This window comes from Nocardia sp. NPDC050710 (genome assembly GCF_040654375.1).
GTDB lineage: Bacteria > Actinomycetota > Actinomycetes > Mycobacteriales > Mycobacteriaceae > Nocardia.
In genome coordinates this window covers 57672-172405 of sequence record NZ_JBFAHV010000021.1, presented here as the reverse complement: position 1 = coordinate 172405, position 114734 = coordinate 57672, and the positions used below count along the sequence as shown (strand labels likewise).

Annotated in this window: 102 protein-coding genes and 11 pseudogenes (2 of these 113 cut by a window edge); 64 read left to right on the top strand and 49 right to left on the bottom strand. The window is 65.4% G+C overall.

Translation table 11 applies throughout. The features are described 5' to 3' along the window. Positions 1 to 848 carry the 3' portion of a 3-phosphoshikimate 1-carboxyvinyltransferase gene (aroA, locus tag AB0H61_RS29540; protein WP_357310789.1) on the top strand. Its footprint begins 559 nt before the window's first position, so only the last 848 of its 1407 coding nucleotides appear in the window; its start codon lies off the left edge, out of view; the stop codon is at positions 846 to 848. 454 nt (positions 849 to 1302) lie between these two features. Then, on the top strand, positions 1303 to 3198 hold the full coding sequence (locus AB0H61_RS29535; RefSeq protein WP_357310787.1) for an NACHT domain-containing protein: 1896 nt from the start codon (positions 1303 to 1305) through the stop codon (positions 3196 to 3198). Positions 3199 to 3439: 241 nt separating this feature from the next. On the opposite strand, the gene AB0H61_RS29530 is transcribed toward AB0H61_RS29535, so the two are convergent. Beyond that, positions 3440 to 4396 carry a WYL domain-containing protein gene (locus AB0H61_RS29530; RefSeq protein ID WP_357310785.1) on the bottom strand — a complete coding sequence of 319 codons (957 nt, stop codon included), beginning with the start codon at positions 4394 to 4396 and terminating at the stop codon, positions 3440 to 3442. 64 nt (positions 4397 to 4460) lie between these two features. On the opposite strand from AB0H61_RS29530, the gene AB0H61_RS29525 reads away from it, so the two are divergent. The 5 genes from AB0H61_RS29525 to AB0H61_RS29505 all read left to right on the top strand — a co-directional run bounded on the left by AB0H61_RS29525 (position 4461) and on the right by AB0H61_RS29505 (position 7485). Next, positions 4461 to 4877: a VOC family protein gene (locus AB0H61_RS29525; RefSeq protein WP_357310783.1), complete on the top strand. Its 417-nt coding sequence runs from the start codon at positions 4461 to 4463 to the stop codon at positions 4875 to 4877. Positions 4878 to 5071: 194 nt separating this feature from the next. Continuing rightward, positions 5072 to 5608, top strand: coding sequence for a hypothetical protein (locus tag AB0H61_RS29520; protein WP_357310781.1), 537 nt, complete (start codon positions 5072 to 5074; stop codon positions 5606 to 5608). Positions 5609 to 6129: 521 nt separating this feature from the next. Beyond that, the gene (locus tag AB0H61_RS29515; RefSeq protein WP_357310779.1) at positions 6130 to 6714 is read left to right on the top strand and encodes a MarR family winged helix-turn-helix transcriptional regulator; all 585 of its coding nucleotides are present in this window, start codon (positions 6130 to 6132) and stop codon (positions 6712 to 6714) included. A gap of 12 nt (positions 6715 to 6726) precedes the next feature. Further along, a complete protein-coding gene (locus tag AB0H61_RS29510) occupies positions 6727 to 7179 on the top strand; it encodes a hypothetical protein (protein WP_357310777.1) in 453 nt (150 codons plus the stop codon). A 93-nt stretch (positions 7180 to 7272) separates the two neighbouring features. Next, the gene (locus tag AB0H61_RS29505; RefSeq protein ID WP_357310775.1) at positions 7273 to 7485 is read left to right on the top strand and encodes a TetR family transcriptional regulator; all 213 of its coding nucleotides are present in this window, start codon (positions 7273 to 7275) and stop codon (positions 7483 to 7485) included. An 80-nt stretch (positions 7486 to 7565) separates the two neighbouring features. On the opposite strand, the gene AB0H61_RS29500 is transcribed toward AB0H61_RS29505, so the two are convergent. Beyond that, on the bottom strand, positions 7566 to 8618 hold the full coding sequence (locus tag AB0H61_RS29500) for an NAD(P)-dependent alcohol dehydrogenase (RefSeq protein ID WP_357310773.1): 1053 nt from the start codon (positions 8616 to 8618) through the stop codon (positions 7566 to 7568). A gap of 450 nt (positions 8619 to 9068) precedes the next feature. Here AB0H61_RS29500 and hrpB point away from each other — a divergent pair, with 450 nt between their 5' ends. Beyond that, on the top strand, positions 9069 to 11510 hold the full coding sequence (hrpB, locus tag AB0H61_RS29495) for an ATP-dependent helicase HrpB (protein WP_357310771.1): 2442 nt from the start codon (positions 9069 to 9071) through the stop codon (positions 11508 to 11510). Between the two features lie 265 nt (positions 11511 to 11775). Here hrpB and AB0H61_RS29490 read toward each other — a convergent pair whose 3' ends face one another. Then, positions 11776 to 12345 (bottom strand): helix-turn-helix domain-containing protein, encoded by a 570-nt coding sequence (locus AB0H61_RS29490; protein ID WP_357310769.1) that lies wholly within the window; start codon positions 12343 to 12345, stop codon positions 11776 to 11778. 191 nt (positions 12346 to 12536) lie between these two features. Between AB0H61_RS29490 and AB0H61_RS29485 the strand changes: the two genes are divergently transcribed. The 4 genes and pseudogenes from AB0H61_RS29485 to AB0H61_RS29470 form a co-directional block, all read left to right on the top strand. Then, positions 12537 to 12950: a DUF6463 family protein gene (locus tag AB0H61_RS29485; protein ID WP_357310767.1), complete on the top strand. Its 414-nt coding sequence runs from the start codon at positions 12537 to 12539 to the stop codon at positions 12948 to 12950. A gap of 341 nt (positions 12951 to 13291) precedes the next feature. Beyond that, positions 13292 to 13674, top strand: a pseudogene (locus AB0H61_RS29480) (DDE-type integrase/transposase/recombinase); the annotation flags it as partial. A gap of 207 nt (positions 13675 to 13881) precedes the next feature. After that, positions 13882 to 15102, top strand: a complete 1221-nt coding sequence (locus tag AB0H61_RS29475; protein ID WP_357310765.1) for an IS110 family transposase — start codon at positions 13882 to 13884, stop codon at positions 15100 to 15102. 12 nt (positions 15103 to 15114) lie between these two features. Beyond that, a pseudogene (locus tag AB0H61_RS29470) lies at positions 15115 to 15324 on the top strand (hypothetical protein); the annotation flags it as partial. 265 nt (positions 15325 to 15589) lie between these two features. Here AB0H61_RS29470 and AB0H61_RS29465 read toward each other — a convergent pair. From AB0H61_RS29465 to AB0H61_RS29440, 6 genes are all read right to left on the bottom strand, one after another. Continuing rightward, complete coding sequence (locus tag AB0H61_RS29465; RefSeq protein WP_357310763.1) at positions 15590 to 17236, bottom strand: hypothetical protein; 1647 nt, start codon at positions 17234 to 17236, stop codon at positions 15590 to 15592. A gap of 1 nt (position 17237) precedes the next feature. After that, positions 17238 to 18554, bottom strand: a complete 1317-nt coding sequence (locus AB0H61_RS29460; protein WP_357310761.1) for a hypothetical protein — start codon at positions 18552 to 18554, stop codon at positions 17238 to 17240. Between the two features lie 11 nt (positions 18555 to 18565). Further along, a complete protein-coding gene (locus AB0H61_RS29455) occupies positions 18566 to 20761 on the bottom strand; it encodes a S8 family serine peptidase (RefSeq protein WP_357310759.1) in 2196 nt (731 codons plus the stop codon). Positions 20762 to 21788: 1027 nt separating this feature from the next. Further along, positions 21789 to 22664, bottom strand: a complete 876-nt coding sequence (locus tag AB0H61_RS29450) for an endo alpha-1,4 polygalactosaminidase (RefSeq protein ID WP_357310757.1) — start codon at positions 22662 to 22664, stop codon at positions 21789 to 21791. A 287-nt stretch (positions 22665 to 22951) separates the two neighbouring features. Beyond that, the gene (locus AB0H61_RS29445) at positions 22952 to 25057 is read right to left on the bottom strand and encodes a type VI immunity family protein (protein WP_357310755.1); all 2106 of its coding nucleotides are present in this window, start codon (positions 25055 to 25057) and stop codon (positions 22952 to 22954) included. Then, the gene (locus AB0H61_RS29440) at positions 25057 to 25290 is read right to left on the bottom strand and encodes a hypothetical protein (protein ID WP_357310753.1); all 234 of its coding nucleotides are present in this window, start codon (positions 25288 to 25290) and stop codon (positions 25057 to 25059) included. Before AB0H61_RS29440 ends, AB0H61_RS29445 begins: the two co-directional genes overlap by 1 nt. Before the next feature lie 211 nt (positions 25291 to 25501). Here AB0H61_RS29440 and AB0H61_RS29435 point away from each other — a divergent pair, with 211 nt between their 5' ends. The 4 genes and pseudogenes from AB0H61_RS29435 (at position 25502) to AB0H61_RS29420 (ending at position 28189) form a co-directional block, all read left to right on the top strand. Beyond that, positions 25502 to 25792: a transposase gene (locus AB0H61_RS29435; RefSeq protein ID WP_357310751.1), complete on the top strand. Its 291-nt coding sequence runs from the start codon at positions 25502 to 25504 to the stop codon at positions 25790 to 25792. Between the two features lie 19 nt (positions 25793 to 25811). Further along, positions 25812 to 26804, top strand: a pseudogene (locus tag AB0H61_RS29430) (DDE-type integrase/transposase/recombinase); the annotation flags it as partial. Continuing rightward, positions 26804 to 27484 (top strand): annotated as a pseudogene (istB, locus tag AB0H61_RS29425) (IS21-like element helper ATPase IstB); the annotation flags it as partial. The pseudogenes AB0H61_RS29430 and istB, both read left to right, overlap by 1 nt. A gap of 3 nt (positions 27485 to 27487) precedes the next feature. Continuing rightward, positions 27488 to 28189, top strand: a complete 702-nt coding sequence (locus tag AB0H61_RS29420) for a transposase (protein ID WP_357310799.1) — start codon at positions 27488 to 27490, stop codon at positions 28187 to 28189. A gap of 247 nt (positions 28190 to 28436) precedes the next feature. Here the strand turns inward: AB0H61_RS29420 and AB0H61_RS29415 are convergent, their stop codons facing one another. Further along, the gene (locus AB0H61_RS29415; protein ID WP_357310749.1) at positions 28437 to 29309 is read right to left on the bottom strand and encodes a TIGR03621 family F420-dependent LLM class oxidoreductase; all 873 of its coding nucleotides are present in this window, start codon (positions 29307 to 29309) and stop codon (positions 28437 to 28439) included. Positions 29310 to 29629: 320 nt separating this feature from the next. Here AB0H61_RS29415 and AB0H61_RS29410 point away from each other — a divergent pair, with 320 nt between their 5' ends. Next, a complete protein-coding gene (locus tag AB0H61_RS29410) occupies positions 29630 to 30079 on the top strand; it encodes a transposase (RefSeq protein ID WP_357310747.1) in 450 nt (149 codons plus the stop codon). A 500-nt stretch (positions 30080 to 30579) separates the two neighbouring features. Here AB0H61_RS29410 and AB0H61_RS29405 read toward each other — a convergent pair whose 3' ends face one another. The 3 genes from AB0H61_RS29405 to AB0H61_RS29395 all read right to left on the bottom strand — a co-directional run bounded on the left by AB0H61_RS29405 (position 30580) and on the right by AB0H61_RS29395 (position 33269). Continuing rightward, positions 30580 to 30834, bottom strand: a complete 255-nt coding sequence (locus tag AB0H61_RS29405; protein WP_357310745.1) for a hypothetical protein — start codon at positions 30832 to 30834, stop codon at positions 30580 to 30582. 746 nt (positions 30835 to 31580) lie between these two features. Beyond that, positions 31581 to 32834: an FAD-dependent monooxygenase gene (locus tag AB0H61_RS29400; RefSeq protein ID WP_357310743.1), complete on the bottom strand. Its 1254-nt coding sequence runs from the start codon at positions 32832 to 32834 to the stop codon at positions 31581 to 31583. A gap of 105 nt (positions 32835 to 32939) precedes the next feature. Then, on the bottom strand, positions 32940 to 33269 hold the full coding sequence (locus AB0H61_RS29395) for a hypothetical protein (protein ID WP_357310741.1): 330 nt from the start codon (positions 33267 to 33269) through the stop codon (positions 32940 to 32942). Between the two features lie 352 nt (positions 33270 to 33621). On the opposite strand from AB0H61_RS29395, the gene AB0H61_RS29390 reads away from it, so the two are divergent. Together AB0H61_RS29390 and AB0H61_RS29385 are read left to right on the top strand one after the other, a co-directional pair. Then, the gene (locus tag AB0H61_RS29390) at positions 33622 to 34020 is read left to right on the top strand and encodes a low affinity iron permease family protein (protein ID WP_357310739.1); all 399 of its coding nucleotides are present in this window, start codon (positions 33622 to 33624) and stop codon (positions 34018 to 34020) included. Positions 34021 to 34264: 244 nt separating this feature from the next. After that, a complete protein-coding gene (locus AB0H61_RS29385) occupies positions 34265 to 36430 on the top strand; it encodes an acyltransferase family protein (RefSeq protein WP_357310737.1) in 2166 nt (721 codons plus the stop codon). A 49-nt stretch (positions 36431 to 36479) separates the two neighbouring features. Here AB0H61_RS29385 and AB0H61_RS29380 read toward each other — a convergent pair whose 3' ends face one another. Beyond that, positions 36480 to 36644 (bottom strand): hypothetical protein, encoded by a 165-nt coding sequence (locus AB0H61_RS29380; RefSeq protein WP_357310735.1) that lies wholly within the window; start codon positions 36642 to 36644, stop codon positions 36480 to 36482. A gap of 12 nt (positions 36645 to 36656) precedes the next feature. After that, positions 36657 to 37295 carry an NAD(P)H-binding protein gene (locus tag AB0H61_RS29375; protein WP_357310733.1) on the bottom strand — a complete coding sequence of 213 codons (639 nt, stop codon included), beginning with the start codon at positions 37293 to 37295 and terminating at the stop codon, positions 36657 to 36659. Between the two features lie 375 nt (positions 37296 to 37670). Between AB0H61_RS29375 and AB0H61_RS29370 the strand changes: the two genes are divergently transcribed. Both AB0H61_RS29370 and AB0H61_RS29365 read left to right on the top strand, forming a co-directional pair. Then, entirely contained in the window at positions 37671 to 38423 is a 753-nt protein-coding gene (locus AB0H61_RS29370; protein WP_357310731.1) for an alpha/beta hydrolase, read from the top strand. 94 nt (positions 38424 to 38517) lie between these two features. Continuing rightward, the gene (locus tag AB0H61_RS29365; RefSeq protein ID WP_357310730.1) at positions 38518 to 39165 is read left to right on the top strand and encodes a GNAT family N-acetyltransferase; all 648 of its coding nucleotides are present in this window, start codon (positions 38518 to 38520) and stop codon (positions 39163 to 39165) included. A gap of 33 nt (positions 39166 to 39198) precedes the next feature. On the opposite strand, the gene AB0H61_RS29360 is transcribed toward AB0H61_RS29365, so the two are convergent. The 4 genes from AB0H61_RS29360 to AB0H61_RS29345 all read right to left on the bottom strand — a co-directional run bounded on the left by AB0H61_RS29360 (position 39199) and on the right by AB0H61_RS29345 (position 41762). Continuing rightward, positions 39199 to 39357 (bottom strand): hypothetical protein, encoded by a 159-nt coding sequence (locus tag AB0H61_RS29360; protein WP_357310728.1) that lies wholly within the window; start codon positions 39355 to 39357, stop codon positions 39199 to 39201. Positions 39358 to 39495: 138 nt separating this feature from the next. Then, the gene (locus AB0H61_RS29355) at positions 39496 to 39735 is read right to left on the bottom strand and encodes a hypothetical protein (RefSeq protein ID WP_357310726.1); all 240 of its coding nucleotides are present in this window, start codon (positions 39733 to 39735) and stop codon (positions 39496 to 39498) included. A 579-nt stretch (positions 39736 to 40314) separates the two neighbouring features. After that, on the bottom strand, positions 40315 to 40494 hold the full coding sequence (locus tag AB0H61_RS29350; RefSeq protein WP_357310724.1) for a hypothetical protein: 180 nt from the start codon (positions 40492 to 40494) through the stop codon (positions 40315 to 40317). A 350-nt stretch (positions 40495 to 40844) separates the two neighbouring features. Continuing rightward, positions 40845 to 41762: an NAD-dependent epimerase/dehydratase family protein gene (locus AB0H61_RS29345; RefSeq protein WP_357310722.1), complete on the bottom strand. Its 918-nt coding sequence runs from the start codon at positions 41760 to 41762 to the stop codon at positions 40845 to 40847. Between the two features lie 154 nt (positions 41763 to 41916). Between AB0H61_RS29345 and AB0H61_RS29340 the strand changes: the two genes are divergently transcribed. Beyond that, positions 41917 to 42633 carry a WHG domain-containing protein gene (locus tag AB0H61_RS29340; protein WP_357310720.1) on the top strand — a complete coding sequence of 239 codons (717 nt, stop codon included), beginning with the start codon at positions 41917 to 41919 and terminating at the stop codon, positions 42631 to 42633. Between the two features lie 427 nt (positions 42634 to 43060). On the opposite strand, the gene AB0H61_RS29335 is transcribed toward AB0H61_RS29340, so the two are convergent. Then, entirely contained in the window at positions 43061 to 44029 is a 969-nt protein-coding gene (locus AB0H61_RS29335; RefSeq protein WP_357310718.1) for a DUF1295 domain-containing protein, read from the bottom strand. 58 nt (positions 44030 to 44087) lie between these two features. On the opposite strand from AB0H61_RS29335, the gene AB0H61_RS29330 reads away from it, so the two are divergent. Then, a complete protein-coding gene (locus AB0H61_RS29330; RefSeq protein ID WP_357310716.1) occupies positions 44088 to 44699 on the top strand; it encodes a TetR/AcrR family transcriptional regulator in 612 nt (203 codons plus the stop codon). 437 nt (positions 44700 to 45136) lie between these two features. Then, positions 45137 to 45673, top strand: a complete 537-nt coding sequence (locus AB0H61_RS29325) for a DinB family protein (RefSeq protein WP_357310713.1) — start codon at positions 45137 to 45139, stop codon at positions 45671 to 45673. 25 nt (positions 45674 to 45698) lie between these two features. On the opposite strand, the gene AB0H61_RS29320 is transcribed toward AB0H61_RS29325, so the two are convergent. Continuing rightward, entirely contained in the window at positions 45699 to 46565 is an 867-nt protein-coding gene (locus AB0H61_RS29320) for a metalloregulator ArsR/SmtB family transcription factor (protein ID WP_357310712.1), read from the bottom strand. Positions 46566 to 46762: 197 nt separating this feature from the next. Here AB0H61_RS29320 and AB0H61_RS29315 point away from each other — a divergent pair. From AB0H61_RS29315 to AB0H61_RS29295, 5 genes and pseudogenes are all read left to right on the top strand, one after another. After that, positions 46763 to 47278, top strand: a pseudogene (locus AB0H61_RS29315) (flavoprotein); the annotation flags it as partial. Further along, entirely contained in the window at positions 47275 to 48492 is a 1218-nt protein-coding gene (locus AB0H61_RS29310; RefSeq protein WP_357310710.1) for an MFS transporter, read from the top strand. The pseudogene AB0H61_RS29315 and the gene AB0H61_RS29310, both read left to right, overlap by 4 nt. 19 nt (positions 48493 to 48511) lie before the next feature. Further along, a complete protein-coding gene (locus AB0H61_RS29305) occupies positions 48512 to 49564 on the top strand; it encodes an FAD-dependent oxidoreductase (RefSeq protein ID WP_357310708.1) in 1053 nt (350 codons plus the stop codon). Between the two features lie 226 nt (positions 49565 to 49790). Continuing rightward, the gene (locus tag AB0H61_RS29300; RefSeq protein WP_357310706.1) at positions 49791 to 50264 is read left to right on the top strand and encodes a hypothetical protein; all 474 of its coding nucleotides are present in this window, start codon (positions 49791 to 49793) and stop codon (positions 50262 to 50264) included. A 277-nt stretch (positions 50265 to 50541) separates the two neighbouring features. Continuing rightward, positions 50542 to 51483 carry an alpha/beta hydrolase gene (locus AB0H61_RS29295; protein WP_357310704.1) on the top strand — a complete coding sequence of 314 codons (942 nt, stop codon included), beginning with the start codon at positions 50542 to 50544 and terminating at the stop codon, positions 51481 to 51483. Positions 51484 to 51586: 103 nt separating this feature from the next. Here the strand turns inward: AB0H61_RS29295 and AB0H61_RS29290 are convergent, their stop codons facing one another. After that, positions 51587 to 52414 carry a GNAT family N-acetyltransferase gene (locus tag AB0H61_RS29290; RefSeq protein ID WP_357310702.1) on the bottom strand — a complete coding sequence of 276 codons (828 nt, stop codon included), beginning with the start codon at positions 52412 to 52414 and terminating at the stop codon, positions 51587 to 51589. A 379-nt stretch (positions 52415 to 52793) separates the two neighbouring features. Between AB0H61_RS29290 and AB0H61_RS29285 the strand changes: the two genes are divergently transcribed. Next, entirely contained in the window at positions 52794 to 54347 is a 1554-nt protein-coding gene (locus AB0H61_RS29285; protein WP_357310700.1) for an MFS transporter, read from the top strand. A 102-nt stretch (positions 54348 to 54449) separates the two neighbouring features. Here the strand turns inward: AB0H61_RS29285 and AB0H61_RS29280 are convergent, their stop codons facing one another. Beyond that, positions 54450 to 55256, bottom strand: a complete 807-nt coding sequence (locus AB0H61_RS29280) for a LysR family transcriptional regulator (protein ID WP_357310699.1) — start codon at positions 55254 to 55256, stop codon at positions 54450 to 54452. 67 nt (positions 55257 to 55323) lie between these two features. Between AB0H61_RS29280 and AB0H61_RS29275 the strand changes: the two genes are divergently transcribed. The 3 genes from AB0H61_RS29275 to AB0H61_RS29265 all read left to right on the top strand — a co-directional run bounded on the left by AB0H61_RS29275 (position 55324) and on the right by AB0H61_RS29265 (position 57440). Further along, positions 55324 to 56217: an NAD(P)H-binding protein gene (locus AB0H61_RS29275; RefSeq protein WP_357310697.1), complete on the top strand. Its 894-nt coding sequence runs from the start codon at positions 55324 to 55326 to the stop codon at positions 56215 to 56217. Then, positions 56214 to 56342 carry a hypothetical protein gene (locus AB0H61_RS29270; protein WP_357310695.1) on the top strand — a complete coding sequence of 43 codons (129 nt, stop codon included), beginning with the start codon at positions 56214 to 56216 and terminating at the stop codon, positions 56340 to 56342. Before AB0H61_RS29275 ends, AB0H61_RS29270 begins: the two co-directional genes overlap by 4 nt. A 369-nt stretch (positions 56343 to 56711) precedes the next feature. After that, the gene (locus AB0H61_RS29265; protein WP_357310693.1) at positions 56712 to 57440 is read left to right on the top strand and encodes a hypothetical protein; all 729 of its coding nucleotides are present in this window, start codon (positions 56712 to 56714) and stop codon (positions 57438 to 57440) included. A gap of 89 nt (positions 57441 to 57529) precedes the next feature. On the opposite strand, the gene aat is transcribed toward AB0H61_RS29265, so the two are convergent. Beyond that, positions 57530 to 58267, bottom strand: coding sequence for a leucyl/phenylalanyl-tRNA--protein transferase (aat, locus tag AB0H61_RS29260; protein ID WP_357310692.1), 738 nt, complete (start codon positions 58265 to 58267; stop codon positions 57530 to 57532). A gap of 517 nt (positions 58268 to 58784) precedes the next feature. Beyond that, positions 58785 to 59390 carry a TetR/AcrR family transcriptional regulator gene (locus AB0H61_RS29255; protein WP_357310690.1) on the bottom strand — a complete coding sequence of 202 codons (606 nt, stop codon included), beginning with the start codon at positions 59388 to 59390 and terminating at the stop codon, positions 58785 to 58787. Positions 59391 to 59477: 87 nt separating this feature from the next. Here AB0H61_RS29255 and AB0H61_RS29250 point away from each other — a divergent pair, with 87 nt between their 5' ends. From AB0H61_RS29250 to AB0H61_RS29235, 4 genes are all read left to right on the top strand, one after another. After that, entirely contained in the window at positions 59478 to 60710 is a 1233-nt protein-coding gene (locus AB0H61_RS29250) for an alpha/beta fold hydrolase (RefSeq protein ID WP_357310688.1), read from the top strand. 121 nt (positions 60711 to 60831) lie between these two features. Continuing rightward, positions 60832 to 61137: a hypothetical protein gene (locus AB0H61_RS29245; protein ID WP_357310686.1), complete on the top strand. Its 306-nt coding sequence runs from the start codon at positions 60832 to 60834 to the stop codon at positions 61135 to 61137. Beyond that, positions 61100 to 61573, top strand: a complete 474-nt coding sequence (locus AB0H61_RS29240; RefSeq protein WP_357310684.1) for a hypothetical protein — start codon at positions 61100 to 61102, stop codon at positions 61571 to 61573. Before AB0H61_RS29245 ends, AB0H61_RS29240 begins: the two co-directional genes overlap by 38 nt. Before the next feature lie 97 nt (positions 61574 to 61670). Next, positions 61671 to 61985, top strand: coding sequence for a hypothetical protein (locus tag AB0H61_RS29235; protein WP_357310682.1), 315 nt, complete (start codon positions 61671 to 61673; stop codon positions 61983 to 61985). Positions 61986 to 62010: 25 nt separating this feature from the next. Here AB0H61_RS29235 and AB0H61_RS29230 read toward each other — a convergent pair whose 3' ends face one another. Next, positions 62011 to 62451: a hypothetical protein gene (locus AB0H61_RS29230; RefSeq protein WP_357310680.1), complete on the bottom strand. Its 441-nt coding sequence runs from the start codon at positions 62449 to 62451 to the stop codon at positions 62011 to 62013. A 1088-nt stretch (positions 62452 to 63539) separates the two neighbouring features. Between AB0H61_RS29230 and AB0H61_RS29225 the strand changes: the two genes are divergently transcribed. Continuing rightward, the gene (locus tag AB0H61_RS29225; protein WP_357310679.1) at positions 63540 to 64025 is read left to right on the top strand and encodes a hypothetical protein; all 486 of its coding nucleotides are present in this window, start codon (positions 63540 to 63542) and stop codon (positions 64023 to 64025) included. Positions 64026 to 64582: 557 nt separating this feature from the next. On the opposite strand, the gene AB0H61_RS29220 is transcribed toward AB0H61_RS29225, so the two are convergent. Both AB0H61_RS29220 and AB0H61_RS29215 read right to left on the bottom strand, forming a co-directional pair. Continuing rightward, positions 64583 to 65314, bottom strand: coding sequence for an alpha/beta hydrolase (locus tag AB0H61_RS29220; protein ID WP_357310677.1), 732 nt, complete (start codon positions 65312 to 65314; stop codon positions 64583 to 64585). 624 nt (positions 65315 to 65938) lie between these two features. Next, on the bottom strand, positions 65939 to 66916 hold the full coding sequence (locus AB0H61_RS29215; protein WP_357310675.1) for an NAD-dependent epimerase/dehydratase family protein: 978 nt from the start codon (positions 66914 to 66916) through the stop codon (positions 65939 to 65941). On the opposite strand from AB0H61_RS29215, the gene AB0H61_RS29210 reads away from it, so the two are divergent. From AB0H61_RS29210 to AB0H61_RS29190, 5 genes are all read left to right on the top strand, one after another. Further along, positions 66897 to 67565, top strand: coding sequence for a TetR/AcrR family transcriptional regulator (locus tag AB0H61_RS29210; protein WP_357310673.1), 669 nt, complete (start codon positions 66897 to 66899; stop codon positions 67563 to 67565). The two genes, AB0H61_RS29215 and AB0H61_RS29210, sit on opposite strands and share 20 nt — an antisense overlap. Positions 67566 to 68055: 490 nt before the next feature. After that, the gene (locus tag AB0H61_RS29205; RefSeq protein ID WP_357310671.1) at positions 68056 to 69462 is read left to right on the top strand and encodes an MFS transporter; all 1407 of its coding nucleotides are present in this window, start codon (positions 68056 to 68058) and stop codon (positions 69460 to 69462) included. A 165-nt stretch (positions 69463 to 69627) separates the two neighbouring features. Next, positions 69628 to 70083: a hypothetical protein gene (locus AB0H61_RS29200; protein WP_357310669.1), complete on the top strand. Its 456-nt coding sequence runs from the start codon at positions 69628 to 69630 to the stop codon at positions 70081 to 70083. After that, a complete protein-coding gene (locus AB0H61_RS29195; protein WP_357310667.1) occupies positions 70080 to 71234 on the top strand; it encodes an alanine racemase in 1155 nt (384 codons plus the stop codon). The genes AB0H61_RS29200 and AB0H61_RS29195 overlap by 4 nt, the downstream gene beginning before the upstream one ends. A gap of 111 nt (positions 71235 to 71345) precedes the next feature. Then, the gene (locus AB0H61_RS29190; protein ID WP_357310665.1) at positions 71346 to 72092 is read left to right on the top strand and encodes an MBL fold metallo-hydrolase; all 747 of its coding nucleotides are present in this window, start codon (positions 71346 to 71348) and stop codon (positions 72090 to 72092) included. A gap of 142 nt (positions 72093 to 72234) precedes the next feature. On the opposite strand, the gene AB0H61_RS29185 is transcribed toward AB0H61_RS29190, so the two are convergent. Further along, positions 72235 to 73194, bottom strand: a complete 960-nt coding sequence (locus tag AB0H61_RS29185) for a helix-turn-helix domain-containing protein (RefSeq protein ID WP_357310663.1) — start codon at positions 73192 to 73194, stop codon at positions 72235 to 72237. Positions 73195 to 73996: 802 nt separating this feature from the next. Here AB0H61_RS29185 and AB0H61_RS29180 point away from each other — a divergent pair. Next, positions 73997 to 75520 (top strand): GMC oxidoreductase, encoded by a 1524-nt coding sequence (locus AB0H61_RS29180; protein ID WP_357310661.1) that lies wholly within the window; start codon positions 73997 to 73999, stop codon positions 75518 to 75520. Between the two features lie 15 nt (positions 75521 to 75535). Here AB0H61_RS29180 and AB0H61_RS29175 read toward each other — a convergent pair whose 3' ends face one another. Beyond that, positions 75536 to 75814 carry a hypothetical protein gene (locus tag AB0H61_RS29175; RefSeq protein WP_357310659.1) on the bottom strand — a complete coding sequence of 93 codons (279 nt, stop codon included), beginning with the start codon at positions 75812 to 75814 and terminating at the stop codon, positions 75536 to 75538. Positions 75815 to 76438: 624 nt separating this feature from the next. Continuing rightward, positions 76439 to 77239: pseudogene (locus AB0H61_RS29170) on the bottom strand (serine/threonine-protein kinase); the annotation flags it as partial. A gap of 1037 nt (positions 77240 to 78276) precedes the next feature. Here AB0H61_RS29170 and AB0H61_RS29165 point away from each other — a divergent pair. From AB0H61_RS29165 to AB0H61_RS29140, 6 genes are all read left to right on the top strand, one after another. Then, positions 78277 to 78546 carry a hypothetical protein gene (locus tag AB0H61_RS29165; RefSeq protein ID WP_357310657.1) on the top strand — a complete coding sequence of 90 codons (270 nt, stop codon included), beginning with the start codon at positions 78277 to 78279 and terminating at the stop codon, positions 78544 to 78546. Positions 78547 to 79073: 527 nt separating this feature from the next. Further along, a complete protein-coding gene (mftA, locus tag AB0H61_RS29160; protein ID WP_357310797.1) occupies positions 79074 to 79151 on the top strand; it encodes a mycofactocin precursor MftA in 78 nt (25 codons plus the stop codon). A gap of 964 nt (positions 79152 to 80115) precedes the next feature. Continuing rightward, a complete protein-coding gene (locus tag AB0H61_RS29155) occupies positions 80116 to 81747 on the top strand; it encodes a helix-turn-helix domain-containing protein (protein WP_357310655.1) in 1632 nt (543 codons plus the stop codon). Positions 81748 to 81828: 81 nt separating this feature from the next. After that, positions 81829 to 83325: an aldehyde dehydrogenase family protein gene (locus AB0H61_RS29150; protein ID WP_357310653.1), complete on the top strand. Its 1497-nt coding sequence runs from the start codon at positions 81829 to 81831 to the stop codon at positions 83323 to 83325. Then, a complete protein-coding gene (locus tag AB0H61_RS29145) occupies positions 83322 to 83582 on the top strand; it encodes a hypothetical protein (RefSeq protein ID WP_357310651.1) in 261 nt (86 codons plus the stop codon). Before AB0H61_RS29150 ends, AB0H61_RS29145 begins: the two co-directional genes overlap by 4 nt. A gap of 206 nt (positions 83583 to 83788) precedes the next feature. After that, positions 83789 to 85270, top strand: coding sequence for an SDR family oxidoreductase (locus AB0H61_RS29140; RefSeq protein ID WP_357310649.1), 1482 nt, complete (start codon positions 83789 to 83791; stop codon positions 85268 to 85270). A 129-nt stretch (positions 85271 to 85399) separates the two neighbouring features. On the opposite strand, the gene AB0H61_RS29135 is transcribed toward AB0H61_RS29140, so the two are convergent. The 3 genes from AB0H61_RS29135 to AB0H61_RS29125 form a co-directional block, all read right to left on the bottom strand. Then, a complete protein-coding gene (locus AB0H61_RS29135) occupies positions 85400 to 87907 on the bottom strand; it encodes a hypothetical protein (RefSeq protein ID WP_357310647.1) in 2508 nt (835 codons plus the stop codon). Between the two features lie 753 nt (positions 87908 to 88660). Then, positions 88661 to 89563, bottom strand: coding sequence for a class I SAM-dependent methyltransferase (locus tag AB0H61_RS29130; protein ID WP_357310645.1), 903 nt, complete (start codon positions 89561 to 89563; stop codon positions 88661 to 88663). Between the two features lie 274 nt (positions 89564 to 89837). Continuing rightward, complete coding sequence (locus AB0H61_RS29125; RefSeq protein ID WP_357310643.1) at positions 89838 to 90665, bottom strand: SDR family oxidoreductase; 828 nt, start codon at positions 90663 to 90665, stop codon at positions 89838 to 89840. Between the two features lie 81 nt (positions 90666 to 90746). Here AB0H61_RS29125 and AB0H61_RS29120 point away from each other — a divergent pair, with 81 nt between their 5' ends. Continuing rightward, positions 90747 to 91334 (top strand): TetR family transcriptional regulator, encoded by a 588-nt coding sequence (locus tag AB0H61_RS29120; RefSeq protein ID WP_357310641.1) that lies wholly within the window; start codon positions 90747 to 90749, stop codon positions 91332 to 91334. 155 nt (positions 91335 to 91489) lie between these two features. Here AB0H61_RS29120 and AB0H61_RS29115 read toward each other — a convergent pair whose 3' ends face one another. Continuing rightward, positions 91490 to 92041 carry an AAA family ATPase gene (locus tag AB0H61_RS29115; protein ID WP_357310639.1) on the bottom strand — a complete coding sequence of 184 codons (552 nt, stop codon included), beginning with the start codon at positions 92039 to 92041 and terminating at the stop codon, positions 91490 to 91492. 87 nt (positions 92042 to 92128) lie between these two features. Between AB0H61_RS29115 and AB0H61_RS29110 the strand changes: the two genes are divergently transcribed. The 3 genes from AB0H61_RS29110 to AB0H61_RS29100 all read left to right on the top strand — a co-directional run bounded on the left by AB0H61_RS29110 (position 92129) and on the right by AB0H61_RS29100 (position 94077). Continuing rightward, positions 92129 to 92254 carry a hypothetical protein gene (locus AB0H61_RS29110; RefSeq protein WP_357310637.1) on the top strand — a complete coding sequence of 42 codons (126 nt, stop codon included), beginning with the start codon at positions 92129 to 92131 and terminating at the stop codon, positions 92252 to 92254. A gap of 378 nt (positions 92255 to 92632) precedes the next feature. After that, positions 92633 to 93610: a DUF5996 family protein gene (locus tag AB0H61_RS29105; protein WP_357310635.1), complete on the top strand. Its 978-nt coding sequence runs from the start codon at positions 92633 to 92635 to the stop codon at positions 93608 to 93610. Next, on the top strand, positions 93607 to 94077 hold the full coding sequence (locus tag AB0H61_RS29100; protein WP_357310633.1) for a VOC family protein: 471 nt from the start codon (positions 93607 to 93609) through the stop codon (positions 94075 to 94077). The genes AB0H61_RS29105 and AB0H61_RS29100 overlap by 4 nt, the downstream gene beginning before the upstream one ends. A gap of 124 nt (positions 94078 to 94201) precedes the next feature. Here AB0H61_RS29100 and AB0H61_RS29095 read toward each other — a convergent pair whose 3' ends face one another. Continuing rightward, complete coding sequence (locus tag AB0H61_RS29095) at positions 94202 to 95104, bottom strand: class I SAM-dependent methyltransferase (protein ID WP_357310632.1); 903 nt, start codon at positions 95102 to 95104, stop codon at positions 94202 to 94204. A 221-nt stretch (positions 95105 to 95325) separates the two neighbouring features. Further along, positions 95326 to 96267, bottom strand: a complete 942-nt coding sequence (locus AB0H61_RS29090; RefSeq protein ID WP_357310630.1) for a helix-turn-helix domain-containing protein — start codon at positions 96265 to 96267, stop codon at positions 95326 to 95328. A 210-nt stretch (positions 96268 to 96477) separates the two neighbouring features. On the opposite strand from AB0H61_RS29090, the pseudogene AB0H61_RS29085 reads away from it, so the two are divergent. Beyond that, positions 96478 to 97304: pseudogene (locus AB0H61_RS29085) on the top strand (serine hydrolase domain-containing protein). Here the strand turns inward: AB0H61_RS29085 and AB0H61_RS29080 are convergent. Continuing rightward, a complete protein-coding gene (locus tag AB0H61_RS29080; RefSeq protein ID WP_357310628.1) occupies positions 97205 to 97849 on the bottom strand; it encodes a hypothetical protein in 645 nt (214 codons plus the stop codon). The pseudogene AB0H61_RS29085 and the gene AB0H61_RS29080 overlap by 100 nt on opposite strands. Before the next feature lie 137 nt (positions 97850 to 97986). Then, positions 97987 to 98658 (bottom strand): VOC family protein, encoded by a 672-nt coding sequence (locus AB0H61_RS29075; protein ID WP_357310626.1) that lies wholly within the window; start codon positions 98656 to 98658, stop codon positions 97987 to 97989. A gap of 546 nt (positions 98659 to 99204) precedes the next feature. Between AB0H61_RS29075 and AB0H61_RS29070 the strand changes: the two genes are divergently transcribed. After that, positions 99205 to 99441 (top strand): hypothetical protein, encoded by a 237-nt coding sequence (locus AB0H61_RS29070; RefSeq protein WP_357310624.1) that lies wholly within the window; start codon positions 99205 to 99207, stop codon positions 99439 to 99441. A 346-nt stretch (positions 99442 to 99787) separates the two neighbouring features. After that, positions 99788 to 100633: an endonuclease/exonuclease/phosphatase family protein gene (locus AB0H61_RS29065; RefSeq protein WP_357310622.1), complete on the top strand. Its 846-nt coding sequence runs from the start codon at positions 99788 to 99790 to the stop codon at positions 100631 to 100633. A 99-nt stretch (positions 100634 to 100732) separates the two neighbouring features. On the opposite strand, the gene AB0H61_RS29060 is transcribed toward AB0H61_RS29065, so the two are convergent. The 4 genes and pseudogenes from AB0H61_RS29060 to AB0H61_RS29045 form a co-directional block, all read right to left on the bottom strand. After that, on the bottom strand, positions 100733 to 101632 hold the full coding sequence (locus AB0H61_RS29060) for an ADP-ribosylglycohydrolase family protein (RefSeq protein ID WP_357310795.1): 900 nt from the start codon (positions 101630 to 101632) through the stop codon (positions 100733 to 100735). Positions 101633 to 101795: 163 nt separating this feature from the next. After that, positions 101796 to 102496 (bottom strand): annotated as a pseudogene (locus tag AB0H61_RS29055) (transcriptional regulator). 402 nt (positions 102497 to 102898) lie between these two features. Next, a complete protein-coding gene (locus tag AB0H61_RS29050) occupies positions 102899 to 103519 on the bottom strand; it encodes a YdeI/OmpD-associated family protein (RefSeq protein ID WP_357310620.1) in 621 nt (206 codons plus the stop codon). After that, on the bottom strand, positions 103516 to 104481 hold the full coding sequence (locus AB0H61_RS29045) for a YafY family protein (RefSeq protein ID WP_357310618.1): 966 nt from the start codon (positions 104479 to 104481) through the stop codon (positions 103516 to 103518). The genes AB0H61_RS29050 and AB0H61_RS29045 overlap by 4 nt, the downstream gene beginning before the upstream one ends. 111 nt (positions 104482 to 104592) lie before the next feature. On the opposite strand from AB0H61_RS29045, the gene AB0H61_RS29040 reads away from it, so the two are divergent. Together AB0H61_RS29040 and AB0H61_RS29035 are read left to right on the top strand one after the other, a co-directional pair. After that, positions 104593 to 105537: an alpha/beta hydrolase gene (locus tag AB0H61_RS29040; protein ID WP_357310616.1), complete on the top strand. Its 945-nt coding sequence runs from the start codon at positions 104593 to 104595 to the stop codon at positions 105535 to 105537. 539 nt (positions 105538 to 106076) lie between these two features. Further along, a complete protein-coding gene (locus AB0H61_RS29035) occupies positions 106077 to 106616 on the top strand; it encodes a hypothetical protein (RefSeq protein WP_357310614.1) in 540 nt (179 codons plus the stop codon). 8 nt (positions 106617 to 106624) lie between these two features. On the opposite strand, the pseudogene AB0H61_RS29030 reads toward AB0H61_RS29035, so the two are convergent. Together AB0H61_RS29030 and AB0H61_RS29025 are read right to left on the bottom strand one after the other, a co-directional pair. Next, positions 106625 to 106801 (bottom strand): annotated as a pseudogene (locus AB0H61_RS29030) (glycine betaine ABC transporter substrate-binding protein); the annotation flags it as partial. Positions 106802 to 107314: 513 nt separating this feature from the next. After that, positions 107315 to 108310 (bottom strand): WYL domain-containing protein, encoded by a 996-nt coding sequence (locus AB0H61_RS29025; RefSeq protein WP_357310612.1) that lies wholly within the window; start codon positions 108308 to 108310, stop codon positions 107315 to 107317. 103 nt (positions 108311 to 108413) lie between these two features. Between AB0H61_RS29025 and AB0H61_RS29020 the strand changes: the two genes are divergently transcribed. The 3 genes and pseudogenes from AB0H61_RS29020 to AB0H61_RS29010 all read left to right on the top strand — a co-directional run. Next, on the top strand, positions 108414 to 108812 hold the full coding sequence (locus AB0H61_RS29020) for a VOC family protein (RefSeq protein WP_357310610.1): 399 nt from the start codon (positions 108414 to 108416) through the stop codon (positions 108810 to 108812). A 551-nt stretch (positions 108813 to 109363) separates the two neighbouring features. Next, positions 109364 to 109786 (top strand): annotated as a pseudogene (locus AB0H61_RS29015) (transposase); the annotation flags it as partial. Further along, positions 109763 to 110287, top strand: a pseudogene (locus AB0H61_RS29010) (IS5 family transposase); the annotation flags it as partial. The pseudogenes AB0H61_RS29015 and AB0H61_RS29010, both read left to right, overlap by 24 nt. Here the strand turns inward: AB0H61_RS29010 and AB0H61_RS29005 are convergent. Next, entirely contained in the window at positions 110284 to 110508 is a 225-nt protein-coding gene (locus AB0H61_RS29005; RefSeq protein ID WP_357310793.1) for a DUF664 domain-containing protein, read from the bottom strand. The pseudogene AB0H61_RS29010 and the gene AB0H61_RS29005 sit on opposite strands and share 4 nt — an antisense overlap. Before the next feature lie 38 nt (positions 110509 to 110546). Beyond that, on the bottom strand, positions 110547 to 111284 hold the full coding sequence (locus AB0H61_RS29000; protein ID WP_357310608.1) for an SDR family oxidoreductase: 738 nt from the start codon (positions 111282 to 111284) through the stop codon (positions 110547 to 110549). Positions 111285 to 111332: 48 nt separating this feature from the next. Here AB0H61_RS29000 and AB0H61_RS28995 point away from each other — a divergent pair, with 48 nt between their 5' ends. Then, positions 111333 to 111968, top strand: coding sequence for a TetR/AcrR family transcriptional regulator (locus tag AB0H61_RS28995; RefSeq protein WP_357310606.1), 636 nt, complete (start codon positions 111333 to 111335; stop codon positions 111966 to 111968). 786 nt (positions 111969 to 112754) lie between these two features. Beyond that, complete coding sequence (locus tag AB0H61_RS28990) at positions 112755 to 113207, top strand: DUF3558 family protein (RefSeq protein WP_357310604.1); 453 nt, start codon at positions 112755 to 112757, stop codon at positions 113205 to 113207. 666 nt (positions 113208 to 113873) lie between these two features. Here AB0H61_RS28990 and AB0H61_RS28985 read toward each other — a convergent pair. Together AB0H61_RS28985 and AB0H61_RS28980 are read right to left on the bottom strand one after the other, a co-directional pair. Then, entirely contained in the window at positions 113874 to 114332 is a 459-nt protein-coding gene (locus tag AB0H61_RS28985; RefSeq protein WP_357310602.1) for a hypothetical protein, read from the bottom strand. A 384-nt stretch (positions 114333 to 114716) separates the two neighbouring features. Then, positions 114717 to 114734, bottom strand: the end of a protein-coding gene (locus AB0H61_RS28980; protein WP_357310600.1) for a hypothetical protein. 1614 nt of this gene lie beyond the right edge of the window; only the last 18 of its 1632 coding nucleotides appear in the window; its start codon lies beyond the right edge, outside the window; it ends in the stop codon at positions 114717 to 114719.

Here is a 114734-nt window from a genome sequence, read left to right as displayed (position 1 = left end):
CGGAAGGCCCCGTGGAGATCGAGATCGTAGGTGAGCTCTACTCGAAGTCGTATGTCGTGCAGACCATTTCGTGCCTCACCGAGGCCGGAGTGCATGTCTCGGTCTCCGACGATTTTCGCCGCTACCGGGTGGAGCCGTCCGCGTACCGGGCCAGGGATGTACAGGTCGGCGAGGACTATACCTCCGCGTCATATCTGCTTGCGGTAACCGCTCTGTTCCCCGGCAGATCCGCGCTGACCCATGTGCGCGGTGAAAGCAGGCAGGGTGAATACGCTGTCGTCGGCATACTCGAGCAACTCGGGCTGCGAATCACGTTCGAACGCGCGACGTCGAGGCTTGTCGTGGAGAATCCCACCGGACGGCTGCGCGGCAACGTCGAGGTGGACGTCAGGGACTGCCCGAACATCGTGCCGACCCTCGCCGCGATCGGAGCGTATGTCGAAGGCAGTCTGCGCGTCGTCGGTGGACGTTTGGTGCGGTTCCACAAAGCCTCGCGGATCGAGGCGATGGTCCACGAGCTTTCCCGTGCGGGCGTCGACATCGAAGCGCTGTACGACGATGGCATCTGTGACGGCTTCGAAGTGCGTGGCGCACCGACATATCCGGGCGGCGTGACCTTCTCCAGCTGGGATGACCACCGCATCTTCATGTCGCTGTTCGTGGCGGGATTGCGCATGAGATCCGCCAACCTGTACTCGGGATTCGAAGACGTACGACTGTCGTTCCCGAGGTTCATCGAGGAGTTCGCAGCAGCTGACGTCATGACGTCGGTGGTTGGCGAGGGACACGGCGCCCCACGGCTGAACTCCCACGTGTACCCGGAGATAGATACGGTCGATCTTGTCTGACCTCGTGCGCACCACCCATTCCGATGCGCAACTCGTCGATGAGCTGGAGGACCTCGTCGGGCCGCTCGTCTGTGAAGAAGTGCCCAGCGTTCGGGACAACGGTCCACGATGCCCTGGCCGCCCGCGCCGAGACAGCAGTCGCGGAAGCCCGGCGATGACGACACGACTCCATCCTTCGCAGAAGACGAAGTCTCCGGGCTCACCGGGGGACTCAGTGCCGGTCCGGGCGCGTTCGGTGATGACAGCCGGTTGGCTCGATGTCTGCGAATCCGATCTGTGACGTTCGGTGTTCGGGCACGATATGGAACCTATGCGCCGTGATCGATCGTGGGGTTGGCTTCGCACCGGCTTGATAGCGTTGACCGCGCTCGGATTTGCTGTGGCGGTCGCCATCTGGCAGGTCCCTGGTGCCGAACTCGGGGGAATCGATCCGGGCGCGTTGGTTGTCGCCTTCGTGTCGCTGGCGGTGTCGGTGTGGTTCGGGTATCAGTCGCTGGTCCTGGCTCGCCGCGCGCAAGGATTGGCTGACACTGATGTCGCCGAGCTGGCCAATCGGCTCGCACGCCTGGTCATGAGCGCGGAAACCGATGCCCGCGATGAACTGCTCGGCCGCGACACCAGTGCGATCGACATCGCCTTGGATTTCCGTCCTGCTCCGGGAACAAGGCCCGGAAACCCGTTGGCACGAACCGATCTCACCGATATCGTGAGCTACTTCAACAACCTGCACCCGCAACGGCTGATGATCATCGGTGCTGGCGGGGCCGGAAAAACCGTCCTGGCCATCGAACTGATCGTGGGTTTGCTCGAAACCCGGTCTGCCGACGGTGCGGTGCCGGTCAGACTCAGTGCCAGCGAATGGGATCCGCACCACGACACTGTCGAAGCCCTGCTGATCATGCAGCTGGAACAGACATACGGAATGCTCAGATCCTCGGCGGCCGCGTTGGTCGAAGCCAGAAAGATCGTGCCGGTCATCGACGGACTCGACGAGATGGACAGCGACGGTGCGGGGGCTTATACCTCCCGCGCCGCGCGTGCGATTGCCGAGCTCAATACCTACCAGCACGGCCGCCACCGATCCTCCGTGGTCGTCACCTGCCGCACCGACCAGCATGCGGCGCTGGATGCGGCCCGGGTGTGGATGCGCAACGCAGCGACATTGGAAGTCCAACCGGTTACCGCTGCGCGGGCCGTGCAGTTCATTCGCGCGCGGGTCATCGACCCAGCCCGGTGGGAGCCGATCATCGCCGCGATCGCTGCCGCCCCGTCAGGTCCGATTGCATTGGGCCTGTCCACACCCTGGCGACTCACCCTGGCGGTCACCGTCTACGACCAACGCAACGACCGCGACGGCTCCTATGTTCACGATCTGACCGAACTGGCGAGAATCGCGGCTCGAGGAATCGACACGCTACGTGAATACCTTGTCTCACAGATGATTCCGGCCGTCTGCGGCGACCCTGCGGCGAGGCACCCCTACCCGCCCGACCACGTCCATCGATGGCTCGGGGTCCTGTCCCACGACTACTTGTCCGGGACCAGCCGTTTCGACAGCCGCTTTCCAACGACCACCGATCTACTGGACAGCAGGCTGCCGCTTATCATCGGACGACGGCGCCTGATGGCCGTCGGTGGAGCGATGATAATCGGGATGCTCTCGGCGATCGCCATATGTGTAGCTCTGCTGACGCCGACCGAGACCGTGATGCACAAGCTTCATTTCCTCGGTCTCGTCACGACCGCTGCCGTGTCCGTCGCGACGGGTAACGCGATATGGATGTCCTACATCTATCGCACACGAGATCGTCGATGGTACCCCTTTGACTACCTTGCCAACTCCGTAGTCGGGACAGCTGCCGTGTCCGCACTACTCACCCAATACGGGAACGGTCGTGCAGGTCTGCCGTGGTCCACCGCCATCGGCGCCGCATTCATTTTGATGTTCGTTCTACCGTTCCTGGCTGATTACGCCCAACTGCATTTGATGTTGATGTCGAGGCGCCAACCCTGGTCTGGGGTACACGCAGGGGTCCGCGGTCTCGGTGTGCGCGGGTGTCTGCTGGTTATGACCTGGGCATTCGTCTTCGTTGTCGTCAGCCCATGGCAGTACGCGTTCGTCGTCTCGGTGGTCCTGACTGCATTCTTGCTCTCCCAGGGCTTGTCGTACTCGTATTTTGTGATGCTTCTGTGCACACGACATGCATGGTCGGCGAGACCGCTGCCATGGCGACTCGGACGCTTCCTGGACTGGTGTCACGAGGTTCGCTTGCTACGCATCGCCGGCAGCGCATACCAGTTTCGTCATCGCGAACTCCAGGACTATCTCGAGCGCCATCCCACACCGTAGTTTCCCCGGTTCGGCAAGGCGCAGCCGTAGACCGATGCGGTATCTCGCTCCTATGGCCCGACCCAGGATTCGCAAATTTGCCTGGACGAATCGTGTCCGATCAAGGGAGGGATGCGCGAAATGCCAAGCCTGGAAGAGGAATCGCCGACGTCGAGGGGGTTTCGTCGCGAGCTGTTCCGGTGAACCCCGTCATATCGAACGATCAGCGGGTGGGAGGACCGGCGGGCGTTGCGCAGCCGGGTTACAGGTTATCGACCCGGAGAGCGGACACCCTGTCCAGGAGAGCTTGGCGGACGGTGTCGGGGCTCAGTACGCGCAGTGTGGTGCCCAGACCCATCAAATAGGTGACGAGACAGTCGATGTCGTTGGCGCCGATATCGATGAGGGTGGCGTCGGGGCTGTCGGGGCGGTGGGTTCCGATGGTGGCCGGCACGATCTGTAAGGCTTGCTGGAGGGGCACGGAGAGCCTGATCGTGGCGTAGAGCGGGTAGGTGACCGCGGCGATCGCTTCGGTGACCAGCGTGGCGGGGTCGGGCGGGTTGTCGTGTTGGATGCGATGTCCGGTGAGTTCGGTGTCCAGTACCCGGTCCACCCGGAATGTACGCCATTGCTGTTTGTCGACGTCTTCGGCGAGGAAGTACCAGCGGCGGTTGGCGCGCACCAGTCGATAGGGGTCGACGTAGCGGCGGGTGATGTGCTGATGATGATCACGGTAGGTGAGCGCGAGGCGTTCACTCTGGCGGCAGGCCGTGGCTAGAGCCCACAGTAGGGACGCGTCGGCTTGCGGGGATGCATCCGCCCCGTCGGCGGTATGAGCGAGGGTGCGGTTCACCGCGTCGAGGTGGCGCGCGAACCGTTCGGGTAACAGGGTTTGCAGTTTGAACAGCGCCGACAATGCCGAGACGCTGTTGCCGAGCACGCCGCCGGCCGCGGTTTCCCGCAACGCCACGGCCACTGCGAAACCCTCCTCTTCGTCGAGGGCGAGCGCTGGAACCCGCGGTCGACGAGCCAGGCGATAGCCGCCCCACGGGCCCGGATCGGAATCGATGCCGTACCCCAGTTCCCGCAGGCGTGCGATATCGCGGCGCACCGTACGGTCGGTCACTCCCAGCCGCCGGCTCAATTCCTGACAGGTCCATGCCGGGCGTGAGTCCAGCAGGGCCAATACATGCAGCAACCGCGCAGTAGATCCGATCACAGTCGGTATTCTCGTCCAGATCCAGGACCGGACCTGTCCTGGTCGGACCCTATGGTCTGGACCCATGACTGCTGAACCGACAACACAGCACCGTGCCGTCGCTGAACCTCGACCGATAATCCGTTGGCTCTCAATAGATTTCGACTGCCCAGATCCTGTCGAGTTGGCAGAGTTCTACAGCCGTGGACTCGGCCTGCCGGTGCTCTACACCAGCGATGACTTTGTCCTACTCGGGACCGAAGCCGCCGGGCCGGGATTGGGTTTCATCCGCATCCTGGACTATCAACGCCCGACTTGGCCGGAATCGGTGGTGGCCAAGCAGGCCCATCTGGAGTTCGGGGTCGATGATCTGGATTCCGCGCAAGCGTGGATGGGCGAGCTGGGCGCGGTCCTGACCACCTTCCAACCCGACATGGGCCACCGCCGGGTGATGCTCGATCCCGCGGGGCACCCGTTCTGCCTGACCACCCACGGTGTCTGAACCGTTCCGGTGTCGGCCCTCGGATTCACCGGAAGTGGTTCGGTGACGGACGTGCCTTGGGCTGGTGGTGATGGCGAACGCTGTGCTGACAACCTAGCCCGACATTGTGGATGGTCTCATGCTGCTCGACGTTGCTCGAATAACGCTCTGTGGCAATCCTTTCGGTGTTCCTTGGGCTCTGTGAGAATGGAAGCGTGAGTGAACGTCATGGCCGGCGTCTGCGTCGAATCCTGCAAGCCGATGCCGAGCTGTCCCCCGACGAGCTCGATCATCTGCGGGAGCGCGCCTGGCTGTACTCGAGGTTCGCTCGATACTCGGCGCGCAACGCCGCGCGGAAGGCATCCGATCCGCATGAGCATGAGCGGTGGGAACACGAGCACGAGCGGGCCCAGGCGTTGTTGCGATCGGAACGATGGAAGACCGTCGACGAGGCACGCCGAGTTGTTCTCGAATACCCGGAGCTGCTCAACCGTCTGGATGCGGCGTCCGGCCAAGAGCCGTACCGGTTGCACCGGCTGGATCCGGACGACCCAGCCGGGTACTTCCTCGATCTCGGCGCCCAGGGTGTATACGGCAATCGGTGCCCAATCGGTACGGTTTTCGATCCGGAGGCGACCGAGCTTCCGGACATGTTGCGCGGTGCATGCGTCCCACGCGATGAGTACGACCCGTGTGCCTATCCCGAGCTGTACAGTCCTGCTGCGCTGAAGCGGTGGGCGAGCGAGAGCTGACCATTCATCAGGATTCCTACATCACCAGGCTGCGCGCATCCGCACACCGGGGGTCTGTGTGTGGGAGTTCCCGCCCTGCGGCCAGGGTGGTGACCCCGGTGGCGGTTTTGGTCCGGCTGTGGACAGCGCCGTCTTCGCATCCGGCGATCTCCGTGCCATCGCTGGTGCAGGCGGGCCCGGACCCAGTCGACTCTGACCGGCATCGCGTCGTGTCCTGCGGGGCCGTGGGCGTCGAATACGCGGACGACGGCGTACGCGGCCGAAACCGAGCTGACCTACCGGATCGAACTGATCAACCAGGAGCGCGATCATCGGGCCGCGGCGCTGCGCGGGCACGGGTTAGCGGTGCCGGTGAGTGCGGCCAACTTCCTGTTCATCCAGTGCAACACCGACCGGGCAGGGCGTCCGACCACGGCACTGCGCCGATCCGGCATCGCGGTGAAATCCTACGATGGTGCGGGGGTCCGCGTCACCGTCGCCGGACGATCAGCGTAGGACGCGGTGATGCGGATACTCCCCGGATGGGAGCCATGAACATGTCGACCACACATACCTCCGCGGCGGACCAGGAGTCCGCCTTCGAGACATCGCTGGCGCTGGACAATCAGCTGTGCTTCGCCCTGTACGCGACATCACGCCTGGTTGCGGCGGCCTACCGGCCGTTCCTGGACCGAATGGGGGTGACCTCCCCGCAGTACCTCGTCCTGCTGGCGCAGTGGGAGCAGCCGGGATCGAGCATGAAACAGCTGTGCGCACGCCTGAGCCTCAACTACGGCACGGTGTCACCACTGGTCGAACGCCTGGCTACGGCCGATCTGGTAGACAGCGACCCGGGCGGCGCCGACAAACGAGAAGTCGTGCTGCGTCCCACTGCGGCGAGCAGGGCACTCGAGGATCAGGTCAGATGCATGATCGAAAGCGTCGCCGTTGATGTCGGACTGTCGCCACAGGATCTGACCGGGCTCCGGGACCAGTCGCACGATGTCTCGCCGAAACCACCCGGCTGCGGACGGGGCGTATCCCCGGGAATGCACACGAAATCTCCCGGGAATGCACACGAAATCTATAGCCCCAGGACGATATCGGCGTCCGCGGGCCTGTCCTAGAGGAGTTTGTCAATGTCACGGAACATTAACGGCCCGAACGGTCTTCGCGCGCTAGGCCAGGCCTCGCTGGGCGCGCTGCTGGTCTCTGCCGGCACTGGTCATCTGACGTTCCAGCGCCAGGAATTCCGGGCGCAGGTCCCGCGCTGGTTGCAGCTGGACCCCGATGTCGTCGTCGTCGCGTCCGGGGTCGTCGAGATCGGCCTCGGCAGCGCGCTGCTTGCCACCTGGAAACAGCCCCGCCGCGCCCTTGTCGGCGGCGCGGTCGCGGCGTTCTTCGTCGCGATCTTCCCCGGCAATATCGCGCAGTTGGTCAACCACGCCGACGCCTTCGGTCTCGACACCGACACCAAACGTGCTGTGCGACTGGTCTTTCAACCGCTGCTGGTCGCGTGGGCGCTGGCTGCCACCGACAGCCGCCGCGTCCTTCGGGAGCAACGCGCCCTGCGGAATCGCCGATCGGCGTAGCCGGGCTCGGGTGCGGCGTTCATCGCCTGCGCTGTGGTCTGGTGACAACGGCAGGCAGTACGGCGGCCGTGCGGTCTCGGAGCGCCGCGCCGCGTGGCGCTCCGCTTCATCGAGACCGCAATTCTCGTCTTCGCCGAACTCGGATATGCCAATTGCTCTCTTACCGACCTGTGCGCCGCGGCCGGGCTGTCGCGCCCCCAGTTCTATGAGGAGTTCCAGAATCGCGAGGACGTGCTGATCGCCGCCTACGGCCATATCCAGGACGCGACCGCAACCGCGGTGAGCACCGCGATGACCTGGCGCTGACGCTGGACCCCCGGGCGGCGCCGCCGCGGCTGCTGGGGATTCGCCCCTTGCGGCTGCCGCCGAGGCAACACGCGTCACAACTAAAAGGTGGCGGTGTCGATGACGAACCGGTAGCGGATGTCGCTGCGTAGGACGCGGTCGTATGCCTCGTCGATGCGGTCGGCCGCGATGACCTCGATCTCGGCGCCGATGCCGTGGTCGGCGCAGAAGTTCAGCATCTCCTGGGTCTGCGGCAGGCCGCCGATGAGGGAGCCGGCAACCGAGCGTCGCGCCCCGATCAGGGAGGGGGCGGGGATCAGCATCGGCTCGGGCGGCATACCCACCACAACCAGGGTGCCGTCCAGCTTCAGCAGGCTGATGTACTTCGTCATCGGCAGCTCGGCCGACACGGTGTTGATGATCAGGTCGAAGTGGCCGCGCAGGGTGCGGAAGGTGGTCTCGTCCGCGGTCGCGAAGTAGTGGTGGGCGCCGAACCGCAGCCCGTCGTCCTGCTTGCTCAGCGACTGGCTCAGCACCGTGACTTCGGCGCCGAGCGCCGCCGCGATCTTCACACCGATGTGGCCGAGCCCGCCCATGCCGATGATGGCGACCCGCTTACCCGGCCCGGCGTTCCAGTGCCGCAGTGGGGAGAACAGGGTGATTCCCGCGCACAGCAGCGGAGCGGCCTGCTCCAGCGCGATACCGTCCGGAATCGACACCACGAAGCCCTGGGTCACCACGATCTGCGTCGAGTACCCGCCCATGGTGATGCCGCCGTCCTGCACCGCCTCTGGAACCTTGTGGTTGTAGGTCCACGTCGCACCTCGCGAGCAGTACTGCTGCGACCCGACCAGGCAGTTCTCGCATTCGCCGCAGGAGTCGACCAGGCAGCCGACACCGACTCGATCGCCGACAGCGAATCCGGTGACGTGTGACCCGACCGCGGCGACGATGCCCGCGATCTCATGTCCCGGCACGCAGGGATAGCTGGTTCCCTGCCACTCGTTGCGTGCGGTGTGGATGTCGGAGTGGCAGATTCCGGCGAACTTGACGTCGATCAGCACGTCGTCGGGCCCGAGTTTCCGGCGTTCGACGGTGGTCTTCTCGAAGCGGCCGTCGGGGGCGGCGACGGCATATGCGGTAGCGAGAGTCATGGAGTACGTACCTATCGATGCAGGGGTGCGGGGGCGGGGCGCTGGTCAGCGCCGCCCACGTGTGTTGATGTCGAATTCAAGTTCATGTTAGCGGGAGGCGGTGCGGTGGGTGCAGGACGTGGTGGCGATCACGATCTCGCTGTGCGTGGTGGCGCCTGCGCTGGCGATCCGGTCGGGATCGATGAGTCTCGCGAGGATTCGGTCGCGGACCAGGGGGAGCGATCTGTCGATTGACAGGCGAGTGAACCTGTGCCCGCGTATGTCTGCGCCGTCTCGATCATCCGGCGGACCCGCCGCCGACCTCGCACGTGGCCGGTGATGGGATGGGTCTCCGAATCGGCGATGTGCGGAGCAGTTGGACTGGGCGGTGGATGTGGTGATTGATCCGGTCGGGCGTTGGTAGAGGACGGAGTTGTCGGGGTAGATGATCCATCGACAGACTGGTTGGTAATGAAACTGCCTGAGCTTCCTGATCTACCGGTCCGTGGCGTTCTCGATCGTATTGTCGAGACGTTGGCCGAGCGCGAGACTGCTGTGCTGGTCGCGCCGCCGGGGACTGGGAAGACGACCTTGGTGCCGTTGGCGTTGGCGGCGGGGACTGCGCAGCGGGTGCTGGTGGCTGAGCCTCGACGGTTGGCGGCTCGAGCCACAGCTGCGCGGATGGCTGCTTTGCTCGGGGAGTCGGTGGGGGAGACCGTAGGGTACTCGGTCCGAGGGGATCGACGAGTAGGGCGGGACACTCGGGTCGAAGTCGTCACGTCGGGGTTGCTGGTGCGACGGTTGCAGAGCGATCCCGAGTTGGCGGGGGTTGATGTGGTTTTGCTCGATGAGTGTCATGAGCGGCATCTCGACGCGGATCTGTTGTTGGCGTTGCTGCTCGATGCTCGGGCTGGGTTGAGGCCGGATCTGCGGGTGCTGGCTACGTCGGCGACTGTTGCGGCTGAACGTCTTTCGGCGCTGTTGGGTGGGGATCGCGTGGCGCCGGTGGTGCAGGTCCAGGGGCGGACCTATCCGGTGGATATGACGTATGTTGCGTCGTTGCCACGCGAGCGAGTCGAAGCACAGGTGGCACGCGCCACCCGGGCCGCGCTCGACGGAACCGAGGGTGACGTGCTCGTCTTCCTGCCTGGGGCAGCCGAAATCCGCCGGACTACCGCGCTTCTGGCCGACGTGGACGGCGTGGATCTCGTTCCGTTGCACGGCAGACTTTCCGCCGCGGCGCAGGACACGGCGTTGCGGCCGGGGCCGCGGCGCCGAGTGGTGTTGGCCACGGCGGTGGCGGAGTCCAGTTTGACGGTGCCCGGGGTGCGGGCGGTGGTGGATTCGGGACTGGCTCGGGTCCCACGCATCGATCGGGGGCGTGGGCTGTCCGGGCTTGCGACAGTTCGAGTCTCGGTGGCGGTGGCCGAGCAGCGCGCCGGGCGGGCTGGGCGTGAGGCTCCGGGGCGGGTGTGGCGATGCTGGCCGGAATACGAGCACGGCACGCTGCCTGCCTATCCGGAGCCGGAGATTCGGACGGCGGATCTGACTCGGTTGGCGTTGGAACTGGCGTGTTGGGGTACGGCTGATGGTCATGGCCTCGCCTGGTGGGATGCTCCGCCGCCCGGTGGGTTGGCTGCCGGCCGGGATGTATTGCGCGCGTTGGGGGCCGTGAACGGAGACGGTGTTGTCACCGACCGTGGGCGGCGCATCGCCCGGATCGGGCTGCATCCTCGGTTGGCACGGGCGTTGCTCGACGGGGCGGCCGAGGTCGGTGCTCGGGCGGCTGCGGAAGTGGTCAGTGTCCTCGACGACGACACTCTTGTATCCGGAGTTGATCTCACGGCTGGCCTGCGTGTGCTGCGGCGCGAGCGGCCGGCACGCTGGCGGCGGGAGGTCGAGCGGCTGGCACGATTGATCGAGGCGTCGGACGGGGTCGACGATCCGGCTTTCGTTGTCGCGCTGGCTCATCCGGAGCGGTTGGCGCGACGGCGCGGCCCGGGTTCGGCGAGCTATCTCATGGTCGGCGGCACTGCGGTGACGCTGCCGTCCGGCTCCGGAATAGGTGATGCGGAGTGGCTGGCGGTCGGCATTGCGACGCGCGATCCGGGCCGTTCCGACGGGTGGATACGGTTGGCTGCGGTCGCTGATGAACAGCTGGCCCGCCGTGCCGCATCGAGCCTGCTGACGACCGTCGACGAGGTAGATTGGATCGACGGCGATGTGGTCGCTCGCCGGGTCGAACGACTGGGGGCGATCATCTTGTCGGAGAAGCCGATTCGTGATCCCGATCGCCAATTGCTCGGCGCCGCGGTGCGTCGCGGACTGAGCTCGACCGGTCTCGGCCTGCTGCGCTGGGATTCCGATGCGATCGCCTTACGTCAGCGCCTCGACTTCCTGCACCGCACCCTGGGCGCCCCCTGGCCCCCGGTCGATGACAAGTCGCTGCTCGCCGCCGCCGACACCTGGCTCGGCCCCGAACTTGCCACTGCCCGCCGCCGCGCCGACATCGAACGCATCGATGCCGGACAGGCACTGGGTCGTCTGCTGCCCTGGCCGGACGCCGCCCGGATGGACGAACTAGCGCCGGAACGCTTAGCGGTCCCCTCCGGCGGCCACCCCCGCCTCGACTACTCGACCGACCCGCCGGTGCTCGCGGTCAAAGTGCAGGAAGTCTTCGGTTGGACAGACGCGCCACGGCTGGCCCATGGCCGCGTCCAGATCGTGCTGCACCTGCTCTCACCCGCCCAACGCCCGGTCGCAGTCACTACTGATCTGGCATCCTTTTGGCGCACCGGCTGGCCCCGAGTCCGCGCCGACCTCCGCGGTCGCTACCCCAAACACGCCTGGCCGGAAGACCCCACCACCGTGCCCGCCCACCGCGGCACTGCTCGCAACGCCGGCCGCGGCTAGCCGAGACCCCACGCTGATCCCTCGTTTTGGCTGTGGGGAAATGGTCCGCACACCCGCTGCGGCGTTCAACCGGCTCTGCCGCGCCCTGGGCGTCGTGCAATCGATGGGCCAGGTCGGATCGGCCCTGGACAACAGCCGTGCCGACATGTCGTTCGCCAGCGTAATGGGACCACCACGTTGCCAGCGAGGGACCACCGACAGCCCCGGATTTCTTGATAGAACACGTTTCTCCGTGGTGTGAAGGTCCGCTGGGTTGCGAACCAAATCATCCGGCGGGGACGCCGGGTGGTCGGGCGAGGATGAGCTCAGCGGCGCGGGCGATGACCTGGGCGCGGGTGCGGCCGGGGTGGTCGGCGGCGAGGAAGGCGCTACCGATGGCCAGGCAGAAGGCCAGCAGGGCGCGGGCTTCGACCTCGTCGGGGTCGGGGCAAAAGGTGCCGATCATCTCGCGCGCCAGCCGCATGCGCTTGTTGTCCACGCGGCGTAGACGCTCGGCGACAGCCTGATCACGGCGGCCCCAGTCGCGCAGCGCCAGGTCGATCGGGCGCACGCGGTCGGCGGACTGGAGGAACCGGCTCGCCAGCCGGACCTCGTCCCGCGCGCCACCCTCCTGCTCCATCCGATCGATTTCTGCGTCGACGCTCTCGCGCTCCCAAGTGTCCAGCATCTCCTCCAGCAGCGCCTCCCGGTCGGCGAAGTAGCCGTAGAAGCCACCCCTGGTCACGCCGAGCCGCTTGGCCAGGGCGTCGACGCGCACGGCATCCACCCCGCCTTCGGCCAGTGCTCGCAGGCCCTCCTCGACCCATTTCTCACGCGGCGTGCGCAACGCGCCCATACCGTGTCCCACCTCACCTCTCAGCCAGTTGTGCAGTACTGCACAACACGTCTAACCTCTGGTTATACAGTACTGCATAACCCGAAGGGGGCAGCCGGAGACCCCGCGACGCGGCCTTGGGTGACAGGACTGCGACTGCGCGGATCCCCCCACGAAGCCGTGCCGCTCCGGGCGGAGAATGGAGAGTTCAAATGATCAAGTGGGCTGGTTGGCTCATCACTTTGTGCGGAGTCGGACACACGCTGGGTGCCCTGGTGCAGACGATCCCCCACTACGCCGAGGACTGGTTCAGCTTGGCATTGTGGGAGAAACAGAACACCGACCCCATCGCGATGACCCACACTACTGCCGCGTTCTGGTACACGGCTTTCAGTTTCGGCCCGCCACTCATCGTGGTCGGCCTGATGGTGTTGTGGCTGAGCCGCCGCGGGATTGCACCGCCACCGTTCATCGCGTGGAGTGTTGCGTGCTGGACGGTGATCACCGCAGTTCTCTCCGGCCCCTCACCGTTGCTGCTCCTCCTGATCGCGGCCGTCCTGCTGCTAGTCGGCGCCCGCCGCGCCGCCCGCAGTGGTAACACCACGCCCCAGGTCGCCGCAATGTAACGGGGGCGAGCATGGCCAGCGGCGAACCTACGCGACGGAACCCGTTGGGACGGAAGTCAACCGTCGTCGCCCCCCGACCGACCTCCAAGACCGGCCACGCAATACGGCAACCTGTTCTCCTCGTCGAGGCTGTCGGTGGTCCCTCGACTGGCAACACGATGGTCCCATCACGCTGGTAAACGACACCGAGACGTTCAACTCCACCCTGAAAGTCGAGTTCGCCCACCGGCACCGGTTTCGCACCCGCGCCGAGGTCCGGGATCGTCACCGGGATGACCGGGTTCTGAAATGCGGCCCGCCGCCACTCGCTGTGCGGGCAAAAGCGCAGTGGAAAGGGCAAAGCGGGCCCGCCGGCTCATGATGAGCTAGTGCGCCGCAACTTCCGCGCTGAAGCCCCGAACCGGTCGTGGCTGGCCGGATATCGGCGAGCACCACACCGGCGAGGGCCAAGCTCTACATCTGTGCGGTCGAGGACATCTACTCCAACCGGATCGTCGGCTACTCCATCGACTCGCGAATGAAATCGACACTCGCCGTGTATGCCTTCAACAACGCTGCGGCGCACCGCGGCGACGTGACCGGCTGCATTCTGGATACCGGCCGCGGATCGCAATTCCGAAGCCGAAAGTTCATGCGAGCCCTGGCCCGTCACGACATGGCCGAGTCAATGGGCCGCGCCGGCGCGGCCGGTGACAACGCCGCCATGGAGAGTTCCCTAAGTTTGTAGATGTCTGGGGTTGGTGCCCTGGATGCCCAGGACGGTGGGGTGTAGCTGATGGTTTGTTGCAGCTGTTGTGGCTCCGAAGGAATGGCTGCCCCGCCGTGCTGGACGCTCCGGCCTCTGATTGAGATCTGATGCGGTTCGTCGCTGGTTAGGGACCTGATGGCGGGGTTGTCCACGGGCTTCGGTTGCGCGAACGGAAGTGTGAGAGTGGCTCTGCGCCAGAGGATTTGGGTCGGCATCGATGTCGGCAAGGTCGGCCATCATGTGTGCGTGGTCGACGAGAGCGGCAAGGCGTGCTGGTCGGGCAAGCTCGCCAACGATCAGCGGGCGATCGAGGCGGTGATCGACCGCGCCCGCAACACCGGGATCGAGTTGCGGTGGGCGATCGATCTGACCAGCCCGCTGGCCGCGTTGCTGATCACGGTGCTGCTGAGCGCTGGCGAGTCGGTGGTCTATGTGCCCGGCCGCATGGTGGCCACCATGACCGGCATATTCCGCGGTGAGGGCAAAACCGACGCCAAGGACGCCCGCGTCATCGCCGACACCGCCCGTATGCGTACCGACCTGCAACCGGTGACCGCACCCGACGAACTGATCGCCGAGCTGACCCAGCTGTCGAGCTACCGCACCGACCTGATGGGCGACTGGGTGCGCGGGGTCAACCAACTGCGCGCCATGCTCGCCTCGATCTTCCCCGCCCTGGAGGGCGCGTTCGACTACTCGACGCGCTCGCCGCTGATCCTGGTCGCTGGACTGTGCACCCCGACCGAGATCGGTGACGCCGGAATCGACGGCGTCACAACATATCTCACCGAACATGGGGCCTGGCGTAAAGGCATCTCCGCGATGGCCGCCCAAGCGGTCGCCGCGGCCGGCACCCAGGACATCGCCGTGCCGGGCGAGGCCACCACCGCCACACTGATCAAGCGGCTCGCGGTCAAACTGCTCGATCTCGACCGCGAGATCAAGGACCTCGACAAGCAGATCACCGCCCGCTTCCACGAACACCCCCAGGCGCCGATCATCGAGTCGCTGCCCGGCATGGGCCCGCACCTGGGCACCGAGTTCCTCGTGAACACCGGCGGTGACGCCCTGGCCGAGTTCACCAGCCCGGGCCGGCTGGCCTCCTACGCCGGGCTCGTCCCGGTACCCCGCGATTCCGGCCGCATCAGCGGCAACCTGCACCGGCCCAAACGCTACAACCGCAGACTGCGGCGCGTGTTCTTCATGGCCGCCCTGTCCTCGATCCGCAACGAGGGACCCTCGCGAACCTACTACCAGCGCAAACGCACTGAACGACTCATCCATACCCAAGCCCTCCTAGCATTGGCCCGGCGCCTGGTCGACGTGCTGTGGGCACTGCTGCGCGACAACCGCCCCTTCGACACCAAGCCCCCGAGCGTCAACGGAGTCCCGGCCGCGGCTTGACATCGTCATTGAGATTCCTTCGCGCTGCCGCAGAAGAATGTCCTCGACCGCCGATCCTGGTGCAGCCGTGAGAAACCGCGCATCGCGGTCGTCATCTGGATCGAACGCACCTACCACCGCCCCCGCTGGCAAACCACCCTCGGCCGTTTGACGCCAGCCGAATACGAGACCATCATGGGCCCCACCGGCCAGTCAGGCCGCGTGATCGAACTTGTCACCTGATCGTGCAGCAATCCCCTGATCGCACTCGGGATGCTCGCCGACCGGTACTTCGAGTACCAGCGGGCGAAGGCTGACAACATGGACTGTTGAGTCGCAGGCTCAGTAATGCCACGTCCCGGGCGTCTCGACACCGAGTTGAGCAGCGGCCGAGTCCCTGTCAGTCGTTACCGTGGCCGGGCAGAGCACCGGGTATCAGCCAGGTTCGCAAAGCAAACACTTTGGCTCGCTCCCGGGTTCAGGCCCAGGCGCAGTGTTATCGAGGCGTTCATTGCTCTGGCAGGGCGAAGCGTTCCAGTGCCGATCGAGATGGCGCGAGGAAGTAGCCGCCACCTGTGGGTATCACCCAACGGTCGGTGGCGGTGATCATTTGGCTGTCATCGCCACGGCTGAACTTGGCGTATCGCGGTTGTCCATCGCTGACTTGGCCGAGCAGCAGGTCGTGCCCGGAGTTGCCCTCGGGGGCGTTGTGCTTGTTCATCCAGGTGGTCGAGATGAGTTCGAACTGTCGTACCAGGGACGTCTGATACGACATGAACAACAGTCCGCGGTCGGTGGCATCAGGCGGTTCCCCCGGGGTGAACGCGCTGCCCCAGGTGATGCCGCGACGCATCATCTGCATAGCCAACGTCTCGATCGCACCGCCCTTGTCGGTGGCCAGGTCCCGCGGGTTGACCTTGCGAATGTGGGCGAATGCTGGACAGGCGAGGCCCTCGGCGTCGGCGGCCGAGCCGGTGACCTCTCGCAATTCCCCGATCGCTGGTGCGGCCAGACCCTCGAACGCGACCAGGGGATCTGAGCACACCCTGGCCTCGAGGGTGGGGCGAGCGTATTCGAAAGCGTTGGTGCACAGCATGTCCTGTGCGTCGGCTGGATCGGCGGTGGTGGGGTTGCGGACCAGGGCGCTGCCATCGGGCCAGCGTCCCACCATTGCCGCCGCGAGTCGGTCGGCGTCGACGTCTGTGAATCCTGGGCACGCGCTCAGCCGGACGGATTCCGCGGCGAGGAAAGCGCTGAATGCCGCGACATCTTGGCGCAGTCGGCGCAGCGCGAGCAGCGATCCGTTGACAGTCCAGGCAGGCCCGCCGGAGATTACGGGCCCCGGTTCGAGCGCATCGTGGGGGTGCAGACCTGGGTAGCCGAAGACGAATTGCCCAGGCCACACCAACGGCTGGCCTGGTCGGGCATGGGTGCGGGCCAGCGGAAGTTGAGGGTCGAGCCATCGCCGTGTCAGAAAGTGACGTTCGTGCTGTGATAATCGGCCCCGGACACCTACTTGGGATACGCCGTCGCGGAACCCGAAATGCTCGATGTCGCCGGGTAGTAGCTCACCGCGTTGTTCGAACAGCACCGTCGCGCTCGTCGATCCGGCTAGTAAGTCCTTGACCGCGTCGTCGAGGTCGAAGGACCACTCAGCCGCCAGTACCGCGAGTACGTGTGGTGTCGTCGCGGGGGTACCACCGAACCGCCATCGCGAGCGGTGACCGTCTACTTCCTTGTCCTCGGGGTCGCCGAGCAGAGTGGAGCGAAATGCCATGCCACCCTTGAATGCCGGGTCGTTCACCTGGTCGGCGTCGGGCGTCAGCATGCGCAGCGCGTCGACCGACAATGCCACGCAGCGCATCACCGGGGTCTGCGGGCGTGGTTGCCGGGCACGCAGCGCGGCTCGGCGCAGATTGCGTTGCGTCATCACCTGCGCAAGCGTCGAAACGCTCGCGTGTGGACCACGTAGCCACGCCCGCAAAGTCGACGCGTCCGGGAAACGCAGTCCGACAAGGTGCTGAAAAGATGTGCTGAAGCCGGGTAGAACGGCGCCCTGGATCTCGTCGACGTCCAGTACCGGCTCGACAGGTGCATCGGCCAACAGCGGCCCGGTCGTGATGTCGGAGTCCGGCTCGAACAGTGGCGTTGTCATTTCAACGCCTGTAGGTAAGGACCGCTGACTCGGTGACAACGATGTCGCTGAGATCCTCGGCATCAGCGGCGGCCAAGCTGGGACCGGCGGCGGTGTCCGGACCTGCGGGGGCCGACTCATCCCAATCTATTTGGGAGCAATCGCGGTTGGGTCGGACGACGATTCGAAAACCCGGCCGGTCGGGATGCGTGCAACACTTGGCCATGCACTCCTGCGGCGCGGGCGCACCGCCTGGCTTCGGCGCCACCACTCCGTAGAGCACCATCTGGATGTGGTCGGTGACCTGGCCGCCGAACGTCAGCGGAATCCCACCTACCAGGACCGGCGCCCCGTCGGGCGGGGTGAAAGTTGCACGCAGTACCCGCTGTCGTGCAGCATCGCCTCGGGTAACCTGCCACCCGTCGACCGGGTCGCCGTTGTCGTCGGTGAAGGCGCCCTTGTTGAGGTCGGCGATGTAGAGGCCGACCGGGTTGGCCAAACCCACACGCTTGCCGGCGGATACAGCGCGGTTGACGCCGAACCCGATGAGAGGATCGCTGGACCGGCTCGCTCCGCCGAACCCGGAGCAGCAGATGAGTGCGCCCGGATCGTCGACGAGGGTCCCGTCGACGGCACGCAGCACGGTGGCATCGGCGGCGAGATGGATCTCGGCCTCCAGGGTGTTGGCCTCGTGGGTCAGGTGCATTGCCCCGTGGGTTGTGGTCCAGCGGTTGAGGATGTTGTAGTCGCCCGCCTTGGCCCAGGTTTTCCAGGAGCCTTCGTCCAGGATCACGACGTCGTGATCCCAGTAGAGGTCCGACATCTGCACGCCCGGGCTGACGTGCTCGCGGTAGAGCTGCAGACACAGCTGCCGGTCCTCGCTGATGTGTGTCCAGTACTCGGGTCCCTCGCAGGTGAAGTCCACCCTCGTGATCTGCCCGGCGCCGTCGCGGTGGGTGAACCATTCGCAGTACTCGTCCTGCTGTCGCCGGAACAGGGCAAGTGGTTCGGCGAGAGAGTTATCGCGGCGTGCGCGGGGTGCCTTTCCTCCGGGTCTCCATGGGGTGAGTGTCTCTGCTGCCTGATGCCGGGAGAGCTCGGGATCAGGTTCGGTGGCGAACCAGGTTCGCAGGGCCAGTGGGAACGCATCCCATGCGATGGGTACGACATCGCCATCGCTGTCCAGTGCGTCGAAAAAGGCGCTGCTTACGTCATCGGGCTCGCTGGCGCGCGCCCCGATCCAGCCGCTGACGATATTGTGCCAGCCAATTGCCAGCGCGGTGGGGTCGCCGCCGCGAGCGAAGTCATCGGTGCTTCCGGGTGCGTCGTAACGGGACATCGTTTCCTCTCTCAGGGCTGGAGTCGAAGTGGCGAGGTGAGATCACCGGTGACGACGAGAGCGAATGCTTGCGGTCCACGCAACAGGTTGGTGGCCGTGACCTGCAACTGGTAGGTCCCGGCGGGTGCGTCGTCGATCCGGATCACCTGAACGTTGTTGCCGGAGTCGACCATTCGCAATCCTGTCGACGGGCGGCGTTCGTTACCGGCCCACTGGTGGCCCGAGGTATGCCGCAATGTCAGCGCGAGCGAGTTCTGCACGCCGCGACCGGGCGGGTCGGTCCAGGCCAGACACAATCGCAGCCCAGCCTGCCTGACACGTAGCATGTACTTCCGCTCGCTGCCGGTTTGGGCGAGTTGCTCGGATGGTTTCAACATCGTGTCGACGAATTCAAGGGTGGGTGGGGAGCCGACCCGGTTGCGTATCGGCAATGACGTGGTGAGATCGACGCACCCGAACCCCTGATGGTAATTCGGTTCGGTCGGATGATCCGCGGTCGCGTCGGAACCGGTCAGCCAGCGGGCGCCGCCCACGATCGTCGCCTTCAGCAGCGCCGCACTGGGATTCTCGTGACCACGGTCGCTCACGTAGTACTCGCGGACCAACGCGGCGATCCCGGATACCAGCGGCGTGGCCATGCTCGTGCCGCCCATATAGGCGTAACGGGTGTCGTGCTCGAGCCAGAACGCCGAGTCCGGTGCGGTCGACGAACGTGTCGAGAGAATGTAAGTACCCGGCGCGACCACGTCGGGTTTGAGACGTAACTGCTCGTCGCACGGACCGCGACCACTGAACGCGGCCAGACACTCCGGATCGCCCGCGACGTTCTCGCTCCCGATCGGATCATCCGGGAAGGCCGCAGGTTTGAATACACGCCAGTTGGGTCCGCGGACTGCTCGCGGGGTGCGCGAGGCGCCGACGGTCAGCGCGTTCTTCGCCGTCGCGGGTGCGTCGATCGAGAGCAGGTCGACGAAGCCCGTGGCAGCGTTGATGTTTGCCGCCGCGTTCGCGTTATTGCCGGCGGCCACGACAATGAGCATCTCTGGGTGGTGCCACGCCCATTCGTCGAGTTCGAGCGCGCTCATCCGATACGCCGAACGCGCCAGAGCGCCCCAGGAATTGTTGTGGATGTGCGCGCCCGCTCGATGGGCTTGCTCGAACAGGTTGCCGAGGTCGAGCGGAAGGTTGAGTTTGCCGTTGGAGCGGGACAAGGACTGCACGATGAGCGTGGCGGCGGGCGCGACGCCCTTCACCGATGGGCCGTTGCCGGCGATCGAACCCGCGACATGTGTGCCGTGGCCGACCGGGTCACTGGTGTCGCCGGGGCGTCCCAGCGCGAAACGATGTGTGATCCGCCCGCTCAAGTCGGGGTGGGTCTCGTCGATGCCGCTGTCGGCGACGGCGACGACCTGGCCCGCACCGGTCCACGGCACCGTCACCGTCCCGGCCGGGCCCGCCGGATTATCGACACCGAGAATCTTTCTCGCCACGTCATTGGACAGCTCCGGTTCGAGGTACTCGTCGATCTGGCGGACCTCGGGCAGCGCCGCGAGCTGAGCGATGCGCGTGTCATTGCGGATAGCGGCGAAACGGACCTTGCGCACGGACTTGGCGACCACCAAGACGCCGCGCTGAGACAACCACTGCTCGATCACCTCGACATCGGCTGGTTCGTGGGCGAGCGCGTCGAATGTGATCGACTCCAGTGCGGACGGCGGCGCGATGAGTGCGGCATGGAGTGTGTCCGTCGCGGTATAGAGCCGGTGGCCGAGCACTCCGGGTAGGTCATCGAGGGCGGAGACGCTACCTGGCGGGACTCGCATAGTTGCCGACATGCGACCGATTCGCTCGAGCAGAACGCAGCCGAGATCGGTGAAAGCGGTGATCCGGTCAGAAGTCAGCGGACCATCCATGTCGATGATGTACACGTTGGCCGAGGTCGGTTCCGGCGTCTCGGGCTCGGGAACCTCGAATGGTTCGAGCTCGAGCCCCGCCAGCTCGGGTTCAGCGGGAGGCGGAGCGAGCATGCGGTCGGTGGACGGCGGTAAGAGTTGCGGGGTCGTGGCGGGACTCTGGGTCACGTTCTGAATGAACAGACCGGACTCGGACAATTGCGGAAGTTCGGTTTCGTCCGCGTCGAAAATGACAACGTGCCCGGACTGTTCGATGGTTCGGTCGGCGATCGGCTGGAGATCCGCAGAGTCCATGAATACTGCTGAGACTCGCATCAACGCCATGGCAAGCTCCCACCACTAGTGTGAAATCCTCAGCCGAGCTTCGACGACGGTCATCGGAGTACTCATGCTAGTGATGCGCCGGGGCGCTGACAGGAGAACTCGGTGAAGTCGAACCACACCCGCGCCGGGGCGACCCAATTGCCGCCGCTGGGAATAAGAATCCGACAACTCCCAATTCGTCCATACAACGGATCAGGTCGAATTCGAGCGCCGATCGATTCGGCGGCACCGTAGCCGAGGTTGGTGAGTACCTCGCTGGTTGCCATCGCGAGGTTCGGGGTGATGCAGTGCACGACATGGCGCGCCCCCGTCGATGAAGCGCTGCACCATCTCGATGGTGAAGGACTGTGACGATCATTCGTTGCCAGGTTCCCGCTGAGACCAGTCGTCGGGGATACGCCTGTGGCCATGAACGCCATGCGGCGACCGATCTGCACAGTGTGGTCGCCGAATCGCTCGTGATACCGACCGAGCAAGGGAGGTCGACCGCGGCGCTCGTGCCGCCTCGCCCAGGCGTCGTGATGCAGGCGGTCCATGGTGTTCGTCCTGGCCGTCGAGCGCGACGGCGTCGTGCGGAACGCCCAGGACCGCGGCCGTGCTGGTGGCTATCGCGATGGCGGCGGCGCCAATCCAGCCACGAACGGCTCCTCCGGCTCGGTCGGACCTGGGTGGCGGCGTCGCGCAGTGCCTGCGATGTGGTCGGCCAGAGCGCCCCTCCGTATCAGATCTACTACACGCTGGATAGCGGTAACCGCGTGCCGCAGTTCACAACTCGTCGTCCGCGGACTGCTCGCTGGCTCAGCACCCAGGCTCCTGTGGATCGGTTGGGCACCAATAGTCCGGGATGTGGCTGTAGCCCACAGACTGGCGATGGAAACCCCTCCGCGGCGGGAGGCCGGTACGTATGGGTGACATCGCGGAGATCCTCGCAGAGGAGTTCAGGCCGCGAGAGTACCGGATGCCGCGACGGGTCCTTCCCGACTGGACGGTGCGCGTTTCAGCATGTCTTCCGGACGTAGCCGGGATCACGTGGAGTGGCGACGTCGACGTCCCGGAGCACGATGCTCAGCCTGCTTGCGTAGCCTTCGCACGCCGCCGACAGGCCTGCTTCGGTGTATTCGATATCGATGACGTGGTTGTCGTATGCCGACGCGTAGTCACCACACTCCGCGGTGTCTCCGCATTCTTCGGATACCGCGAAATCCAGTCCGGCAGTGGTCCTTTTGTCCACGAGTTCGGCCGCGTTCTTCTGGCCGATGGCCAGGCCGCGGTCGTGCGAGTGCTTGGCGAGCATGGTGATGAAGGTGACCGCTTGGTCGGTGGTCAGCAGCCCCTTCGATCGGCTGTAGCTGTCATAGTTGTCGACCTCGACGGCATCGAAACGCTTGTTCGCGCATTCGTCGATCCACTGGTTGACTTGGTCCGCGATACGGGTGCGCTTGTCGGCTGTGCGGATATCCAGCAGTGCCTCCTTCCACGTCGTGTCGTAGACGACCTTGCCGTCCTTGTCGCGCAGCAATAGGTCCGCTGGCCACTCGCTCTCCGCACCCGGTTGGACCTGAAAGCCGTTCACGTAGCAGATGTTGTACAGTCCATCGGCCCGCTCGGCGCTGTGATCGCGACTGACGACCGTGACTCCCGCCGGCGGATCGTAGGGACTGGTGATCTGGTAGTCGAACCCGGCATGTAGCGGAGGCAGGGTTATCGCCGCAGCGCTCGCGGTACCGGTCTGCTGCGCAACGATGCTGGTGGCCGCGGCGACGAGCGTTAGTGCGGTCGCCAAGTGCCGACGAATGCGTGCGGTGGAAGTGGTGATCACAAGACTCTTTCGTTCCTTGATGACGGCTTCGATCCGAAGGGCTTCACCGGCCACTACCCCGCCACGTACCCGTGTCGAAAACCCTTCAGGCACAGGAAGATACAACCATCACCGGACAGCTCCGTCAAAGCCCCGAGATCGGTGGCAGCTCGACCGCCATACCGGTGACTTTGTATCCAGCGGGGGAGCAGGACCAGGAAACGACGGTGTCGCGCTTGCTGAGCGGCAAACCAAAGTGTCGCGAGATGCCCGTTGGCCCTGTTCGACGTTGTGTCACTTCGCGCTGTGCTCGCTGCGGCCGCGCTCCTCCAGCGGGCGTCCCATGCTGCCTGATTTGTCCTTTATGTGGCTTGTTCTTCCTCGTCGGATCTGGGGCCCAGCCCGCTGGTGAAGAGCGCGATGAAGGCGAGGTCGTCGTGCAGACCCCGCAGGTCCTCGTCGTCGAGGATCGAGGCGAAGTCGGCGTAGCCGTGCTGCATCGCGGCGCGTACGAATTCCAGTGCGCGCCTGTGGTCGCCGGCGCGGGCCGCGACGCACGCGGCGTTGTGGAAGATGTGTGGGGCGCGCGGTGCGTGTTCGAGGGCGGTCGGCAGCAGAGCCTCGGCACGGTCGAGATGGTCGTGCAGCAGGTAGCAGTAGATCAGCCGGTTGTACGCCTGGGCCGGCGCGTCGTCGGGGAAGGCGGTGACGAACTCTAGGGCGGTGACACTCTCCGGACCGGCCGCGGGATCGGCGGCGTTGGTGAGCAGACCGAGTAGCCACGCGAAGTCGTCGGGATCGGTGCGCCATTGGTCGGCCCAGTCGCCGCCGTGTCTGCGGCTGAGCTGATCGAGAAGTTCCTCGCCCTGCTCGCGGGCGGTGGGGCCGAGGAAGCGTTGCGGGTCGATGAGGCGGGTCAGCCAGGCCGATGTGGCGCGGTGGTCGGCGAAACCGCCGGGAAGTTCGTCGTAGGTCAGCTGCCAAGCCTGGCCCGGCGTGGGCCACCAGGTCGACGTGTGGTGCCAGCCGCCGGTCTTGAGCGGCAGCAGGTATCGGTCGACCTCGGCCAGGGCGACGGGGAACTCGCCGCGGTGCACATCGCCGAGGGAGGGGCGCTCGCCCGCCCGGATGACGACTCCGCCCCCCTGTGAGCGGGTCACGGTGATGCCGGGGGTGGTGAAGGCCGGCAGTGCGGGTCCGGCGAGGTGCGTGACGAATGCAGGGCCGAGGACGGTCAGCCACCCGGCGCCGACCACATGTTCGGTCGCCGCTTCGAGCCAGCCGTCGACCTGTCCGACATCGAGGGCGAAGAAGCGACGGCACCAGGAGAAGACACGCTGGTCCTTGGCGGCGTCGCGGTCCCAGACGTACGCGCTGTATCCGCCGTGGCCCGACCGAACCGGCAGCAGCGCGGTCAACTCGGCCGTCAGTCGTGCGAGCCTCTCCGGGTCCTCGTCGGCGGGGACGATGACCTCGCAGAACGCGGCCCGCGGGCGGGCGTCGTCGGTGGGAGGGATGCCGCGGAGGTTGAGGGTGTATGAGCGCTCAGCGGTGGCCTCGGCTCGCACCGAGACTCGGATGCCGAAGTGACCGCCGACGTCGACGCGCATCTGCGGGGCCCACGACTCGTCGTCGGGGTGTTCGGCGTCCTCCGGAAAGCCGCCGAACGCGTTCGGCACGGCCCAGGTCATAGTGCCGTCGACTGGGAAATGACGGCGGAAGGCTCGGAAGCAGCCGATCACCTCGTCCGGTGAGGGATAGGAGCCGAGGTAGACCACCAGGCTGAGCATCACCGACGCCTCGAGTTCCTTCTTGCCCACCCTCAGATCGCCGGGTTCGACGGCAGCGGGTATCGGGTCATGCGCTGGCGGAACCGTGGCAACCGGGACCGCCGCGCGAGGGCGGGCGGTCGCCGCGGCGCGCAGTTCCTCGAGAAGCCGTGCCTCCTTGGCGGCGCGATGTTCCGGGGTCCAGTCGGTGCGCGCGGCCTCCGCATGCTGCAACAGTTGCTCCAGATAGGACTCCACAGCGGTAAGTCTGTCGGCCAGGAAAGCCCCGAAGCCGGGATAGCGGGCCCGCTCCTCGTACAGAAAGTCGACCACCTCGCCGGTGTCGAGCAGCAGTACCAGGGAAGGATCGTTGCCGGAGGCGCCCACGATCAGGGCGTCCATCAGCCTCTCGGGCGCCTCGCAGTCCTCCAGTGTCTCCTGGTAGTACGGGTAGGTCTCGTCATCGGTCAGCTCGCTCGTGCCGAAGAGCGTGATGCCCCATGGGAATTCCGGCCAGCCGTCGTGCAGGTGCAAGAAGTCCAGGTACTCCGGCGAGAAACCGCCGCCCCGTGCCCGCCGGGCCTCGGCGACGGCAGACGCCGATGTGGGTGGGCGCGGCCCCGGATCCGGTTCGTCCCCCTCGCGCTCGGCGATCTCGGTCAGCACGGTCAGGATGCGAGAGATCGTCGCCTCGAGCATTAGCCGCGAACCCGGGTGAACCGCCGGCGGCCGTCTTCCCGCGGCCCATCCAGCACCAGTTTCCGTTCCCTTGCCTTGTAGGCCGTGACCAGCTGGACCTGGATCCCGTCCTCGGTCTCACAGTTGTGCCCCAGTCGAATCGAGTCGCTTGCTGCAGTCAGCAGATCCACATAGGCGAGCCATGCTTCGCGGTTATCCCTCTCCGGAACGTCTGCGGTATCCGAAAGCTGCATATCATCTCCAGGTCTTTGCCAGCACGGCCCCAACGGATTTGAGTGTCAACGGCATCGTAGAGGCTGCCTTCGCCAGCGGTCCTCTTCTGCGAACTGTCAGCCGAAAACCGGCTCGGGGCCGTACGACGGTGACCAGGCTGATCAAAACAGACCGGCGAGGTGAACCGCCCCGACTTTCCGGCCGCTTCCTTCTCTGTGGAGGATGTGGGCCATGCCCAAGCGTTATCCGATCGAGCAGCGTGAGCGTGCGGTGAAGATGGTGCTGGACCGACTGGAGGGGTATCCGTCGGCGTATACGGCCTGCCAGGCGCTTGCCTCGAAACTCGGCGTCCATGCCGAGACGTTGCGTGTCTGGGTGAAACAGGCCCAGATCGACACCGGCAAGGCTCCTGGTGTGACCAGTGCCGAGCAGGCGCGGATCAAGGAACTCGAACGCGAGGTGCGAGATCTGAAGGAGGCCAACGAGATTCTGAAAGCGGCCTCGATTTTCTTTGCGCGGTAGATCGACCCGCGCCGCCGCCCGCTCGATCCGGGTGCTCTCGGGCCAGGTCGCCGAGCTGCGTCCGGCGTATCTGCCGCCGGACCCGGCCTCGCGCACGGCGTATGTCGCAGGCGAGATCGCCCAGTGCGATTTCTGGTTCCCGCCGATCGAGTTGCCGGTCGGGTTCGGACAGGTCCGGGGCCCGAAACAGCTGCCGGTGCTGACCATAGTGCTTGGCTATTCGCGGTGGCTGATGGCGCTGCTGATCCCGACCCGGCATGCGGAGGACCTGTTCGCCGGCTGGTGGGCGCATATCCACCGGTTGGGCTCGGTGCCAAAGGTTTTGGTTTGGGACGGTGAAGGCGCGATTGGCCGCTGGCGCGGCGGACGCAGCGAACTGACCACCGAATGCCAGGCATTCCGGGGGACGTTGGGTGCGAAGGTGATCGTCTGCAGGCCCGCCGATCCGGAAGCGAAAGGCATGATCGAACGGGCCCACGACTACCTGGAACGCTCGTTTCTTCCGGGCCGAACCTTCAACGGCCCCACCGATTTCAACACACAACTGGGCCAGTGGCTGGAGTTGGTGAACGCCCGACCGCGGCGGGCGTTGGGCTGCGCACCAACCGATCGGATCACCGCTGACCGGCAGGCGATGTCGATGTTGCCGCCGGTGGCGCCGGAGACCGGCTGGCGGCGGTCGGGTCGACTGGCGCGTGACCACTACATCCGTTTGGATTCCAACGACTACTCGGTGCATCCGGCGGTGGTCGGGCGCCGCATCGAGATCGTTGCCGACCTCGACCGGGTCCGGGTGTTCTCAGGCGGGCGGGTCGTCGCCGATCACGAACGGATCTTGGCATGGCATCAAACGATCTCCGACCCCGATCACGTGGCCGCGGCGAAAGCGTTGCGGCGCAGCCGCATCGGCGTCCTGCGGTCGGCGCCCGAGCCAGAGGTCGAACAGCGGTGCCTGACCGACTACGACACCGCTCTCGGGGTCGACCTCGACACCGAAGGCGGGGTGGCCTGATACCCGGCCGAACCAGAACAACCACCAAAACATCTGCCACGACACGTCGGGATTTCACCGCCGAGCTGAACTTCCTCACCCGCGCGTTGAAAGCGCCGTCGCTGCGGGAGGCCGCCGAACGGCTGCCTGAACGCGCCCGCGCCGAAAACTGGAGTCACGAGGAATTCCTGCTCGCTTGCCTGCAGCGGGAGGTCTCCGCTCGTGAGTCCCACGGCGGCGAAGGCCGCATCCGATCTGCTCGCTTCCCCTACCGGAAATCATTGGAGGAGTTCGACTTCGGCCACTCGCGTGGCCTCAAACGCGACGTTATCGCCCACCTGGGCACATTGGATTTCGTCACCGCGAAGGAGAACGTGGTCTTCTTGGGTCCGCCCGGCACCGGCAAGACCCACCTCGCGATCGGGCTGGCGATCAGAGCCTGCCAGGCCGGGCACCGGGTCGCGTTCGCCACCGCCGCCGACTGGGTCTCACGCCTGGCCGAGGCGCATCACGCGGGACGGTTGCAGGCCGAGCTGATCAAGCTCGGCCGCTACCCGCTGCTGGTCGTGGACGAGGTCGGCTACATCCCGTTCGAGAACGAAGCCGCCAACCTGTTCTTCCAGCTCGTCTCCTCGCGCTACGAACGAGCCAGCCTGATCGTGACCAGCAACAAGGTCTTCGGCCGCTGGGGCGAGGTCTTCGTTCTGGGCGTCGACGACTTCGCCCTGCGTCGCGGGCACCATTACGGAACGATCCTGATAGATATGCAGACCCGCCGCCCGATCGAGGTACTCGGCGATCGGACCGCCGAGACCCTCGCGGCGTGGTTGCGAGCCCACCCGGGCGTGGAGATCGTCTGCCGGGACCGGGCCGGTGCCTACGCCGAGGGCGCTGCCGCTGGAGCGCCACAGGCGCTGCAGGTGGCCGATCGATGGCATATCTGGCACAACCTCGGCGAAGCGGTCGAGCGCACAGTGGCACGTCACCGCGCCGACCTGGCCGCCGCGACCGCCGATCCCGAGTCACAGAACCGGCCCGACATCACCGAGATCGCCGCCGGAATACATTGCGGGCCTGTCGCGCCCGACCAACGGCAGGATCGCACAGCGGTGCGCACTCGACAGCGGTGGGCACAGGTCCATGCACTGCTGGCTGAGGGCACGACGATCCGCGCGATCAGCCGCGAGCTCGGGCTGGCTCGCGGCACCGCGCGCCGCTTCGCCCGCGCTGAATCGGCCGATGAGCTGCTGGTCCACAACCGCACCGGATACCGCATCAGCCTGCTCGAGGCATACAAACCCGACCTGCATCGACGGTGGAACGAGGGCGGTTCTGGCCCACTTTCCGTGACGAAAGGTGTTGTGCCACAGAACCACAGATCTGGCGTCATCGTTGCGCGGCCGTGAGAAGCACGCGTTTGCGTAGCAGTGGAAGGCCAGCCCTGCCGAACATCTGTCTCTTGATCATTTTGATGTGATTGACCCATCCCTCGACCGGACCGGAGTTCCAGCGCATGGTCAGACCGGCGACGTGCGCCGGTGTCGGAGCGAGGCGGGCGCAACCGGCCAACGCGCGCTATTCGACCCAGTGGGACCGTGATCCGGCTGGATGTCGTCCTGCTGGCGGCCCGCTGCTGCAACCGCTCGGGCCGGGCTACTTCAGTAGTTCGATGACCGGTGCGAATCTCTCCATAGCCGGTTCCTGCACAGTGAAATACGTGATTCCGTGGCGCTCGCGGAATTCGCGCACGTTTTCGGCGATCTGCCGAGGAGTGCCGACCATGACCGTGGGGGTGGCATCGATCTGGTCGTCGGTGAATCCGGGCAGAAACGCGCGCACCTGTTGGCCAAGGGTGTCGCGTTCGGACGGGGAGGCCACGCCCCAGATGGCGACGTTGATTTCCACCTGATCGTGACGCTCACCGAGCAAGCCGCGCACGTACTCGGCGCGTTCGGCGAGCGTGTCCGGGTCGGCGGCGGTCGGCAGCCCGGATTTCGCGGGCACGGCACCGGACAGACTCACCACATCGGCGTGCTGAGCGGCCATGCGCAGCAACCGTTTTCCCCATCCGGCGATCAGCAACGCCGGGCCTTCCGGACGCGTGGGCGCCGGCCGGTAGCCGGGGTCGGCGTAGAGCTTGCGCATGGTGAGCACAGTCTGCTCGACATGGTCGATGCGGGCGCCTGCGCCCGCGAACGGTATTGCGGCGGCGTCGAATTCGCCCTCTACGTATCCCGCGCCCAGCCCCAGCTCGACCCTGCCCCCACTGAACTGGTCGAGTGCGGCGATATCGCGAGCGAGCAGCACCGGATTGTAGAACGGCGTGTTCAACACGAAGGTGCCCAGCCGAATTCGCTCGGTAGCCTGCGCCGCCAGCAGTAACGTCGGCAACGGAGCCAGCACACCGAGGTGATCGGGCACCGCGAGTACGTCGTAACCGAGCATCTCCGCACGGCGAGCTTGACTTACCCACTTCGAAGGCGAATTCGGGAACGCAATGTTGACCCCGAAGCGAAAACCAACCATGTCTCGTTTCTACCACCACCCGCGCAGTCGACACCGCACCAGCGTCTCGTCGGCAGCGGACCCGGACCACTCGGCAAGGCGGACACCACGACGCACTGCAATGCCGCTGGGCACTCGTTGGTCGACTGTCCGAAATCTGGCTCGGATCGATTGGGTGGCAAGGCCCTTCGCTCGCAGCCATGGGGTTGCGGCGGGTACTCGCACGGGGGCCGCGGCTCCAGACCTGATCACGGAAAGTTGGCCAGAACCACGAGGGCTGCACCAACGCAACTCAGCTATTCGAGGAGATCAGGGCGCACGGCTATCGGGGCAGCGAGAAGATGGTGCGCAACTACCTGCAGCCCTTCCGTGCCCTTGCGCATATCCCGGCCCCGCCACCCAAGCCACCGACCGTTCGGAAAGTCGTCAGCGGGATCATGACCAACCCCGACGCCCTCGCTCCCGAGCATCGGGCCCGCCTCGACGCGATCCTGGCCGCCAGCCCGCAACTTGCCGCGTTGACCGGGCATGTCCGCGATTTCGCCGAGATCATGGCCCAGCGGCGCGGGCGAGATCTCGAACAGTGGATGACCGCCGTCGACAACGATGACCAGCCAGCCCTGCACTCGTTCGTCCGAGGCTTGCGCTGCGACCAGGACGCGGTCACCGCCGGGCTGACCATGTCCTGGAGCAGCGGAACAGTCGAAGGGCACGTCAACCGCATCAAGATGCTCGACGGCAGATGTTCGGCCGCGCGAAAACCGACCTTCTCAGGAAGCGAATCCTGTTGAGCGACTGAATATCCCGGCATGCGAATCACGAAATTTGTGCCCGATCCAGCATTGGCGCGGTGTTGACACCCCGTGCTACCGAGACGTTGGGAGGGGCTTTTGCCGACTATCTCTGGTTACGTCATGTGGTGGCATCCCGAACGAGTGAGCGCGATGCAGCGGCTGTTGGTGGGACACGTCGGGTTGAAACACGGTCGGGTCTGGGTCGCCGACGATGGTGACGCGGTGGCGGGTGTGGACGCATCCCGACACGGACGGGGCTGCGGCTATCGGCGCAAGGCAAGGGTTTTGGTGAAGCCGTCGTATTGCCCGGCATGCAAGCCGCCGAGCAGGCCGGTGTCCCTGCGTTTCTGGAAACCTCGGATGAGCGCAACCTACGGTTCTACCGGCGGCTCGGCTTCGAAGTGACTGCCGAGGTGGCCGCGACGCACGGGCACCTGACCTTGCACCGCGTGCGCGTCTGTGGTCATGAAGCCCCAACCTTCGGGAGGTAGCCGGGTTCAAGAATGAGTCGGCGGAATATGGAAGCGCTCGTGATTGTGGAAGCGGCCGTGGTCATGAATGCAACTGGGGTCACTGACGCGCGACCCGTTGCGCACGCGCGTCTTCTCATCGATGCAAAAGCCGTCATCCCGAGTCGGCGGCGCCTCGGCAGTCGCCGTCACCGCGCTCGGCGCCCCGATCGCCGCGGCAATCAGCGCTACAACCAGGGTGCGGCGTACCGGCGCGGCAGTCGCGGGAATTGTTCGCTCCATTGGGTTCCTTCCGTTGCGGGATCTCACACCGTTCTATCAGCGCACGCAGCATGGCAACACCCGCCGATTCCAGGGGCGACTCGACGGTCATCGACCGCGGCCCCTTCCTCATCGACCGGTCAGATCCCGTTCCAGTACGGCGAGTTGGGCTCGCACCTGTGCGTACAGCGACGAATCTCGTTCCAGCGAAGCTGGATAGTCCGCCCACGTCGCGGCCGTCTACGGAGGCTATCCACCAGCCGAGGATGGCCGGGTCTCGAGATTTGAGGACGGCGGCGCGCAAGCGAGCACGGAGGGATTCGCGGACTCAGACGACGTCGGGTGCGCGGGAGGTGGGCAGGAGTTGGTCTCGGTAGCGGCTGATGGCCGCGGCCTGCGCCGCGACTTCGACGCTGTCACTGCGGGTTTGACGCTGCCCTGGAGCAGCGGATCGGTCGATGGACACGTCAACGGATCAAGATGATCAAACGCCAGATGTTCGGCCGAGTAAAACCGGGTCTACTCCGGAAGCGAATCCTGTTGAGCGACTGAACAAATTCGACCGCCAGTATCACGAAAATTGTGCCTGATCCAGGATTCGCATGCCGTTGACATATTGACGATTCCGCTGACACCGGGGGGATCCCGCAAGGCGTCACCACAACTGGAACCGCGTCGTCGACACCGCTGTGTTTCTATTTCGCCCCACGGCGGCAGATCGGTCGAGTAGTTGAATAGTTGCTGCCCTGTGCCCGGCTTGTGCGGGATCAGGGCATCGACTGATCGGTCGGGTTCGGTTCGGGTGGGCGTCGTGGCGAGGGCAGTGCCATCGCGAGCTCCCCCCGTCGGGCGGCCCGCCACCACCGCTGTCCGGAGTTGACGGCACGCCGGATCTTGCGCACAGTGGGTACCTGTGTGAGCAGGTGTAGCTGATATCGCCACGGCATTTGTGGTCCGTGCCGAGCTGCCATCGCATAGGCGAATTGCACGGCGCTGCGGTCGAGATACCGGTCGGCGTGTTCGAACCAGACCATGCTGGTACGGGCGGCGGCCTGTATCGGGCGCAGCGCAGCACGCCGCTGCGCATCGTAGTTCTCCAGCGCGTCGGACACCTCGGCATGCTCGTACAGGTTCTGTGCGAGCACGACGGCGTCGACGATTGCCAACCGGGTGCCCGAACCGATGGTGAAGTGCGTCGTGTGTGCTGCATCGCCGAGCAGCACCACGTTGTCGTGATACCAGGTCTTGTTGGTTACCTCGGGAAAGCGGCTCCACCTTGCGAACTCGCCTCGTGTCTTGCTGATCAACGAGTGACCGTCGAGAAGGCGCGTGAATATGTTCTCCAGAACACGCAAGTTCTCCATGTTGTCCAGGGAATCGAATCCCAGTCCATGCCAAGTCTGCGGTTGACACTCGACGATGCAGGTGCTGATTTTTTCGGCAACCGACGGGTAGGCATGGAACCAGATCCAACCGGCCGAGGTGTGTTCGAAGGCGAAGGTAAATCGGGTGAAGACCTTGTCCGTACCGAGCCAGATATATCGATTCTCGCCGAGTGTGACGGACGTGCTGAAACGATGGTTACCCAGCTGCCGTACCCGGCTGTTCGCGCCGTCGGAGGCGACGATGAGATCAGTGTCGTCGAAGCCGGACAGATCGTGGACCTCTCGGCTGTGCTGGACATCGACGCCCAGGTCGCTCGCCCGTCGGGAAAGTACGTCGAGCAATGCCGCGCGCCCCATGCTGAACCCGTAGCCCCCGAAATGTGCGGTCTGGTTGTCGCGCACATGGATTGCCTGTTCACGCCATAGGACCGACCCGGCACGTACCGCCTGGGCGCTGTCGGGGTCATTCCGATACAGAATGTCGAGCAGGTCGTCCCAGTACACGACGCCCCAGCCGTAGGTGGATCCGGGGGGATCGCGGTCGATCACCGTGATGTCATGGGCCGGGTCGCGCCGCTTCATCGAAATAGCGAAGTACAACCCGGCCGGCCCGCCACCGATACACACAATCTTCATCTCGTCACCAGCTTCAGCCCGGTTGGTCGAACCTGGCTTCACATGATCGGTACTCGATGCAATTGAGCCCGGCACGCTGTGCGTGTCCGGGCTCAGTCACCGGCGCTAGCGGCCCCAGCCGCCCCAGCCCCAGCCACCCCAGCCCCAACCGCCCCAGCCCCAGCCACCCCAACCCCAGCCACCCCAACCGCCCCAACCCCAGCCACCCCAACCCCAACCGCCCCGGCCACCCCACCAGCCGGGATTCCATCCCCAGCCGGGGCCGTGACCCCAACCGGGGCTGTCGACGAGTTGGGTTGCAGATGTGGGCGTCGTTGCGTGCGCGGTAGGCGCTTGCGCCGCGGCTGCGACGACCGGAACCGCAGCAACTGCGGCTATACCGGCAGCGGCCGCCAACCGGGCGACCTTCGTGTGTGAATTCTTTCTCTCGGTCATGATAGGGCTCCAAAATGCTGTCCCGACCTGCCCGAATTCTACGCGGTTTCGCCGAGCTCTAGAAGTCGGCGCGTTGACTCAACTATAATGCCCGCCACATTCCCGACCGTTGCCCAACCCGAGGATGCCCGCGTACTCCTTGCCGGAGGGAGCCGGTGGCGAAGGTCGCAAAAGGGCGCGACTAACGAGCGTCGACGGAGCGGACCCAAGGCCGTGACCGACTGGACTCAACCCGACGTGGCAGTCGGTGCTTACCGTGCATGTCGCAATGAAATGCCGTTGGCGGTGATGCGCGTCGGCGAGCGGGATTGTCCGGATGTGGTGAGGGTGAGATGCGACTAAAATTCCGGTGATGGAGCGACGCAGCGAGGCCGCACGAAGCCGTCGCGGAGGTGATCGCCGGTCGCCGTTCGACCGGTTCGTCGAGCAGGTCGAACTGCGAGTGAGTCAGGCTCCGTTCTTCTTCGTCTGTGCGGGGATCGTCGTGGCGTGGCTGATCAGCTTGCCATGGTGGACGGACCTCAAGACTTGGCAAGTTGCCATTCATACCGTTGCGAGCGTTTTCACGCTGCTGTTGGTGGTGCTGCTCGAGAACTCCAGTCGCCGCGCAAGCGAGGCCGCGCAAGAGAAGCTCAATGTCATCGCCGAGGCGCTGGCGGCGCTGCTGGCGTCATCCGCGTTCAACGATTCCGAGCTTCGAACGGCCGCGGAGCGGCTGCGGGAAGCTGTTGGCCTCGAAGAGCGCCACTGAAATGTGGTTGTACGGGGATTCACCGGCGGCCAAGTCCGCTGCCCAATGATCGGGGCCCGTCATCCGCGACTTCGCCGAACATCACAGAACCCACATGCGGCAACTCCGCGGTGCCGCTGTCAACGCATAGTGAAAATCCCGATCCTGCACTCGATCTGCCTATAAGCCCGGAAGGTCAGCCCGGGAAATCTGGTACGCGGTGAGTTGCCGTGACTTAGCTAGCAAGATCGAGAACAATGCCGCCATGACGGTGGCGGCGATCGGCGGATTGACAAATCGGCAGGATGATCGCGCATACGACGCGACGCCGCGCGAACGATTTCGGCCCGACATCGAGGGGTTGCGGGCGGTCGCCGTACTCGCCGTTGTGCTTTTCCATGCGAACATGTCCGGGTTCGAGGGCGGATTCGTTGGTGTCGATGTCTTTTTCGTCGTTTCCGGCTTCCTCGTTACCGGAATTCTCTTCCGGGACGCGGCTGCCACCGGCAGTGTCGGGCTGATCCGATTCTACGGAGCGCGGGCCCGCCGTCTGCTGCCCGCGGCGGGCGTCGTGCTGGTCGCCACCGCGATCGGCGCGGCCGTACTGCTGCCGCCGCTACAGGCTCGACAGGTGCTCGGCGATGGGATCGCCAGCGCCTTGTACGCCGGGAACTATCGGCTCGCGCTGCGCGGCACCGACTACCTTGCCGTCGACAGTCTTCCTTCGCCGTTTCAGCACTTCTGGTCGCTGGGTGTGGAGGAACAGTTCTATCTGTTGTGGCCCGTGCTGATAGCCGTCACGGCCTGGTTCGCGCGGCGGAGCCGGATCGGATCGGCCGCTCGGTTCCCGTACCTGATCGTTCTCGCGGTTGTCGCCGCGCTCTCCTTCGCGATCTCGCTGATGTCGACCCGCGCGCTGCCGTCGTGGGCGTTCTTCTCACTACCGACGCGAGCATGGGAGCTGGCCGCGGGCGGCATGATCGCGCTGCTGGCCGGCGCGTGGTCCCGGCTGCCGAAATCGGTCGCCGCCCCTGCCGGATGGATCGGGCTCATCCTCATCGTCGCGGCGTGTTCCCAGCTGAACGGGAAGACGCCGTATCCGGGCACCGCGGCCATGCTGCCCGTCCTCGGTACTGCCCTGGTGATCGTATCCGGTTGCGTCGACACACGATTCGGGGTCGGTCGAGGACTGGCGCTGCGTGGAATGCGGGCGATCGGCCGCGTCTCGTACTCCTGGTATCTGTGGCACTGGCCTGTACTACTGCTGGCGCCGCACGTGCTCGGGCACCAGCTCGGACCGGGCGGCTCGATGGGCGCGATCATGATGGCGGGCGGACTCGCCATGCTCACGTTATGGCTGGTCGAGAATCCTGTCCGCCTCGCCGCCCCGTTGCGAACGTCGGCCGCGCGCAGCCTCGCCTGTGGCGGCGCGATCACGGCGGTCGCCGGTGGTGTGGCACTGACGCTGCTCGTGCTCATTCCCGCCCCGGTCGGGCGTGGCGCGGCAGCCGCGGCGCTCACGCTCGCCGCGCCCGCCACACCGGCCACTCCCGGCGCCGACCCGCGCGACGCGGTGCTCCGGCAGCTGACGGTAACGACCCAGGACGCAGTCGCCGCATCGGCCGAAATCCGCGCTGTTCCTTCGAATCTCACCCCCTCGCTCGCCGACGCTCCCGGCGACAAGGCAAGCGTCTTCCTCGACGGCTGCGTGCGATCATGGCGTGATCTGGGACAGGCCGAGTGCGCCTCCGGCGATCCGGACGCAGCCACCACAGTGGCCCTGGTCGGGGATTCCCATGCGGCGATGTGGCATCCGGCGTTCGAGCTGATCGCCGCGGCACGGCACTGGCGGCTGGAAACCATGGCCAAGGTCACCTGCCCGCTGCTCGACCTACCCATCACCAGCCCTTATCTGGGCCGGGAGTACACCGAATGCGAGCAGTGGCGCGGCCAGATCCTGACCCGGCTGGAGGCCGAACGTCCCCGGCTGATCGTGCTGAGCATGTCCCGGCGCTACGGCGGCGACTTCGGCTTCGTCTCCTACGACCAGGCCTGGGTCGACAGCCTGAACCGCCTGGTCGGTCGGCTGCGAGCGACCGGTGCGGCGGTCCTGGTCCTGGGGTCGATCCCCGATCCGCACACCACCGTGCCGGTCTGCCTGTCCGGACATCTCGACGATGTCCTGGCATGCACGCCGACGCGGCCGGTCGCGATCGACGACGCGGGTATCGCGGCCGAGCAGGCGGCGACTATCGGCGCCGGCGGCCAGTACGCCGATCTGACCTCGCTGTTCTGCACCGCCGCCCGCTGCCCCCTCATCATCGGCGACAACCTCGTGTACCGCGACGACAATCACCTCACCGTCAGTTACGCCAGAACGCTCGGACCGGTCATCGGCGCACTTGCCGACCGTGCGCTCGCCACTGGTTGAGCGGGCCACGCGGGTCCGAGCGGGGTCCTGCGATCTGGCCGCCGGCTGATCAGCGGAAGGCGTCCGCGTGGGCTACGGCCCACTGTCCGAAGGTGCGCGGTGCCCGGCCAGTGACCTCTTCCACCGTTGGGCGGACGATGGATTCATCGATGGCCCCGTTCACGTAGAAGTCGAAGGAGGCGTCCACGTACTCGATCGGAGTGGTTCGGAGCATCTCGGCGCGGGCCTAGTCATCGGTGAGGCCCTGGCAGGTGAGATCGCGGCCGGTGGCCTCGGCCAGCATCGCCACCTGCTCGGTGGGTGTGAGTGGCTCCGGTCCCGTGGGCCAGAGGATTTCGCCGTGACGACTGTTTTCGCGCAATATGGTGGCGGCGACGGCACCGAGATCCTGTGGATCCAGAGAGGCCGTACGGACCTCGGGGAACGGCGCCCGAATCACGTCCCCATCGCGCAACTGGGGGAGCCAGCGCAGAGCGTTGGAGGCGAAGGCACAGGGCCGCAGGATGGTCCACGCCGCACCGCACTCGGTGACCTCCCGCTCGGAGGTCATCATGTAGCGGGTGATGGCGTTGGAGGTGTCGCCGGTACCCGCGGAAACACCGGAGAGTTGCACGATGTGCTCGACACCCGCCTTCGCCGCCGCCTGGGCGACACCCTGGTAACCGGGCAGCAGGAACAGCGCGCGCACGCCCTCGAAATTCAGTGTCTCTGGTGAGGTGAGATCGCCAACCACGGCGTCTACCCCTCGGGGCACAATGGCTGGCTGGGGATCGCGCACCAGCGCCTGTACGGGCTCGCCGGCTGTGGCCAGGGCTTGCACAACTTCCGCGCCGACATTGCCGGTCGCTCCTGTCACGAGAATCATTGCGCCAATTCTTGTAGCACCCAAGAGATTTCGCGTCGACCATTGCAGGTTCCTGCAGGCAATCGTGCAGCTTGTTCTCTTCCGCCTTCGGTCGGCGGGTGGCCAGGATGTGCGGTATGGATCGCCTGGATGGCACCGACACTTGCGCGCGCATGGCCCGGTTCCGATCTTGTGCGTTCCGTGGATGACTGAAGGATCAGCGGTGTAGTGATGAGAGCGGCGTCGGGCGACGGCGTTCGAAAGAGGAGTCGAGTCCATGAAGGTCGAGTTCGACAGCGACGGTGTGAAACTCACCGGAAATCTGTTCTTGCCCGTCGGCCGCGATCGGGCGCCGGGTGTGGTGGTGGCGGGACGTGGACCAGCGTCAAGGAATTGATGGCCGACCGCTACGCTCAACGCCTCGCCGAGCAAGGCTATGCGGCTCTGTCGTTCGATTTCGCCGGCTTCGGCGAATCACAGGGCGAGCCACGCGATGTCGAGAACTCGGCACGGAAGGTTCGCGACATCCACCACACGGTGAGCTTCCTGGCCGGGCACCCCGCCGTCGACGGTGATCGGCTGGGCGCGCTGGGCATCCGCGCTGCGGCAATGTACATGTCCGACAACACTGCTCACGATATGCGGGTGAAATCACTGGCGCTGGTGGCGCCATGGCTGCACGACGCGGCGATCTGTGAGCAGGCCTACGGTGGGGCGGATGCGGTCGCCGCCAAGATCGAGATCGCACGCGACGCGCGGTCACGATTCGACGAGACCGGCGAGATCGACTACGTGCCGGTGGTCAGCGCCACCGACGAACGCGCGGCCATGCCCTACGACATCGACTTCTACCTCAACCCCGCCCGCGGCGGAATCTCGGCCTGGCCCAACCGTTTCGCCGTCATGTCCTGGGCCGACTGGCTGACCTACGACGCGATCGCGCTGGCTCCGCTCATCGGACAGCCGACCTTGCTCGTACACAGCGAGGACGCCGCCATCCCGGATGGCGCGCACCGCTTTCACGCCGGACTGCCCGGACGGAAGGATATTACTTGGACCCAGGGCACCCAGTTCGACTTCTACGATCAGGAACCCCAGGTCACCGTCGCCGTCGATGCCGTCGCCGCCCACTTCGGCCGGACCCTGTGAACCTGCCGACCGGAATGCCCTCGCTACCGAATATCGCCGACCGGGTCGTCCTCGCCCGGCCGCGGTAGGTCCGATCCTGATAGGGAAGACGCACATGGAGATTCGCCACTTCGAGGCCGCCGATCGGCAGGAGCTGCGAGAGTTGTTCACTCGGGCGAGCGAGGGCTCGCCCGTCGCGTCGCTGTGGAGCGATCCGGAATCCGAGGCGTCGATCTACCTCGATCCATACCTGGATCTGGCACCCGAGTCCGTGTTCGTGGCCGTCGCGGGAGGCAAGCTCGTCGGATATCTGACGGGCTGTCTGGACAGCTCGAAGTTTCCCAGCGAGGCCGAACGGATCGAGCGGGCCATCCGCACCTACCGGTTGTTCCTGCGTCCGACTCCGGCCAGGTTCTTCGGCCGTGCCATGGTCGACACCCTCGCCGCGGCGATTCGCCGCCAGTCGACCGCGGGTGATTTCCAGGACTCGCGCTGGCCCGCGCACCTGCACATCGCAGTGGCGGCCGACGCGCGCGGAACCGGCGCCGCCGCCGCTCTCATGGACCGATGGTTCGCCCGGCTCGACGAGAACGGCTCGCCCGGCTGTCATCTTCAGACTCAGGTCGAAAATGTGCGGGCCGTAAGGTTTTTCACCCGTATGGGGTTCACTCCGATCGGTTCGGCCCCGCTGATTCCCGGAATGCGCTACCAGGACGAGCGAGTGCACCAGCAGGCCATGGTCCGGCCGGGTGAGCAGATGTAGGGACGCATGGGACGGCAGAAGGCTCGCGGCGGGTCAGAGCCAGTTGCGTTCCTTGGCAAGCAGGGCGGCCTGGAATCGCGTGCGTGCGCCGAGCCGGTCCATCAGGTCGGCGACATGGGTGCGGAACTTGCGCGCCGAGACATTGAGCGCGCGTGCCGCCGATTCGTCGGTGTCATGCGGGCGATGGGACACATGCCGTCGCACTTCATTTACGACATCGGCATCAGTTGACCGGTGACCGGCCGATCTGAGACGTCGCCGGTTCAAGACCGCTCGAGTTCGTGATGCTCCTCGACCGTTCACATGCGCAGGTCGATTCGGTGATATGGCTCAGAACAGAGCGTATTCGGACTTCGCACTTGATCGCGTCCGGTCGATCCTTTCGCACCATTGGTCGTGCAGTGTTCTCCAGTCTTCGGCGGCGGTGCGGATCCACTTCATTTCCAGCTCGCCCGCAGCCAAGGCGGGTTTCTCCCTTTCGAATTCGTTATCCGCGTGTGCGGCGCGGTCGACCAGTTCGCTCCAGCGATTGAAATCCTGATGTAGTGCGTCTTCGACCTTCTTGTGCATTGCAGCTCCTTCGTGGCGGTAGTGATCTTGTGAATCGATTTCTCGGACAGGAGGATCGGGTTCCGGCAACGTGGTCGGGTAGTGCAGACCCGGGGAGAGCCGCTGAGGCTCGCCGATGCAGACGTTCTGATGTTGTGGAAACGCTCAGCTGTTCGGCAGCGTCACGCAATCGCGGCCACCGTGTCGTTATTGCTGTCCGCCGCGGTGTCGCGGGGGTCGATCTTCACTATGGTGACGAGAGGGTAAGCCTGCGGGTCGCGAGCCAACTGCGGACTTCTGCTCGCCGACCTCATGGGCAACTCGCGGGACGTGCGGTCGTTTCGACCTAGCGCCCTACAGGGCTGCCGACCTCCCTGGCCGTCTTTTTGATATCAGCTTGGTCACAGTTTACGCACATTCGGTTAACTATGTATAGGGGGAATGTCGGAGCCGCTGTAGAAAACCGCAGGTGCGCCACCGCTCCGTCGCGTATCCAGCGAGTTTGCTGGTGCCGCGTCACGCAACTTTCGGTAGGTAATCGGGGCGCCGGATCTTGGAACCGACGGCGAAGTCGCGGACAGGTCCGGCGTGCTGGTCGCGTCAGCGGATGAGGTCACGGATCACCGCATCCTGCTGGTCGTGACTGCGGTGATCCGTACCGTTCAACGCGAAGTGGCGCAGGGCGGCGAACTCGCATCCGATGTGGTTCAGCCACGACGAGTGGGTCGCCGGGAACAGCGGCTCGACCTGGTTGGCCAGCGCACCATTGGCGCACTTCACGGCGCTTATGGGCCGAGTAGCTGTCGAGGATCGGGTACAACGTCTCACCCGGCCAGCGAGCCCGCAGCGCCTTCTGGCGTGCGCAAACACGGTCTTCGTGGGTCTGGCAAGAGGTGGTCGACCAGTAGCTGCCGCAGCATCGCGTGCACGCCACCGGACGAAGTCGGTGCAGGCGGTGTGGATGACTCACCAGCCGAGTTGGGGTGCGGAACGGGTCTATGACGAATTTGCACCTCGAGCGACGGACTGCTCGAACGGGCTCGGCTGCGAATCAACCCGAGTTGATCGAGCGGGGGATGGAGTCGGTTGGCGCGTCCACGGGAACCGCAGAGGCGTTCGACCAGTGCCCTTCAGCTCCTGCCCTCGAGCGTGGCCTGCAGGGCTGCTCGGGTCGGTGTGGGTTCGATACCGAATTTCTTGGTCGCGGCCGTGGAGTCCACCACGAACGGACGGTCGAATTGGTAGCGCAATTCGCGTATTTCACGGGCGTCGGCGTTGAACAGGCCGGCGGCCCACAGCAGTGCCGACGGCATGCGGCGGACTCGTGCCGGGGAGGCGCCCGCGAGGGTCGCGGTCATGTCGGCGAGGGCGCGGACCGACATGGGAGCGGCGGTGGGCGCGTGCCATGCTCTGCCCCAGGAGGTTTCGTCATCGGCCACCGCGGCGAGGGTGCGTGCCATGTCGTCGATGGCTGTCCAGCTGTGTGGTGCGTCGGGGTCGCCGGGGAACAGCGCGGTCTTGCCTGCGGTGGCGGCTGGCAAGACCACGGCTGTGAAGGTCGAGTTGGCTTCGGCTCCAAGGTAGTCGGATCCGCGCACCTCTGCGGTACGAATGCGGCCCGCCTGATGCGCGGCCAGGGCCTCGTTCCACAGATCGGCGCGCAACCTCCCCTTGGCGGAGTTGGGCCGCAGTGGATGGGATTCGTCGACCGGACCGTCGAATTCGCCGTAGCCATAGAGGTTTCCGACGGTGAGCAGTGGCGCGCCGGAGGCTTCCGCTGCGCTGATCGCGGCGTGGATGAGCGGTGGGAAACCGGTGGCCCACCGGGCGTATTCGAGCCCGGCGCAGTGATGGATCGCGGTCGCTCCCGCACACTGAGCGGTGAGGGCCGCGGCGTCGGTGGCGTCGACCCGGATGCGCGCGATGCGTGGATGCTCGGGTCCCGATCCGCTGCGGGTGAGAAGGCGAACGTCGTCGCCCCGCTCGGCCAGCAGTAGAGCGGTGGCCGAGCCGACGGGTCCGGCTCCGACGACGACGTGCAGGGACATAGCGGTCCTCGATCCTGTTCAAGTGTTCCGTTCCGAGAACATCGTTCTCACGATGCTTTCACCGTAGATGCCGAGGTCGAAGGCTGTCAAGAACAGTGTTCTCGAAACCATCGACTGTTCTCTTATTGGTTATATGTTCTCTACACTGGCGGGTATGTCCGCCCCTTCACTACGCGCCCGTGTCCGCACGGAAATGATCGAGGAGATCAAGGCCGTCGCGCGCCGACGTCTGGCCGTGGACGGGGCCAATCTCTCGCTGCGCGGCGTCGCCCGCGATATGGGCGTCGTCGCGTCGGCGCTCTATCGGTACTTCCCGAGCCGCGACGACCTGCTCACCGCGCTGATCATGGAAGGCTACGAATCCCTCGGCGCGGCGGCCACTTCCGCCGCAGCGGCAATCTCGGAGGACGACTTCCGAGGCCAATGGATCGCCGCCTGTACCGCCGTTCGCGACTGGGCGCTGGCCCACCCGACCGAATACGGCCTGCTCTACGGAAGCCCGGTCCCTGGCTACAGCGCCCCGCAAGACACCATCCGCCCAGCCGCGACCGTCGTTCTCCTGCTCGCCGACATAGCGACAGCCGCGACAGTCGCCGGACGCATCGACCCCCCACCCCTGGCGACGGTTCTCCCCGCACCCGTCCGGGCGGACCTACGGGCGCTGATCAGGCAACGAGCGCAGGCCGAACAACTCACCGGCGACCTCTCCGAGGAAACACTCGGCCGCGTATTCACTTCCTGGACACAACTTTTCGGTTCCGTCAGCTTCGAGATCTTCGGCCGCCTCGAAGGCACCATCGAAGCCCGGGCCGACTACTTCGACCATCAGATGAACCTCATGGCAGACCTCGTCGGACTACCGAACGCCTAGAACTCTGAAGGCCGGTACACCTGATAAGGACGGGGCTTCGGTTTCGTTATGCGAGAACCGGATCGGTTCAGCGCGGACTACCGTCAACGGATCATTAGCCATGCCGCACGCGCTCTCGTCAATCATGTTCAGGTTCTGCACGGCCTTGTCGGTGCCGATGGTGACCGAGGATCTCCCGCACCGTCGACATGCGCGACTACACCCGAACCGACCTCGATGCCATCGCCGACGAACTCGAGTACTCCGGGTCTCGCCGGGTGGCTGTGGGTAGTGGTCGAAGGCGTTGTGAACCGGAGTCCTTGCCAGCCTCCACTCTTCGATGGAGGTCACACGTTTCCGCCATCGTCGGACTGCGCGTGCCGGGATGAGCATGCCCTGCGAATCTGGGCGCCGAGTCCCGCCGCTACCGAGTCGAAAGTTGCCGCCCTCAGCTCACAGTGTCGCTGGCGGAAGCGTTGTGGCGACGGAACCCGGGCATGAATCGGTTGGTCTGTGCCTGGTAGTCGCGGTAGCCCGGCCGCTTCTGCGCGCTGTAGTACTCGGCCGGGACAGCGCCGGTGTAGAATACGAGACACCAGTACATGATCAACGACAGCGCGAACAGTCCTATGCTGGCGCCGATCGCCGCGACGGGCGTGAATTCGTCGAATGCTCGGCCCAGCACCGGCAAGCACAGGACGATGATCGCGTTCCATTGCATCCATTGGAAGAAGTAGTTGGGGTGTCGGCTGTAGTTCCAGAGTCCGACGTCGCAATGCCCCCGCCTATTCGTCGTCGACATCGACCGGACGAAACGAAGTTTCTGAAGGTCGGCGACTGACTCCAGCACCCACGACACCGCCCACAAGATGATGCCTGCCGCTGCGACTGCGCTTATTCCGGCACCGTCGATCGCGATCACCAGCGCTGCCGGTACGGCCATGACGGTGATATTCGAGATTGCCTGGACCAGGATCTCAGCGACGATGTCGAGCCGCTCGCTGCCTAAGGTGGCCTTTGCCCACCGCTTTCGCTGGAACCGATAGCGCGGCAGCTCATTGTCGAGTTCGCCGTGGCGCCAAAGGGCGAGTGCGGCGATACCCATGCGTCCGCCCATCACCAGGAAGACGACGGCCACAGCTATGGCGAGCGGGGATCTGTCACTCATCGCGAGCGTCAGGACGCCGAGGGCAACGAGCCCCCAGGGCCACGCGATGTCGACATAGGACATCCGGAGAGTGCGCCACCCCGGGATGCAAGCAGCGCCAACGAAGATGACGAACTGGACGCCGAGGTTCACCAGCAGGAAATCCCGCAGTGCTGACTCGGTGAGCATGACGCCGAGGACGACCAGGGAAGCGAAGGATGGGAGGGCGCGGTTCGCTAGTCCTCGCGCATTGCTCGATGGGGACGACATGCGCAAACGGTAAGATATAAGTTGGTAACTTGCAAGTGGTGGTACTAGCCTTCTGATTGTGACCAGAGCCAAGACGACGCCACGGCGAAGCCAAGCCGAACGACGAGCGGAGACTCAGGATCGGCTGCTCAGGGCGACGGTATCGATGCTCGTCGAGCAGGGGTTCGTCGCGTTGAGCGCCGCAGCGGTGGCCGCTCGTGCTGGTGTCAGCCAGGGCGCGATGCAGCACTACTACCCGACGAAGGTCGCGTTGGTTAAGGCCGCTCTCGAGCGCATCGTCGAACGCTACGTGGCCGATGTGCAGGCCGAGGTCGGCCCGTTGCCGCCGGGCGCCGGGAGGTTCGAGGCACTGCTCGACTTGCTGTGGGAGGTCCACAACCTGCCGATAAACCGTGCACTGCTCGAGCTGTACGCCGTTGCCCACAACGATGCGGATCTCGCCGACGTCGCGGCCATGCTGGCGAACCTCGCGACTACCGCCGTCGGCGATCTGGCTGGTGAGCTTGTTCCTGAGGTTGCGGCGCGAGACGGCTTCCACGAATGGTTGCTCACCACCCTCGCGACGTTGCGCGGTACCGCACTCCTGGCGGTACCCGGAGCCGAACAGGCCCACCTGGACTGGCCCACACTTCGTGACCGGCTGACGGCCGCACTCCCGTCACCGCCGTAATCGGATTCCGCGCGCATCAACAACGCGGCCACCGCACCGACGGCCACGTAACCCGACCTGTTGCCGGAATCATGTTCCGCGGTAGGCCAGCCGACGGCGGCCATGACCCGATCGATATCGGCGCGCGACCAGTGGCCGGGGTCGGCTCCGAGCACAGCCGGAAGGACCTCGCCTAGCAACGCCAGCTCCGCCCGGCGGCCCCAGTTTCGCGCCCACCATGCCTCGAAGCTCTCGCTGCGCCGCGATCGACTGGGAGCATTGCACCCTGTGATGACCTGGGGAGCTGCGACCGTCCGCTACTGCCGATGAGCGAGTTGAATTTCACGAGCAAGCAAACAACTGGTGAACTCGGCCATTGCATGCCCCCTCGAACGCCGAATGCCCCAGCGTACGAGCCTCAACTGGGACAATGCAGGCTCAGGCAGGAGGTACAGGCGATGGCCGATCCGCCGATGGACCGGGTAGCGTTGGCCGCCGAGTTGGAGCGAGCGCGCACGGACTTTCATCGACTGCTCGCCAGCGTGCGCGCAGACGAGTGGAACGCGCTGTCGAGCGGAACGCGCTGGACCAACGAGCAACTGCTGTTTCACATGGTGTTCGGGTACATGATCGTGCGGAGACTGCTGATCCTGGTGCGCGTAGTCGGTCGGCTGCCCGACCCCGTGGGCCGTGGCTTCGCCCGCGTCCTCGACACGGCGACACCATCGTTTCATCTGGTCAACTACTACGGGTCCTGTCTGGCGGCGCGGTACTACAACCGGCGGCGCATGGGCGCCGAACTCGACCGCGTCATCGATGCGCTACAGCGATCACTCGAACGCGAGCGTGACAGAGACTTCGCGCGGGGGATGCACTATCCGACCAGGTGGGATCCGTACTTTCGTGACTACATGACCCTCGCCGACATCTACCGCTATCCGGGACAGCACTACGACCACCATCGCCGACAACTGACCCTCGCCGCGCTCACGTGAACGGACGAACCAACGAGATCCGTTGTCAGTGGACGGGGCTGCGGCGTTCGAGGAAGACGGTGTCGCGCCAGACTCCGTCGAGTTGGGCGATGCGTTCGCGCACGCCGATCGTGCGGAAGCCCGCGGAGTGGTGCAGGGCGATGCCGACGCGGTTCTCCGGGAAGATCGCTGTCTGTAGTGTCCACAGGCCCGCTGCGTCGGCGGCGATGACCTGCATGTGCAGGAGGGTCTTGCCGATGCCGCGACCGCGCATGCCGTCGGCGACGTAGACGGAGTTCTCGGCCACTCCCCAGTAGCACTCGCGCGTCGACACCGGGTTCAGTGCTGCCCAGCCCGCCACGGCTCCGTCGATCTCGGCGACCCATCGATGATCCGGAAGCCACTGTGTGTCAAGGGATTCGCGGCTGGGGACTTCGGTTATGAAGGTCGCGTTGCCGGTGGCGATCCCTTCGCCATAGATGCGCAGCACATCGTCCCAGTCACCGTCGGTCATCGCACGCACGGTCACATCGGCGGGCAGATCCGCCGGGCAGCACGGGCGCGGGGTGAGTACGCCCATGACCGCGTCGGCGGCGTGCGGCAGGCCGGTGCAGCAGGCCGAGTTGATCATCACCACGGTGGAGGTGCCGTTCTTGTGGACGTTGACGAATCCGACGTCAGCGAGTTTGCGGACGTGATGGGAGACCGTCGGCTGCCCGATCCCCAGCGCCGCGGCCAACTCGCCCACGGTGACCCCGGCCGGGCGGCTGGCGACCTGGTGCAGCAGCCGCACCCGGCTCGGGTCGGCCAGGCAGGCGAACCATCCGGCGTAGGTGGTCGCGTCGTCGGTCGACAACGAGTCGGGCTGCCGGGCGTCGATGGTGCGTACGACCGGCATATCCAGGGATGTCATGCCACCCACTATATCGACGTTCATCGATGGTTGCACTTCATCGACGTTCGTCGATACAGTTCATATGCAGTTGATCGATGAGCGTCGATGAAAGGATTCTGGTGATGAACGAGTTGCCCGTCGTTGTAGTGGGAGCCGGACCGATCGGCCTGGCCGCAGCCGCTGAGACGTGCCGCTGGGGCGACGAGTTCGCCCGGGTGGTGACCGGGTTCCGCACGGCCGCAATCGAATCCGACGGTGACGAGGTGGCGCTGGTATCGGATGCGGGGCAGCGCATCGATGGCGTGGATCGGGTGGTGGTGTTGACCGGGTTCCGTCCGGACTTGTCGTGGTTGTCGGAAATCCGTCTGGGGTTGGCACCGTTGATCGATCCGAATGTGCATTCCTGCGGCACCGTGTATCCGCATGGGGTGAAGGAGCTTTCGCATCCGGAGCCAGGTGTGTTCCTGGCTGGGATGAAGAGCTACGGGCGTGCCCCGACATTTCTGGCGATGACCGGTTATGAGCAGGTCCGCTCGATCGCGGCCGCGCTGGCCGGTGACCACGAGTCCGCGGCCCGGGTCGAGCTGACGCTGCCCGAAACCGGAGTCTGCGGCGGCGCGGGCGTTTTCGATGATCCCGACGAAGCTGCCTCGGAAGACGGTTGCACCGCGGTCTCGTCACCGCGGTTGATCGCGCTCGGGGGTCGCGCCGGCTCGCGGGGGGCCCAATGAGCGATACGACGATCCAGCCTCGGACCGGAACCCTCACCGCGGCCGGTCTTCGGCGGGTGCTGGTGGTGCTGTGCCTGACCGAGATCACCAGCTGGGGGATCCTCTACTACGCCTTCCCGGTGCTGTCGGTCTCCATCACCCACGACACCGGATGGTCCGCGCCGGTCATCGCCGCCGCCTTCTCCCTCAGCCAGCTCGCGGCCGCGATCACCGGCATCCCGATCGGTCGCGTCATCGACCGCACCGGTCCCCGCAACGTCATGACGGCCGGGTCCGTGCTCGCTGTGCCCGCGTTGACCGCGGTCGCCACCGCACCGAATCTTGTGGTGTTCTATGGCGGTTGGCTTGTTGCGGGCGTGGCCATGGGGGCGGTGCTGTATCCGCCGGCATTCGCGGCCCTGACCCGCTGGTATGGCAGCGGCCATGTCAAGGCGCTGATGATCCTGACCCTTGCTGCCGGACTTGCGAGTACGGTCTTTGCGCCACTGACCGCTGCTCTTGTGCAGCACGCCGATTGGCGCGCAACCTACCTCGTGCTCGCCGCCGTTTTGGCGGTGATCACCATCCCGGCCCATTGGATCGGGTTGCGCGGCCCATGGCCGCAGGCGCCCGCACCCCTGAACCACGCCTACGCCAACCACGACGCGGTCTCGCGTAGCCCGGCATTTCTTGCACTGGTGGTCGCGTTGAGCCTGGGTGCGTTCACCGCGTTCGCCGGTGTGTTCAATCTGGTCCCGCTGCTGCTGGAGCGTGGGTTCTCCCCGTCGCTGGCCGCGCTGGCACTTGGCCTGGGTGGTGCGGGGCAAGTCCTCGGCCGCATCTTCTACCTGCCCTTGGCCGCGCGCACCACCGCTGGTGCCCGTATTGTCGCCGGGTTCGCGGCCACCGCCATCGCTACCGCACTGCTGGGCCTGGCCGAATCCGTGGTGGTGCTGATCGCGGTCTCGATCGGCGCGGGGCTGATCCGCGGGGCCATGACCCTGATACAGGCCGTCGCCATCACTGAACGTTGGGGCGCGACACATTACGGACGTCTCAACGGCCTGATGTCCGCACCCGTGGTTATCACCATGGCACTTGCGCCGTGGGCCGGGACCGCGCTGTCGTCCTGGACGGGCAGCTATGCCCACACCTACCTCGTCCTCGCCGTTGTCGCGGCATCGGCTGCTGTCGTCGCGACCGCCGCCACACCCCGTCAACCAGAAACTACTTGACCTACAAGGACATCTAATCGTGAGCACCGACTACGACGCCCTCGTCATCGGCGGCGGTCAATCCGGACTTGCCGCCACCCACCACCTGCGTCGGCGCGGGCTATCGGTCGCCCTCATCGAAGCCGGTGCCGAACCTGTCGGCTCCTGGCCGCACTATTACGACAGCCTCACCCTGTTCTCGCCCGCCAGATACAGCTCGCTGCCAGGACTTCCGTTCCCCGGCGACCCAGAGCGCTACCCCCACCGCGACGAGGTCATCGACTACCTACGTCACTACGCGAAAACCCTCGACGCCGAGATCCACACCAGCCAGTACGTCGACACCGTCACCCACGACGGCCACACCTTCACCGCCCACAGCGATACCGGCACGAGCTACACCGCACCCCGCCTCATCGCCGCGACCGGTGGATTCGGCTCACCCCACATTCCCACGCTGCCCGGACAAGACGCGTTCACCGGAAAGATTCTGCACGCCAGGCAATATCGGACACCAACCGAATATATGGGTCAAAACGTGATTGTCGTCGGCGCGGGCAATTCCGCGGTGCAGATCGCCGCCGAACTCGCCGAACACGCCACCGTCACCCTGGCCAGCCGAAGCCCGGTGAAGTTCGTGCCGCAACGTCCCGTCGGCCGCGATATGCACTTCTGGTTCGCGATCACGGGTCTGGACACCCTGCCCATCGGCCATCTGCTGCCGCACCCGCCGACCGCACTGGTCTTCGACACCGGCCGGTACAAATCGGCCCTCGCCGCACGACAGCCCGAAGCCCGCTCGATGTTCACGACCCTCGAAGCCAACACTGCGATCTGGGCCAACAACACTGTTACCGACGTCGACACGATCATCCTTGCCACCGGATACACGCCACACCTGAATTACCTCAACCACATCGGTGCCGTCACCGACGCAGGCCGGCCCCGGCACAAGAAGGGTTTGTCGACCACCCACCGCGGACTCGGCTACCTCGGTCTGGAATGGCAACGCAGCCTCTCCTCGGCTTCACTACGCGGGGTCGGCCGCGACGCCCGCCGCCTGGCCCGCCAGCTGCACAACCGTGCAGGGTGAGCCCCAGGTCCCAGTCCTCGCAGTGCGTCATGGCCTCGTCGAACCGAGCGCTGACACCGGCCGGGTTCCGGCAGATCATCGCCCCGGTGTGGATGTAGTTGGCGGCCTGAAGGAATCGCGCGTCGAACGGGGGACAGGGCGGCCAGGTCGCCGAGCTAGCGTACGACTCGTTGTCGGGTGGCAGTCGCACGTCGTGCACGCAATGGTGAGGTAGGTTGTGGCGGTTATGAAGAGTCGCGATGAGGTCACGCACCAAATCGATCGGGTGTTCACGGGTTCGCGGCCACTCACCGAAGACGAACTCGCACCGCCGAGCATCGACGCGCCGTACGTCATCGCGCATTTTCACGGCCGGTCGCAGGCCGACATCGACCGCTCGAGCTTTCTGCCCGGCCTGCACATGGAAGACTTCACGTACATGACCGCGCAGGCCGTCGAGTACTACCTTCCGGCGGTGCTGAAGCTGATGCTGATCCAACCGTACGACTTCGAGCTCTGGATTTTTCTCAGCAGCTTTCTCGGCAGTGCGCGACGCGACGACGAAACGACCCTGCGCGGCCTCCGCCCCGCACAGCATGCGGTGATCGCGGACTTGCTCGAGCTACTGTCCCACGAGATGGACGAGGAGTTCGGATTCGATCGCAAAGACGCCGCGAAGCTGGCGCGGCTCTATCGGCAGCTCGCGAACGCCGCGGCGTAGCCACACGAGCCGCGTTCGGCGGATGGTCGTTTTCCGAACGCGGAACAGCAGTGCTGTGCTGATCCCGTCGATGGTCTTGAAGTGCTTGTCGCACCCATTTGTTCGATACCGGCCACTTCGCCCTGGAAACCCATCTAGCCGCGATTGCCCCGCGCATCGCTGAATTTCTCGACCGGCTACCGGGTTCGGTGCTGTGAGGTCGACCACAGCATGTCACGTCACAGGGCAACAACTCATCCATTAATCAGGGCCCAACTCGTCGACCAAGGAGTGCACCATGAAGATCCGCAGATGGACCTGCCGGCTCGCCCTCGGGCTCGCCGCCCTCGTTGCCACGCTGTTCGCCATCGTGCTGCCAGTGGCCTACGCCTGGAATCCGCCGGGTTCGAACGACCGAGCGAGCTACCTCGACCGGATCGATTCTCGTTACGCCGACACCGAACTGGCCCGATTCCATTACACGATGACCGGTCAGGGGTCGCCGGTCGTGCTGATTGCGGGTGGTGGGCTATGGCAGTACTCGTGGCGAGAGGTGATTCCCGTGCTGGCACGGCAGCACACCGTGTACGCGGTCGATTTGCCCAGCCAGGGCTACACCGAACTGAAGCGTCCCGGCTTCACGTTCGATCTACCGGCGATGGGCGAGGCCATCGGTACGTTCCTCGACGCCGTCGACCTGAAGCACGCTGCGCTGGTGGGTCATTCGTGGGGTGGCGCGTGGAGCCTGTACTTCGCCGAGCAGCACCCGGAGCGAGTCGACCGGCTGACTTTGCTCGATTCTCCGGGCCTCGAGGCGGAAAAGGCCCCCGTGACACCGTTGTTCCAGACGCCGCTACTCGGCGAGCTCGTGACGAAACTGACCACCCGCGACTTCTACGCCGATAGCATCCGCGGTACCTTCCAGCACAAGCAGTTGGTTACCGAGGAGATGATCGACCAGTTGTGGCCGCAGTTCTCGGACCCCGACAACCGCGACGGTTTTCTCGCGCTGTGGCGCAATCTCGACTACCGACTCACCGACGCCGGGCTGGCGAAGGTGAGCGCTCCGACTCTGGTGTTGTGGGGCGGAGCCGACGAGTGGCTGCCGGCCAACCAGGCCGAACGCCTGGCCGCGCGGATCCCGAACGCGACCGCCACGGTACTGCCCGGGTGCGGTCACACAGTGCACGAGGACTGCCCGGCCGAGACCATTCCGTTGATCGAGAACTTCCTCCGTTGAATCGAGGATGATGGCCCATCCTGTGACTCGCAGCGACAGTTGGCCAGTCTCATTGATAGTGGCCTGATGACATCTGCCATCGGCTTAGGAAGCATCGGGTGTATCAATCCCGCGTGTAGAGCACGGTGCGTGGGCCGCGCTGGTAGCCGATGGACCGGTAGAGACGTGCCGGTGCCGGGTATGCCTGGTCGCCGCGGGGCAGGATCACCGAATGGGTGGCTCCGATGGATCGGAATGCGTGCAGCAGGGCGATGTTGACCGCCTTGGCGAGGCCCTTGCCGCGGAACGGCGGAATGCACGAGACCGGCTCTACCAGGCCAACGCGGTTGATCTCGTCGTACCAGCCCAGCGCGGAGGCCACCCATTGACCGTCGGGCGCAACGACAACCAGGTCTGTCTGCTCGCGGTAGGGGTAGGCGGCCATGACCCTGTTGTAGCCGGCGCTGTTGACCCGGGAGCCGAAGTCGGACCAGCCGGCGCGGTGTGCTGTAGCCCGCCGATCGGCGTCGCCGCGGGCGACATGGGTTATGGAGAAGCCGCTCGGCACGGACGGTGCAGGCAGGTCGGTCAGGTCGTGGATGTGGCGGCGGAAGAACGGTCCGTCCTGCTGCGGTGTGTAGCCGCGTCCGGTCAGTGCCGTGCGCTCGCGACGATCGCCTTCCATCACCAGGCACGAAAGCCTCGGCCCCGGGGCTACTGTCTCGAACCAGTCCAGCACCAGCGGCAGCAGGCTGGTCGCGGCCGGGTCGACGAGCAGGTCCAGATGACCGGGCAGTTCTACCCACGCCCATGCCAGCACCGCATCGTCTTCCTCCCAAACCGACAACCGGAATTCCGCTTTCGCGTCCGGGACCGAGTTCCATGCCCATGCGATGTCGCCGATATGGAAGCGACGCTCGGGAGACCAGATGCGCTGAGCCAGCGATTGCAAGCAACGAAAGGCTGCGGGATCACCGCAATCTCGTCGAGTCGCCATGGATCCCTTCCGCTCGTGTCCGTATCTGCATCGTCCACCCAGACCACGCTGTCCTGCAAAGGATTTGGTGCAAAACCGAGGAGGCGATTCACGGCCCCGCCAACTACCGCTGCGAACTCTGGCCAACCACCACTGCACAACTGGTCGATGCCCGGACACTCGGCTGCCGGCGCCGACGCCCGAGAGATCGCCAGGGAGCTGCTGCCTGTCGAGGGCGAGTCGTCGCTTGCGGTAGTCGATGCGCGGGCCGACCCTCGCGCCACGCCGGGAGCTCGGCGCGCCCACCCTGAAGCGGTGGCCGGGCACTCGATGGCCCGGCCAGTACCCTGTGCCGGTGGGGCCTAGGGACAACGTGCCGGGCGCAGCCGCGCGGCCGGGTATTGCGCTGGCAGCGGTGGCTGCCGTGGTGTTCGTAACCTTCCTCGACACCACTGTCGTCAGTGTCGCGCTCGGCGATATCCGGCGCGAGCTGGGTACCGACGTGACGTTGATGCAGTGGGTGGTGAATGCCTACACGGTGGTCTTCGCCGGGCTCATGCTGACGGGCGGATCACTCGGTGACCGCTGGGGTCGCAAGCGGGTCATGATCGTCGGATTGGTGATCTTCTGCGCCGGATCGGTGATCGCGGCGCTCGCGGCCAGTGTGCCTGTGCTCATCGCCGGTCGCGCGATCATGGGCTTGGGCGCGGCCGCCTCGGAACCGGGCACCCTGTCGCTACTGCGGCACATATTTCCGGATGAGCGGACTCGCGCCAGGGCGATCGGTGTGTGGGCAGCGGTGTCCGGACTGGCGATGGCGGCCGGACCGGTACTGGGCGGAGTACTGGTCCACGCCTCCGGGTGGCGCTCGATCTTCTGGTTCAACCTGGTGATCGGGGCGGTGGCGCTCGCTGCCGCGCAGTGGTCCGTCCCGGAAAGCGCCGACCCGCACCCCGGGCCCATTGACTGGGCCGGATCCCTGCTCGGCGCCACCTTTCTCGGGTCGGTGATCTACGCCGCGATCACCGGCGAGGATCGCGGCTACACCACGGCTTCGGTGATCGCGTTCTTCGTGCTCGGGGCCATCGCGTTCGTCGGTTTCCTCGTCGTGGAAGCGCGGGCCCGCGCTCCCATGCTCGACTTTCGATATCTGCGCCTGCCAGCGGTGCGTGGTGCGCTGGTGGTCGCCTTCGCCGTCTACTTCGGCATCTTCTCGATCTTCTTCTTCACCGCGCTGTACCTGCAAGTGATGCAGTCGTATTCGGGTGCGCGCACGGCCACAGTCTTCGCACCGATGGCCGTCGCGATCATCGTCGGATCGCTGGGCGCGGGCTTCTGGGTGGCACATCGTGGAGCGCGCACCCCCATGATCATCGGTTGCGCGGTCGGTGCCGCCGGGATACTGCTGACCCGCCATGCTCTCGCCGGCCCACTGAACGATCTTGCGCTGTCAGGCGCGATGGCGGTGGCGGGGTTCGGATTCGGTGTCGCCGTAGTGCCATTGACCTCGGCCGTACTGTCCGGGGTGCCGGCGCAGCACTCGGGCATGGCCGCCGCGGCGACCAATACCATGCGCCAGGTCGGTTCGGCGGTCGGTGTCGCTGTGCTCGGGGCACTGGTGAGCTCATTCCTCACCTCGGATCTGAGGGCGCGAATGAACGAATTGGGTTTGCCGACCGCGCTGCAACCCAACGCCATCGACGCCGTCGAACGCGGCCGCATCCCCCCGGGCGTCGACATCACCCCCTACCTTCAATACCTGTCGAAGGTATCCGAGGTACTCGACACCGGAAAGGCGGCATTCCATCACGGACTCGATGTGGCACTGCTGGTTTCCGCGGTACTGATCCTGGCCGCGGCGGCGTTCACCGCACTCGACGCGGCATGGCACCGAGCAGATATCACATAATCGAGTGCGTTCGGGTTCCGGTGTGGCCGATCTCCCTCCCGAAACTCATCACTGAACCCCGACTGGTAGCGGATGCCATAACATACCGGCCCCGTCGCCGATTCAGTGCCGCAGCGTCGCGGTGGCGATGTCCAGGAATTCGCGCAGCAGCTTGTCGTGGTGGTCCGAGGCGACGACCAGGCATGTCTCGGCCCCGGGGGCGTCGGTGACGGGGCGGTGGACGAGGTCGGGGCGGACGTAGGCGCGCGCCGCACTCAGGGGGACGAGTGTCAGGCCGTGCCCGGAGGCGATGAGCTCGAACTTTTCTTCCAGTGACGACGTCCGCCTGGTCGGGACGTCGAGCATCCGCTCGCCGTCGAGGTCGGCCAGGGTGAGTTCCCGGCGCGACGCCAGCGGATGGGTCGCGGGCATGCAGGCAACCCTGGGTTCGTGACCGACGGGGATGGTGCGCAGTCCGGATTCGTCGAAAGGTCTTCGCAGGTAACCGATCTGGGCTCGGCCGTCCCGCAGTGGTGCGTCCGGCTCCCACCAGCGCGCCGGGACGACATCGGTTTCGACGTCCGGGTGACGCGTCGCGAATTCCCTGATCGCCTCCGATACATGCAATCCGGGCGAGAAGGCGACCACCAGCCGTCGCACGCCGCGGTCGACATCATGTACGCGCCGCACCGCCGCGTCGACGGCCGCGAGAATCCGCTGCGCCTCCTCGTAGAGCTGCTTCCCGGCGGCGGTCAGCTCCACGTTGCGGGTGGTCCGCACGAGCAGGGCGCAATCCAATTCGCGCTCGAAGGCCTTGATCTGACGGCTCAGCACGGGCTGGGCAATGTAGAGCTGTTCCGCCGCCCGGCCGAAGTGCCGGTGCTCTGCCACTGTGGCGAAGTAGCGGAGCTTGCGCAGATCCAGATCCATACCTTCACGGTATCAATCCACGGAAAGGGTCTTGGACGCCGCTACGAACCGTCACCAGACTCGAAGCATGATCGTCATCACCTCTCCCACCGGTCACATCGGCAGCCGACTGCTGGACATCCTTCTCGAAACATCCACTTGCAGTGAAGAATTGCGCGTCATTGTGCGCGATCCCGGGAAACTCCCGGAAGCAATCCGCTCCCGCGTCGATATCGTCACCGGATCGCACGGTGATGCCGATATCGTGGACCGGGCCTTCGCCGGCGCGGATGCGGTCTTCTGGCTGGCCCCACCCGATCTATATGCGCCGAGCCTGGACGCCGCGTATTCCGGATTCACGCGCGCTGCGGCGAAGGCGTTGACCACCCACGACGTCGGGCACGTCGTCGGCGTGTCGGCGCTCGGGCGCGGTACTCCCGTCGGGGGGCGCGCCGGGCACGTGACGGCATCGCTGGCGATGGACGATCTCATCGCGAGTACGGGCGTGGCCTATCGGGCACTGGCGAACCCGACGTTCATGGACAACATACTGTGGCAGGCGGTTTCGATCCGAGACGACGGCATGTTCACCGGCACTGTGTCCGCCGACCGCAGGGCGCCGATGGTCGCCACCCGCGATATCGCCACGGCGGCAGCCCGCCTGCTGCTCGACCGCTCCTGGTCGGGGACGGGCGAGGTCGCGGTGCTGGGACCAGAGGATCTGTCGCCGAACGATATGGCGCACACCATGTCCGAGGTGCTCGGTCGCCGCATCCGTTACCAGAGGCAGTCTCTCGACGACTTCCGCGCCGCACTGACCGCGCGCGGTATCGGGAACGCGATCGCGACCGCCTACGTCGATATGATGCGCGCCAAGGACGACGGCCTCGACGACGGCGTGCCGCGCACCGATGCGACCACAAGCCCGACGAGCTTCCGCGAGTGGTGCGAGCAGATCCTTGCGCCGGCGGTCCGGGCATGAGCGCCAAGACCGCCCTCATCGTCGGGGCGCGCAATCTCGGATTCCCCGTCGCCGCCGAGTACGCGCAAACGGCCGGGACGTCATCGGACGAACCATCCGGAGATGCGATTCTGACGTCCACGTGACGTGAGGTCGTGTCCGTCATGACGGGAACGTGAGTACCGCGGCATCATCAGACGGTCTGGACCACAGTCGATATCACTGCTCAGATCGCCCACCCAGTGGCGGATATTTCGATTCGGCGCCGACGCGATCTTGGAACTTCGATTCAGCACGCTGGACACCGTGATCGGATCCGGACCGCAGGCGGCGATCGGCATCGACCGTGGAGCATTGATCGAGTGCACGGTTGTCATGGCATTCGGAGGTCAAGAGCACGGGCCGAGCCGGTTCCACTGAGCCGGACCGGCGATCGCCCCGGATTCACCGCAGGATAGGCTGCCGCGGTAGCACACGAAGTGGTTGTGTTTCGGATCTGGGGGAGTCAGAGCGTCATGTCGTGCTGTCGGATGGTTTTCGCGGGATTGCTGGTGGGGGCGGCGGTGGTCGCCGCGGGGTGTTCCAACAGTCAGGAGGCGGCGACGGTGACCAGCAGCGCTGTTCCCACCACCACGGTCACGCCGCGACCGATGACCGACTATCTGGTGAGCAATGCCGATACGCCGGAGATCACGTACGTGCTGCCCCCGGCGGCCGATGTCGTCGCGCTCGGCACCGTCGGCGTGGCCTCGGGCAAGAACACCCCGGAGTGCGAGGCGCGCAACGCGGCCATTCCGATCGTCACCGCCGATCCGCTGGCGGCCGCGCTGGCTCGGGTCGAGACCGCTGACGGCAAGCCGCGCTACGACGTGCAGATCGCCGTGCTGAACCGGGTCGTGGACGCCGATGCGCTGGCCTCGACCATGCGGGCGTGCCCGAGCGTGAACGTCTCGGTGCGCAATCGCGACGGATCGGAGCAAGCCATCGACTGGGAGGTGCCGGTAGTCAAGGACATCGCCGGGGTAGGTCCGGTGCGGGAGATGCCCTACATCCGGGAATTGGGCAATAAGAGCACGGGCAGCATGACCGCCGCCGCCGTGGTGCGTTTCGTGACGGTAGGCAATCGCACGGTGATCGAATACATCAGCGGCAAACTTGGCTCCTACCAACCCGAAATGCCCGCCGAGAGTATCGCTTTCGGGGATCGGCTGCTGGCCGCACAGGTGGCCAAGCTGAAGCGCTGACCTACACCGACAGCCGCCGGTCCGGCTGTCCGAGCGCGCCGTGAGAGCCGAGTCGCTGCTACGTCGGCGTGACCGCTGTCGATGATCGTTCACGCCGGTAGGTGGTTGGGGGAGTTGGGGACCGGGATTTCGAACTGCCAGGGACCGGGGAGGCCGGGGCGGGCGGCGGCCTGGGTGTGTAGGTGCAGGTAGTCCGCACGGGAGAGGTCGATGGCGCCGAGGGAGGTGAGGTGGCTGGAGGTGACCTGGCAGTCGATGAGGGCGAAATCCCAGGCGGCCAGTTGGGCGCAGAGCCAATACAGCGCGACCCTGGAGGTGTCACGGGCGCGGGAGAACATGGACTCGCCGGCGAAGGAGCGGCCGCATGCGACGCCGTACAGGCCGCCGACAAGGTCGCCGTCGCGCCATACCTCGACTGAGTGCGCATGACCGAGGTGGTGCAGCCGCAGGTAGGCCGCCAGCATGTCGGAGCCGATCCAGGTTCCGGCGTCTTTGTCACGCGGTCCGGCGCAATTCGACATCACATCGGCGAAGGCGCGATCCATGGTCACCCCGTAGTCGGCATTGGCGACAGATCGGCGATGGGACTTGCTCACCCGCAGGTCGGTCGGCACCAGAATGCTCCGTGGGTCCGGGCAGTACCAGTGGATCGTTTCGCCGGGGTTGTACCAGGGAAAGATGCCCGCGGAATAGGCGCTCAACAGCCGCTGTGGCGACAGATCCCCGCCGAAAGCGACCAGTCCGGACGGATCCGCGAGCTCGACAGGTGGGAAAGGCTGGTCTGGATCGACCAGATGCATCCGCATCAGGTCGGTAGCGTCGGTCACCGGACAGACATTACCGACCTGAGCGAGCAGCCTCAGGCTGCGACGACGGGACGAACCGTCGCACGAGGATCGGTCCGCGGAGTTGGCAACCGTCGAGCGGGAACTTGCCCAGGCGACTCAGTTGATCGATCGGTAATCGGTCGCACCCGGACGTGAAAGCTAGCTTCCCTGCCACCTCGGTACGCACGGGATTCGGCATTTCAGTGCGTTGCCGATGCCGAGATAGCCTCCGCCCGTTGATGATCGGGCGGTCGGCGCGGTTTGGCCGAACCGTGTGCCACGCGGCATTACCGTGCGATCAGAGCTCACCGTTGGCGACCGTGTCTGTCGGGCTCGGGTGCAAGCAGCTTCGGCGGGCAATATCCAGGGTTGGGGTTGAAGAACTCGAGGCCGGTGAGGGCGACCTCCCCGAAGTCCCAGTCGTAAAAGGGCCTGTCGCTGTGGGTGAGTCGCCCCTTACCGGCGATCCGGGCCAGTCCCCGAGGACACGGATCGGTCCGGCGAATTGGAAGCTGTGTCAGCTCGGCGTGGCATCGAAAGCGCGCAGGGTTCGGCGCACGCAAGTGTGGATGAAGGCGTCATCGATGGTCCTTCCGGTCACGAGGGCACGCAGGTAGATTGGCGCGACCGCGAACTCGTTGAACTCCTTGGCATCTGTGCCGGGTAGGAGTTCGCCTCGCGCTATCGCGCGTTCGGCGATGACGGCGGAACGCCCGAACCTCGTGTCCCAGAACCGCTGACTCGCCTCGCGCACGCCGACTGTGCTGTCGGCGAGTGCGACCTGTACGCGCAGCAGGGCGAGCAGCGGTGGTTGCGCCAGCACCGCGGCGACCTCGCGCAACAATTGTTCGAGATCGCGCGCCAACGAGCCGGTGTCCGGCATTGGGATCTGCTGTTCCATATGGTTCAGGACGGTGTCGGCGACCAATTCCTGTTTGGTCGGCCAACGCCGGTAAATGGTGCTCGAATGCACGCCGGCGTTGCGGGCGGCCTCGGGAATTTCGAAACCGTCGTACCCCTGCTCCAACAGCAGTTCGAGGGTCGCCTCACGCACGGCTGCGACCACCCGAGCGCTGCGCCCGCCCGGCCTCGAGCGCCGCTGGATCTCCTCTCGGTGTGTCACTACGAAAGCTTGACATCAGATCCGCACGGCTTCAAAATCTCTTAACGCATATCTATCCGCTTTAAGTGGATGAAGGAGTTCCTCGTGATGCATTCACGGACCGCCCTCGACAGACGCCGATTCCTGGCGAGTGCGACCACTGCCGTCGGCGTCCTGACCCTCGCCGCCGTGCCATCGGCGGCGCCCGCGCTGGCAACACCCGTTCAGGGCTGGCCGGACCGCCCGTTCTTCGAATTCCAACTGCGCCGACTACTCGGCGAGGCCCCGCTCGGTGGCGCCGATGCGGAGGAGGTAAGTGCCGCGGTCCGCGCGATCGGACCATCCCCGAGCGCCGAGGCCTGGGTTCGCGAGTTCTCGGCGTTGGGCCGCGGCCTAGCCCAGCGGGCAGCGGACGTCGCGGCGGACGGTCGGTTGGACGCGCGCACGATCGCGCTGCGCGCCGCCAACTATCTGCGGACGGCGGAGTTCTTCATCTCCCCGCTCGGCACCTCCTTGCCCGCGAAGATCGCGATGTACCAGGAGATGCGTCAAGCCTTCGCGATGGCAGTGAAAGGCTATGCGGTGGAGCAGGTTCGGGTTCCCTACGAGGGTACCTACCTGGACGCCTATTACGTTCACCCCGCGAACGCGGACGGTGCGCATCCTGGTGTGGTGTTTTTCGGCGGTCTCGACAGCGTCGGCGAGGAGCTCTACCTGTGGGCTGGAAAGGAACTGGCACGCAATGGCATCGCGGTTCTGATCGTCGACGGGCCCGGCAATGGCGCATCGATTCGGTTGCGCGGTATCCAGTCTCGCTATGACTACGAGGTAGCGACCAAGGCCGCCGTCGACTATCTGGAAGGTCGACCTGGCATCGACTCTGATCGGATCGGCCTGATCGGCATCAGCCTGGGCGGCTACTACGCCGCAAGATCGGCCGCCTTCGAGCCGCGGTTGCGGGCGACCGTGGTCTGGGGTGCGATCTGGGATGAGTCCGAAATCCTCACCAGCGGTGGCAATCTGGAGACCAAACGATTCCTCGCCGAGTACGGCGCGTGGGTGTTCGGCGGCGGAGACTTCGGCAAGGCCTTCGTCGATTCGCGCCGGTTCAGCATGATCCCGGTGGCTCACCTGATCCGGAACCCGATTCTCATCATCCACGGCGCCGACGACGTGCTGGTACCGGTCGAGCAGGCAAGCAAACTGTACGACGCGATCTCGGCGCCGAAGCTCCTGCACATCGTCGAGTCGGGCCGACCGGGTTCCGCCCACTGCCAGGCCGACTACATCCCAGCCGCCTGGGAGGTCATGATCCCCTGGCTGCTCGAACAGTTGAGCTGAGCAAAAGAGCCCACCGCGCAAGCCTTTACGAGCGTGCCACGTCGCCGACCGCATCGAGCGGGACCCGTCTTGAAGCGACCGCCGACGAAGCGAACTCGGCGGTCGACTGTAGGGTCCGTCCATGTCGACGAGCATCGCTCTTTGTTTCACGGTCTATGGTTTGGTTCCCGCACAGGCAGATGTGGTGTCGGCTTTGTTCGAGCAAGTGGTGCGGGACGAGCGACTTCAGCATGAGGTCCTGCTGGCGCGAAACGACAACAACGACGGAACCGTCGATGTGCGAGTCAGCTCGCCGGCGCCGGTGGGCTTCAGCCGCTTCTATTCCTGGTGTGAGAGCTTCGAAGAGCGTCTGCAGTGTCAGGATAGCCGAGTTGGTGCCGGGCGCCACGGTGTCGTTCGAATGGGGCTATCCCGACCAGGAAGCTGAAGAAGCCTCGGCTGCCGCCGCGGTGCCCGCCCCGGCGCCGGTGAACTGGGCGGAGTTCACCTCGCGGCTGGCCACGGTGTTGACCGGGATGCCCGATGGCGCGGTCGTCACCTTGGCCGCCGGCGCGAATCAGTGCCTCCAGTTCCTGCAGGGCTGTTTCTGTTCGATCAGTGGGTCGATGACCCCCGAGCAGGAGCGATTGTTGGCGGCCGCAGGATGGCAGGCACCAGTCCCGTCGACAGGGATGAACTGGCACTGCGAACTTCCGACCAGCAGATCGGCCTGTGAGCAGGCCGCGAGCCGTGCCACCGAGGTGATGTGGCATGTGCTGGAAATCAACTCGCCCGCGGAGTTGACCGTCGAGGTTTGGAACGATCGGCTCGATGGCCGCAACCCCGAAGTGGCCGTCCTCGGCCTGAGTAGCCCTACGACGTAACAGCACGGACCGAGCGCATTGAGGCAGCGTGCCTCGCGGCATCACATCGCATTCGGCGCGCCGGGGCGGTGGTTCGATTTCGTGAGAGCATCAGGCTGTGAAAGCGTTGAGGGCCAAGGTAACCCGATGGCATGACGGCTGTCCGCCCGTGGTCGAGATTCAGTTTCCGTTGGTCGATGGGAGGACGGTCACACTGATCGAGAAGATCGTGATGTTCGAGGCCGACGACGACTTGGCCACCGAGGCCACCTGTCCGGTGTCGGTGAGGGTGGACTGCGAAGTGCTGCGCAGTGAGCTCGACCAATCTGGTGCGCAGGTGGCGGTGGTCACGCTGGAATACGAATGGAGGACCGAGAAGGCAATACGGAGTTCCGCGTATCAACCGACATTCTCGAAGATAGACGCCTACTGAACTCCCGCCGTCCCTGCGGAGATCCTCACTCCGCGACGCCGAGGCGGATGAGGGCTAGATCCCACTGACCGTGCTGGTCCGCCCAGGTGGTCACGACCTCGCCGAGGCCGATCGGATTCTCATCCGGCGCATCGTCGATCGCATAGTCGCCGTCCTCCTCGACCACCGCCATGATCCGCAGTGCGTCCTCCCTGGTCCCGTTCGTCCGCACCAGGATCTGCTCCACCCGCCAGTCGGCGCTGCTCAGATCACGCGCCACCAGATCGCGCCCGTCAACCAGCTGCCCGTCGACCTCGAAGATCGTCCCCGGCCCGTCCACCCGCAGCGTCTCGGTGTCCCCGATCATCAGAAAGTCGCTCACCACATCCCGCTCGCCGCGCAGCAGCGCCGGGTCGAGCCACCCCGGATCCCGGTCCAGGCCGACCTCGTCGATGAAGTTCCCCCAGGCATACAGCGCATACGACATGCCGAGATCCTAAGCGCGCCCGACACTTTCCGGCAATCGAGTCGTAGCGGGACGCGGGACCTCCGCCCGGGGTCACGTCGTGACGAGCCCGAGCCCCGCGCAACCGACGTCGGCGCGAGGCCGGACTGCTGGCCTTCGGGTATGAGCAGTTCGATGGGTGGCGGAGTGATGGTCTATCGGCACTATCGCTCGGCACTGCAGCGGCTCGTCCATGACTTTGTCGATGTCGTGTCCGGAAGGGGCACTCGCCGATACATCTTCGATGCGGCTCCGATCTCGCGAGTCGCTACAGCCGAAGAACAGGCCGCCTTTCGTGAGCAATGGGAGATGCGGATCCTGTAAGCCACCCTCGGCCGATCGGCTCGGTAATCGGCACTACCGGACATTCCTGAGGTCGACTCAGCGTGGTGGGCCGACCCGCCGCAACGCTGACTTGCATATCCAGGACTGTTCCCACGCGTGTAGTGCGGGGAAGCTCAGCCCGCAGGCACGACCGGCCGATGACACCTGCGTAGCCGATACAGCGGATGAGCCCGCAGCCCGCGTATCAAGTGCCCTCCGCGGCAGGCCAATCTGTGCCGCGACGGCCGATGGCGGAGATCGGACCGCAGCCTTGGAACCGAATGGCCTCCACCACACGGTAAATCCGTGCCACGGCAGCCGGTGTCCGCACAACTTGGTTTCCGGCGGCCGGTGCCCGCGCAATCGGCCTACGGGCAGCAGATGCCAGCACAGCAAGGACCGAGATCGCCCCACGACGTCGGACTTCAGTCTTGACGCCGACCGGGCAAGCGTCGCGTTCCCGCTCCAGAGTGGGTGTCACCCGTCGCCCTGTGCGTGGGGCTTGCGTTGAGAGCGAGTGCGGTCGTACTCATCGCGATGTGAGTTCGTCCAGCGACGGGATCTTGGCGGGCTGGAACAGTCGATGTTGCCGCCGGATCAGCGGTGAAGCTGAGAGCTAAAGAGCTGTAACGGCTTTCGGTCCTGGTCGATGAGATCAGCAACATCATCTATTCCGAATGTTACAGTGATTTCACTAACGCAACTACTGTGGTAACAACGGCTGCTGGTGACCCGACAAACCGGGCATGACTCTCAATCGCGTGCAGCTGCAACAGTTTTCGGTCCGTGCCGGTGTTATCGCAGCGGTGACCGCCGCCGGGGTGGTCGGGCTCGCAGGGCCATCTACCGCCATTCCGCATGACCCGGGCTTTCCGTTCTCGCCGACCTTGACGCGCCTGGTTCCGACCAGCTGCTCCGCGATCATCGACGCGGTCACCGTGCGGCAGGAGAAGCCCGGTACGTTCGGCGTGCGGGTGAAGGTCACCCAGACCGGGGACAGCTGCTCGGACTGGAAGGTCGCTGTGCGCTTCAAGAACCTGGATACCGGGTACGCGGACGGGCAGCGGCACCGCGTCGTGAACGGTGTCGTCCAAGACACGGTGGACGGCGTGATCGTCGGTTTCGGCACGGCGCCGGGCGTCGGCCGGGTGGAGGCTCGGATCGTCGCGCTGGACTCGAACGACAGGGAGATGGAGCAGATCTCGGGTACGGCGACATTCACACTGAGCTGAGCGCGGGTGCCTTGTCCAGTGATCGCTGGACAAGGCACACTCGGCGGTCGGTCACCGTGCAGGATCAGCATGGTGTACGCACCATGGTGGAACTCGTACTTCGTTACCCGGAGCAACGAGTGGATTCCCTTGTCGCGTAGTTTTTCCGGAGATGCTCGACAGTCCTGGCGCCGAGCGTCCAGGTTTTGTTGGCGACTTCTGGGTGCCGAATCCGTTTCTCGGTGCGTTAGCTGTGCCAGATCGCGCATCGGATTCCTGCATGTCTGGTGACTGCTCCCGGACGAGCACGGGGTGCGGAGCGCGGTGGTGCAGGACGGTGTCGCCGATGCCGCGCCGGTCCTTGATCGCGAACCAGTTCGCCGAGCGCCGGTGCGGCCCAGCTGATGGGCGCTGGCGGCCGAGCGCCGCCTCGACCGGCCGGTACCGCCGATAGCCGGTACCGCCGCGGTCGGGGCGGTTGTTGGCCGCCGCCATCGAGGAGGGCCGGGGCCTGTCCTCGATGAGCGGCATCCTGGCCCACAGTTCCGATCGTCTGCTGTCTGCCCGACGAGCCGGCCTCACTTCAGGTGCCGGGCGAAGAACCGGTTCGCCTCGTCGCCCGCGAACTGCGGGACGCCGGTGTGCCCGCCCATATTGGCGTGCAACGTCTTCTCCTTGGAGCCGAAGGCGTCGAACAGGTCCAGCGCCATTTGCCGGTCGTTTCCTTCGTCGTCCCACTGCAGCAGGACATGCAGCGGAATGGTGACCTGCCGGGCCTCCTCGAACATGCTGCGGGGCACGAAACTCCCGGCGAACAGAACGGCGGCCGAGATGCGCGGTTCGACCACCGCCAGCCGGGTACCCAAGGAGATCACCCCGCCCGAGTACCCGACCGGGCCGCCGATCTCTGGCAGCGCGAGAAGGGCGTCCAAGGCGGCCCGCCATTCCGGGACCGCCTTTTCGACCAGCGGGAGGACGAGCCGGTCGACGATCTCGTCGTCGACCGGCTCGCCGGCCTCCAGCGCCCGGCGCAGGTCCGCGCGGGCCTGCTCGGCGGCGGCGGACCGGGGCCGCTCACCGCTGCCAGGGCCCTCGATGGTGGCCGCGGCGAAGCCCTCCGCCGCGGCGTACCGGGCGCGGGCCACCAATCGTGGGTACATCATGTGCAGCCCGCCGGGGTGGCCCAGCAGGATCAGCGGCGCCGGTGCGGATGCGGATCCGGGCGTCCACAGGGTGCCAGGGATCTCGCCGAGGGTGAATGCGCGTTCGAGGACGCCGTCGTCGAGGCGCTGTTCGGAAGTGAATTGCATGGTCGTGTCTTCTTTCGGGAGTGCTGTTGAACGGCGCTCCCGGACGACCTATCGCCCGACCGTGACCCCGGAGGGGAGCACCCATGTCGAAACTGTGTTCACGGGTACCACCTCCTCGTTCTCTCGCACGGCCTCCAGAAAACTAGCAGTGGACGCCGTGGTCCGCCAACAGGTTTTGCAGAGGCTCCGCGGCCGGATGTCACGGAGCCACTCACCTAACGGCATCAGCGAATCCCTCACCCTCGCCAATAAAACCTGGGCATCGCCATCTTCATCTGGACCGGACAACTGACCCCAGCGCACCTTCCCGAGCCTCGTTGAAGTCCGAATTTCCCTGGAACTCGGCGGGTTCTGTCCTGCCACCGCACGAATGCGGATCAGTTCCCGCTGACAAAGCGTCACGGACCGACCCCGCTGCGCAATATCGTCCTCGACGACATCGACCTCACCAGATCAACGGCCGGAGGACAACTCGGGTCGGCAGTCCGCCGCTGGCGGTGTCACGGTGATAACCACCTCCGGCAGGTCCCAAAGCTTATCGACGGCCGATCCAGGTTCCCCCGGAACCGGCGACCCCAGGTCCGCGCTCGCGCCGGTGCGCGCAATCGCAGCATGGGCTGAATGTCAACCTGCCTGGGAACGCAGTTCGGCAAGTCCCTGCTGTGGTGTCTTGATCGGCTTGTAGCCAAGTTCCGTGCGTGCCTTGGTGATGTCGATGGTGCACTCGCGGCCGGAGAGCCAGACGCTCATGTAGTCCAGCGGGGGTGCACCCTCGAGATGCAGTGTCCGCCACAGGGTCTCGCCGACCGCCGCAACGAGGTGGGCGATCCTGTAGGGCAGGGAACGGTCTGGAGCGGCGACGTCCTGGGTGGCAAGCAGTTCGGTGAGGAACTCGCGGAAGACGACCGGCGAGCCGTCGGTCACAAAGTACGCCTGACCCGGGTGGCCGCGCTCGGCCGCGAGTATCAGTCCCTCCACCGCGTTGTCGACGTGGGTCGCGTCGGTGAGGTGCCGGCCACCGCCGAGCCACGCGAAGCGGCCCGCGTTGACCATGCTGATCAACTCGGGCAGCAGCGTTGTGTCTCCTGCGCCCCAAACGAAGCGCGGCCGCAGTACGACGGTTTCCATCCGGATTCCGTTGGCCTCGAGCACAAGCTGTTCGGCGGCCGCCTTGGATGCGGAGTAATAGGCTCGCGAGTCCGGTCTCAGTGGTGCAGTTTCGTTCACGTTGACCAATGGCTGGCCGTTCATGAGGGCCGCTTCGGTTCCGACATGGATGAATCGGCTCACCCCGGCTTCACGGGCGGCATGCACCACATTGGCGGTGCCGGTGACGTTGTCGGTCTGAAACTGCTGGCGGCTGCCGTCGACGCTGGTGCGTGCGGCCGCGTGGAAAGCCAGCTCGGCCCCTGCGGCGGCGGCGCGCAAACCCTCGGGGTCTGCGAGGTTCGCACGTGCTGGGATGGCGCCGAGGCCTTGGACCTTCTGAGCTGCGGCATCGCTGCGGACCAGCGCGCGCACAGTGTGCCCGTCGGCGATCAAACGGGTGATCAGCCGGCCGCCGACGAACCCCGAGCCGCCGGTGACGAAGACGGTAGCCACATTGCACTTCCTTCCAAACTATAACAATCAATATAGCTATACCGATCACTATACTTACCTTATGGCCAGGCCCAAATCCGATTCCCGTCAGAAAATCCTCGACAGCGCACACCGGCTACTGTGCCGCCAGGGGTACCAGGGGACCGGATTAGCGCAGATCATCGAGGAATCCGGCGCACCCAAGGGATCGGTCTATTACCTGTTCCCGGGCGGGAAGGAAGAGATCGCGGTCGAGGCTGTGCGTATCGCGGCGGCGGACTCGGTGAGCTTCATCGAAGCCACCCGCTTGTCCAGTCCCACCGCACGGACATGGGTCGCCTCGATGGCCGAGCACTTCTCCCATCACCTGCAGGAGACCGGTTTCAGCGAGGGTCTGCCGATCACCACCGTGACACTCGATTCGGTGCCCGGGTCCGACGCGCTCGCCGCCGCTTGCCGCGAGGCCTACCGCCTGCTTCTAGCGTCCTTGGGGGAAGGCCTGACGTACTACGGGGTTACATCCGAGGATGCCAGCGGCCTGTCCATGCTCCTTCTCGGCGCGCTCGAGGGCGCCATGATACTGGCGCGCGCCCAGCAGTCCCTCACTCCTTGCGAGTTGATCCTGGCGCAGATTCTGCCGCTCTTTCCCGATCGCATAAGTGGCGCTTGAAGTCCGGCGTGGATGTACACCGGAATCGTGGCAGCGAGCAACGTCGACAAGGAACGCGCACCGGCGCGCTGCAGGTACTCGCCGAGACCAAGCACCTGCGCGTTCCCACCCGGGACAACCGCCGCCCCGGTAGCGGCCGACTCCGGCCATCCGAGCACCACGGCGGTCCAACAGCCGCCGAAAAACAGCCCCGCCGACACCTTCGGCCGCCGGGTGAGCACCGAGATGCCCGGCACACGCGTGGGGTGGCGGTGAGGGGTTCAGCGTGGATCGGCGTCCTCGCCAGCAGGCTCGGGCAGACCGTTTTCGGGCGGCAGCTTGTCGACGCGGATCGCGGTGAAGGAGGGGAGGCGCAGTCTTTGGGCGATGAATCTCGCGGTGGGGGCGATCTCTGCGACGAGCAAGAAGGAACTGCGCGGCATGGATGCCGCGGGCCTGAAGCGACGCGATGCTTGACCTCAATGAAGGTTGAGCTCGTAGCGTGAGTTGCGTGACGGATACAGCCACGACTACCAGCGGCACCTGGCGGGAGCTGCTGGGCCCGAAGAACCTCGGGGCGTCCACGGTGCTGGCCGGTGGCGTTGCGCTATACGCCACCAACGAATTTCTGACGATCAGTCTGCTGCCGAGCGCCGTTGCCGAAATCGGCGGCCAGCGCCTCTACGCCTGGGTGACCACCGTGTATCTGGTTGCGTCCGTCATTGCGGCCACCACGGTGAGTGCGACTCTGGCCCGACTCGGCCCCCGGTGGTCGTATCTGGCGGGGCTGACCGTATTCGGTCTCGGCAGCCTGATGTGTGCGGTGGCGCCAACGATGGAGTTCCTGTTGGCGGGACGGACAGTGCAGGGCGCGGCGGGCGGCATGATCGCGGGTCTCGGTTATGCGGTCATCAATTCGGCTCTCCCGCAGTCCTTGTGGACGAAGGCCTCTGCGCTCGTCTCGGCGATGTGGGGAGTCGGTACGCTGCTGGGCCCGGCGGCGGGAGGTTTGTTCGCGCAGTTCGGTTCGTGGCGTTGGGCTTTCGGTGCGCTGGTGGTCCTGACCGCAATCATCACAGCGCTGGTGCCGTTCGCTCTGCCCGCGCGCACGCGTGAGCCACCCCGGACACGGGACCGAATCCCGGTGTGGTCGTTGCTCCTTCTTGGGTTCGCGGCGTTGGCGATCAGCGTCGCAGGCATCCCGCGCAATATCGGCTGGACAGCGGCACTGCTCGTCATCGGGGCAAGCCTTGTCGGCGCGTTCATCGTCGTCGATCGCCGAGCGACGGCGGCCGTGTTACCGCCCACGGCATTTCGGCCCGGCCCACTGAAGTGGATCTACCTCACGCTCGGCATGCTCATGGCCGCCACGATGGTCGACATGTACGTGCCCTACTTCGGTCAGCGGCTCGCGCATCTGGTGCCGGTGGCGGCGGGCTTCCTCGGGGTGGCGCTGGCCATCGGTTGGACGATCGGTGAGATCGTGAGTGCATCGGTGACGAGCCAGCGCGCGATCGTGCGGACCGTCGCTGTCGCACCACTGGTCATGTCGGGTGGCCTCATGTTGGCGGCGGTCAGCCAGGTCGACGACGCGTCGGTGGGGGTCATCGCCATCTGGGTGGTGGCACTGCTGATCACCGGCGTCGGCATCGGTATGGCGTGGCCGCACCTTTCGGCGTGGGCGATGGGTTGCGTCGACGACCCCGGTGAAGGTGGCCGCGCCGCCGCGGCGATCAACACCGTTCAGCTGATCTGCGGCGCCTTCGGCGCGGGCCTGGCCGGTGTGGTGGTCAACGCGACCGATGCAGGGGGAGCGACGCCCGCACGCTGGTTGTTCGCGGCGTTCGCGGTCCTCGCTGCGCTGGGTGTGGTGGCGTCTATCAAGAGTGGTAGTCGGACAGGTCGATCGACACCGTGACTTCGTCGAGGATCGTCAGGCCGAGAGTCAGGAGTATCAGGCGTTCGTCATTCGGACGGTGGCGCACGTGCGGCGGATCAATCCCAAAGTCTGTGGCGAGAAGAGTCAATTTATTGGCGAACTTGCCACTTCTGTGCGGCGGGAACGGTTTCTAACGTGGGTCGCATGCCTCTTCTGCACATCCGTACCTCGGCGGGAGCTTTCACCGCCGCCGCCATCGACGCGCTGGTGGCGCGGCTCACCGAAGCGAGCTGGCGCGCCGAATCCATCCCCGACACTCCCGAAGCGCGGCTGCGCTCGTTGGCCGTCCATGACGAAATCCGGACCGGTCGCATCTATTGCGGCGGACTCCCCGCCGACCAGATGGTTGCACTGGTGCTCGTGGAATTCACCGCCAGCGAGGGAGTTCTCGACCCTGTTCGCCGTGACAGGTTCGCCGCTGATCTCGAACGCGCCGCATGTGAGACCGCGACCGGTCTGGACGCAAGGCGGCTGGTCACCTCGGTGACCTTCAATGAAGTGCCGGAAGGCCGATGGGGGCGCGGCGGAAGGATCGTCCGGCTGCCGGAGATGGCGGCTGCGGCCGGCTTCGAGCATCTGAGCGAAATCGCCGCCCGATGAGCACAGAGACGAACCCGGGTACCCGGCTCGGCGCACTGACCGAGTGGCCCGCCGTCCGGCAGGCGCTGGATCTGCTCGCGACACCCGGCTCGCGTCATGCCATCCCGACCCCGGCCGCGATCATCGACCTCACCGCGCTGAACGGCAATCTCGCGCGAGCGGCCGAGACCTGCCGCGACACCGGTGTCACGCTGCGTCCGCACGCCAAGACCCATAAGTGTGCAGACCTCGCCCGCCTGCAACTTGCTGCGGGCGCGGTCGGCGTCTGCGTGGCCAAACTCGGCGAAGCCGAAGCCCTCTTCGACGCCGGAATCGACAACATCTTGGTGACCTCCCCGATTGTGGGGAGGTCGGTGGCGGCGCGTGCGGCCGACTTGGCGGTCGCGGGCGCGTCGGTCACCGTCACAGTCGACCACCCCGCTGGGGTCGCAGCGCTGGCGGCTATGGCCAGCACTCCCATTGACGTGCTGGTCGATGTCGATGTGGGTTTGGGCCGTACGGGTGTCCCGGATCCGGACGCCGCGCTGCGTGTGGCGACAGCCATTGCCGCCGCGCCACAGCTGACCATGCGCGGCGTCCAGGGATACGGCGGCCACTGGCAGCACATCGGTGACCCCGCCGACCGCCACGCCGCGGTCGCCGAGGGGATGCGGCGGCTCACCGCCGCGATCGAACTGCTCGACCGCCACGGCCACGACACGACCATCCGCACCGGCGGAGGTACCGGAACCTTCGAAGCCGACATCGCCCTCGGCGTTTTGACCGAGCTGCAGCCGGGCTCGTACGCCGTCATGGACGCCCAGTACCACCGAATAGACGGCTCCTGGGTCCACAGTCTGGAGCAAGCGCTATTCGTCGCTGCCACCGTCACCGGTGCGACGCAGCACTGGCTGACTGTCGACGCTGGCTTGAAAGCCTTCGCCACCGACGCAGGTACACCCGGCAGCGACATCGGCGCATACCTCTGGTACGGCGACGAACAGGGACTTCTGTTGACCGATGACCCCGACAGACCCGCCCTCGGGACTCACGTGGAGTTCATACCACCGCACTGTGACCCCACCATCGACCGCTACGACATCCTGCACGTGGTCGAGGGAGACACCCTTGTCGACCTCTGGCCGATACAGGCGCGCGGGCGATCCCAATAGCGGCACCGGAAGTGCTCCTTTCCGACGTCGAGAACGCGGGCAGCAGCGCCTGGGTAACCACATCGTCATGGGATGGCTGAACGCACCCCCGATATTCAAGGAGCAGATGCTGTGAGCCTCATCGTCGAACCGATGCGCGACCTCGGAATCACCAGGGTGTCGCGGTGGATCTTCAACTGCTACATCATCCACCAGGGCGATGGGGGCCCGGTCGTTGTCGACGCCGGACTGCCCGGCATCGACGACGATCTGGCGCCGATCCTTCGTGATTTGCCTGGATCGCTGCAAGCCGTCGTCGCCACCCATGCTCACAGTGATCACGTCGCGGGCGCACCGCAGTTGGCCCAACGCCACGGCGCACCGATCCACTTACCGGCACCGGCGCTGGCATATCTGGGCGGCGAGCCTCCCCGCACTCCGACACCTGCAAAGGTGGCCTCCATCTGGCCGGTACTGCCCGACCAGCCCTTCGATGTCCGCGGTGCGGTCGGTTTGCTGCGCGGAACTCACATGGCCGGGTTCGGTCTATCGGGCGGCATGCGCTGGTTTGGTCCTCGACCCGAATGGGGGCTCATCGACGGCCAGTCGCTGCCTGGAGCGCCAGCCTGGACGGTACTGAGCACGTCAGGACACACCGATGACAGCATCGCCTTCTGGAACGAGACAACGCGAACGCTGATCTCCGGAGACGCGGTCGTGTCGGCTCGCGGACGTGCCTGGCACACTCCGGAAGTCGTCGATACCGAAAAGGCACGCGCTACGGCGGCGCGCCTGCAGGGACTTCCTGTTGCGCATCTGCTGCCCGGGCACGGTCGGCCCGTGCACGCCGAGCCGGTATGGGAAAGGCTGCGAGAGTGACGCTGGGCTAGTAGCCGAGGGTGCCCGAATACGGCCGCGCCACGCACAGTGAGGCATCACCGTTTTTCGGGAACCGGTGTCGTCGAGCGCCCACGCCTCGGGGTCGATCGGCTCACACGCCTTGCTGGACAACACTTTCCGCTTATCCCGCTCGGAACGATCCGGGGCTTCGTCCGGTGGTGCGGCGAATCAACCGGTTGAGCGTCGAAGCGTCGGCCAAGCCCACGGATTGGGCGATATCGGCGACACTGCGCCACGGATCGCGCAATAGCTCGAGGGCGGACTCTACCTTGATCCGCTGGGCGAACTGGATCGGCGACAGACCTGTTGCAGCCTGAACCCGCCGGGCCAATGTCCTAGTCGAGAGATGGGTGGCCTCAGCCAGATCGGCAAGGCGGACAGGAGAATCGAGCCGATCGAGCACATAACGCTCTATCACGACCAAGTCGGGGTCGATCTCTCGGTAGACGGCGCTGCGCCGGAACGGGGCTTGCGACGCGCGCGGTGACGCGGCGGCTCGCGCGGCGACCGATTGCGCGATCTCGGCGCCGAAAACCTCGTCGATGATGGCGAACAGCAGGTCGAGATGCCCCATCACGGCACCTGCGGTCAGTACCGGACCGTCCTTGATCAGCATCTGGTCGGCGTCGACACGGCAGTCGGGGTAGCGGCGGGCGAACAATCCTGCCAGCCACCAGGTCGTCGTCACGGTTCGCCCGGCCAGACAGCCCGCCTCCGCCGCGACGAAGGTGCCGGTGCACGACGCGGCGACTCTGGACTCGGAGGCACTTGCCAGCCACTGGACAGCCGCCCGCACGTCGGTCTCCGCGAGGCGGCGCTCGATTTCCGCCGCTGCGGAGTTTCCGATGCCTGGGATGACCACCCACGGCCGGGCCGGACCCGTCTCGGCCAAGGGGATCGCGGGCACCGACATCCCGCCGCGCAATGTGAGCGTGCCGATGTCCCCGCCGACGACCCGCACGTCGACCTGTGGTGAGCCGGTGGAGTTGTGGCTGCGTGCGAATCCTTCGACCAAGTCGAGTGTCGTCGCCACACCGATAGGGCTGGCCCCTTGGAGCACCAGGACATCCATGGACAGCATATTGCGATTGTAGGCATTCATTTTGCTCGATCAGCCATGCACGAAAGGTGGTGACTTTTGGGATAGCGGGGGCGGTGGTTCCGTGCGTCCCAGGCGAATTCTCGGCGTGGAAAGTACCGCCCGACTTGTCCCAGGTAGAGCATGCGCCGGGAGTCGCTGCCGCCGACGAGCGGAAAGCAGGGCCCGGACAGCAGTTTCTCGAAGGTAGTGAACTTCTGCACCCAGGAGGTGCCTGCGGGCACTCGCAAGCGGGCTATCGCCTCTGACGTACGGGATCCGGCTCGCGATGGCGGGCACGTCGGTAGTGCCCACCGTTGTCGCTTGACACGCAAGATCGCGTGCTCGATTCAGCTGGACCGTGTGCAGGTCCACGTCCATGTCGGGTGGGCGCATTCGTTGTTGAGAGAGGCCGGGCGCACCCCGTACTCAGCTCGTTGAGCCCAATATCGACGGGACCTCGTGAATCGTTCCACCGTTTGCAGGAGTCGGTTATCGGTGGATGCAGGCTGCAGCGCATCCGGTCGGAACACCTCGGCGTCGAGGCGCGCTGGCGGTGAACATTCTGTTCACACTTCTCCGTTCGGCCCGAAATCGAAAGTTTTCCGACTTGTCCGGAAAGTCCCGCGCAGCCGCGTTTCACACATCTATAACAGGTTCCAATCCAAGACCCGATGAGGAGCCTACGTTGCGTGCTCGTTCTCATGAAATGCCTGTTGGTAGTCGGTCCGGCCGGGAGGTGAGCAGGCGCGGTTTTCTAGCTGCAACAGGTTGCACTGTTGCCGCCGCGCTGGTGGGGAGGTCCATGGCGCGGGCGACCGCGGCGCCGCTGGCGGATGGGGAGAAGGTTGCCGCGCTCGTCATCGGAAGCGGATACGGGGGATCGGTTGCCGCGCTGCGGCTTGCGCAGGCGGGCGTCGAGGTGACCGTGGTGGAGATGGGCATGTCGTGGACGACGCCCGGCTCCGACGGCAGGATCTTCTGTCCCGTACTGAAACCCGATGGGCGGTCCTACTGGCTGCGCGACCGCACCGATCAGCCGGTCGGCTACTTCGCGGGCAGCAGCTACAACAAGGACATCGAAAGGTACACGGGTGTCCTGGATTCCGAGCGGTTCAGTGGGATTCGCGTCTACCAGGGCCGGGGCGTCGGCGGTGGCTCGTTGGTCAATGGCGGTATGGCGGTGACGCCCAAGCGGGAGAACTTCGCGGCCATCCTGCCCTCGGTGAACAACGATGAGATGTACAACATCTACTACCCACGCGCCAATACCGGTCTCGGCGTGAACAATATCGACCAGACCTGGTTCGAGAGCGCGGAGTGCTACCAATTCGCGCGCGTGGGGCGCAAACATGCGGAACGCTCCGGCTTCGGCTGGACCTTCGTGCCGAATGTCTACGACTTCGAGTACATGAAGAAGGAGCAGGCCGATCAGGTCACCCGGTCGGCGCTGGCCGGTGAGGTCATCTACGGCAACAACCATGGCAAGCGGTCGCTGGACAAGACCTATCTGGCCGCGGCCACCGGGACCGGCAAGGTGCGGATCACGCCTATGCATACCGTCACCGCCGTATCGCCCGCGGAGGGCGGCTATCGGGTGGAGATGAACGAGATCAATACCAGCGGTGCTACCGTGGCGACCAAAGCCGTTGTGGCGCAGAAGGTATTCTTCGCGGCGGGTAGTGTCGGCACCTCGAAGCTGCTGGTGGCCATGAAGGCGCAGGGCAAACTGCCGGACCTGCCCGACGCCGTCGGCAAGAAGTGGGGCAATAACGGCAATGTGATGGTGGGCCGCGCCAATCACATGTGGGACGGCACCGGCGTACTGCAATCCAGCATGCCGTGCCTGGGTATCGACAACTGGGCCGATGCGGGCGGCCCGGCCTTCGCCGAGGTCGCGCCTTTCCCGGCGGGGCTGGAGACCTACGTCAGCCTATACCTGGCGATCACCAAGAACCCCAATCGCGGACAGTTCACCTTCGACTCCGGTACCGGCAAGGTCGATCTGAGCTGGCAGACCTCACAGAACCAGTACGCCATCGATGCCGCCAAGCGCATATTCGACAAGATCAACAAGAAGGAGGGGACGATCTACCGGACCGACCTCTTCGGCGTCTACAAGACCTGGGGCGACGACTTCACCTATCACCCGCTGGGTGGTTGCGTGCTCAATGAGGCGACCGACAATTACGGTCGACTCCCCGGCTACACCGGGCTGTACGTCATCGACGGCTCGCTGATCCCGGGCAATACCAGCGTCAATCCATTCGTCACCATTACAGCTCTGGCGGAACGCAATATCGCGAACATCGTCTCCGGCGATCTGTAACCTCGGCGTCGAATGTCAGGCCTCGTCGCCCCCCAGCCAGGCCGTATTGGCGACGAGGCCGACAAGGACCTTGGTCGGCGCCAGGCTCTCGTCCAGCCAGGTGCGGATCCGCTCCGCCTGTGCGGCCATGGTCGGTCGCGCCTCGGCTGCTGTTAAGATTTGCGCTCGATCGGCAACCAGGGGGAAGTCTGTGCGCGGCAGTTCATCGGGGAATTTCGGTGTCGGCCAACGGCGAATGTCGCGGCGAGTGGCGTATGCGCTGCCGGCTACGGTGGCCGCATCGCTGATCGCCACGGGATGCGGGTCCGCCGAACCCCGGAAAGCGCCTAAGCCGCCAGCGCCGGTGGCCACGACCGCGCTGCGGACCACTCAGTCGACACCGCCGACGACGCTCCCGCAGCCGACAGTGACCAAACCCCCGACCACAACGGAGCGCGGTGGTCTCGGTGGCGGATCCAATGGCGGCAGCGGCAGCTGAATCAGACCCAGGGTCTGTGGCACTCGTTTCGTAGCCATTGGTTGGTGGCGGCAACGCGGATGGTGGCCAGGTAGCGGATGGCGAGCTCATCGAAGCAGGTGTCGACGGCGCGGCGTTGAGGTTCGAGTGTCCGTGGCGATCGCAGCGGAAGCTCAGCGCGCGCACGAACCGGATGGTGAGCCCAGCGGCGGTGCGGTAGGGACGCCCGGGATCCTCGCCGATGTCGGTGCCGCGGTGACGCAGGTGACCGACGTTGGGCTCGTGGGGGGTGAGTCGTGGTGCGTACGATTGCTGATCACCCACCAGGCGATAGCGGCCACGACGACGAGGACGAGGATCGATGTCGATCCGGACCGGTTCCGGGTTCGTGGTTGCGAGGCCGGATTGATTCGAGTCGTGGCCAGCCGGGACGGTGCGGGTGTTGCTGTGGGCGTGGTGTGGAGCGCGGCTCGCGCCGCCGTGGCCAGGTCTCCGGCCGTGCGATAACGGTTGTCCGGGTTCTTCGCCATTCCCCGCTCGATGACCGCGTCGAATGTGGCAGGCACCGCTGCCGATGCGGACGGTCGTGGTGGTGGCGCGTTCAAGTGTGCGGTGATCTGCTGCTCGACGCTGTCACCGGGGAATGGTTGGGAGCCCGTCAAGCATTGGTACAGAACACAAGTCAGAGAGTACACATCCGAGCGGGCGTCGCAGGCGCCGTGCAGGAGCCGTTCCGGTGCGGTGTAGGCGAAACTGCCGATTGCCGCGCCGGTGGTGGTCAAGCTGGAGTCGCCGCTGCCGACGGCGATCCCGAAATCGATGAGGTACGCGAAATCGCCCGCGGTGACGAGGATGTTCGAGGGCTTCACATCGCGGTGCACGAGCCCGGCTCGATGCGCTGCATCGAGGGCCGAGCCGATCTGCCGGATGTACTCCACCGCAGTGTCTTTCGCTATCGGCCCGGTGCCGAGCAGTGCGCCGATGTCGCGACCCTCGACCAGCCGCATGTCCAGATAGAGGCGCCCGTCAATGTCACCGTAGTTGTGGATCGGGATGACATGCGGTTCGCTCAACCGCGCCGCAGCGTGCGCCTCCCGCCGGAACCGCTCGCGATATCTGGGGTCGTGCGCCAGATGTTGCGCCAGCACTTTGAGCGCCACCACCCGATCGGTCTCGGTGTCGTAGGCCCGATAGACCTGCCCCATTCCACCCGCACCGAGCAACTCGAGCAGCCGGTACCGCCCGAATGGAGTCCCATCCACCCTGTACGACTACCACATTTGAGCCCGGATCTCTGCCCGAATCATCCCTGTCGCAACAATGCTCGCGGACTTCGCCGGAAATTATCCGGCACCGCACCGAGTACGGCGTCAGGACGCCGGACGGCCGATGATGGAAGCGGCGGTGGACCCTACTGCGAGATAGCGTCATCGGCATAAGGGCCCCGCTCCGATCGATCGGTTCGGACGACCGCCGTGTGGGCAAGGCACGCACAGCCGATGCAGCTGGCGTTCAACCCATTCGGTGCCCGTCGTCCACGATGTACTCACCGCAGTCCGAATAAGCCCCGATCGGCGACGAAGTCGCTGGGTTGCCGATGTCGCAGCCGCGATCGCGCAGCTCGAGGAGGGACAATGCGACCGATCGGAGTCCGAGCCTCCGAGAGTCCGGCAATGCCATTAGCGGGCGCGCACTTTGTATGATCCGCCTGCGGCTTGGCCGCCACCGGACACGTGCGCTGAGCACTTGATACGACCGGCCATCCATGGTTCTCTCAGCTGGAAGGTCTCTACCCATTCTGCGGAGTCGTAACGTTCCACGCGGTGCGGGATGTGTGGACCTGAGCTGAACCTGAAGCGTTTGATCTTCCCGCTCCCTTCTACCCAAGCAGAGAGGTAGTCGATGGTTACCGCTGCACCGCCTACGTTGACCGCATACACGTAGATTCGCAGAGTATCGCCGCCTTCCCGATCCGCATGTACCGATGCTCGTAGTTTCGGGCGGGGCTTACCAAACCAGTGCGGCGATGATGCTCCCAAGTCCACCGAAGGCAGTGGACCCGAATTCGTCGGTCACACATATAGCGTCGCACCGCCGGTCTTGCTGCGGCAATGGCGGGCAAAGGCGCTGGAGCTCGGCGCGACCGCTGTGTTCGCCGACGCGGGCGAAGCCCTGGAGGCCATGACAGCGATGACGCACGAGCAGGGCGCCGATTCGGCGGTGATCACTCACGCCGGATCTGGTCACCAAGCAGATCGTCTTCGACGTCTTCGACGCGGTCGGCAAGGACGGTGTGGTCGTGGTGACCGGTCTGAACAAGTTGATGGAACCGACGATCGATCTGCCTGGATCGATCATGACCCTGTTCAAGAAGACCGTGAAAGGTTCACTGTTCGGCGACTGCAACCCGACCTACGACATTCCACGAATCCTCGATCTGTACATGGCCGGGAAATTCAAGCTGGATGAACTGCTCACACGCACCTACACCCTCGATCAGATCAACCTTGGCTACGACGATCTGCTGAGCGGGAAGAACATTCGAGGCGTCGTCGTCCACGAACACTGAGGACATCTTTTGATCTCGAAAGGGAGATAGCCATCGGCGCCGGTCCTACCAGGACCGGCGCCGGTTTTCGCCCGCGATTTTGCCGGGGCGTTGTCCAAAATCTGGACAGTTGATGGGCTCGGCGAGGCCATAACCTTCTTACCAAGGTGATCGGACTCGGCAATGGCGCCGAATTTCCCGGCAACGGTGCCGGGAGTGTCAGGAGGGCGACAGCCACCGAAAGCGTGCCGCATTCGGATAAGCAGCAGTCAGCCTCCTGACAACCCGAACGCCCGAACATATCCCAAACGAGGAGCACGGAATTGTCGGCAACCCTCGTCACCGAACCACCTGGAGCACTCGGACCGCCGATTGCGCACAGCGACAACGATCGACCGTCCTGTTCCACCCGAGAGAGAGGTTATCCGATATGACGTCTGCCGACGTCAGCTCGCGCACCGTCGACAGCGGCCGGTCCACGATCTCGCGTCGGGTACCACCGGCCGATCCGAATCGGTTTACACTCGACGACCTGCGCATCGCCGCTTATGCGCTGGGGTTTCCCAGTCATGGCCGGACAGCTGATCGAGGAAATCTCGATCGATGGGATGTGCGGCGTCTACTGAGGGCGACCTGAACCGTTCGGCGCGCTGGCCTACCACTTCGGCACGCACTGGTCCGCCCTGGTGAACCGGTCGGCTGGATTCCGTCCGCGTGCCTGCACGCGAGGACCGCCGATGTCGTAGCCGGATTCGACGCGCAGCTTCGCGTGGCCGAGGACGTCGACCTGATCTGGCGATTGGTCAGGTCCGGCTCGCACGTCCGGTACGACCCGACGATCGTCGTCCACCACGAATGCCGTGCCACCACCCGAGAATGGGCCGGCCGCAAGAGTTTCTACGGCACCGGCGCGGATCTGCTCGCACGACGCCACGGAACCGATGTCGCGCCCGCACGGTTCACACCGTGGAGTGCCGTAATCGTGCTGGCCATCGTGATTCAGCGTCGGTGGTCACTCCCGATCGCCGTGACGGTCGGTGCCGCTTGGACGCTACGCATCCACCGCAGGATCGCCCATCTCCAGAACCTATGCTCGGTCCACGGCTGGTACTGGCCGCCGCCGCTGCTTTCGGCCAGGCCGGCGCACTGCTGCTGCGGCATTGGTGGCCGCTCACCGCGTCGGCCTGTCCGATCTCGCGGCGTGCTCGGCGGGCGGCCACAGCAGCCGTAGTCGCCGACACCCTTGCGGGGTGGCGCCGGAGGCCGCCTGGGCTCGACCCGATTCGCTCGGCTGTTGCCCGGAGGATCGACGACGCGGCCTATGGCGCCGGAGTGTGGTTGCGCGCCGTGCGCGGGCCGATCTGCACGGGCGCTGCTTCCCGCCGCATCGAGCGGCAGGCGAGCAGCCCGATAGCCGTAGTCGATGTGATGCAGAACACAAGTTGGTGAGTATTCTTGAGTACGCAAATGAAGAACACCGCGTTGACCGCCGATGAATCCGATCCAGGGTCGGAGCATGTGACATTGGTGCGGCAACAAAATGTGAGGAGCAGGGTGTCGACAATTCCCGGCCCCGAAACCGGAGCGTCGATGACGCGGCCGGAAATCGAGCTGTCGTGGAAACGTTCGAAACTCAGCGGGGTGGAGCCCGAATTCGACGGATTCGCCGACCTACCCGTGGTCGAATTCGATCCCAGTAGCCGCCTGGTCGAAGCCGCGGCGCCAGTGCTGGACCGGATGACCGGCGCCCTCGCCGGTACCGGGTTCAGCCTCTTGCTCGCTGATCGTGACTGCCGTTTGGTGTATCGCTGGTTCGACGATCCACGATTCGAATCCGCGCTGGAGACGCTCGGCATCAGGGACGGTGCCAGTCTGACCGAGGAGACGATCGGAACCAACGCGTTGGGCACGGCGATCGAAACCCGTCAGGGGATCGTCGTCCACGGCGCCGAGCACTACATCGAACGGTTGAAGGCGTTCACCTGCTACGGGCATCCCATCCGACACCCGGTGACACGGCGGCTCGAGGGGGTCCTCGACATCACCGGCTCGTCCCCGGCGATGAACCCCCTGCTTGCGCCGTTCCTCGTGCGGGCCGCGGAGGACATCGAACAGCGATTGCTCGACCAGGCGAGGGCCTCGGAACGTGCGCTGCTCGCCGCCTTCCAATCGGTCTCACGACAGCGCCGCGCGGTCGCCGCCGTCGGTGACGACATCGTATTGAGCAACAAGTCGGCGCTCGATCTGCTGAGCCCGGCCGACTATGCCGTGCTGCGCATGCTGACCGACGATCTGGACCGCGGCGCCCGCAGCACCGATCTCACGCTCGACTCCGGCGTCGTGGTACGCGCTCATCTGGCACGCATCGCCGGGGCCGGCGGCGGCACCCTGTTCCATTTCGCACCGATCGAGTCGCGCAGCGCCCGCCCCGTGCGGCTCACACCGCGGCACGACATCGAGACCACGATGCGCACCGGGCCCGTGTTGATCGCGGGTGCGCGCGGCACCGGGCGCAGCACCGAGGCGCGCAGGCTCGCTCGCGAGGACATGGTGGAGTTCCGCAATAGCGCCGACATCGCCGTCGAGGGTGAGCAGCCGTGGGTAAAGCGACTACGCGAGCGGCTCGGCCAACCCATCGGCACGCTGTGCGTGGAGAACATCGACCTGCTGCCCGAACCGCCGGTGCGTATCCTCACCGACGCGATCTCCGCCGGGCACGGCCCACGGCTGATCCTCACGTCCTCGCCACTGTCGGAGCTGGGTGGCGCGCACGCCGCACTAGCCGCGGTCTGCCTGCATCGGGTGGAAATGCCGCCACTGCGCAACCGGGGCCCCGAACTAGCGGCGATCGCGGAACGCATTATCCGCGAACTGGATCCCACCGCACACATCCGACTGCTGCCGAGCGTGATCGAAGTCCTGGCCGCCCAGCCCTGGCCCGGCAATCTGCACGAACTCAAGGCTGTCCTGGCGCAGGTGGTGCAGCGCAGACACGAGGGTGACGTGACCGTCGGCGATCTTCCGGCGCCCTACCGCGTGGCTTCGCGTGTGCGGCGCCTGTCCGGCCGGGAACGTGCGGAACTCGACGCCATTATCGAGGCCCTGCGCCGCCACAAAGGAAACAAATTGAAGGCTGCACGAGACCTTGGAATAAGCCGCACCACTTTGTATGCCCGCCTCAAGGCATTGCGCGTCACCGACGGCGGATTGTCCATTTCCTGAACACTTCACAGCGGCCCGCAGTCCCTAGCGTTGGTGTTGTCCACACCACAGCGAACAGCACAACGTTCAGGAGGCATCAGGATGACCGCGGTAGCAGAGGTCCAACCGCAACCCCGAGTGCGAGAGTTCCTCTCCGGCACCAAGAAGCTGCTCATCAACGGCGGGTGGGTCGATGCCGGATCGGGGCGTACCTTCGCCACCTATGACCCCGCTACGGGGGACAAGCTCGCCGACGTGGCGCACGGCGAGGCGGCCGACATCGATGCCGCGGTGCGCGCGGCCCGGGCCGCGTTCGACGGCCCGTGGTCGAGGCTGAAGTCCAATCAGCGCGAACGACTGATCTGGCGGATCGGTGATCTGCTGTCGGAACGCGCCGAGGTATTCGGTCAGCTCGAATCGCTCGACAACGGCAAGTCCGCGACTATCGCCCAGATGGTCGACACCGAGTGGGCGGCGGATGTGTTTCGTTACTACGCCGGCTGGGCGACCAAGATCGAGGGATCGACGGTGAACGTTTCGATGCCGTTCGCTCCGGACACGGATTTCCACGCCTACACCCTGCGCGAGCCGGTTGGTGTGTGCGGCCAGATCGTGCCCTGGAACTTCCCGCTTCTGATGACCGCATGGAAGATCGCGCCCGCTCTCGCCGCCGGCAACACCGTAGTGCTCAAGCCGGCCGAACAGACTCCCCTCACAGCGCTGTTGCTCGGCGAACTCTTCGAGGAGGCCGGATTCCCGCCGGGTGTGGTCAATATCGTTACCGGCTACGGTGACGCCGGTGCTGCACTGACCGCCCACCCCGATGTCGACAAGGTGGCATTCACCGGCTCGACCGAGGTGGGCAAGCTCGTCGTCGACGCCGCGAAAGGCAACCTCAAGAAGGTGTCGCTCGAACTCGGCGGTAAGAGTCCGAATATCGTCTTCGCCGACGCGGACCTGGATCTCGCCGTCACCGGCTCGGTCAACGCCTGGCTGTTCAATCACGGGCAGTGCTGTGTGGCCGGAACCCGGATGTTCGTCGAGGAATCGATTTTCGAACAGTTCACCCAGGCGGTCGCCGACGCGGCAGCTCAGGTCAAGATCGGCGCCGGTCTCGATCCGGCCACCCAGCTCGGGCCGCTGATCTCCCAGGAGCAGTTCGACCGCGTCACCGGCTACATTGAGGCCGGCCTTCGCGACGGCGCCCGGGCTCTCACCGGCGGCCGCCGCCACGGCGACACCGGATTTTTCGTCGAGCCAACGGTTTTCGTCGACGTGCGGCCGTCATGGTCCATCGTGCGTGAGGAGATCTTCGGCCCGGTTGTCGCCGCGATCCCGTTCAGCTCCGAGGACGACCTGGTCACCGCCGCCAACGACTCGGAATACGGACTGGCGGCGGGCATCTGGACCCGCGACCTGTCCAAGGCGCACCGCGTGGCCAAGCGGCTGAAGGCAGGCTCGGTCTGGGTCAATCAGTACAACGGCTTCGACACCGCCCTGCCCTTCGGTGGGTACAAGCAGTCCGGGTGGGGACGTGAACTCGGCGCGGCCGCCATCGATCTGTATACGCAGACGAAGGCCGTGAACATTGCCCTATGAGTGACAGCATGGACGGGCGGAATTCCGCTCCGCCCGTCCTATCAGAACACCCCGGTCCGCGACTGTCGAGGCAAATCCGGCGCATCCGCATCGTGTCCGGCGCCTTGACGTTGAACTACCGGGCATCGGCGGAACAAGCGCGGAATGTCGCCGACCTGCTCGCCGGCAATCACACGAGCCAGGACATGGTGATCACTGTCGATGACCGAGTGGACCCGGATCTGCCACCGCTGCCGTGCGGCGAGCTGTGGGACTAGTACTGCGGTTGAACACGCAACCGTGACGCGGTGAACAATGGGGGATATGGGTTGCCGGGCCCCGCACCGGTGCGCGAGCTGCGGGGTAAGAATTCCCCGCGACGCCCATTCTCGGCGCCGCGGGTGCGTTGGTGTCGGGCCTGCGCGCGACGGCCGCTGTCTTCACCGATCTCGATGTCCATGACCGGGAAGAAGGGTGATCGAGCATGCGGTGTGTGGTTTTCGGCGCGACCGGCTACATCGGCGGACGCTTGGTGCCCGAGCTGGCGCAGGCCGGTCATCGGGTCCGGGCGGTCGCCCGGACACCGGCGAAATTGGCGGAGGCGCCGTGGCGGGATCGGGTCGAGGTGGTCCGCGGCGATGTCACCGATGACGACGAGGTGCGCGCCGCTGTCGCCGACCAGGAGGTCGTCTACTACCTGGTGCACTCGTTGACCCGCCGCGACTTCGGCGACATCGACCAGCACGCCGCGCGGGTCGTCGCGGCCGCGGCGACCTCGGCCGGGGTCAGGCGCATCGTCTATCTCGGCGGCATCATCCCGGAACACACAGAGCTCTCGCGCCACCTCGGCTCCCGGGCCGAGGTCGGAGAAATCCTGCGGGCATCCGGGGTCCCCACCGCGGAATTGCGCGCGGCAGTCATCATCGGATCCGGCTCGGCCAGTTTCGAGATGCTGCGCTATCTGTGCGAACGCCTGCCGGTGATGATCACCCCGCGATGGGTGCGCAACCGCATCCAACCCATCGCCGTGCGCGACGTCCTGTACTACCTGCTGCGGGCCGCCGAACTGCCCGCCGATGTCAACCGCCCGTTCGATATCGGCGGCCCCGACGTCCTGACCTACCTGACCATGATGCGCAAATACGCGGTGGTCGCCGGACTGACTCGTCGGGTGGTGCTGCCGGTCCCGGTGCTCACGCCATGGCTGTCGGCGCAATGGGTCAACCTGGTGACCCCGGTGCCGCGCGCCCTGGCGGTCCCGCTCATCGAATCTCTCGTCCACGAAGTCGTATGCGGCGACCACGACATCGCCGCCTACATCCCCGACCCCGCCGACGGCCTCACCCGATGCGAACGTGCCATGGAACTTGCACTGACCCGCATCCGCAATGCCGAGGTGCCGACCCGCTGGTCGGACGCCAGCACACCCGGCGCGCCCTCGGATCCGCTGCCCACCGACCCGGCCTGGTCCGGCGGCTCACTCTACGAGGACCTCCGCGAGCGCCACACCCACGCTGACCCCGACACCCTGTGGGCGGTCATCGAATCCATCGGCGGCGAAAACGGCTGGTACTCGTTTCCGCTTGCCTGGTCGCTGCGTGGCTGGATCGACCGGGTCACCGGCGGGGTCGGTTTACGTCGCGGCCGCAAAGACCCACACCGCCTGCACCCCGGCGAAGCCCTGGACTGGTGGCGCGTTGAACACATCGACCGTCCCCACCTGCTGCGGCTTCGCGCCGAAATGCAGGTCCCGGGACTGGCATGGCTCGAACTCGGTGTCGAGCCCGACCTCGGCGGGGGTTCCCGCTATCGGCAACGCGCCATCTTCCAACCGCACGGACTTGCCGGGCACCTCTATTGGAAGGCGATCACACCGTTTCACGACGCCGTGTTCGGCGGCATGGTCCGCAACATCACCGGAACCGCCGAACATACCCCCGCCGCGGGCGCGCCTTCATCGAGCTGAAGATTCGACGACCATCCAAGGAGCTTCTCGGCTCGCGACCTGCTGGCGAGCCCGGTCCTGTGGAAACCGCCCGAAAGTGCCCAGGCTTTTCAGCGTGCAGGCACTTCCCGGCGTTCCGTGGTGGGCGGGTCAGAGATCAATGAGATCGGTTGCGAGACTGGTCAATTCGTTCTTGTAGGCCGAAATGACGCCGACCATCGAGGCGGATTGGGATTCCTGTGTCTTGATGATGGTTTCGAGGACCAGCACCTTCCGCCGAAGTTTCGCGATCATCTGCGCCTGATCGCTGATCGTCGTCGCTTGGTCGCGGATGACCGCCGCCGCACTGTCACCGGCGGCGGGCGCGTTCCCGTCGGCCAGTACGACCGGATTCGAATACCTCACCAGGTCCCCGGTTCCGGTCGGCACCAAACCCACTTCCTTCTCGGGCTCGAGAGCTGAGTCATCTTCGGCGACTGCTGCTACTTCACTCTCGGCGGGATCGGCCTCGTCGTCGGCCATGTGCTCGACCTCTCCGACAGCTTCGCCCTCGACTACCTTCTCGCTTTCCAGAATCGCTACCTCTGCCACGGCCACCGGCTCGTCCTCCGGCTCCGACGTGTCCTCAACCGCGAGCACTTCCTCAACTGCCGCTGGCACTTCGGCCACTTCCGCCTCGGAGGGCTCGGCCTCATCCACTTCTTCAGCTACGTCGATCACACTCACCTCGGCCACGGTCTCGTCCGCAGCGAACGTCTCGCTGTCGGCAGCCTCCACCTCGGCGACTGCTTCGGTCTCGACGTCTTCCGCGCCGTCGGCTGTTGCTTCTTCCTCGGCGACGACCGCCTCCACAACCACTACGGCCGCCGACTCGGCCTCGGCCAGTTCGCCTTCGGTCCCGACCTGCTCCTCGTCGAGCATCGACTCGGCTTCGATGACCTGCTCACCCTCGGCGACGGGTGACTCGGCCGCCGCCGCTACGGCCTCGGCCACCTCCTCGTCTTCAGCGGTTTCCTCGCTGTCGGCGGCCTCTACCTCCGCGACTGGTTCGGTCTCGATGTCTTCCGCGCCGTCGGCTGTTGCTTCTTCCTCTGCGACGACCGCCTCCACAACCATTACCGCCGACTCCGACTCTGCCTCTGCCAGCTCGACTTCGGTCCCGACCTGCTCCTCGTCGAGCACCGACTCGGCTTCGATGACCTGCTCACCCTCGGCGACGGGTGACTCGGCCGCCGCCGCTACGGCCTCGGCCACCTCCTCGTCTTCAGCGGTTCCCTCGGTTTCGGCGGTCTCCACCTCGGTGACCGCTTCGGTCTCGGCATCTTCCACGGCTTCAGCTGCTGCTTGGTCGGCGACAACCTCTATGCTCACCACCGCGGACTCAGCAGCGGTTTCGGTCTCGGCCAGTTCGGCTTCGGTCACCACCTGCTCCTCGTCAATCACGGACTCGGCTTCGGCGACCTCTTCACTTTCGGCAATAGGCGGCTCCGTCATCTCTGCCTCAGTCGCTGGCCCCTCCTCCGAAGCCTCCTCGACCGCAGGCGCTTCCACGGCGGTCGCCTCTGCTTCGACCACTTCCAACTCGAGAGGCTGGGTCTGACCTTCTTCTTCAGCAACGGCATCCACCTGGGCCTCGGTCTCGTCCACAGCGGGCGCCTCGCTTTCAGCAGCCACCTCGGCAATAGGTGGCTCCGCCGCCGCTTCCTCGACCTCAGCTGCTTCGACCTCGGCGGCGACCGGATTGCCCACTTCTGCGACGACATCCACCTCGACCGATGTATCGGACTCGACGTCCGAACCGTCTTCAGCTACCGCCTCCGCATCCGAGGCGCCGTCCGTGCCCGCCTCCTCGTCGGCGACCACCCCGGAATCGCTTTCGCCGACATCGCCGTCTTCAATGATCTCGACTGCGGCCTCGGCCTCGGCTTCACCCTCGCCTCCAGTAGCCACTACCTCCGATTCCTCGGCGGCCTCTTCGATCTCAACAGCCGACCCGGCTTCCGACACCTCACCTTCGGCTGCCGTTTCTGCTTCAGCGTCGACGCCAACATCACCGGCGTCCTCCGCCGCAACCTCGGTCTCAGCAGCAGCTCCGCCCTCCGCAGCCACCACCTCCGATTCTTCGGCCGCGTCCACAATCTCGACCGCGGTTTCGGCGTCGACAGCCGACTCGGCTTGCGGCACTTCACCTTCGCCCGCAGGCTCGGCATCGGCGGCTGCCGCCTCCCGCTCGGCTATGTCCTCTTCTACCTCGGCCTCAGCGACAGTTGCTTCGACAGCCGACTCCTCTGCGGCGGACTCACCCTCGACTGCCGTGGCTTCGGCCTCGGCAACCGGCTCATTCTCGGCAACCGCGGATACAGTTGCCTCGGGCGCCACGTCTACGGCTTCCTCTCCACCTTCGGCGACGGCCTCATCCTCGGCCACCGCTTCCGAAACCTCCTTCGCTGCCTCACCTTCAGCAACCGTCATGTCTTCCTCAGCTGCCGGTTCACCCTCAGCTGCCACCGCGTCGCCCGCTGCGACAGACGCTTCGACCTCGGCCGCGGTGGCGATCTCCTGCTCGGCTACCGCCTCCTCGCCTGCGGTAGCTGTCGTCGTCTCCTCGGCGGCGGCCGCGTCGTCCGTGATCGTCGCCCGGTCGTCGGGAGTTGTCATATCTGCCTGGCCTTTCGAAAGGTTGTGATCGATCCCCGGCTCGGCATCCCGGCGGGGATGCTTTCGCACGTAGTCAAGGTCGTCGCTGTCCGAATCCCGCGGTGCCGGTGTGTAATTCAGCGGAAACGCGTGGACATCGGTCGGTGTCTGGGAGCCCTGATCACCAACCGCCGGCTCGTCTCGAGCGGCTTCACCCGGTCGCGGCACTCCACGAAGGCGCTGCGCGGCCCATCGCACGAGACTCCGCATCCCGAACCCGCCGCCGAGCACGCGCCTCTCCAACGAAACCATGACTGCAACACCACATCCCAGGTCTCCAACCAGCCCGAACGTCGGTACTGTAGCGGTCGTGGACGAAGTCGGCGAGACAAACGACGAATGCTTCAGACAGTCGTGACCAGCTCGAGATCCGACGCGACGGCGTAGCGCGGAATCGTGTGGACTGTGCAGATGTAAACCGTTGCAGGCTTGTGTAATCCGATTCGGCGTGTCGGTAGATGGTGTTGTGATAGGTGCCCGGCCACCGCGAGGACGGTTCGGGCGAGTTCTGGCGGTTACGTCCTTCACCGGCCCGGTAGTCGGCCCCGTTTCAGAGCTGCCTAGAACTCGCTGTCATCGGGCAGTTCCGGGTGGTGGGCGTAGATGACACCGGGCTGATCGGCGTAGAAGCTGCGGGCGCGTTCGACCGAACGGGCAGCGCTGCCTGTTCGAGACCAAGGACGCGTGGCGAAGAATTCGCGGTGCTGCGGCTGGCTAGGGCAGTGCGCCTGGTTTGGTACACGTGAATTGCATGACGTCGATGTGGCCGCGGCGGGTGTGGTCGGCGCATCCGGTGAGGTATCGAATGTAGGCGTCGTAGACGCCGGGTCCGGTGATCTCGATGGCGCGGTCGCGGTGTTTGTGCAGAGCATCGGCCCAGTGGTCGAGGGTGGTGGCGTAGTGCGGTCCCAGGGTTTGGACCTGGGTGATGGTGAACCCGGCGTCTTCGGCGTATGCGGTGACTCCTTTGGGGTCGCGTCCGGTGGGTAGCGGGAGCCGCTCGCCGGCGAAGATTGTTTCGGACAGGAACCGCATGAATGCGTTATCGACGCTGGTGAGTTGGACCCCGTTGGTGCGTAGGTGATCGGGGCTGTAGCCGACGATGGTTTGTAGTAGCAGCACTCCGTCATCAGGTGTGGTCTGGTAGGCGAAATCGAAGAAATCGCCGTACCGCTCTTCGTGGAAGTGCTCGAAGGCGTCGATGCACACGATGCGGTCGGCGTGGCCGTGGAACTCTTCCCATCCTTGCAGCCATATCCGGCCGCAGGGCTGGCCTCTGATCAGCCGGTCGGCGAGCAGGTCGCGCACGTACCGGTACTGGCTGCGGCTGACGGTCAACCCGATCGCGTCGATCCCGGCGTCCATCGCACGCAGCACGACCGAGCCCCACCCGCAGCCGACATCGAGCAAGGTCATACCCGGCCGTAGGTCGCATTTGCTCAATGCGAGGTCGATCTTGGCCAGTTGGGCTTCCTCGAGGGTGTCGTCGGGATGGGCCCAGAACGCGCAACTGTAGGTCCGCGTGGGATCCAGGAACAGGGAGAAGAACTCATCCCACGGATCCTCGGAGTAGTCGTCGTCGGATCGGACCGTATGGGAGGTGATGTGACCAGTCATGACTGCAGGTCTTTCGCACAAGCCGAGTGATGCTGTTCAACAATGCGGTCGAAATCTCGACCGCCGTGGGGAGGATGGGCGGCTACCTCCTCGCGGCGTCGGCCGACCAACGGCCGCGCACTGCTTTTACGGTACTGCTATTGGCCCTCCGGTGGGACCAGGAAGTCCGGAGGTCCGCGGTGACTTCTTCGAAACCCCTGACCTCGGCCGAGATGGAGTCGGCCGCGACCCGCTCGGCGCAGCGCGGCAAATCGTCTCTCGACAGCGGATTCGGTTAGCGCACTTTATCGAGGCGGTCCCGCTCGGGATTGGATTTGGTCATGGCGGCCAGGGTGAGGATGGTGCGGCGTCGGCTGGCCAGGCGCTGTGCGAGCAGCGCTATCTTGTTCACGCGGCCGACGACCGCGCTGGGTGGTGGGTTGCGCCGGTCCAAGGCTCGCAGGGCGGTGTCGACGACCTCGCGTGCGGACTGCAACCTCATGCTGCCCGCGGCGTCGGTGGTGCCGACTACGTCGAAGAATTCGGTGTCGGTGGCGCCCGGCGACAGCGCGAGCACCCGAAGTCCCGTTCCGAGCGATTCCTGCCACAGCGCCTCGGTGAACGACAAAACGAACGCCTTCGCCGCGCCGTAGACGGCCATGTTCGGGGTGGGCTGGTATGCGGCCATGCTCGCGACATTGATCAGGAATCCGGTGCCGGCAGCCCGCAGGTCGCCGATGAAGGCCCGGGTGAGATCGACGACCGCGGAGACATCGACCGCGATCTCGTCGGCGAGGCGCTGTGGTTGCTCGGTGTGGAAGGGTCCGAAGGTGCCGAATCCGGCGCAGTTGACCAGACTGGTCACCGTGATGTCCAGGTCGCGGACCTGTTGAGCCACCGCGGTTCCCGCGCCTCGGGAGCTCAGATCGGCCGGAACGGCCGTGACTTTGATGCCGTGTGCCGCCTCGAGTTCAGCGGCGAGATTCTCCAGGCGTTGGGCTCGGCGTGCGACGAGCACGAGATCCGAGCCGCGGGCGGCGAGCGCACGCGCGAACTCGGCCCCGATTCCCGCGCTCGCACCGGTCAGCAAGGTGGTTTGGTTGCGATAGTCGACACGACTCATATCTGCCACTGTATGACATGATGTCAGTTAGTGACAAGAGTTCATGAGATGACACTTAGTCATTGCCTGTAGGATTCCGGCATGGGACGCGAGGGCACGCTGCGCGAGCGCAACCGGCAGAACGCCTACGCCGAGATCGGCGACACCGCCATGCGGCTGTTCATGAAGCAGGGTTTCGAGCAGACCACCATCGAGCAGATCGCCGCCGCCGTCGGAATCTCGACGCGGACCTTCTTCCGCTACTTCGCCACGAAAGAAGACATCGTGGTCGGCGATCTGATGGCGTTGGGTGAAGTGGTCCAGGCGGCATTGCGGGCGCGTCCGGTCGAGGAAGGGCCGTGGGAGGCGATGACAGCTGCCCTCGCCGCTTTGACCGACGCTCCGCACAAGCCGCGCCGCGCACTGGAGACCGCGCTGCTGACCACTGCCAATCCGGCACTGCGCGCCCGTCATCTGGAAAAACATCTGCGCTGGCAGGAACTGCTCGTCCCCGAGATCGAACGGCGCATGGGTGTTGAACCCGGACCGGTGCCCGACCCACGAGCCCACGCCATCGTCGGCGCCTGCCTCGCCTGCCTCGACACGGCCATGGAAATCTGGGCCAAGCGCGACGGGGAAGGCACCCTCGAAGAAATCTACCTCGAAGCACTGACCGCTATCCGAACCTGAACACCCGCCACAACGGCATTGACAAATATCTCTGCCGCCGCATACCGCGCTGCCTGAATTGGCCACGGTGCGAATGTTGGTGGACCAGCCGATCGTGGTGATCCGAATCGTGGGTCGCTGCCGTGAGGGGCGAGGGATGCCAAGGTGCTGCGTCGTCAGTTGGGCGGATAACGGTCGGTTGTCGCTGTTCGGGATTGATCGGCTTGTGCGGCAATCAGTTTCGCGACCTGGCGCGGCTGCAATTCGGTGGTATCGATGACGTGGGCTTCCCTGCGGTGCCAGGAACGGGCGGCGTTGTAGTCGTCGAGGTGCTCGAGGCGCCATGTCGAGTTCGGTGTGGTGGGGTCGGTTTCGATGCGGCGGAGCAGTTCGTCGCGTTCGGCGTGGAGAACGAAGTGATGCACTGGGATGCTCGCGGTTTCGAGTCCGGAGCGGATCTCCTGCCAGTATTGGTGGACGAGAACGGACTGGGGAATGACCAAGGCGCCGCCGACGTAGTCGAGGATCTGTGTGGCCGCGGCCACGACCAGTCCGCGCCAGGGCTGCCAATCCTGGAAGTCCCGGACGATTTCGGTGCCGAGGACGTGGCGGAGCATGATCCCGACTTCCTCGGTGTCGAAGATCCGCGATCCGGGTAGCAGGGTAGTCAATTCTGTTGCGGTGGTTGTCTTTCCGGCGCCGAAAGTCCCGTTCAGCCAGATGATCATGGGGTCGAGGGTACCGGGGGCGGGTCGGCGGGTGGATCCGCGCTGGTCCATGACGTAGTTCCGAACGGATTCGTAGGTGACGGCGGCGTGGTGGTGATCCAGCAGGATTTCGCGGACGCTTGCGGCCAGGTCGACGACGAGGAATGCGTCGATGTGGGCGGCGAGTCCGCCGAGGCTGGGTCGTCCGCGCGCAGGGTATTTCCTGCGGCGTGAACCGACGTCGACGGGTGTTGTGAAACACTGCTGTGATAGCCAGGCATTCGCTACGATTCTGGTAGTCCCGGTGAATCGGAATGCTCATCGACGGCTCGATCGTCCGTGTAGCCGCCGTTGGTTGTACACCGGACAGGGAGTCCCGGGCTTGGAGAACCGACCCCCTTGTCCCTGTACCAACACCATCAGCCTGGCAAAGGGAGCCAGAATGAAGCGAACCGACGCAACAGCCCCCGCATTCGAGCTTCTGTCCTACGTCCACGCGGCGGGCTTCGCCTGACATCGGGCCGACGCCCGCGACGCCACGCCATGGTTGCAGAATCCGCGCCGCCACCGGCACCGAAACCGACGGGCGGACGGACGGACCAAGGAGGTCTGATGGCCGAGACCACTCGCGCAGAGACCGCGTCGTCGAGACGCTGGCCGCGATTGCGGGTCGAGGAGTGGACCGCTACCCGCGACACGGTGCATATGTGGACCCAGATCATCGGCAAGATTCGACTCGGTCATGCGCCGATGATCAACCACTGGTGGCAGGTCACCCTCTACGTCAGCCCGCGGGGTTTGACCACCTCCGCGATGCCCTATGCGGCCGGTGTGTTCGACATCGAGTTCGACTTCAACGAGCATCGGTTGCACATACGAGCCGGTGATGGCAACGCCCGTCAGGTCGCGCTCGAACCCAAGCCGGTTGCAGAGTTCTATGCCGAAACGATGCGTGCGCTCGACGAGCTCGGCATTGCGGTAGAAATTCAGGCGAAGCCCAACGAAGTCGATCCTGCGATCCCGTTCGCCGACGACTACGAGCATGCTTCCTATGATCGCGACGCCGTGCACCTGTTCTGGCGTCAACTGGTCTCGGCCCATCGAGTAATGACTGAGTTCCGCTCATATTTCATCGGCAAGGTGAGCCCGGTGCACTTCTTCTGGGGCGCAATGGATCTGGCCTGCACCAGGTTCTCCGGCCGCACCGCGCCGAAGCATCCGGGCGGCGCACCCAACTGCGGTGATTGGGTGATGGTGGAGGGCTACTCCCACGAGTTGAGCAGCTGCGGTTTCTGGCCGGGTGGCGGTGAAGAAGGCGCCTTCTACGCCTACGCCTATCCCGAACCCGACGGCTTCGCCGACTATCCGGTTGGTCCTCGGCCGGCCTTCTACAGCGCCGACAACGGCCAGTTTCTGCTGCCCTATGAGGCGGTACGCACCGCCGCAGATCCGGAACGAACCCTTCTGGAATTCCTGCACACCACCTATCGAGCGGCCGCCGAACGCGGCAAGTGGGACCGAGCACTCGAATGTGATCCGCACCGGTGGAACCAGAAACAGCGAACACCGAACCCACGGAGGGAATCGTGACCAATCGGAACGACCTACCTGCTCCCGAACAGGGACTGCTCCTGACGCATTTCCTGACCGTGCGCGACGTGGCTCGCTCCCGAGATTTCTACGCCGAAATTTTCGGCGGCCGGGTCGTGCTGGAGGAGAACCCGGCGATCGTCAAGGTCGCCAACAGCTGGATCATCATGAACCCGGGCGGCGGCCCGACCCCGGATAAGCCCGATACCATTCTGGCTCCCCGGGAACCGGGTGATCCGATCTCGTCATTCTTGAACGTGCGGGTCGCCGACATCGCCGCATTCTACTCCGACGCCAAATCCAAAGGGGCACAATTCCTCACCGAACCACTCGACCGCAAAGCCGAGATTCGGTGCTATCTCCGCGACCCGGACGGGTATCTCATCGAGATCGGCCAGGCCACCGGTATGCTCCGCGGCTTATACGCCGACCGGGGTGCGGGGAGCGCTGACACCGAAGAAGGTTAGCGGCTCCGGTATTCCTGGTGATATCGGCGTTCCGCCGCGGAGGGATTGCGAAGCGTACTCGACATTCTCACGACCATTCAGCTGTCAATGACATACGGTATCAGGGCATTTCGAGGTGCTTGTTTCACCGGTGCTTCTCGGCGGATACGTAGCCCGCCTGCCGCATCCGGTCGAGCAGCTCGGCGGGCAGGTCGGCGGGCAGGTCGGTGATCGGACGGCCGTAGGTGGCCGCCAGGTCGAAGGGGGTGGCGCGGTCGACCGACCAACCGTGCTGAGCCAGCCAGTCCCCGGGCTCGGCGCGAGCGTCGTCGTACCACAGGTCGCGCACGTTCAGGTTGCCGAACGGGTTGCTGCCGAAGAACTTTTCCTCCATGTCGAAGTGGCGCTGGTTCAGGCCGCGGCCGAAGTCGTCGGTGGCCACGCAGCTGCCGGGCGCGGACAGGGCGTCGATACGTTCGAACAAGGCGTCGTGCGCCGAACCCGGCAGGAACGGCAACAGCCCCTCGGCCGACCACGCTGCCGGCTGCCCGGGATCGAAATCCGCGGTAGTGAGCGCGGCGGGCCAGTCGTCGCGCAGATCGACCGCCAGCGCACGCCGATCGGCCGTGGCAACAGCACCGTGATCGGCGAGCACCCGGTTCTTGAACTCCAATACGCGTGGCTGATCGACCTCGAAGACGACTGTGCCCGCGGGCCAATCCAGCCGATACGCTCGTGCGTCCAGACCGGATGCCAGGATCACTGCCTGCCGCACACCACGCCGCCACGCTGCGGCGAAGAACTCGTCGAAGAACTTTGTCCGAACCCCCATAAACCGCCCGAACAGACCGATTGCGCCCGCCGACGCCGGGTCGTCCAGCATCCGCAGAAAGTGCGGTTCACCCGCCGCCTCGACAAACCACGCCGCATAGTCGTCGTGGATCATCGGATCGCGATCAATCGTCTCGAGTGCGCGAAACGTGGCGACGCCCAGGGCGGTCAGACCCACACTCGTCACGATGTCCCAGCTGTCTCCGTCCGTTCGCATCAATATCACCCCATGGTGTCAGCGATCATCAGAGCTGCTGAAGCGGAGCCAACACCCCGCTATCCACCCCATCGATCTTCCTCTCATGGAGAACCTCCGGGCAACGCCCGAACGAGCCCTGGCCGACCGCTTCTCCGTCGTTAGGGGTTTATGGTTGCCGGATAATTTCCGGTGGAGTGCTGCGACTGGCTTGTCCGGGACCCGCCGCGCCCACGACCTCGTCACTGCGGTCTACGATGCGTTCCGGCAAGCCTTCGCCGCTGGGCAGTGGTGAGACGATCGGGCCGTGCGACCACATAGTAGGTCCCGGCCTTGTTGCCGCGGACTGCGACCGGGTCCGCGAGGTCGGGGTGGCGGTCGGCGTCGTGCAGCGCCGAAGTCACCCGGTCGAGGGGCCACTCCAGCGCGGCGGCAAGCTGCTCTGGGGTGAGCTGCGTACCCGAGTGCACGAGCGCGGCGATGACGGTGAGCGCGTGCTCGCCCGCCACGGTATCCACGGGACCGCCCGCGATATCTCGTCCGAGTCGGGCGAAGAACAGGCCCATATGCTCGAGTCGCTCACCGACCGGTTTTGTCGCGCCGAAGATTTCGGCTCCGCGCTCGGCGGCCTCCGCCCAACGGTTGGTCGTGCGGGCGCTATCGGACCATGCATCGCACCACACGTTGTCGTCGACGGCGTAGCGTTCGCGCCGCCCCTCCTTGGCACGGCGGATCACCTCGAGCCCGTCGAGGTAGGCGACGGCCTTCGAAATCGACGCGGGACTCACCTGCAACCGTCGGGCGAGTTCGGCCGCCGTTGCGCTGCCCGAATCGGTGGTGAATAGCGACGCCAGCACGCGGGCTGCCATCCGCGGTAAGCCGGAATCGACCATCAAGGCCGCGAACTGTTCAGCGAATTCGCGCACTGTTTCGTCGTCACGCTCGAAGGCGGCCGCCGAAAGTTCCTGCGGTGCAGTCGCTATGCGTCGTCGGGCTCGCCGTCGAGTGGCTCGCTGCGCAAGGTCGGCCCGGTAGCCGCGCGGTCCGCCGTTGCGCGCTAGTTCGCGGGTGACGGTCGATGTGGGTCTGCCCACCCGCCGGGCGATCTCGGCGTAGTCGAGTCCGGCCGCGAGCCCGGCTGCGATATGCCTGCGGTCCTGCTCGGTCAGCCTGCCTCCGGGCATGGGTGCGTCGTTTCTTTCCGGATCGGGGTTCGGCTTCAGTCTGCGTTAACCCTCCCCGTCATTGCAACGAGTCGTTGCGTTTCTCGGCATCACTATTGCAATGATTTGCCGATTATCGCTGGAGAAATGGCATAGAGCCGTTTGCGCATGGTTGATGACCTAGGAAACGCGACATAGCTTTCGTGGCGGTGCGAAGACGAACAAGAAGGAATGGATATGACGAAAACAACGGCGCCCATCGCGATCCAAGACGTGCTCGATCGAGCGGTGACGGAAGGCGGTGTGCCTGGAATCCTCGCCGAGGTACGCGACGGTAAACGCCAATGGTTCGGTACGGCGGGTGTCGCTGACACCGCCACCGGACGACCACGCCTGCCGCAGCACCGGTTTCGTATCGGCAGCACCACCAAGACTTTCGTGGCCACCGTGCTGCTGCGACTCGCGGGTGAGGGCCTCCTCGGCCTCGACGACGCTGTGCACCGGTGGCTGCCGAATGTAGTGCGAGGCAAAGGCAATGACGGTCGCGCGATCACCGTGCGGCAGTTGCTGAACCACACCAGCGGTCTGTTCAATTACACCGACGACCGAGAGGTGTTGAACCGCTGCGAAACCCACTCACCAGCGGCACTCGTCGATATCGCCCTCGCGCACCCGCCTACCTTCGCGGTGGGCACGACTGGGGTTACAGCAACACCAACTACATACTCGCCGGAATGCTCATCGAGGCGGCGACCGGCGCGTCCCTGCACGACCAGCTCCGCCGCCACATCATCGAGCCGCTCGCACTCACCGCGACCTCTCTGCCCCACGGTAGCGACCCCGCCATCGAGGGACCCCACTCTCGCCACTACACGAAGCTGTTCGACTCGAGCCCCGACGCCGCGATCCACGACGCGACCGAGCTGGACGTCCTTGGTATCGCGGATAACGGCACGGGTCAGAAGGGGTACTCCGCACACAGCTGTCCCGCGAAACTACGCACGGCGTGCTCCCGCATGCGCCGCCCGTACACCGGGTCGCCGGCCAGGTCGGTGTAGGTCTGGAACTCGCAGTGGACCAACCCCGCCGCCTCAGCCGCGTAGACGTCGAAGCCCGGGTACATCAGCCCCGCGTACGGCATGTCGTCCACGTCGAGGGCCAGCACCGGGTACTCGCCCTGCGAGTCCGGCTCACTCACCGCCAGCACGCGTCGGGAGTCCGACCCGCCTGGCAGCAGGAAGCATTCCGGGAACTGCTCGGCCAGCGGCTCGTACGTCTCGCCCCACGGTTGCCCTAGCTCGTCGTCGACCAGCCGGTCCAGCGGGCGGGGCGCGAAGCCGCCGTCCGGGGCGAACCACCCGTGGCGCTCGAACAGGCCCGCGTCGAATGCCAGCCACTCCCGCAGGCTCGGCGGCAGCGGGCGCCCCGACGGGAACACCGCCCCCGCCAGCGCGTCCTCCGGCATCGGCCGGGGCTCTCCCTGCACCCACGGGGTGTGGCCGACCCACGCGACAGGCTCGAACATCGACCGGCCGGGGTCCCGCTGTACCGACTCGATGACTCGCCGCGTCAACGCGACCCCGTGCTGCGCCTGTGCTGTCATGGCGCGCAAGCTAACAGGCACCACCGACAATCATGAGCGACCACCGGTGACATCGTCCGCTGAGCGAGCGGCCGGAGCGTGCCGAATCGCAGGAAAGCACCACCCTCCGCTGGTCACGTCTCGCACGAACCCGTCGTTCACAAGGGCAACGGGTCGCCCGCCTGTTCCGCCACCATGTAGGCGGCGTACCAATCGGGCCAGTTTTCGTCGTACTGGCCGCCTGTTCTTTTCTCGTGCTCGCCGTGAGCGACAGACGCGCGCCGCATCGCGCTGGCAAGATCCTGCGCGGAGGCGAAACTCGTGGCGGTTGAGTCGATCCGGCCAGGCAATCGTGTGGTGATCTCCTGGAACAGCCAGCGGTTGCTGTCGGGATCGCTGAATGATGCAAAGGAGCGGTAACTGCCGCGGTCGGGGTCTGGACCGCTCACCCGGCTCCGTCCGAACAAATAGGGCTCGTCCGGGCCGGCATACACGCCGTCGTCGCCGTGGAACACCTCACCGATCTCGACGCCGCGACGGAGCAGAGCGTCGCGGGCGGCCTCGATGTCGGAGACTGCCAGATACAACCCCTGGGCGGAGCCGGGAACCGCCGCGGTCACGTTCTTCCCGAAGATGACTGACGCCGGAGAGCCTGGCGGCGTGTACTGGATCACCCGAAAGTCGTCTCCGTCGGCGAAGTCGGCGTCGAGCCGCCACCCCAGGTCGCCATAGAAGCGCTTGGCCCGATCGACATCTGAAACGGGAATGACGACAATCTCGAGCTTCATATCGAGCAGTGTGGTTTCGCCGTGTGATCCAGTATCGGTCATATCAAACTCCTTCGGTTTGGATGACTTGCGGTGATTCCGAGGTCGGCGACGGCACGAAGGCGGGAGTTGTTAACTTCCCCGTCGGCGACCACGACTCACCAGGTCGCCGCTACTTACGCACTATTGCATAATCGCCCCCGCGTTGCTTGTTGTCGATCACCGGATTGAAGAGTGCATGGTCGCGAAGTAGGTGTTCCAGTTCCAGCTGGAACGAACAATATGGTCGCGTCCCGCGGCCTCACCATTGCTGATACCGATGATGTATTCGTTGGAGCGCAGGTGTTGGAGGTGTTCACACATGTCCTTCGCCAGCCAGAGCAGGTCTCGTATCTGCCGGATTGTCAAGTCGAAGAACGAATCGAGGTGCCGGGGTACAAGGTAGTTCGAGGTATCCGAGGCTGACTAGGAATTTGTCCCATCGGGCATACACGGTTCGGCGGTGTTGAATCACGGTTTCGCCGATGGGTCGCAGGGGCGATGCGAAGTATCAACAATTCCGATCGTCGGTCGACCGACAACTCCGTCCTCTACCAACGCTCGACCGGAGTGATCGCTGCTCCGCACGTCACCGATTTGGAGACCCATCCCCTCACCTGCCACGTATCTATCGGCCCACCTCGGAGCGGTGTAGGCGGGTTTACACCTATTTCGGGTAGGCGAATACTGATCAGTGACTCGGCCGAGGAGGTGATCGCGATGATGATGCCCGGCATGTGCATGCAAATGATGAACATGCTCATGGGTCTGTTCAACATGATTCCCGGCATGCCGGGGATGATGTGATCGCTGGATGAGTGGCCTCCAGGGCAGATGAGCGCCTGGAGGCCGTCGTGTCGTCTGCCGCGGATGGCCGCCGCGCACCCAGCTCAACGCCAAGACTGCGTCTCACGTCGTTGTAGTTCGTTCGGAGTGTGTCGTAACCGATTGCGCGCCATGATGTTCGGCACCACCAGCGGGAGCCGCAACCTGGCCCATCGACACACGTCGAGGGGCTCGTGCTTGACTGCTGAGTGTGATGTCGAAGGTGGTTCGAGTCGGTAGCAACCTGCTCGCATGGATTGCAACGCTGACCGGAGCCGCCGGCGTCGCGTTGCACTTCAGTCCGTCGTGGTCTCGACCGTTGGTTTTGGTGGCTTCGGGTGCGCCGTATCTGATGAGCTCGGCGCTCGGTGGGGCCGTGGTGTTTGCCGCCGCGCGGCACTGGATCGGTGCGGGGGTGGCGGTTGTTGTCGTTGCCACCGCGGTGTGGACGCAAGCTCCGCTGTACGTCGGTCACTCGGGCGACGGCGACGGACCTGCGGTGACGGCGATGCAGGCCAATCTGTTGTTCGACGGAGCTGATCCTGGGGCGCTGGTCGACGAGGTGCGCGCGCGGGACATCGCCGTGCTCACCGTCAATGAACTCACGCCTGCGGCGGTCGAGGAACTCGGCCGGGCGGGGCTCGACCAGTTATTGCCGCACCGGTATCTGTCTCCCGGACGGACCGCGACCGGGACGGGAATCTGGAGCAGCTACCCGCTTTCCGAAACCGTTGAGTACGACGGGTTCGTGTTGAACCAGATCTCGGCGACGGCAACCATCCCGGGCGCCGGACCGGTCACGGTGTACGCCTTCCATCCGGTGCCACCGGTGTACGGCACGCGGGTTTGGGCTGACGAGTTGTCCCGGCTGCGCGAAATCCTCGAGCGGTCGCCATCGGGCCGGCCTGCGATCGTCGGTGGTGACTTCAACGCGACCTACGATCATGCGCAATACCGCGCGATGCTGTCGGGACGTTTCGGCGACGCTGCCGAACAGGCGGGTGCCGGACACCTGGTCACCTATCCGACCGACAAGCGGTGGCCGCCCCTGGTCGGAATCGACCATATCCTCGTCGCCAGTGGTCACACCGTCTCGGTGGAGACAGTGGGCCTACCGGGCGCGGACCACCGCGCCCTGGTTGCGCAGCTCCGCTTGGACCGCGAGCGGCAGTAACCACACGACATGAGACAAGGTCTGAGCTCGACCGTTCATTGAACGTCGCCGAGGCGGTGATGCTGTTGCGGACTGCGGAGAAGCTCGGGTTGGATCGTTCTAGTCGCTGACGAGCCATTCTCGTAGGCGGCCGAATCCAAGTCCGGATTTCCGGCGCCGTTGCGCACGGACCGTGGAAACCCAGCTGGGCAACGGTTCTCGCGTGGCGACCCATGCCTCCGGTACCCCGATCCGGCCCGGGCCGCCACCGCAGCCGGTGTGGGCGGCGACGATACCGCCGACGATCGCGCTGGTGGTATCGATATCCCCGTCCGCCGCGAGACAGGTGGCGATGGCAGCCGGGTAGTCGTTGAGATGTGTGGACGCCACCCACAACGTGAACGGCACCGTGTCCTGCGCGGTCACTCGAGATCCATTACCGAGCACCTGTGCGGCTTCGTGTACATGCGCTCCGAGTAGGGCGCGGGCCTGGCGCACCCGTTGGCTCATCTCGTCGTCCCCGAGGCGCTCGATGATTGTGGTAATGAATTCCCTTGGTGCCAGCGGGTTTCCGGTTATGCGGGCGTGAGCTGCTTGCCCTGCGGCCAACGCTACCGCGACCGCCCCGGCGACCCCTTCTGGGTGCAGGTGTGTCACCTGTGCCGACCGAACTGCTTCAGCGACAACCTTTTCTGGATCACTCGCGTAAAACGCGCCCAGCGGAGCGACCCGCATCGCCGCACCATTGCCGCAGGAACCCTGACCACCGAACGCGGCGGTAGCCGCCACCCGCCAATGCACGCCATCCCGGATCCGACGCAGAGTCCCCACCGTTGCGAAGCCATAGTCTCGACGCGGCTCGCACCGAGCAGTGAACCTGGCAGCCAGCCGATCCTGATCGATCCCACCATGCCGACCGAGCTCGGCGACCAGGCTGCACGCCATTTCGGTGTCATCGGTCCACTCCCATTGCCCAGCTGGGGGATTGCCTGCCAAAATGTCCGGAATTGACCGGCCCATAACAGGGAATCGCTGACCCAACGCGTCCCCCACGGACAGCCCATCCAGCGAATCGAGCATCAGGTCGGTACGCATCGCATCTGATAGTAGCGCCGTCGCAGGTTGTGCTGGGGAATGGCAAGGGCAGCGGCGACCGGAGTCTGACCAGCACTGCCGGACGCCGCTAGCTGATTTCGCGCTGCGCGGCCGGATCATTCTCCGCGGCAGCCGATTTCCCGTGCGCCAGTGACGGTGGTTCCGGTGCGGTCCAGCTGCCGAGCAAGCGGAGCGCTTCTTCGTCGGCGGCTGCGGCGGGGGTGAAGGTGACCAGGGTGAGGTCGGTGTCGCCGGGTATTGGGAATCCGTGGAACAGCATCGTGATCACCCCGACTACAGGGCGGCGCACCCGCATCGTCCCGCTGCCTTTCTCCGCCACCCGGTGCGCCGCCCGCAATGTCGCGAACTCGGGGCTGGCGACGGCGAGTTCGCCGACGAGAGTGGACAATTCGGTGTCACCGGGTGACGGCCCGCGGCCAGCCGTAAATAGGTGACGATCGACTCCGCCTTCTCGGCCCACTCGAGATAGAACTCGCGGGCGGCTGGATCGAAGAAGACCAGTCGCGCGCCGTTGGATTCGCCGGTCAGGTCCCAGCCCACACCGGCGAACAGGCCGATACACAGGTCGTTGGCGGCCACCACGTTCATCCGGTGGTCGAGAATATGCGCGGGCGTGGTCGGCCACGAGTCGAGCAGGCGTTGCAGACCGGGATCGACTTGGGCACGGTGTGCTCGATCTCGCGCGGGCCGTCGGCGGGCGGCCAGCCGGGACAGATGCGTGCGCTCGGTGTCGGTGAGGCGCAGGGCGCCTGCGACCGCGTCGAGCACCTGATCGGAGACGGCGCCGATCCGGCCCTGTTCGAGCCGTACGCAGTAGTCGACGCTCACCCCGGGGTCAGATGCGCACGCTACGTACTTCACATCGCCTGAGCAGCGCAAAGAACACCTCAGAATTCCTCGCTCAGTTCCACTACCGACCCGGTCAGCCGATCAAGGCTGCACGCAGGCGGCATTGCAAGTATCGGAGAGGCTGGCTGGTCGTGCGGTAGGCGGCATTACTGTGCGTGCGACGCGTATCTGCTCGGTGCTGCTGTCGATCTGGCGCGTGACATCGGCGCAGAGTATGGGCGGCCGACGCCGGAGAGGAGGCGATCCACCGTCCTGAACTCGGCATGATGCCCAGTCTGCAACCTGGAGACCGAGGCCTGGTCGATACGCGCGCGATGATGTTCACCCGCGGGCGCGTCGACCGTCGTGTGCCTCGGTGACGACGTGGGTGATCCGATTCGCTCGTGTGGCGTCTCGCGCGGCGCTGACGATCCACCACAGCATCATCTTGCGCGCGCTGGGCGGGAATCGGTCCCAGTGGGCGCGGGCCGGTGGGTCCCGGTCGAGGGCCGCCGCCAGTTCGGGTGGCTCTCGGAGGTCTTCGATTTGGTCGGCGATGGTCCACCAGCCGTTGGACTTCGCCGCCGCGATGGCGCGGCGGCCCGCGTCGGTCATGAGGCCCTGGTCGGCCATGTCGGCTGCGCGTCGGCGGTTGAGCCGGGTCCACGCGCTCTTGGTGCGGCGTGGCGTGAACAGCTGCAAGCCGCGCTCGTCGTCGAGGATGGTGTTGGTGGAGTCGATCCATCCGAAGCAGATGGCCTCCTCGACGGCCTCGGGGTACGGGCAGCGTGGGCGTTCGGCACCGGCGCGCCAGGAGCACAACCACACGCCGCGAGTGGATGCGTGGTTGTGCCCGAGCCAGTTCCGCCATTGTGCCCGGGTCTCGGCGTGGAAGATCGGGTAGTCGAACTTCCAGGTCGCGGCGTGGTCGGATGCCGATCGCGGCGATTCCGATGAGGTCATGTGTCCTCCGTAAGGTGAGTGGCCAGGCGCCGGACGGTGTTTGCGAGTTCGGCCGGTTCGATGACCGTGACCGGGGTGGTGAGCGCGATGCGGGCGACCGTCATGGCGAGGCGTCCGAGATCCTCGCTGCGGATCCGGACCACACAGCGGTCCCCTTCCACCTCGATCGGTGTGTGGTCGATCCACCGGAGCACGCCCTCGAGCTCGGCGAACCCAGCGTGGACGGACAGCGTCGCCTCCTGCGGGCTCCAGGTCGAGCCGAGTGAGTTCGCGACGAAGGCCGCCGCATCGCCGCCGGGGATCGCGCGGGGCTCGAAGTGACCGCCTGCCGCTCCGACCTCCCGGATCCGGTCCAGCCGGAAGGTCCGCCAGCTGCCGCGATCCCGATCCCATGCGACGAGATACCACCGCCGTCCCGCGGTGACGAGTCCGTGCGGCTGCACGATTCGCCGGCTGTCGCCACCATCACCGCGTCGGTAGTCGAACCGCACGTGCTCCCGGTCCCGGCATGCCGCGGCGAGGGCACTGAGCGCTTCCGGGTCGATGATGGCGTCCTCGGCGGTCCGACGCATCGGTGTGACAGTCGAGTGCAGCGCCGACACACGTCGGCGTAGTCGATGGGGCAGGAGCGACTCGATCTTCGTCAGCGCGCGCAGCGACGTCTCCTCCATCCCCTCGATGGCGGCCTCGGCCGCGTAGCGCAGTCCGACCGCGACCGCGACGGCCTCGTCGTCGTCGACGACCAGCGGCGGCACGTGGGCGCCCGCCTCGAGTCGGTATCCCCCGTATTTTCCCGACGTGGAATCGATCGGGTACCCGAGCTCACGGAGGCGGTCGACGTCACGGCGCACCGTTCGCTCGGTGACCTCGAGCCGTGCGGCGAGCTCACCACAGCGCCAGAAGCGATGGGTCTGAAGCAGCGAGAGCAACCGAAGCGCTCGACCCGTGGGATCGTTTCGCATGTCTTCAGTCTGCCGTCCTTCCAGGACCGATCCTGTCCACAATGTTTCCTACAGTCGCGGCAATCGAATCGATCCGTCCAAGAGATCGGTCATCAATCCCGAGGAGCACCTGTGTACCCAGCCGCCGACTTTCCCCAGCCGATCCTGCTTCCGGTCAACGGAGTGGAAGTCGAAGTCTTCGAAGCCGGTCGACACAACGCCGGGAAACCCATCGTGCTGTGTCACGGATGGCCCGAGCACGCCTACTCGTGGCGCCATCAGGTGCCCGCGCTTGTCGCGGCGGGCTACCACGTCATCGTCCCGAATCAGCGCGGCTACGGCCGTTCGTCCCGTCCGGCCGACGTGACGGACTACGACATCGACGCTCTGTCGGGTGACCTCGTCGCACTGCTCGATCACTACGGCTACGACGATGCCACCTTCGTCGGTCACGACTGGGGGTCCTTCGTCGTCTGGGGGCTGACCCTGTTGCACCCGAACCGCGTGAACAAGGTGATCAACCTGAGCCTGCCGTATCAAGAGCGCGGGGAGACACCCTGGTTGGAGTCTATGGAAGCCGCGTTGGGCTGCGACTTCTACTTCGTGCACTTCAATCGGCAGCCGGGCGTCGCGGACGCCGTCCTCGACGCCAACACCTCCCGGTTCCTACGCAACCTGTACCGCAAGAACGAACCCCAGGCCGAGCCGCGACCGGGCATGGCGATGATCGACCTCGCCAGAGCGGAGAAACCGCTCGGCGAACCGGTCATGAGCGACAGCGAGTTGGACGTATTCGTCTCCGCCTTCGAGTCTTCGGGTTTCACGCCCAGCATCAACTGGTACCGCAACCTCGACCGCAACTGGCATCTGCTCGCGGATGTGAACCCGATCGTGCACCAGCCCGCGCTCATGATCTACGGCGACCGCGACGCGGTAGCGCGAGCCGAGAACCTCACGACGTTCGTGCCCAACGTGGAAGAAGTCACGGTGGACAGCGGTCATTGGATCCAACAGGAGAGGCCGGACGAGGTGAACCGGGCGATCCTGGAGTGGCTGCAACGACAGGACGCAAGCTGACGCTCCGCGCTGATCACTCGCCCCCGAGAGACATCCGGTAGTCGGTTCCACGCGGACGCCAACGGCCCGAGATAGCCTCGGGCCGTTGATCTTTGGACTATCGCATCTGGCCGCTGGCAGGGGTGCCGACAGCATCGTCGATGACGAAATCCAGCTGGGGACTTCGAATATGCCGCTACTTGACCGAGTTGGCCAACCGATCGGCATAGGGGGCAGTGAATTTTCCGACAATGGGAAGCTCCGCGCGGACACCGCCGGTGTTGTTGGCGTTGCCCGGCAGGCGAAGATGCCCCGCCGGGCAACATGGTCAGTGCACTAGCGGACGCTCAACCTTCGAAGCGACCTTCGCCGCGTCAGAGTCGCGGCTGAGCGGTCGGCACCACCCGGCCACGCTCTCGCATGTCGGTGTTCACGAAGATGTCCCCCTTCGGATTCGTCCTGTGAGTTCCACCATAGTTCGCGGTTGTAATGAAATCTTCACGCGCTCAGATGATCTGGAAGCGGCGGCCAGTTGGGCGGCCTCTAGTGCGGAGGAAAATATGACCCGATCTGTTCTGCTCGCGACCGCGGCGGTCACCCTCGCGGTGGCTCTCACGGCGTGCGGTAGCGAGGGCGCCTCCGACGCCGCCCCTTCGGCATCGAGCACCGTTTCCACATCCACTCGGGGCACAGCCCCCGCCCCCGGGTCCGTCGCGCCCACGACCGACACCACATCACCTGCCGACGAGGAGCCGGAGCCGGCTGCCTCGCCGGCGCCGAAGACCACGGCCGCACCGACGACAGCCGCACCGACGACGGCCACACCTTGCGCGGTGGTTACCCGCGAATACCTCATCACCACGCTGCGAATGACGGCATCGCCCGACATTCCCTTGGCCGATCTCCAGAATGCGCGGTGCAGCGGGAACTATGCGACGGCGCTGAGCCAACCGAAAGGCACCCTGCACCCGGTCGTGTACATGTTCAAGTACTCCGCACCGGTGGGGTGGCGCCTGATGGGGGTCGACGACGCAATCGACTGTGTGAACAGGCACGGTGTTCCGCTCGAGGATGCCCGTGTGATCGGCTGCGCCCTCTAGCAGCTCCGCTATTCGACCACCTTTTCGCTGCGGAGCCAGTCGTAGGCGACATCGGCAGGGTCTTCTCCGTCGATGTCGACGCGGCAGTTGAGGTCCTGCATGAGCTGGTCGGTGAGGCGCTCGGAGATGGTGCCGAGCAGAGCGCGCAGTGCCGGGTATTCGTCGATGATCGCGCTGCGCACGACGCCCACCCGCATCGGGACCGATAACACCGCGAAGAAGCGCTTCGAAACATTCACTGATCGCACCCACATCGGCATTTCAGGATGCTTATACCGACTTGGTGGTAGCCATGTGGTCGAAGACCGATCTGGGGACATCCGTCCGCGCTGGACCCCGTGTCCCGGGTCCGCGGACCGGTGTTGGCGGTTTCGACCACTGCCTAACCGATCAACCACGATCCGCGCTCTCGCCGCGCCGAATCATGGGGCTGCTGTAGGGAGTAGGGAGAGGTGACATCGTCGTCTCCCTCCCCGTACGCAGGCATTTGAGGAGTGTGTAACCGACATCTCACCCCGGCCAGATGCGCGCACTACGTACTCCATGTCGCCTGAGCAGCGCGAAGAACAGCTCAGAATTCCTCTCTCAGTTCCACCACCAACCGGGTCGGCCGGTTCAGTCAGCGCCCAGGAGGCATTTCGAGTGCCAGACAGGCTGTCCGACCGCGCGATAGGCGGCATTACCAAGCGTCCGGGCTGCTACCTCTGGGTTTGGTATCGGCCGTCGGCGGCCGCGGTGAGTCGGCGGGCCAGGGCGCGTACGGCGTCGTTGAGTGTGTCGGGGTGCTCGATGATGAACGGGCGGTTCAGGCCGGCGAGCAGGGCGGGAATCCAGTCGAGTTGTTCGGCGCGGATTCGGATCCGGACCCACGGGTCGGTGTCGGCGGGCTGCGAGTCGATCTCATGCACGGTCGCGATCGTCGCAGGGAGCAGCGGGCGGACCTGAGTGAGTGTCCCCTGGACTCGGATCGATACCTCGTGCCGATAGGGCGCGTTGGCTAATGCGGACAGCAGATGAGCGGCTGGCTCGAATCCGTTGGGCGGAGCGAACTTTCCGGGCTGTGTGCTCACCGCGGTGATGCGGTCCAGCCGGAACTGGCGTAGTTCGTCGCTGTTGCTGTCCATCCCTGTCAGATACCACCGGCCGGAGTGGTCGACGAGCCCGTAGGGGTGCACGGTCCGTTGGCTGGACCGGCTGTTTCGGTCGGTGTACCCGATTTCGACCGGTCGGTGCTCGCGGGTGGCCTCGGCGAGCCGGAGCAGGACGGCGGTCTCGACAGCCACTTCTGGGCGCGCGTCGGCGGTGAATTCGACGGTGTTGATCAGTGCGTCCAGCCAGGCCGTCAGACGTGGGGGTAGGACGCGGCGGAGTTTGCCCGTCGCGCTGTCGGCTGCGCGGGCGGCCGCTGTCGGCCGGTCGGCGCCGCGGCTGGTGAGGAGCCCGAGTAACACGGCCACCGCCTCGTCGTCGGTCAGCATCAGCGGTGGCATTCGGTATCCGGGAGCGAGCCGGTATCCCCCGTAGCGGCCCCGCACCGATCGGACCGGGATATCCAGGTCGGTGAGATGTGTGACGTATCGCCTGACGGTGCGTTCATCGACGCCGAGCCGTCCGGCGAGTTCGCCGACGGTATGAGTGCCGCCGGTCTGCAACAGCTCGAGCAGGGCCAGCACTCGGGCGGTGGGGCGCGTCATCGGGAAATTCTCGCATCCATACCGGGCGGAAACTGTCCGGTATCGGCTCTACCGTGGCGTGCGGCGGTGGAACCTCCGCCTCATCCGACAGCAGGAGCACACAATGAAGCTCGTCTCGATCCGTCTGATCACTGACGACATCCAGCGGCTGGTCAGTTTCTATCACCACGTGACCGGCGTCGAAGCAAACTGGGCTACACCGGATTTCGCCGAAATCGTCACACCGGCCGGCACCCTCGCGATCGGAAGCACCCGCACCGTGGCGCTGTTCGCTGCGGGCAGCGCGCACCCAGCCGACAATCACACGGCGATCATCGAATTCCTGGTCCCCGACGTCGATGCCGATTACCGGCGGTTGCGAGATACGGTCGAGGATTTCGTCAACGAGCCCACGACGATGCCGTGGGGGAACCGGTCGTTGCTGTTTCGCGATCCCGACGGCAACCTGATCAACCTCTTCACCCCGGTCACCGCGCAGGCCGCCGCGAAGTTCGCCAGTTGACGTCCGCTCATCGGCATTTCAGGATGCTTGCCGACTTGATGGTAGCGATGTGGTCGAAGACCGCTCTGGGGACATCCGTCCGCGCCGGACCCCGTGTCCCGGGTCCGCGGACCGGTGGTGGCGGTTTCCACCGCTGCCTAACCGATCGACCACGATCCGCGCTCTCGCCGCGCCGAATCATGGGGCTGCTGTAGGGAGTACGGAGAGGTGACATCGTCGTCTCCCTCCCGTGTGCGGGCATTTGAGGAGTGTGTAACTGACATCTCACCCCGGCGAACAGGGCCGCCTCTGCACTCTCAAGGCCCGGAGCAGCCCGCGCGATCAGCGGCTACGTAAGACTGGCGGTAGGGCTTGATCCCGGCCAGGATCAGCCCCAGGTACCGGTGGGAGGTCCCTGAGCGGCTGCCCACCAGTGTCGTCGGTGTGGCTCTCTAATGGCTTGCGTCCCACCGGGTTACCGTGCGGGTGTGGCTGGAAAGGGGGTCTGCTCTGGCTCGAAGTAGCGGTGCCTTCCTGCACGGATACCTATCCGTCGATCTGGAAGGATAGCGATGCCGGTCATCATCGGAATGGACCCGCACAAACGCTCGGCTACCGTCGAAATCATCGAACTCGACGCGAAGATTCTCGCGACCGGGCGTTACGGTACCGACACCGCCGGATACGGTGAAATGCTCTGTGCGGCACAACGATTTCCGCAACGGGTGTGGGCGATCGAGGGCTGCAACGGTGTCGGACGGCATGTGGCGCACCGGCTGGTGGCCGACGAGGAAACCGTCATCGACGTGCCGGCAAAACTGTCGGCGCAGGTGCGGGTATTCGCCACAGGCAACGGCCGCAAAACCGACCCGGTCGACGCGCATTCGGTCGCGCTGGCGGCGTTGCGGTCGCCGAATCTGCGCCGGGTACAGGCGGATCCGGACCTGGTCGCGTTGGGTCTGCTGGTCGATCGTCGTGACGAGCTCGGTCGTGCCCGCACTGAACTGTTACGGGGTGGCTTGACCTGCAAGATCCACCTTGCCGGTGAGGGCGGGCGCCACCCACTCGCCTTGCTGATCACCCCGGGGCAGTGGGGCGACGCTCCGCAGCTCATCCCGGTCATGGAGCGTGTCCGTGTCGCCCGCCGGGATGGCGGGCGACCGCGGACTCGGCCTGGCCATCTCGGCGAAGACAAGGCCTACTCATCCCGTCGCAACCGCCGCTACCTGCGGCGACGCAAGATCAAGCACACGATCCCCGAACCGAAGAACCAGCGGGCCAACCGACAGCACAAAGGCAGCAGAGGCGGTCGGCCCGTCGGCTTCGACAGGACGATCTACAAACGCAGGAACGAGGTGGAGCGGACGATCAATGCCCTCGAGAGCTTCCGGGCTGTGGCGACGAGGTTCGACAAACGCGCCTACGTCTTCTACGGCACCGTCACCGTTGCCTCGATCCGACTTTGGCTCCGGTCGCGACCCACCGGAGAGACCTAGTAGTACCCCTTCGCCCCGTCGAGCAGCTCCCTCACGATGTCCGCGTGCTCCGCGTGCCGTCCGGTCTCCTCAACGAGATGGATGAGCGTCCAGCAGATGTTGGCGTTGCCGGAGAGGTAGTCGGGGTGGCGGCCGACGTCGTCCAAAGAGGCCGCGGCCACGATCTCGTTGGCGTACTGGGCCTCGTACGACGCACACGCGCGGCTGGTAGTGCGCCAGATCGCTTCGAGGGAACCGGATGCGCACCACCGGCCGTCGTTTAGGCCCGGGTGTAGCCGCCGTCGGCGAAGAGTTCGGCGCCGGTGACGAACGACGAGGTGTCCGAGGCCAGGAAGAGGGCCGCCTCGGCGATCTCCTCGGCATCGGCCAGCCGCCCCAGGGGCACGACTGCCTCGGCGAACTGATCGACGTCCGGCCCCGCGGCGCCCAGCAGGCCGGGGGTCCGCGTGGGCCCCGGGCTGAGCACGTTGACCCGGAACTGACGCTCCCGCGACTGCCGAGCCCAGTTGTGTACGAGGTTGCTCACCGCCGCCTTCGAGGCGCTGTAGACCTCGAGGTGCTCGTTGGGGCGCACGCTGTTGCTCGAACCGATGACCACGACGGAGGCGCCCTTTGCCAGCAGCGGGAGCGCCTTTTGGACGGTGAAAAGGGGGCCCTTGACGTTGACGGCGAGCGTCAGGTCGACGTTCGCCTCGGTGTGGGCGCCGAGCGCCGCGTCCGCGACGATTCCCGCGTTGGCCACCAGCACGTCGATGCACCCGGCCTCCTCGCGGACTTGCGCGTAGAGCGCGTCGAGGTCGGCCAGGACCGAGACGTCGGACCGTACGCCGGTTGCCGCCGGGCCCATCTCCTTCACCGCCGCTTCGAGGCGGTCAGCGTCCCGGCCTGTCACGAAGACCCGTGCGCCCTCCTGGATGAAGCGGTGGGCGATGGCCAGCCCGATCCCGCTGGTCCCTCCGGTGACCACGGCTACCTTCTCCTGCAGTACGCCTGGCATGGACAACCCTTTCAGTTATGGAATGGATCGTCCATAATATAGCCAGTAATGGACGAACGAGTCAAGAATCAGTACGCTGACGCCATGCCGAGACCACGCGCATTCGACGAACGCCAAGTCCTGGAGCGAGCACGGGAGCAGTTCTGGGCGACGGGCTTCGCAGGGACACGGATGGACGACATCGCCCAGGCGACCGGCCTGGGCAAGGGCAGCCTGTACGGCGCCTTCGGCGACAAGGGCAAGCTGTTCCACCGTGTGTTTGGCGACTGGTGCACCGCAGTCGTCGAGGTGGCCGAAGGGCGGCTGGCAGGTGGCCCGGACGCAGAGGCCTTGGCCCGGCTGTCGGGATACGTGCACCTAATGGCGGAGAACACCGCTTCCGACACCGAGCGCCGCGGGTGCCTGTTGGCCAAGGGCGCAGCGGAACTGGCCCAGCACGATCCGACGGTCGCCGGGCGGTCGGCCGAGACCATGACGGCGCTGCTGATCCTGCTGCGGACGGAGATCAGCGCCGCCCAGCGCCACGGCGCCATCGACAGCGCCGCGGATCCGGAGCGGTTGGCGGCACTGCTGCTAACGGTGGTCCGCGGCATCGAGGCGGTAGGCAAGGCCGGCCTGGACCCGGAGACGCTGCGGAACATTGCAGACACCGCACTGGCGGTCCTGCCCATGCCCGAGGCGTAGAAACGCCTCGCAACCGGGCACAGTCCGGCCCGCGAGAACTAACTTGGTGCCATCACGGGCACGTGATCCGCCGGCTAGGCCGTGTCTCAGTAGTGGTCTGTGTTGCAAGGCGCTGGGAAGCGGCGTCCGGCCAAGGTAGCAACTGTACGTGGATACCCAACATCAGTCGTGAGCTTGCGGCCATACTCGCCGGATCCAAACGCGTCGTCACCGGCTGGCTAAACACACTCAATTCGGCATTTCAGTGCGTTGTCGATGCCGAGATAGCCTCCGCCCGTTGATGATCGGGCGGTCGGCGCAGTTTGGCCGAACCGTGTGCCACGCGGTATTACAGGACGTACGCGAGCGCGATCCGCCCGGCGATGCCGGTGAAACGTAGTACGTTGCAGCGCACGGGGGTTACCGGGTGCCCGCCGCGGGCCTCACGCCCAGCTCCTGACCTGCGACATCGACCGAACCTTTATCGAATACAACCCGGCCGTGTTACCCGTCGGTTTCGACATCTGGACTCGCCATCGCCACGATCGGCCGCATGCGACTATCGTTTGCCCCTGAACGTCTATGGCACGGAGTCAATCGCACCGTGTTCCGAGCCGTGGAAGCAGGGGGAACCGTGTCTGAAACCAACATTGAGCAATCACGGAAACTCGCGTCCGCATTGGATGAGGTGTCGGTCGCGATCGAGACCCGACCACGCCCACTGCTCCGCGTCGCACTCAGCCCAATGCGGCTACCTCTGCCCCGAGAGTTGAAGCGGACTCGGGTTGTGGTGGCGGTGCTTGCCCCTTGCTCTCGGCGATGGTGGCGGGTTGCGGTCCGTCCAAAACAACGAGCGGCGAAGCACCGCAATGGGATCCCTGTGCAGCCTTCCCCGAGTCGGCCATGCAGCAACTCGGGTTCGATTACAAGTCTCGAGTGCAATCACCCGGCAGAAAATGCGCCTGGGTGAACTCGACAACGGGCTATGCGCCGGAAGTGCAGTACCAGACGAAGGCACGCCTCGATGACTGGAAGTCGGAGACCGATGCTCTTACCGAGGTCGACATCGGCACCTACGCGGGCTACCGCTACCGCTTTGCAGGCGTCGAGCCTCGGTTCATGTGCGCTGTACGTCTCGAGACAGAGAACTCGAATGTTGTATTCAACGTAATCAACCAACTTGATGGAGAAGAAGATCCCTGCATCGTCGCCACTCATGTGGCGACCGCGCTGGTCAGCTATCTACCGCCTGCTGGATAGTGCCGCTTCCACTTAAAGCTAGATTTGGCATACTTTCCGCGTTATAGCCATCCGCCGCACTTGAGGTGGTCGGGCACCTCGTGGTTAAGCGTGTCGCGGGCGCTCTGAGCTCAGAGCCACTCGATCGCCCTGGAATCGGCATTTCAGGATGCTTGCCGACTTGGTGGTAGCCATGTGGTCGAAGACCGCTCTGGGGACATCCGTCCGCGCCGGACCCCGTGTCCCGGGTCCGCGGACCGGTGGTGGCGGTTTCCACCGCTGCCTAACCGATCGACCACGATCCGCGCTCTCGCCGCGCCGAATCGTGGGGCTGCTGTAGGGAGTAGGGAGAGGTGACATCGTTGTCTCCCTCCCGTGTGCGGGCATTTGGGGAGTGTGTAACCGACATCTCACCTCGGTGAGTCGTACCACCTCCGCACCCCCTATGGCCGGAGCTGCGCCGGACCGACAGGACCCCTCCGCCAACCGGAACATTTGTCGCCGATGTGCGCAGACCCACGAGCACGGCGCGGACACGGCGGTGCCACCGCCGTCGCCCTACGAGATGCCGCGGAGCGCGCGTGGCGGCGGCCGCTGATCGGTTGGCCGCGACCGTTTCTGGATCGTCCGCTACTGCCAGCGAGCGGGGTCCCACGACCGGACTGGAGTGTACGCAATGCATGTCGGTTACCAAGCTGGCCGCTGATCGCGCTCAGCTTCCGGAGTCTGCCGGATCTGGTCGTGACCTATGCGGTCAGTCCGCACCAGGATGCCGGGACAGGGAGGGAATTCGTCGGTCGGTGGAGCTGGCATGTGATAGCGCCGCGCATGTGGAAGCGCAACTTCGACAAGCTTCCCCTCCTCGAGCATCCAAAGGCCGAAACAATCGTCTTCCTCGTCGTGGATCAATACCTGGACGCTCTCCGGGCGCGGCCAGGGGAGAGATTCGAGGTGCGCGAAAAGTCCTGTCCGGGGGCGCATCCGCTCGAATTCGGTGGCCCAACCGATGCCGAAGGAACCAGGCCACTGACTCTCGATCGGCACGAAACGACCTCTCCAGCTGCGGCTTTCGTCTTCGTGAGTCAGTGCATCCATGACATCGTCAGCGTCCAACGCCAACACGATGACCTCCGCGAATCTGCTCATGACTCCAATCAGAGCACGTGCCGATTCTGTGCACCAACCGAATTCATAAGCGGCAACTCACATCATCTTCTGAGAACGATTGCTCACCGGCCGGACGAGAACCACGTGGTACTGAAACCGGCGGTTTGCGACGATCGTTGCTGTTGTGACCGTGCGAGATCCTGGAGGAGGGTTCGTACCCATTCTGCATCTGCTCGGCTGCGGGTGGATCGTTGGCGGGTATCTCGCGCTGTACGACACCGACGGCGACCAGTTGATGCGCGGCGCGCGCTGGCCGCGACGTTGCGCAGGCCACGCATCCGCTCGTGCCGGACCGGCCACTTTCGTTGGTGCGGGCCCGAATTCACCGGCAGCAACACGTCGCGCAGTCGGGCGAGCGCATCATCACAGGGCGTCCCTGAG

Bases quoted from the DNA above. Each gene is read 5' to 3' on its own strand.
- AB0H61_RS29525 (WP_357310783.1), top strand. From the start codon at position 4,461: ATGACTGCTGAACCGACAACACAGCACCGTGCCGTCGCTGAACCTCGA.
- AB0H61_RS29515 (WP_357310779.1), top strand. From the start codon at position 6,130: ATGGGAGCCATGAACATGTCGACCACACATACCTCCGCGGCGGACCAG.
- AB0H61_RS29510 (WP_357310777.1), top strand. From the start codon at position 6,727: ATGTCACGGAACATTAACGGCCCGAACGGTCTTCGCGCGCTAGGCCAG.
- AB0H61_RS29500 (WP_357310773.1), bottom strand. From the start codon at position 8,618: ATGACTCTCGCTACCGCATATGCCGTCGCCGCCCCCGACGGCCGCTTC.
- hrpB (WP_357310771.1), top strand. From the start codon at position 9,069: ATGAAACTGCCTGAGCTTCCTGATCTACCGGTCCGTGGCGTTCTCGAT.
- AB0H61_RS29490 (WP_357310769.1), bottom strand. From the start codon at position 12,345: ATGGGCGCGTTGCGCACGCCGCGTGAGAAATGGGTCGAGGAGGGCCTG.
- AB0H61_RS29485 (WP_357310767.1), top strand. From the start codon at position 12,537: ATGATCAAGTGGGCTGGTTGGCTCATCACTTTGTGCGGAGTCGGACAC.
- AB0H61_RS29465 (WP_357310763.1), bottom strand. From the start codon at position 17,236: ATGACAACGCCACTGTTCGAGCCGGACTCCGACATCACGACCGGGCCG.
- AB0H61_RS29460 (WP_357310761.1), bottom strand. From the start codon at position 18,554: ATGTCCCGTTACGACGCACCCGGAAGCACCGATGACTTCGCTCGCGGC.
- AB0H61_RS29455 (WP_357310759.1), bottom strand. From the start codon at position 20,761: ATGGACTCTGCGGATCTCCAGCCGATCGCCGACCGAACCATCGAACAG.
- AB0H61_RS29445 (WP_357310755.1), bottom strand. From the start codon at position 25,057: ATGCTCGAGGCGACGATCTCTCGCATCCTGACCGTGCTGACCGAGATC.
- AB0H61_RS29440 (WP_357310753.1), bottom strand. From the start codon at position 25,290: ATGCAGCTTTCGGATACCGCAGACGTTCCGGAGAGGGATAACCGCGAA.
- AB0H61_RS29435 (WP_357310751.1), top strand. From the start codon at position 25,502: ATGCCCAAGCGTTATCCGATCGAGCAGCGTGAGCGTGCGGTGAAGATG.
- AB0H61_RS29415 (WP_357310749.1), bottom strand. From the start codon at position 29,309: ATGGTTGGTTTTCGCTTCGGGGTCAACATTGCGTTCCCGAATTCGCCT.
- AB0H61_RS29410 (WP_357310747.1), top strand. From the start codon at position 29,630: ATGGTGCGCAACTACCTGCAGCCCTTCCGTGCCCTTGCGCATATCCCG.
- AB0H61_RS29405 (WP_357310745.1), bottom strand. From the start codon at position 30,834: ATGGAGCGAACAATTCCCGCGACTGCCGCGCCGGTACGCCGCACCCTG.
- AB0H61_RS29400 (WP_357310743.1), bottom strand. From the start codon at position 32,834: ATGAAGATTGTGTGTATCGGTGGCGGGCCGGCCGGGTTGTACTTCGCT.
- AB0H61_RS29395 (WP_357310741.1), bottom strand. From the start codon at position 33,269: ATGACCGAGAGAAAGAATTCACACACGAAGGTCGCCCGGTTGGCGGCC.
- AB0H61_RS29390 (WP_357310739.1), top strand. From the start codon at position 33,622: ATGGAGCGACGCAGCGAGGCCGCACGAAGCCGTCGCGGAGGTGATCGC.
- AB0H61_RS29385 (WP_357310737.1), top strand. From the start codon at position 34,265: ATGACGGTGGCGGCGATCGGCGGATTGACAAATCGGCAGGATGATCGC.
- AB0H61_RS29380 (WP_357310735.1), bottom strand. From the start codon at position 36,644: ATGCTCCGAACCACTCCGATCGAGTACGTGGACGCCTCCTTCGACTTC.
- AB0H61_RS29375 (WP_357310733.1), bottom strand. From the start codon at position 37,295: ATGATTCTCGTGACAGGAGCGACCGGCAATGTCGGCGCGGAAGTTGTG.
- AB0H61_RS29370 (WP_357310731.1), top strand. From the start codon at position 37,671: ATGGCCGACCGCTACGCTCAACGCCTCGCCGAGCAAGGCTATGCGGCT.
- AB0H61_RS29365 (WP_357310730.1), top strand. From the start codon at position 38,518: ATGGAGATTCGCCACTTCGAGGCCGCCGATCGGCAGGAGCTGCGAGAG.
- AB0H61_RS29355 (WP_357310726.1), bottom strand. From the start codon at position 39,735: ATGCACAAGAAGGTCGAAGACGCACTACATCAGGATTTCAATCGCTGG.
- AB0H61_RS29345 (WP_357310722.1), bottom strand. From the start codon at position 41,762: ATGTCCCTGCACGTCGTCGTCGGAGCCGGACCCGTCGGCTCGGCCACC.
- AB0H61_RS29340 (WP_357310720.1), top strand. From the start codon at position 41,917: ATGTCCGCCCCTTCACTACGCGCCCGTGTCCGCACGGAAATGATCGAG.
- AB0H61_RS29335 (WP_357310718.1), bottom strand. From the start codon at position 44,029: ATGTCGTCCCCATCGAGCAATGCGCGAGGACTAGCGAACCGCGCCCTC.
- AB0H61_RS29325 (WP_357310713.1), top strand. From the start codon at position 45,137: ATGGCCGATCCGCCGATGGACCGGGTAGCGTTGGCCGCCGAGTTGGAG.
- AB0H61_RS29320 (WP_357310712.1), bottom strand. From the start codon at position 46,565: ATGACATCCCTGGATATGCCGGTCGTACGCACCATCGACGCCCGGCAG.
- AB0H61_RS29310 (WP_357310710.1), top strand. From the start codon at position 47,275: ATGAGCGATACGACGATCCAGCCTCGGACCGGAACCCTCACCGCGGCC.
- AB0H61_RS29300 (WP_357310706.1), top strand. From the start codon at position 49,791: ATGAAGAGTCGCGATGAGGTCACGCACCAAATCGATCGGGTGTTCACG.
- AB0H61_RS29295 (WP_357310704.1), top strand. From the start codon at position 50,542: ATGAAGATCCGCAGATGGACCTGCCGGCTCGCCCTCGGGCTCGCCGCC.
- AB0H61_RS29280 (WP_357310699.1), bottom strand. From the start codon at position 55,256: ATGGATCTGGATCTGCGCAAGCTCCGCTACTTCGCCACAGTGGCAGAG.
- AB0H61_RS29275 (WP_357310697.1), top strand. From the start codon at position 55,324: ATGATCGTCATCACCTCTCCCACCGGTCACATCGGCAGCCGACTGCTG.
- AB0H61_RS29270 (WP_357310695.1), top strand. From the start codon at position 56,214: ATGAGCGCCAAGACCGCCCTCATCGTCGGGGCGCGCAATCTCGGATTC.
- AB0H61_RS29265 (WP_357310693.1), top strand. From the start codon at position 56,712: ATGTCGTGCTGTCGGATGGTTTTCGCGGGATTGCTGGTGGGGGCGGCG.
- AB0H61_RS29250 (WP_357310688.1), top strand. From the start codon at position 59,478: ATGCATTCACGGACCGCCCTCGACAGACGCCGATTCCTGGCGAGTGCG.
- AB0H61_RS29245 (WP_357310686.1), top strand. From the start codon at position 60,832: ATGTCGACGAGCATCGCTCTTTGTTTCACGGTCTATGGTTTGGTTCCC.
- AB0H61_RS29230 (WP_357310680.1), bottom strand. From the start codon at position 62,451: ATGTCGTATGCGCTGTATGCCTGGGGGAACTTCATCGACGAGGTCGGC.
- AB0H61_RS29225 (WP_357310679.1), top strand. From the start codon at position 63,540: ATGACTCTCAATCGCGTGCAGCTGCAACAGTTTTCGGTCCGTGCCGGT.
- AB0H61_RS29220 (WP_357310677.1), bottom strand. From the start codon at position 65,314: ATGCAATTCACTTCCGAACAGCGCCTCGACGACGGCGTCCTCGAACGC.
- AB0H61_RS29200 (WP_357310669.1), top strand. From the start codon at position 69,628: ATGCCTCTTCTGCACATCCGTACCTCGGCGGGAGCTTTCACCGCCGCC.
- AB0H61_RS29195 (WP_357310667.1), top strand. From the start codon at position 70,080: ATGAGCACAGAGACGAACCCGGGTACCCGGCTCGGCGCACTGACCGAG.
- AB0H61_RS29185 (WP_357310663.1), bottom strand. From the start codon at position 73,194: ATGCTGTCCATGGATGTCCTGGTGCTCCAAGGGGCCAGCCCTATCGGT.
- AB0H61_RS29180 (WP_357310661.1), top strand. From the start codon at position 73,997: ATGGCGCGGGCGACCGCGGCGCCGCTGGCGGATGGGGAGAAGGTTGCC.
- mftA (WP_357310797.1), top strand. From the start codon at position 79,074: ATGCGCTGGGGTTTCCCAGTCATGGCCGGACAGCTGATCGAGGAAATC.
- AB0H61_RS29155 (WP_357310655.1), top strand. From the start codon at position 80,116: ATGACGCGGCCGGAAATCGAGCTGTCGTGGAAACGTTCGAAACTCAGC.
- AB0H61_RS29150 (WP_357310653.1), top strand. From the start codon at position 81,829: ATGACCGCGGTAGCAGAGGTCCAACCGCAACCCCGAGTGCGAGAGTTC.
- AB0H61_RS29145 (WP_357310651.1), top strand. From the start codon at position 83,322: ATGAGTGACAGCATGGACGGGCGGAATTCCGCTCCGCCCGTCCTATCA.
- AB0H61_RS29140 (WP_357310649.1), top strand. From the start codon at position 83,789: ATGCGGTGTGTGGTTTTCGGCGCGACCGGCTACATCGGCGGACGCTTG.
- AB0H61_RS29135 (WP_357310647.1), bottom strand. From the start codon at position 87,907: ATGACAACTCCCGACGACCGGGCGACGATCACGGACGACGCGGCCGCC.
- AB0H61_RS29130 (WP_357310645.1), bottom strand. From the start codon at position 89,563: ATGACTGGTCACATCACCTCCCATACGGTCCGATCCGACGACGACTAC.
- AB0H61_RS29125 (WP_357310643.1), bottom strand. From the start codon at position 90,665: ATGAGTCGTGTCGACTATCGCAACCAAACCACCTTGCTGACCGGTGCG.
- AB0H61_RS29120 (WP_357310641.1), top strand. From the start codon at position 90,747: ATGGGACGCGAGGGCACGCTGCGCGAGCGCAACCGGCAGAACGCCTAC.
- AB0H61_RS29115 (WP_357310639.1), bottom strand. From the start codon at position 92,041: ATGATCATCTGGCTGAACGGGACTTTCGGCGCCGGAAAGACAACCACC.
- AB0H61_RS29105 (WP_357310635.1), top strand. From the start codon at position 92,633: ATGGCCGAGACCACTCGCGCAGAGACCGCGTCGTCGAGACGCTGGCCG.
- AB0H61_RS29095 (WP_357310632.1), bottom strand. From the start codon at position 95,104: ATGCGAACGGACGGAGACAGCTGGGACATCGTGACGAGTGTGGGTCTG.
- AB0H61_RS29090 (WP_357310630.1), bottom strand. From the start codon at position 96,267: ATGCCCGGAGGCAGGCTGACCGAGCAGGACCGCAGGCATATCGCAGCC.
- AB0H61_RS29080 (WP_357310628.1), bottom strand. From the start codon at position 97,849: ATGACAGCACAGGCGCAGCACGGGGTCGCGTTGACGCGGCGAGTCATC.
- AB0H61_RS29075 (WP_357310626.1), bottom strand. From the start codon at position 98,658: ATGACCGATACTGGATCACACGGCGAAACCACACTGCTCGATATGAAG.
- AB0H61_RS29060 (WP_357310795.1), bottom strand. From the start codon at position 101,632: ATGGGCCGGTCAATTCCGGACATTTTGGCAGGCAATCCCCCAGCTGGG.
- AB0H61_RS29050 (WP_357310620.1), bottom strand. From the start codon at position 103,519: ATGACCTCATCGGAATCGCCGCGATCGGCATCCGACCACGCCGCGACC.
- AB0H61_RS29045 (WP_357310618.1), bottom strand. From the start codon at position 104,481: ATGCGAAACGATCCCACGGGTCGAGCGCTTCGGTTGCTCTCGCTGCTT.
- AB0H61_RS29035 (WP_357310614.1), top strand. From the start codon at position 106,077: ATGACCCGATCTGTTCTGCTCGCGACCGCGGCGGTCACCCTCGCGGTG.
- AB0H61_RS29025 (WP_357310612.1), bottom strand. From the start codon at position 108,310: ATGACGCGCCCCACCGCCCGAGTGCTGGCCCTGCTCGAGCTGTTGCAG.
- AB0H61_RS29020 (WP_357310610.1), top strand. From the start codon at position 108,414: ATGAAGCTCGTCTCGATCCGTCTGATCACTGACGACATCCAGCGGCTG.
- AB0H61_RS29000 (WP_357310608.1), bottom strand. From the start codon at position 111,284: ATGCCAGGCGTACTGCAGGAGAAGGTAGCCGTGGTCACCGGAGGGACC.
- AB0H61_RS28995 (WP_357310606.1), top strand. From the start codon at position 111,333: ATGGACGAACGAGTCAAGAATCAGTACGCTGACGCCATGCCGAGACCA.
- AB0H61_RS28985 (WP_357310602.1), bottom strand. From the start codon at position 114,332: ATGAGCAGATTCGCGGAGGTCATCGTGTTGGCGTTGGACGCTGACGAT.